Origin of the sequence: Paracoccus xiamenensis, from assembly GCF_011308835.1 — a bacterium.
Classification (GTDB): domain Bacteria; phylum Pseudomonadota; class Alphaproteobacteria; order Rhodobacterales; family Rhodobacteraceae; genus Paracoccus; species Paracoccus xiamenensis.
The window spans coordinates 1,124,267-1,238,422 of sequence record NZ_JAAOHY010000001.1 but is presented as its reverse complement, the minus strand read 5'-3'; the positions used below and the strand labels follow the sequence as shown (position 1 = coordinate 1,238,422).

Sequence of the window (114,156 nt, the reverse complement as noted above, 5' to 3'; positions counted from 1 at the left end):
ACCTCGCCGGATTGCTGGGCCAGATGGGCGAGACGGTCGTGCCGCTTGGCCATGTGGTGCCGGGGCAGGGGGTGCGCTACAGCGGCACGCTCGCGTGAAACGGGTCGCAGTTCTGATTTCGGGGGGCGGATCGAACATGGTCCGCCTGCTGGAAAGCATGGCCGGCGACCACCCGGCACGCGCGGTGCTGGTTGGCGCCAATGACCCGAATGCCGGCGGGCTGGCCAAGGCCGCCGCTTTGGGCGTCGACACCTTTGCCGTGGATCACCGCCCCTTCGAGCGCGACCGCGCCGCGTTCGAGGCCGAGTTGATCCGCCAGCTGGATGCCGTGCAGCCCGACATTCTGGCGCTCGCCGGTTTCATGCGCATCCTGACCCCTGATTTCGTGCGCCATTACGAAGGCCGGATGTTGAACATCCACCCCTCGCTGCTGCCGAAATATCCGGGCCTGAATACCCATGCCCGCGCTATTGAAGCTGGCGATGCCGAGGCCGGTGCGACGGTTCACGAAGTCACCGCCGATCTCGATGCCGGGCCGATCCTGGGACAGGCGCGGGTGCCGGTTTTGCCAGGTGACACGCCCGGGGATCTGGCGGCGCGGGTGCTGGTGCAGGAACACCGGCTCTATCCGGCGGTCCTGCGCCGATTTGCCGCAGGCGATCGGGGCCGGCTGGACCTCTAGCGCCCCGTTGAACCCGGTGGCGTTTTCCGGCAGGCTCTGCTGATCCAGCCGAGGACGCCAGATGACCCAGCCCCCGAAAGTCGGCCTTTTCGTGACCTGCCTGGTCGACGCGATGCGGCCGCAAATCGGCTTTGCGACGATCAAGCTGCTGGAACAGGCCGGCTGCAGGGTCGAGGTGCCGCGCGCCCAGACCTGCTGCGGCCAGCCCGCCGGCAACAGCGGCGACAAGCGGGGCGCTGCGGCGCTGGCGAAACAGGTGATCGCGGCGTTCGAAGGTTATGACTATCTGGTTGCGCCGTCCGGGTCCTGCGTTGGTCAGATCCGATCCTATCCGAGCCTGATGGACGACGCGTCATGGCGCCGGCGTGCAGAAGATCTTGCGGGCAAGTCATTCGAAATACTCGGGTTTCTGTATGATGTGATGGGCTGGCAGCCGCAGGGCGTCCGGCTTGACGCCTCGGCCACCTATCACGACAGCTGCTCGGGCCTGCGCGAATTGGGGGTTGAGGGCCAGCCCCGCGCCCTGCTGGACGGCGTCGACGGGCTGGAGATGCGGCCGCTGAAAGGCGCCAATGTCTGCTGCGGATTTGGCGGCACCTTCTGCGTCAAATACCCCGAGATCTCGACCGCCATCGTCTCGGAAAAATCCGCGAATATCGTCGAGACCGGTGCCGAGCTGCTGCTGGCGGGCGATCTGGGTTGCCTGATGAACATGGCCGGCCGCCTGCATCGCGAAGGCGCAAAGACCCGCTGTTTTCACACTGCAGAGGTGCTGGCCGGCATGGCCGACGGCCCCGCAATCGGCGAGGAGGCGTGATGGCCGACGCTGCCTTCAAGACCCGCGCCCATGATGCGCTGGCGGACGCGAACCTGAAAACCGCCATCGATCGCACCACCGGCACGGCGGAAACCAAGCGCGCGGCGGCGGTCGATGCCTTCCCCGAATTTCAGGCCGCGCGGGCACGGGCGGCGGCGATCAAGGACCACGTGATCGCCAATCTCGACCATTATCTGATCGCGTTTGAACAGAATGCCACCGCTGCGGGCGCGCAGGTTCATTGGGCGCGCGACGCCGCCGAGGCCGCCGCTATCGTCAGCAGGATCTGCTCGGATGCAGGGGCGAAGATCGTCACCCGCGCCAAATCCATGCTGGGCGAGGAAATCGGCCTGCCGCACGCCCTTGACGATGCCGGGATCGAGCGGGTGGAAACCGACCTGGCCGAGCATATCATCCAGCTCGCCCATGAGCGCCCCAGCCATATCATCTGGCCCGCCATGCACCGCACGCGAGAGGATGTGGCGGCGCTGTTCTTCAAGGACCATCACCCGCCGCCCGATGCGGATGACGCGGCGTCGATGGTAGCGTCGGCGCGGCGGGTGCTGCGCGAAAAGTTTCTGGCCGCCGATGTCGGGATATCGGGCGCGAATTTTCTGGTCGCAGATACCGGCGCCACCTGCACGGTCACCAACGAAGGCAATGCCGAACTGTCCACCACGCCGCCGCGCGTCCATATCGTGACCGCCGGGATCGAAAAGATCGTCCCCTCGACCGATCACGCGATGGCGCTTTTGCGGGTGCTGGTGCGCTCGGCCACGGGGGGCGAGGTCACGCAATACACGACGTTTCACTGCGGCCCCCGGCGCGCGGGCGATGCCGACGGGCCCGAGGAGATGCACATCGTTCTGGTCGACAACGGCCGCGCGCGCATGGTGGGGGACGAGTTCCGCCAGATGCTGCGCTGCATCCGCTGCGGGGCCTGCATGAACCATTGCGTCGTCTATCGCCAGATCGGCGGCCACGCTTACGGCGGCACCTATCCCGGCCCGATGGGCGCGGTGCTGACCCCGGTTCTGGACGGTCTGGCGCAAAGCCGCGATCTGCCCCATGCCTGCACCATGAATGGCCGCTGCGAGGAGGTCTGTCCGGTCCGCATCCCCCTGAAAACGCTGCTGAAAGCATGGCGCCTGCGGACATGGGACGAGGGGCTGGTGGAAAAGCCGGTGCGTTATGGGCTGGGCCTGTGGGGCTTTGCGGCGTGCAGGCCGAGGCTGTACCGGATGGGCACGCGGATGGCGCTGCCGGTGCTGCGGCTGTTCGGGCGCGGCTGGATCCGCAAGCTGCCGCTGGCGGGCGGTTGGACCGCCACCCGCGATCTGCCCGCCCCCGCAGCCCGCAGCTTCATGGACCAATATGAGCGCCAGCAGAAGGAGGCCCGGAAATGAGCGCGCGCGACGACATCCTTGCCGCCATTCGCGCCGGCCTGACCCATGGCCGCGACGGCGCCTTGCCGCGCCAGACGCCGGCGCAGATCGCAGCCGAGGCCGCCGCTTTGCTGGCCGATCCCGACGAGATCCGTCCCGTGCCGGCAGGCCCGGATCCGGTCGCGAGCTTCATCGCAAAATGCGCCAACCCCGCACTTGGGGTGACGCTGGACCGGGTGCCCGGATGGGCCGCGCTGCCACAGGCGGTGATGGCCTATCTTGCGTCGCACGACCTGGCCCCCCGCATCGCCGTCAGCGCTGATGCGAGGCTGGATGCGCTGGCTGGTGCGGGGCTTGAAACCCACCGCGACATCGCCCCGCTGGAACCCGCCGCGATCAGCGTGGCGCAATGGGGGATTGCCGAAACCGGGTCGGTGGTGATCCATTCCGCACCCGATCAGCCGATCCTGAATGCCATGTTGCCCCGGCACTGGTTGGTCGCGGTCGAGGAAGACCGCATCCTGCCCTTTCTGGATGATTACGCGGCCCTTGCCGCCCCCGCGCCCCGAAACGCGGTGATGATTACCGGATCGTCGGGCACCACCGATATCGAGGGCTATTTCGTGCGCGGCGCCCATGGACCCGGCTTCGTTCATGTTCTTCTGATTAGCCGTTGATTCTCATCAGTACCGGCACCAATCCGCCCCGTTGCGTGACCGTCATATAACTGTCTTGCGGCGGTGATACGCGGCCTTTACTCATTTATTCGAACAGGTCGCCAGCGCCTTCACAGGACGGCGACGACGGCAGTCAGGAAAGGTTACTCATGCGCATTGCGGTTCTTGGTGGCGACGGTTTCGTCGGCTGGCCGACCTCGCTTCATCTGTCCAATCTGGGGCATGAGGTCCATATCATCGACAATCTTTCGCGCCGCTGGATCGACACCGAACTGGGCGTGCAGTCGCTGACCCCGATGGACTCCATTCAGGAACGCTGCCGGATCTGGAAGCAGGAAAGCGGCAATGTGATCCATTTCCATCTGCTTGACCTGTCGAAGGAATTCGAGCGCCTGAAGCAGTGGTTCGCCGAACACAAACCCGACGCGGTGATCCATTTCGCCGAACAGCGCGCCGCGCCCTATTCGATGAAATCCGACCGCCACAAGGTCTATACCGTCAACAACAATACCAACGCGACGCATAACGTGCTGGCGGCATTGGTGGAAACCGGCATCGACGCGCATCTGGTTCATCTGGGCACGATGGGGGTCTACGGCTACTCCTCGGTCGGGGCACCGATCCCCGAAGGCTATTTGGATATCGAGATCGATACGCCCACCGGCAAAAAGGCGCAGCAGGTGCTGTATCCGACGCGGCCCGGATCGGTCTATCACATGACCAAAAGCCTCGATCAGATCATGTTTCAGTTCTATGCCCAGAATGACGGGCTGCGGATCACCGACCTGCATCAGGGCATCGTCTGGGGCACCCATACCGACCAGACCCGCCGGCATGAGCAGCTTATCAACCGTTTCGACTATGATGGCGATTACGGCACCGTGCTGAACCGCTTTCTGATTCAGGCGGCCATCGGCTATCCCCTGACGGTCCACGGCACGGGCGGGCAGACTCGCGCCTTCATCCATATTCAGGACTGCGTGCGCTGTATCGAACTGGCTTTGGCCGACGCGCCCGCGGCGGGCGAGCGGGTCAAGATCTTCAACCAGATGACCGAAACCCACCGCGTCCGCGACCTGGCCGCGCTGGTGGCGCGGCTGTCGGGGGCGAAGGTGATGAACCTGCCAAACCCACGCAAGGAAGCCGACGAGAACGACCTGATCGTGAAGAACGACCAGTTCCTTGCCCTTGGCCTGAACCCGATCACGCTGGAGGACGGTCTGCTGTCAGAGGTCGTCGAGGTGGCAAAGAAATACGCCCACCGCATCGACCGCTCGCGCGTGCCCGCCGTGTCAGCATGGACCAAGGAGATCGCCGAAAAGGTCGATCACGATCCCGAGGCACATCTGGGCGACGCGCGCTAAAGGTTGTGCCGGGCCGCGTCAGCCGAAATTGCGGGGCGGTCGGGGGCGATAGGCGGGCAGGGACCAGCCCCAGATCATCGCGCCCGCCCGCAGCACGAAAGTCGCCAACCCGCAGCCGATCAGTGCCATTGGGCGGGGCAGGCCCAGCCAGACCAGCAGCAGCCCCGCCAACGCACCGCCGAAGGCGGCGGTCAGGTAAAGCTCGGATCCTTTCAGGATCAGCGGCACCTCGTTGCCTACGACATCGCGGATCAGGCCGCCCATGCAGGCGGTAATCACCCCGCAGATCACCACGATGATCGGCCCGTAGCCGGTGGCGAAGGCGACGCCAACACCTGCCGGGACCGCCACGCCAAGCGCGATCGCGTCCAGCCATAGCAGCCAGCGATAGCGGCTTTCCAGAAAGGGTGCGGCCCAGTAGACGATGAAGGCCGCGACGGCGGCCGTCACGATCAGGCCGGGCCGCTCGACCCAGAAAACCGGGTCGCGGCCCAGCACCAGGTCGCGCAATGTCCCACCCCCGACAGCCGTCAGCGCCGCCATGAAGATGAAGCCGGTGATGTCCAACTGCTGCCGGCTGGCCACCAGTGCGCCCGTCAATGCGAAAACCAGAACCGAGCCATAGTCGAGCGCCCAGATATATGCGGCAAGCGTGGTGACGATATCGGGGTTCATCGGCGGGCTCCTGGTCGCGGTCCCGCCGGGCATTGCCAGATTTCGCCGCCTCGGGAAAGGGGTTAGACGGGGGCGGGTTGTGCCGTCGTGGCGTCCAGCAGCGCGCGCAGCTCTGGCTTGCAGGATCCGCAGCTGGTGCCGGCACCCAGCGATGCACCGATTTCCTCAACGCTGTTGCAGCGCCCTTCGCGGATGGCGGCGCAGATGGAATTGCGTCCGACTGCCATGCAGGCGCAGACGGTGGGGCCGGGATCGGGCCGGCCGGCGGCGGGCTGGCCGGTCAGGATCTCGGTCCCGGACTGGCCGATCATCTCGCAGACAGCTTGGCGCGACAGCGCGACGGGCTTTGGCGCACAGAACAGCGCCGCCACTACCTTGCCATCTTCCGACAGCGACAGCCGCCGCAGCCCGCGCGCCACGTCGGTCAGGACGGCAAGCTGCGCGTCTGGCAGGTCGAACAGGCTGCGGGCGAAGGCTTCCCAATCGGCGGGCGCGGCGGTGCCTGCCAGTTCGGCGCGCATGCCGCCCTCGATGCTGGCAGTCGCCCAATAGTCGCAATCGGGGGTGAAGGGCGTTGCGCTGGCGGCAAAGCCGAACCAGGCCGCGGGGAAAGGGTTCACCGTCACCTCGGCCCGTTTCAGCGCTGGCTGGCCCGAAACCGGATCCACGTCCGAGGGCACCAGCACACCGACCCGGCCCGAGGCGGAATTGCGGTCGGTCCAATGGATCGGCGTGAAGATCTGGCCGGGCTGGACACGGTCGGTGACCAGCACCCGCAGGATGGCTCCGCCATGGCGGTTCGTGACCCGGGCCAGGCCTGCCGGTTCCAGTCCCAGCCGTGCCGCGTCGTGGGGATGGATTTCGACGAACGGCTCGGCGATGTGGGTCGACAGGCGGGGCGCGCGACCGGTGCGGGTCATGCTGTGCCACTGGTCACGGATGCGACCGGTGTTCAGATGCAAAGTCCCCGTCTCGGCGCGCGGGGTGACCGGGATCATCCGGCCGCGCCCGTCCGCGGTGTGAAAGACGCCATCGCCGAAGAAACGCCCGTCGGAACGGTTGCCCCAAACGATCGGCGCGTTGTCGTCGAGTTCCGAGATGTCGAAATCTGAACCCAATCGCCCGGCGAGGCCGGACAGTGCCTTGAACTCGGCGAAGACTGCATCTGCGTTGCGCCAGCCGAAGCCGGCGAAACCCATACGCTGCGCGACGCCCGCGATGATCTGCCAGTCGGGGCGCGACTGCCCTAGCGGCGGCAGGAAGGCCTGCTGGCGGCTGATGCGGCGCTCGGAATTGGTGACGTGGCCCGTGCGTTCGCCCCATGGGGCTGCGGGCAGGACGACATCAGCGCGCTGCGTGGTGCCTGTTTCCACCATGTCGCTGGCGACCAGAAATTCGCAGCCCTCCAGTGCGCGGGCGACGCGGTCGGCCTCGGGCATGGAAACGGTCGGATTGGTGCCGATCACCCACAGCGCCTTGATACGCCCGGCACCGACCGCGTCGAACAGATCCACCGCCTTCAGGCCCGGCATGGCGGCCATTCGGGGGCTGTTCCAGAAGCCCTGAACGGCGTCTCGATGGGCAGGATTGTCCAGCGACAGATGGCAGGCGAGCATGTTGGACAGGCCCCCGACCTCGCGCCCGCCCATCGCGTTCGGCTGGCCGGTCACGCTGAACGGGCCCATGCCGGGACGCCCGATGCGCCCGGTGGCAAGGTGGCAATTCGTGATCGCATTCACCTTGTCGGTGCCGCTGTCGGATTGGTTGATGCCTTGGGAGTAGATGGTGACGACCCGTTCGGTGCTGCACCAAAGCTCGATGAACGCCGAAAGGTCGGTACCGCAATCGGTGCTGCCGGCGCGGGCCGCGGCGACGGCGTCCTCATACCGGGCGACCCGGTCCTTCCAGACCGACAATCCACGCGCGTCGAGTTCCAGCAGCACCGCGTTCCACAGCGCCGCATCGGTCCCCGGCCGGATCGGCAGATGCAGGTCGGCCAGATCGCAGGTCGCGGTCCGGCGCGGGTCGATGACGACGACCCGCATCGAAGGCCGTGCCTGTTTCGCTGCCACAAGCCGCTGATACAGCACCGGATGGCACCACGCGAGGTTGGAGCCGACCAGCACCACCAGATCGGCAAGTTCCAGATCCTCGTACAGCCCCGGCACGGTGTCCGACCCGAAGGCCCGGAGATGCCCGGCAACCGACGAGGCCATGCAGAGCCGTGAATTGGTGTCGATATTGGCGCTGCCGATATAGCCTTTCATCAGCTTGTTGGCGGCATAGTAATCCTCGGTCAGCATCTGGCCCGAGCCGTAGATGGCGACGGAATCCGGGCCGTAATCGGCGATGGTCTCGGTAAATCGGCTGGCGATCAGGTCAAGTGCGCCGTCCCAATCCGCGGCCTTGCCGCCGATAACCGGTGTCAGCAAGCGGCCTTCCGCCCCCAGCGTTTCGGCAAGCGCGCTGCCCTTGGAACAGAGCCTGCCGAAATTCGCCGGATGATCCGGGTCGCCCGAGACGGTGATGCCGTCCGGCCCGGGTGAGACCATAACCCCGCAGCCGACCCCGCAATAGGGGCAGGTGGTCCGGATCGGCGGGATGCTGGTATCTTTCATCGATGCTTACTCGGCAGGGACGGCGATGGCAGGGGTTTCCTGCGGCGCCGCGTCGCGGCGGTCGGGGGCGGTCTTGTAATGGGTGGCGTAGATCATCGCGCCGACGAAGGTCAGCCCGCCCACCAGATTGCCCAGCACGGTCGGGATCTCGTTCCAGATCAGGTAGTCCATAATGGTGAACTCGCCCCCCAGCATCAGGCCCGAGGGGAACAGGAACATGTTCACGATGGAATGTTCGAACCCCATGTAGAAGAACACCGTGATCGGCATCCACATGGCGATGACCTTGCCGGATACGCTGGTCGACATCATCGCGCCGATGACCCCGGTCGAGACCATCCAGTTGCACATCACCGCGCGCACGAACAGCGTCAGCATCCCCGCCGCGCCATGCGCCGCATAGCCGAGCGTTCGGCCCTCGCCGATATGGCCGATCTTCTGGCCGACCTCGTTCGGGGCTTCCGAAAAGCCGAAGGTGACGATGATCGCCATGAACAGCGCAACCGTCATCGCGCCAAGGAAATTGCCGGTAAAGACCAGTCCCCAGTTGCGCAGCACGCCGTTCACCGTGACACCACGGCGCTTGTCCAGCAGCGCAAGGGGGACGAGGGTAAAGACCCCGGTCAGCAAATCGAAACCCATCAGATACAACATACAAAAGCCGACCGGGAACAGCAGCGCCCCGATCAACGGGTCGCCGGTGTTGACGGTGACGGTGACCGCGAAGGCCGCCGCAAGTGCAAGGATCGCGCCGGCCATATAGGCGCGGATGATCGTGTCGCGGGTGGACATGAAGACCTTGGCTTCGCCCGCGTCGATCATCTTGGTGGCGAAGTCTTTCGGGGTGACGTAGGACATGGTTCGCTCCTTTCAGGCGGCGTGACGACGGGCGATGATTTCGGATCCGACCAGCACGCGGCCGTTTTCAATCTTGGCAGGATAGGTGGCGACGCTGCCGTCATCCGCGCCCTGTGCGATGCCGGTGTTCAGGTCGAACACCCAGTTGTGCAGCGGGCAGGTGATGGTGTGACCGGCGACGATGCCTTCGGACAGCGGCCCGCCCTTGTGGGGGCAGCGGTCATCCAGCGCGAAAACGCGGTCGTCATGAGTGCGAAACAGCGCCACGCAGCCGGTGCGGGTGCGGATCAGCCGCGCGCCCTGCTGGGGAATGTCGTCCAGTGCCGCGATGTCGATCCAGTTGGTCATTCTGCTGCCTCCAGTCGGCAATCGGCCAGCGGCGAGAATTCGTCGCGGGCACCGGGTTTCGCATGTTCGGCCCAGGGATCTTTCCGATAGACCGACTGGCTGAGTTCAAAGCGTTCATTCAGCGCCTGGCGGTTTTCGGGGTCTGACAGGTGGTCCTTGACCCAGTCGAGCCCCACCCGCGCCGTCCATTTCCAAGCCCGGTCCAGATAGCGCGCATTCTCGCGATAAAGCTGGATGAAGGCGGCGGTCCATTCGACGGCCTCGTCTTCGGTGGGGACGGTGACGAGGGCTTCGGTTTCCTTGACCTCCATCCCCGCCGCACCCGACACGCTGATCTGATAGCCGCTATCGACGCAGACGATGCCCACATCCTTGCAGGTGGCCTCGGCGCAGTTGCGTGGGCAGCCGGAGACACCCAGCTTGACCTTGTGCGGTGTCCATGACCCCCAGAGCAGTTTTTCCAGCCGGATGCCCAGACCCGTCGAGTCCTGCGTGCCGAAACGGCAGAACTCCGTCCCGACGCAGGTTTTGACCGTGCGCAGCCCTTTCGAATAGGCGTGGCCGCTGACCATGCCGGCGTCGTTCAGATCCGCCCACATGGCGGGCAGGTCCTCCTTGCGGACGCCCAGCAGGTCGATGCGCTGACCGCCGGTGACCTTGACCATGGGGACGTTGTATTTTTCCGCCGCGTCGGCGATGGCGCGCAGCTCGGCCGGGGTGGTGACGCCGCCCCACATGCGCGGCACGACCGAATAGGTGCCGTCCTTCTGGATATTGGCGTGGTTCCTTTCGTTCACGAACCGCGCCTGCCGGTCGTCGCGGTAGTCCAGCGGCCAATCGGCCAGCAGATAGAAGTTCAGCGCGGGGCGGCACTTCGCGCAGCCATCGGGCGTCGTCCAGCCGCATTCCTGCATGACGGCGGGCATGGATTTCAGCCCCTTGGCCTTGATCAGCCGGCGCACGTCCTCATGCGTCAGATCGGTGCAGCCGCACATGCAATCCTTGGTCTGGACCGCTCCGCCAAGGGTCAGGGCCATGACTTGGCTGACCAATCCGGTGCAGGTCCCGCAGGAGGCGCTTGCCTTGGTGGTCGCGCGCACCTTGTCGAGGCTGTCTGCCCCGCCTGCGACGGCTTCCATGATCTTGCCCTTGCAGACGCCGTTGCAGCCGCAGATTTCTGCGTCAGGCGGCAATGCTGCAACGGCCGCCATAGGGTCCACGGAGCCCCCGCCCTGAAAGGCCGGGCCGAAGATCAGCGTCTCGCGCATTGCGGAGACGTCGGTCTGGTCCTTGATAAGGCCGAAGAACCAGTTGCCGTCCGCCGTGTCGCCATACATCACCGCGCCGACCAGCCGGTCGCCCTCAAGGACGAGGCGTTTATAGATGCCCCGGCCCGGATCACGGAAAACGATATCCTCGCGCCCCTCGCCATCGGCGAAATCGCCGGCGCTGAACAGATCGCATCCGGTGACTTTCAGCTTGGTCGCGGTCTGGACCGGCTGGAAGGCTGAGGCCTGCCCCAGCAGTTCCGCCGCCAGCACCTTGGCCTGATCGTAAAGCGGCGCGACAAGGCCGAAAAGCTGCTTGTCATGTTCAACGCATTCGCCAAGCGCGTAGATCGAGGGATCGCTAGTTCGAAGCTGGTCATTCACGGTGATGCCGCGCTCGACCTCGATCCCGGCATCATTGGCAAGGCGAGTTTCGGGGCGGATGCCCACGGCCATGACCACCAGATCCGCGCCGTAAACGGTGCCATCTTCCAGCAGCACGGCCTCGGCCCGATCCTCACCCATGATCGCCTTGGTCGCGCCCTTGCAATGGACCTTGATGCCCCGCGCCTCCAGCGCCTTTTGCAGCAGATAACCGGCCGAGGGGTCCAGCTGGCGTTCCATCAGATGGCCCATGATATGGATCACGGTCACCTTCATGCCGCGCATCTGAAGACCGGCGGCGGCCTCAAGGCCCAGAAGCCCGCCGCCGATCACCACGGCCTCGGCGCCCGGTCTGGCCGCCGCGATCATGGTATTGGTGTCGTCAAGGTCGCGGTAAGCGATGACGCCCGGCAGATCGCGCCCGACGACCGGGATCATGAAGGGCGCGGACCCGGTGGCGATGACCAGCTTGTCATAGGGCAGATCGCCATGCTGGCCGGTCACCACCTTGGCCTTGCGGTCGATCTTGACGATATGCTCGCCGAAACGGGTGGTGATGCCACGTTCCGCATACCAGGCGTCATCGTGGGTGACGATTTCCTCATATGTCTTTTCGCCCGACAGCACCGGCGACAGCATGATGCGGTTATAGTTCCCGCGCGGTTCGGCGTTGAACAGGGTGATGTCATAGGGGGCCCCGGCGTCGGTCAGGACTTCGAGCATCCGGCCCGAGGCCATACCGGCGCCAATGACGACAAGGCGTTCCTTGGGTGCGGTCATCATGCAGCTTCCTTCTTGTGGCCGTGTTCGTATTCCTCAAGGAAACCGATGATTTCCTCGCGGTAGGCGTAGTAATCCGGGTGGCTCAGCAGCGCCTTGCGGGTGCGGGGGCGGGGCAGGTTCACTTCGGTGATCTTGCCGATGGTCGCCTGCGGGCCATTGGTCATCATCACGACGCGGTCGGCCAGCAGGATCGCCTCGTCCACGTCATGGGTGACGCAAACGGCGGTAACCTTGGTGCGGTCCCAGACCTCCATCAGCACCTCCTGCAATTCCCAGCGGGTCAGGCTGTCGAGCATCCCGAAAGGCTCATCCAGCAGCAGCAGTTTCGGCGACAGCGCGAAAGCCCGCGCGATGCCGACGCGCTGGCGCATGCCGTTCGACATCTCCGACGCGGATTTGTTCATCGCGTTCACAAGGCCCACGCGTTCCAGATAGTACTCGACCACATCCTGACGCTCGGCCCGGCTGGCGGTCGGATAGACGCGGTCGACGCCGATGGCGACATTTTCTCGCGCGGACAGCCAGGGGAACAGGTTGGGTGACTGGAAGACGACGGCGCGTTCCGGGTCCGCGCCTTCGACATAGGTGCCGTCCAGCACGATCGCGCCCTTGCTGATCGGATTGAGACCCGCAGCCATGGTCAGCACGGTCGATTTCCCGCAGCCGGAATGGCCGATCAGGCTGACGAATTCGCCTTTCCTCAGCTTCAGGTTCACATCCTCGACCACGGTCAGCGGGCCTTTCGGCGTCGGGTAGATCTTGTGCAGCTGCGAGAACTCCAGATAGCGCTCGTCATTGCGGGCGATCCCTGCCGAGGCCTTGGCATAGGCGCGGGGCAGCGCGTACAAAGGCGTGACATTCGGCAGGCTGCGGCGCTGTTACTCGGTGGCGTGCGCGCCTGCGGCGATCAGGTGGCCGGTCACTTCGGCCCGCAAGGCCTTGAAGGCCGGGTCGTGGTTCATCGCCGTGCGGCCGCGCGGGCGGGGCAGGGTGACGCGGAACTCTGCCCCCATGGTGCCATTGGGGTCGAGGCACAGGATGCGGTCGGCCAGCACGATGGCCTCATCCACGTCATTGGTAATCAGTACGACAGTCTTGCGGTCGGCTTCCCAGATCGCCTCGATCTCATCGGCCAGATTGCCGCGCGTCAGCGCATCCAGCGCCGAAAGCGGTTCGTCCAGCAGCAGGATTTCGGGGTCCATCGCAAGCGCGCGGGCGATGCCGACGCGCTGGCGCATCCCGCCGGACAGTTCCGCCGGGCGGCGGGTCGCGGCATGGGTCAGGCCGACCATTTTGATGTATTTCTGGACGCGCGCGGCGAGATCCTTCGCGGGCAGCTTCGGCATGGCGGACCGCACCGCCAGCGCGATATTGCTGGTCACCGTCAGCCAGGGCATCAGCGCATAGGACTGAAAGACCACGCCGCGCTCGGGCCCCGGCCCGGTGACGGGTTTGTCCCGGAAGGTCACGCTGCCCGCAGTGGGCTTTTCCAGCCCGGCCATCAGGTTGATCAGCGTGGTCTTGCCGGTGCCGGAAAAGCCCAGGATCGCCACGAACTCGCCGTCTTCCACCGCCAGGTCGATGCCGTTCAGGATGGTCTGGCTGCCGAAATCCTTGCGGATATTGCTCAGTTCAAGGACCGCCATGGCTTACCTCTTGTCCGAGAAGGTGATCAGGTTCTGGATCGCGAACATCATCCGATCCAGCAGGAAGCCGATGATGCCGATGGTCAGCACCGCGACCATGATCCGGGCGAGGCTGTCGGACGATCCGTTCTGGAATTCGTCCCAGACGAATTTGCCAAGGCCGGGGTTCTGGGCCAGCATTTCGGCGGCAATCAGCACCATCCAGCCCACACCCAGCGACAGGCGCAGCCCGGTGAAGATCAGGGGCAGGGCGGATGGCAGCACCAGACGGGTGACGCGCGCCCAAGGGCTCAGTTTCAGCACCTTGCCGACATTCACCAGATCCTTGTCGATCGAGGCCACGCCAAGCGAGGTATTGATCAGCGTCGGCCACAGCGAACACAGCGTGACGGTAATGGCCGAGATGATGAAGCTGCGCGACATGCCGCCGTCACCCGATGCCAGCGCCGACACCACCATGGTCACGATGGGCAGCCATGCCAGCGGGCTGACCGGCTTGAAGATCTGTACGAGCGGGTTGATCGCCGCATTGACGGTGGGCGACAAACCCGCCGCGATCCCAAGCGGCACGGCGACCAGAGTGGCCAGAACGAAGCCCATGAACACGGTTTTGATCGAGGTCCAGATCTGGTCGTAATAGGTCGGTCGGCCGGTATATTCACGGTTCTGGACCTTGTCGCGTTGCCCGTCCGCGATCAGCTTGGCGTTGCGTTCTTCCTGCCGTTCATAGAAGGCCACGCGCCTTTCGGCCTCGCGATCTGCGGCGGCGTCAAGCGCCACGGCCTGGCTCCAGACCTGTGCGGGGCCGGGGATGGTGCCGAGCGAGGTGTGGACCTTCGGCGCCAGCACCGCCCAGAGGCCAAGGAAGCACAGGATCGACAGGATCGGCACGAACAGCGTCTGCCACAGCAGCTTCATCTGCCCGCGCGGATCGTCGCCCGCGATGGCGCGCAGCAGCGGCGCCATGAAGGGCAGGCCGATCACCTTGAACCAGCCCTCGGCCTTGTTGATGCGGGTCAGGCGGCGGGTGCGCTTGGCCTCGCGGGCTTCGGCAAGCTGGCTGGGGTCGATGGCGGTCATGTCGCTCTCCTCAGCCCTGCACACCGGCGATGGTGACGGTGTCGTCACCCTTCAGGCCAATGGGCAGGCTTTGCAGGTAGTCGTTGGGTTTCCTGCCGTCATAGGAAATGCCGTCGATGAATTCGGCCGTGGCGGGCTTGAAGCCGTCGGTGTCCCAAGGGAAATCGGCCTCCTGCGCGTTGCCTTCGTCCACCAGCATCCGCGCGGCTTCCAGATAGACTTCCGGCTTGTAGACGGATTTCGCGGTTTCCAGATACCAGTCGTCGCTTTGCGCGGCGTCGATCTGGCCCCAGCGGCGCATTTGCGTCAGGGTCCAGATGGCGTCGGAATAGAAGGGATAGGTGGCGTTTTCGCGGAAGAAGATGTTGAAATCGGGCGCGTCGCGGACATCGCCCTTTTCATATTCGAAATGCCCGGTCATCGAATTGGCGATCACCGCCGCATCGGCGCCGACATATTCGGGGCGCGACAGGATCTCGACCGCTTCGGCGCGGTTGGCGCCATTGTCTGCGTCCAGCCATTCGGCGGCGCGGATCAGCGCCTTGGTCAGGGCAAGCACGGTCTGGGGGTTTTCTTCGGCGAACTGGGCGGTCAGGCCGAACACCTTTTCGGGGTTGTTCTTCCATATCTCACTATCGGTGATGACCGGGACGCCGATCCCCTTGAAAACGGCCTGCTGGTTCCACGGCTCGCCCACGGAATAGCCGTCGATGGTCCCCGCCTCCATGGTCGAGGGCATCTGAGGCGGCGGCGTGACCGAAATCAGCACGTCGGCGCCGGTCTGCCCGGTCGCGTCGCCCGGCGTATAGAAGCCGGGATTGATCCCGCCCGCCGCCAGCCAATAGCGCAGTTCGTAATTATGGGTCGAGACCGGGAAGACCATGCCCATGTTGAAGGGCTTGCCCTCGGCGCGGTAGCTGTCGATCACCGGGGTCAGCGCGGCGGCGCTGATCGGATGGGCGGGCTTGCCGTCCGCACCTGCCGGGATGTCCGCCCTCATCGCGTCCCACACCGCATTCGACACGGTGATCGCATTGCCGTTCAGATCCATCGAGAAGGGGGTGACGATATGGGCCTGCGTGCCGTAACCGATGGTCGCGGCCAGCGGTTGACCGGCCAGCATATGCGCGCCGTCCAATTCGCCCGAGATCACCCGGTCGAGCAGCACCTTCCAGTTCGCCTGCGGCTCCAGCACGACATAAAGCCCCTCATCCTCGAAGAAGTGCTTCTCATAGGCGATGGCCAGTGGCGCCATGTCCGTCAGCTTGATGAAGCCAAGCGTCAGGTCGGGTTTCTCGACATCCAGCATGTCGGCAAATGCCGGGCTGGTCAGGGCCGTGCTGGTCAGCAGGATCAGGGCGAAACGGGTCATGATCGGTCCTTCAAACGTGAAAAAGCCGCCGAAACACCTGACGCGCCTGGGGGGAGGAGCGCGACGGGGTTCGGCGGCTTTGCCGTGATGCCCGGACGTTCGGGCGGGTGGAGTAGAGCGGAACGACGTTGTTCCTGAGGTTCAGCCTGCGCTCGACCTGCCGGGTTGTCACCGCTTTTACAGGCCGATCATGCTGCGATGCAGCGCTATGCCCGAAATTTCATCATGCAGGCGCAGAAAGATCAAAAATGCGGCCATCGAAGAACGTGTTACGGCCAAGCGTCAGGGTGCCGCGATTCGCCCCGGCGGTGACCGGCGCGGGATTGGCGCCCTCGACCTTGGCCGAGGCGGCGGGCAAAACTGCATCGGTGCCGAGGTGCTGGCGAAACAGATCCGGCCGCCAGCAATCGGCGGCGGTCCCTGCCGCACTGGCGCCGTCAAGTCCGTGACGGCGCCCCAGGTGCCAGCCCAGCCAGGCCGCCTGTGACCGCCAGGGAAAATTCGCCGCGCCAGCATGAAAATTGACGAAATCGGGACTGTTGACGGTCGCGCCGCTGCGCGACAGTAGCAGATGGCCAGACAGGGCGCGCTCGATCATCTCGGGGTCGACATTCAGGGCATGGGCCAGCAGATCGGATGCGGCGGCGCGGGAATCGGGCTGTGCCAGCCAGCGGCAGGCGCGCCAGATCGCCCGAAGCAGCCGCCCTGCAAGATCGGGATGCGCCTCGGCCCAGCCTTGACGCAGGGCCAGGACCTTCTCGGGGGCCGCGCTCCAGATCGCGGTGCCGGGAAGGATCAGTTCTGCTGCCGCGCAATCGACTGCGACCGCACCCCAGGGTTCGCCCACGCAGAAGGCCTCGATCTCGCCCGAGATCAGGGCGTCTGCCATGCGCGCCGGGGGCACGGTGATCGCGGTCATGCCGGAACGATCGCCAAGCCAGAGGTGCAGCAACTCGGCCTGCATCGAGAAGGGAAACGGCACGCCCACGCGAAGGCCCGCGGGCCGGGCCCTGCGCAGGGCCGTGCGGGCCGCGATGGCGTCGCGGAAGTCGCTGTAAAACCCTTCATCGCGCATCGCCTGTGCCAGATCGGCCGAAACGCCGATAACCTGCCCGCCCAGCGACAGCACCATCGGCACATCGAAACTGACCGCTGCGCCACCAAGGCCAAGCCGCCCCGCGATGGGGACCGCCGACAGCATCTGAGCCGCCGCGATATGACCGCTGGCCAGCATGTCGCGCAGCAATGACCAGCTGCGGGTGGGGTGCAGGCGCAGATGCAGGCGCTCCTCGGCGGCAAAGCCCATCCGCTCGGCCAGGATCAGCGGCGCCGCATCCAGCAGCGGCACAAAGCCCAGGTGGATCTCGGCGGTCATTTCAGCACCTCGGCGGCGGTGACGATGGCGCGGGCGATCTCGGCGATCTTGCGACCCTTTTCCATCGCGCTGCGGCGCATCAGGGCATAGGCATCTTCCTCGGGGACATTGCGCGCGCGCATGACGATGCCCTTGGCGCGGTCGATCACCTTCCGGTCTTCCAACGCGGCGCGGGTGGCGTCCAACTCGGCCCGCACCTTCTGCAGCATGTTGAAACGCGCGATGGCGGCATCGACCACCGGAACCACCCGCGCCTGGGTCAGGCCGTCGACGACATAGGCGGCAACGCCCGCCTGGACCATGGCGCGGGTCAGGGCGCTGTCGGACTGGTTCACGAAGACTGCCACCGGGCGTTCCATCGGGCCCGAGGCCAGCGTCAGCTCTTCCATTTCATCGCGCGAGGCATTGTCGGCGTCGATCAGCACAAGGTCGGGATGCAGCGCGGCGATCCGACGGGCGAGGGACGGGCCGGGCGGCACGATGGCATAGTTCGCACCGGGCAAGTCCGCCAGCCCGTCGCAAATCGTGCGCGCGCGTTCGGCGTCGCTGTCGACGATGATGATGGAAAGGGTTGGGGCCATGCTGCGTCGCCTGCTGCCGTTTCCGGCAGGCTCGCTGCGCCGCGGCATGAGGTCAAGGTGACGCGGCGCGGGGTCATGTGGCGTCACCGAACTGACCGCCGGGCAGTCATTTTCAGGCCAGAAAGCCCAAAAGATTGGCAGCGCGCGAGGGCTTCTCGCGCGCTTTTTGCCGTCAGGTGGTGACGTCGGGCTTGTCGCGGCCGGTATGGTCGCGGATCTGGGCGATTTCCTCGGCCGCTTGCACGACCGGAGCAAGGGCTTCTTCCACCGGCAGGCTCAGCGCCCCGTCAACGGATTGATAGCGTTCCAGATAGACCCGCAGCGTCGCCCCTTCGGTGCCGGTGCCCGACAGACGCATCACGATGCGCGAGCCATCGGTGAAGGCGATACGGATCCCCTGATTTGCCGAGGTCGAGCCGTCGACCGGGTCCAGATAGGCGAAGTCGTCCGCGCTTTCGACGGTCAGCCCGGCGAAGCTTTGTCCCGGAAGTGTGGGCAGCAGCCCGCGCAGCCGGTCCACCAGCGCATTGGCGCGGTCGGTCGGCACGGCCTCGTAATCGTGGCGGGAATAGTAGTTGCGGCCATATTCGGACCAATGGGCCTGCATGATCTCGGCCACGGATTGCTTGCGCGCGGCCAGGATATTCAGCCACAGCAGCACGGCCCAAAGCCCATCCTTTTCACGCACGTGATCTGACCCGGTGCCGGCGGATTCCTCGCCGCACAGCGTTGCCCGGCCGTCATCCAGCAGGTTGCCGAAGAATTTCCAACCGGTCGGGGTCTCATAGCTGCCGATACCGGCCTTTTCTGCCACCAGATCAGCGGCGCGAGAGGTCGGCATGGACCGCGCCACGCCCGCCAGCCCGCGTGCATAGCCGGGCGCAAGCTGCGCATTCGCCGCCAGCACCGCAAGGCTGTCCGAGGGGGTGATATAGGCGCCGCGTCCGACGATCATGTTGCGGTCGCCATCGCCGTCGGATGCCGCGCCGAAATCCGGGGCGTCCGGGCCCATCATCAGTGCCATCAGATCTGCTGCCCATACCGGGTTGGGATCGGGGTGGCCACCGCCGAAATCCGGCAGCGGCACGGCGTTGACCACGCTGCCGGGCGCCGCACCCAAGCGCCGTTCCAGTATATCGGTCGCGTAGGGGCCGGTGACGGCGTGCATGGCGTCAAAACGCAGGGTGAAGCCCTGCGCCAGCATCGCGCGGATGGCGTCGAAATCGAACAGCGTTTCCATCAGGGCCGCGTAATCGGTAACGGGATCGACGACCTCGACCTCCATCTCGCCCAATGTGGCCGTGCCGGGTGTGGACAGGTCAACATCCTGCGATTCCAGAATGCGGTACTCGGTCAGTTCCTTGGTGCGAGCGAAGATGCGGTCAGTGACGGATTCGGGCGCCGGGCCGCCATTCGCGCCGTTGAATTTCAGGCCGAAATCCTCGTCCTCGCCGCCGGGGTTGTGGCTGGCCGACATGATGAAACCGCCATCCGCCCCGCGCACCCGGATCAGGTTGGATGCCGCCGGCGTTGACAGGATCGCACCCGTGCCGATGATGACCTTCGCTGCCCCCTGTGCCGCACACATGCGCAGGATCACCTGGGCTGCGCGGTCGTTGAAGAAGCGGCCATCGCCACCCAGCACCAGCGTCTTGCCGCTGACCCCGCCGATGGCGTCGATGATGGCTTGCACGAAATTTTCAAGATAGTGGCGCTGCATGAAGACGCGGGTCTTCTTGCGCAGGCCCGAGGTGCCGGGCTTCTGCCCCTCGATGGGGGTGGTGGGGACGGTGATGATCTTCATGCGCGGTCTCCCTCTGGCATGAACACGGCGATGGAATCGGCGGCGACCTGAGCCGCCGCGCCGGCTTCCGGTTGATCCTGCGTCAACGGCACGGCAGTGTCGAGAACCCGGATCCAGCGCCCCTTGGGCAATGGGGGCAGGACCATCTCGGCCGGCTGGCTGGCGCCATTGACGGCGATAAAGGCGGCATCGGTCGCGTCGATGGCGCGTTCGGGCGAATTGGCGCACATGCGGATTTCCAGCGCCAGCGTACGCAGGCCGGGGTTCTGCCAGTCCTGCGCAGTCGGTTCCGCCCCGCCCGGCAGGTGCCAGACCAGATCGCGACCGCCTTCGGGAATGGGCAACGAATGCAGGAAGCGGCGCTGATGCAGGACCGGATGGGCATGGCGCAGCGCGATCAGCCGAGCGGTGAAATCCGCCAATGGCTGGTCGGGGGCGTCCCAGCCGATCCAGCCGGTCGGGTTGTCCTGACAATAGGCGTTGTTGTTGCCGTCCTGGCTGTTGGCGATCTCGTCCCCGGCCAGCAGCATGGGCGTGCCTTGTGAAAGCATCATCGTGGCCAGCAGGTTGCGGCGACGCCGGGCGCGGGCGGCATTGATGGCGGGATCATCCGTCGGGCCTTCCACGCCCAGATTGTCCGAATAATTCTCGTTATGACCGTCCTGATTGCCCTCGTGATTGGGCAGGTTGTGCTTCTGGTTATAGCTGGTCAGGTCGGCCAGGGTGAAACCGTCATGCGCGGTGATAAAGTTCAGCGTGGCCTGCGGTGCGCGGCCAGAATGGTCGAAGATCGGGGCTGATCCGGTCATCCGCTCTGCCAACTCGGCGATATTGCCCTCGCCCCGCCAGAAGCGGCGGGTGCCGTCGCGGAAGCGGTCGTTCCATTCCAGAAACGGCGGTGGGAAGCTGCCCAGCTGATAGCCGCCCGGGCCGATATCCCAGGGCTCTGCGATCAGGCGAACATTGGCGAGAACCGGATCCTGACGCAGCGCCGACAGAAACCGGCCATCGCGGGCGAAGCCCGTGGGCTCGCGTCCCAGCACGGGGGCGAGGTCAAAGCGGAACCCGTCCACGCCCATCTGTTCGACCCAGTAGCGAAGCGAATCCAGGATCATGCGCAGCACCATCGGATGCGCGCAATCGACCGTATTCCCGGTGCCGGTATCGTTGACGTAATAGCGCGGATTATCCGCCGTCAGCCGGTAATAGCTGGCATTGTCCAGCCCCCGGAAGGACAGCGTCGGCCCCAGCTCGTTGCCCTCGGCGGTATGGTTATAGACCACGTCGAGGATCACCTCGATGCCGGCCTCATGCAGGCGGCTGACCATGTCGCGGAACTCCGAGGGCTCGCCAGTCATCATGTAACCGGGCTCAGGCGCGAAGAAGGCCAGCGTGTTATAGCCCCAGTAATTCGTCAGCCCCTTGCGCAGCAGAAAGGCCTCGTCCGCATGGGCCTGCACCGGCAGAAGTTCCAGCGTGGTGATGCCCAGCCGGGTCAGATGCGCGATCACCGCGTCGCTGGCCAGCCCCGCAAAGCGGCCCCGCAATTCAGGCGGAACGGCAGGATGGGCGGCGGTCAGGCCCTTGGGGTGGGCCTCATAGATGACCACCTGATCGCGGGCGACGCGGCGGCTGCGGGGCAGGGTGGGCAGGTCGGCGGTGACCACGCATTTCGGCATGAAGGGCGCAGAATCGCGGCTGTCGATCGACATGTCAACCTGCGGCTTGTGGCCTTCATATCCCAGTAAGACGTCGTTCTGGATCAGCTTGCCGGACAGGCGGCGGGCATAGGGGTCGATCAGCAGCTTGGCCGGGTTGAAGCGGTGGCCCAGTTGCGGCTCGTAAGGGCCGTGGGCGCGCAGACCGTAAAGCTGGCCGGGCTTCAGCCCCGGCACGAAGCCGTTCCAGATGTCGCCCAGCCGGTCGGGCAGGGTCAGGCGCTGGATCTCGTGGGTGCCATCATCGGAAAACAGACAGATCTCGATTTTTTCGGCATGGGCCGAGAAGACAGCGAAGTTCACGCCCTCCGCCATGGTGGTCGCGCCCAGCCGGTCGGCGGTGCCGGCGGTGATCGTATAAGTCTGGTCTTTCATAAGGTCTCGTCAGCGTCCGCTTAGCCTGTCGTAAAGCGCCGCGTATTCGCGGGCCGAGGCGTCCCACCCGACCGGGTGGCTCATCGCGCTCTGGATCATGCGCTGCCAGATATCCTGCCGGGCGTAAAGGGCGCACATCTTGCGGATGGCGCTGACCAGTTCCTCGGTGGTGACGGGGCCGAACTGGAAACCATTGGCCACGCCGACCCGTTCGGCGGCCAGATTGGCGTCGATAACGGAGTCGGCCAGCCCCCCGGTGCGCGCCACCAGCGGCAGCGTGCCGTAGGCCAGCCCATACATCTGCGTCAGCCCGCTGGGTTCAAAGCGTGAGGGCACCAGCACCACATCGGCCCCGGCGAACATGCGATGTGACAGCGCCTCGTCATAGCCGATACGTACGCCCACGCGGCCCGGATGGCTGGCGGCGGCGCGCAGAAAGCCATCCTGCAGGTCGTTTTCGCCCGTGCCCAGCACCGCCAGTTGCCCGCCGCCGGCGATCAGCGTCGGCAATGCGGCCAGTAGCAGGTCCAGCCCCTTCTGGCGGGTCAGCCGGCTGACGACGATGCACAGCGGCCCGCCTTCGGGGTCGAGGCCGAATTCCTCGCGCAGGGCGGCGGCACATGCGGCTTTGCCTGACAGGTTGCTCGCGCTGTAATTCGCCGCGATCAGAGGGTCGGTTTCCGGGTTCCAGACGGTGGTGTCGACGCCGTTCAGGATGCCGGACAGCGCGCCCGCGCGGCCCCGGATCACCCCTTCCAGACCAAAGCCGAAGGCGGGCGTGGTCAGTTCCTGCGCATAGGTGGGCGAAACGGTGGTGACCGCATCCGCCGCCACCAGCCCGGCCTTCAAGGCGCTGATCTGGCCCCAGTATTCAAAGCCGCCGGGGTTGAACCAGGAATGGGGGAGCCGCAATTCCTCGATCGCCGATGCCGGGGCGATGCCCTGAAAGGCGATGTTGTGGATGGTGATGGCCGAGGGCACGGCGCCATGCACCCAGATCGGCGCAAAGCCCGCCTGCCAGTCATGGGCATGCAGCACCGAGGGGATCCAGCCATCCGACAGTCCATCAAGCGCGATCTTGGCCGCAACCCAGCTGAGCGCGGCAAACCGGCGCGGATTGTCGGCCCAGTCGGCGCCGGCCTCGTCGTGATAGGGACCACCTGCGCGGTCGAACAGGTGCGGCGCGTCCAGCAGCAGCAGGTCCAGCCCGCCGGCCGTTCCCGCCAGCACCCGGCCCGAGCCGCCGTAAAGATCGGGGCTGGACCAGACCTCGACCGGGTTTTCCAGCTTTTCGACCAGCCCGCGATAGGCGGGGATCAGCGTGCGCAGCCGCCAGCCAAGGGGGGCCATGGCCCCGGGCAGGGCGCCCACCACATCGGCCAGCCCCCCGGTCTTGATCAGCGGCGCGCATTCCGAGGCGACCGACAGCACGTCGCCCAGATGCGGCAGAGGTTCCGGCGATTTGGCCTGCGCGGCGGGCTTGCCGGCAGGGGACTTCGCCGCTGCCTTGGAACCTGCCGAGGTGTTTTTCGCCACGCGCGTCTTGGCCGCCGGTTTGGCGGCGGCTTTGGCGGGTTTTGAAGCTTTTGCAGGTTTCGCCGGTTCCTCGGTCATTTTTGCGCGGCCCTCCGTTTCAGCATGTCCTGGGTGATCAGGGTCACCCCGTTCCCGGTGACGCGGAAGAATTTCGCATCCTCGGCCGGGTCTTCGCCCACGATCAGGCCCTCGGGGATATCAACCCCGCGGTCAATGACCACATTGGTCAGTTGCGCGTGCCGGCCGATATTGACGTAAGGCAGCGCAACCACAGATTTCAGCGAGGAATAGCTGTTCGCCTGCACACCTGTGAACAGCAGCGAATTGCGCACCTCGGAGCCAGAGATGATGCAGCCCCCCGAAACCATCGAACTGATCGCGTGGCCGCGCCGGTCCTCGTCGTCATGGATGAACTTTGCCGGTGGCGTGATCTCGCCATAGGTCCAGATCGGCCAGTCGCGGTCGTACAGGTCCAGCTCGGGAGAGAAATCGGTCAGGTCGATATTGGCCTTCCAGAAGGCGTCGATCGTCCCCACATCGCGCCAATAGGCCGGCGCATCGGGGCTGGAACGCACGCAGCTGTCGGTGAAGCGATGTGCCACAGCTTTGCCGTTCTTCACGATCTCGGGGATGATGTCATTGCCGAAATCATGGCTGGAATTCGCGTCAGCGGCGTCCTTCAACAGCAGCTCGCGCAGAAACTTCCAGTCAAAGACATAGATCCCCATCGAGGCCAGCGTCGAATTCGGATCGTCCGGCATGCCGGGGGGATCGGCGGGCTTTTCCAGGAAGGAAATGATCCGGCCGTCCTTATCGACGTCCATCACCCCGAAGGCCGAGGCCTCATTGCGCGGCACGGTAAGGCAGCCAATGGTCACGTCCGCGCCGCTATCGACATGCTGTTGCAGCATGATCTCGTAATCCATCTTGTAAATGTGATCGCCGGCCAGGATGATAATGTAATCAACGTGATAGCTGTCGATGATGGCAATGTTCTGGGCCACGGCATCGGCGGTGCCGCGATACCAGTTCTCCTCGTCCATCTGCTGGGAAGCGGGCAGGATATCCAGAAATTCGTTGCGTTCCGACCGGAAGAAGGACCAGCCACGGTTCAGGTGGCGGATCAGGCTGTGGGCCTTGTATTGCGTCGCCACCGCCATCTTGCGGATGCCAGAGTTCAACGCGTTCGACAGCGCAAAGTCGATGATCCGCGACTTGCCGCCAAAATAGACGGCAGGCTTGGCGCGGCGGTCGGTCAGTTCTTTCAGGCGTGATCCGCGGCCACCGGCAAGAACATAAGCCATGGCGCGGGATGACAGGCGGTTTGGGCGGTACAATGTCATGGGTCTCCTCCCCCACAAAGAAACTGATCAAACGGCCTCGTAGACGAGGACGGAAAGCGGTGGCAGGTCGATCATGGCGGACTGGTCATAGCCCTGCCACTCGTCGCCATCGGCAGTAATAATGGCGGGGGCCTCCATCCCGGATCCGCCATAGTTGCCCGCGTCGCTGTTCAGGCGCAGCTTCCACTTGCCGTCACGCGGCAGGCCGGCGCGCCAGCCGTGGCGCGGAACTGGTGTGAAATTGCACAGCACCACCACCGGGGCATCGCCTTCCTCGCCATAGCGGGCGAAGGCGATGATGGATTCCGACGCAGCGCCGCCCTCGATCCAACTGAAGCCCTCAGGCGCGTTGTCGCGGCGGTGCAGCGCGGGCAGATCGCGATACAGGTGGTTCAGGTCGCGGATCAGCGATTGCACGCCCTTGTGGCGCGGATCATCCAGAAGGTGCCAATCCAGCGAGGCGTTGTGGTTCCATTCCTTCCACTGCGCGAACTCGCAGCCCATGAACAGCAGCTTCTTGCCCGGATGGGTCCACATGAAGCCGTAATAGGCCCGCAGATTGGCAAATTTCTGCCAGACATCGCCGGGCATCTTCTCGATCATCGAGCCCTTGCCGTGGACGACCTCGTCATGGCTGATCGGCAGGATGAAGTTTTCGGAAAAGGCATAGACCAGCCCGAAGGTCAGCTGATTGTGGTGGTGGCTGCGGTGGACCGGCTCGCGCTGGATATAGTCCAGCGTGTCGTTCATCCAGCCCATGTTCCACTTGAAACCAAAGCCAAGCCCGCCTGTATCGACGGGGCGCGAGACGCCGGGAAAGGCGGTCGATTCCTCGGCCACGGTCATGATGCCCGGCACCTCGCCATATGCCACGGTGTTGACGCCGCGCAGAAAGTCGATGGCTTCCAGGTTCTCGCGTCCGCCATGGACATTTGGCACCCATTCGCCGTCCTTGCGCGAATAGTCGCGATACAGCATCGATGCCACCGCATCCACGCGCAGCCCGTCGATGTGATATTCCTGCAGCCAATACAGCGCGTTGGCGGTCAGGAAATTCGACACCTCGGTGCGGCCGTAATTGTAGATCAGCGTGTTCCAGTCCTGATGGAACCCCTCGCGCGGGTCGGCATGTTCGTAAAGCGCCGTGCCGTCGAAATGCGCCAGACCATGCGGATCCGAGGGGAAATGCCCCGGCACCCAGTCCAGCAATACACCGATGCCGGCGTCATGGGCGGCGTCGATCAGGGCGCGGAATTCGTCGGGGGTGCCGAAGCGGATGGTCGGCGCATACAACCCGACCGGTTGATAGCCCCATGACCCGTCGAACGGATATTCGGATACCGGCATCAGCTCCAGATGGGTAAAGCCCATCTCGACCACATAGGGGATCAACTCGCGCGCATGTTCCAGATAGGACAGCGGGCGGTCGTCATCTTCGGCCACGCGGCGCCAACTGCCCAGATGGACCTCGTAGATCGAGATCGGTGCGCTAACGTTCTGCAACGCTTCGCGGCGATCCATCCATCCGGCGTCATTCCAGTCGTAATCGTCGATCTTGCGCACCACCGAGGCCGTCGCCGGCGGATGTTCCGCGCCGAAGCCGATGGGGTCGGCCTTTTCGGGCAAGGGCTCGCCATGGGCGCCGGTGATGGCGAATTTATAGGGTGCGCCTTCGCCGATATTGGGGACGAAGATTTCCCACACCCCGGTCGATCCGCGCCTGCGCATGCCGTGGCGGCGGGCATCCCAATTGTTGAAATCGCCCAGCACCGCGACCCGGCGGGCATTGGGTGCCCAGACTGCGAAATGGGTGCCGCGCACGCCCTGATGGGTGATGACATGCGCGCCGAGCGCCTTCCACAACTGATGATGCGTGCCCTCGCCGATCAGATATTCGTCGATCTGGCCCAATACCGGCCCGAAGCGGTAAGGGTCTTCGTATTCCCATTCGCGTTCGTCATTGGCGCCGCGCAGCAGATAGGGCATCGGCTCGGGCAGGTAACCCGCGAACAGGCCCGGAGTCCGCTCGACCGGGGACATCTGGAAGACACCCTCGATCGTGGCGATCGACATTTCCGTTGCGCCGAAATCCAGCGCCACGACCCGCCAGCCGCCGGCAACCGGGTGCGGGCCGAGGATGGCGAATGGATCGGGATCGCGCCCCTCAACCAGGGCGCGCGCGCGTTCCGGCGGCAGCCTCAGTTCAAACCGGGGCATTGATTCGAGACTGTCCTGCCCCTTGCTGTGCCCGTCCTTGGTTGCGGCCATCTTGCTCCCCCATCTTCCAAACTCGTTCCATATAGTCACGAATCGAACGGTCGGACGAGAACCAGCCCATGCGCGCGGTGTTCAGCGCAGCCATGCGATTCCATTCCGCCTTATCCCCATAAGAGGCATCAATACGGCGTTGAGTCGATTGGTAATCGGCGAAATCCGAACAGACCAGATAGCTGTCCCAGTTGGTCAGGATGTCGACGATCCGGCCATAGCGCGCCGGGTCGCCGCCGAAGGCGCCGGTGGCGATCAGGCTGATCGCGCGCGACAGCGACGGGCTGGCGGCGATGGCCTGGCGGGCATGGTCGGGGATCTGGCGCCGGGCTTCGACTTCCTCGGTGGTCATGCCGAACAGGAAGAAATTCTCTGGCCCCACCTGTTCGCGGATTTCGACATTGGCGCCGTCCAGCGTGCCGATGGTCAGCGCGCCGTTCATCGATAGCTTCATGTTGCCGGTGCCCGAAGCTTCCTTGCCCGCCGTCGAGATCTGTTCGGACAGGTCCGCCGCCGGGATCAGCCGCACCGCCATCGAGACGTTGTAATTCGCCGGATAGGCGACCAGCAGCCGGCCCTTCATCAGGGGATCGTTGTTCACCACCTCGGCCACGTCATTGATCAGGTGGATGATTTCCTTGGCCACCGCATAGCCGGGCGCGGCCTTGCCACCGAAGATCTTCACCCGAGGCTGCCATTCCGCATCGGGGTTCTGGCGGATATCGTCCCAGCGGGCGATGGTTTCCAACACGTTCAGCAACTGGCGCTTGTATTCGTGGATGCGCTTGATCTGCACATCGAACAGCGCGTCGGGATCGGGCGTGATGCCCAGCACCTCGCCCAGCCAGTTCGATAGCGCGACCTTGTTGTCGCGCTTGGCGGTTGCGTAGCGGTCCAGCCAGCCCTTGTCGGTGACATGGCTTTCCAAGCCGGAAAGCTGATCCAGATGATCGACCCATGCCTCGCTGCCAAGCGTATCGGTGATCAGCCCCGACAGCGCCGGATTCGCCGAATACAGCCAGCGGCGCGGGGTCACACCGTTGGTGACATTCACGATCCGGTCGGGATGCAGCTTGTTCAGGTCGTGAAAGACGGTTTCCTTCATCAGCTCGGTATGCAGGGCGGAAACCCCGTTCACATGGCCCGACTGCATGAAGGCAAGCGTCCCCATATGGACCTGACCGTGATGGATCGCCGAAAGCTCCCACGGGCGGCCGGGATTGCGGCGCTTGTGGTGGTCGTCGATGCGTTCGACCAGATCCATGTGGCGGGGCAGGACCTTGCGGAACAGCCCTTCGGACCACGCTTCCAGCGCCTCGGGCAGCAGGGTGTGGTTGGTATAGTTCAAAACGCGCACGGCCATGTCGGCGGCATCGTCGAAGCTCTGGTCAAAGTCGTCGATCAGCACCCGCACCAGTTCGGCGCCTGCGATGGCGGGGTGGGTGTCGTTCATCTGGATCGCCACGCGGTCAGGCAGTTTGGCGATATTTTCGCCTTCATAGACAAAGCGGCGCATGATGTCGCGGACCGAGGCAGCGGTGAAGAAATACTCCTGCTTCAGCCGCAATTCCTTGCCGGCTTCGGTCGAGTCGTCGGGATAAAGCACCCGGCTGATCGTCCGCGCCAGCGATTCCGCCGCGCCTGCCGCGACATATTCGCCCCGGTTAAAGCGCGCGAGGTCGAAGTCATGCGTGGGCTTGCCCGACCACAGCCGCAGCGTATTGGCCCACCGCCCCCTCCAACCCACGACCGGAGTGTCATAGGCGGCGGCAATCACGCTTTCGGCGGGGTGCCAGATCTTCTTGGGACCGTCGCCTTCGATCCAGCCGCCGAAGCCGATTTCATAGGCAACCTCGGGCCGTTCGAATTCCCAAGGATTGCGCGATTTCAGCCAGCTATCGGCGGTTTCGATCTGCCGACCGTGGTCGAAACGCTGCCGGAACAGCCCGTGTTCATAACGCAGCCCGTAACCATATGCCGGGATCCCGACCGTCGCCATGCTTTCCATGTAACAGGCCGCCAGACGCCCAAGCCCGCCATTGCCAAGCGCGGCCTCGGGTTCGTCATGGATTACCTCGTCATAATCGACGCCGAAGCCTTTCAGCGCCTCGCGCGCGGCATCGTCCAGACCAAGATTGACCACCGAATCCTCCAGCAGGCGGCCGATCAGGAACTCCATCGAAAGATAGTGGACTCGCTTCAGATGCCCGCCATAGGTCGCCCGGGTCGAGGCGAACCACGGCTCGACAATATGGTCGCGCACGGCCAGCGACAGTGCCATCCGCCAGTCATGGACCGAGGCATGCGCTTCGTCCTTGCCGATCGAATATGTCAGATGGTCGCGGATCGACTGGGCGAGCTCGCGCGGGCTGGCGCTGGTGGCGGGCTGAGACATCATTGCGTTCCATATGTCTAAAATGTTAGCGGCAACATTACGGTGGTACCGCGCGGTGTTCAATGGCGTCCATGCAGTGACGCGCGGGGTGTAACTTTGGGGGGTGACATGACGGATGAGTGGTGGCGCGGCTCGGTGACCTATCAGGTTTACCCAAGGTCGTTTCAGGACAGCGACGGCGACGGAATCGGCGACCTGAAAGGTATAACCGAACGGCTGCGCCATATCGCCAGCCTCGGCGTCGATGCGGTCTGGCTGTCGCCGATCTTTCGTTCGCCCATGGCGGACATGGGCTATGACGTGTCGGACTACACCGACATCGACCCGCTGTTCGGGACGCTGGAAGATTTCGACCACCTGGTCGAGAAGGCGCATGAATTCGGTCTGAAAGTGATTGTGGATCAGGTGATTAGCCATTCATCCGATCAGCACCCCTTCTTCGTCGAAAGCCGCAAGGGTGGCGACAACCCCAAGGCCGACTGGTATGTCTGGGCCGATGCCAAACCCGACGGGACGCCACCGAACAACTGGCCTTCGGTCTTTGGTGGCTCGGCCTGGGAATGGGACGGGCATCGCAAGCAATACTACCTGCACAATTTTCTGACCTCGCAGCCGGACTTCAACTTCCACAATCCCGAGGTGCAGGACTGGCTGCTGGGAACGATGCGCTTCTGGCTGGAACGCGGTGTCGACGGCTTCCGGCTGGACACAGTGAATTACTATTTCCACGACGCGCGGCTGCGCAACAATCCGCGCAGGCGGATCGCGCCTCAGGTGAACCCTTACGAGATGCAGCTGCACAAGTTCTCGAAATCGCAACCTGAAAACCTGGATTTCTTGGCCCGTTTGCGGGTGCTGATGGATGAATACGGCGCCTCGACCGTGGGCGAGGTCGGTGATTCGACCCGCGCGGTCGAGATCATGGCCGAATACACCTCGGGTCAGCAGCATCTGCATCAGGCATACAGCTTTGACATGCTGGGGCCGGAATTCACGCCGAAGCATTTCCGATCAAAGATCGAGACGTTTTTTCGCAAAGCGCCTGATGGATGGCCAACTTGGGCATTTTCTAATCACGATGTGATCCGCCATCTGACCCGCTGGCAGGACCACGGGGCCGATCAGGATTCGCTGGCAAAGCTGGCGGCGGCGATGTTGCTGTCCTTTCCGGGCTCTGTCTGCCTGTATCAGGGCGAGGAACTGGGCCAGACCGAAACCGATCTGGAGTTCCATGAACTCACCGACCCGCCCGGCATTCGTTTCTGGCCGGACTACAAGGGCCGCGATGGTTGCCGGACGCCGATGGTCTGGGACAATGCCACGAATACGCAGGCGGGCTTTACCACCGGCACGCCATGGCTGCCGATCAAGGCGCCGCAGCAGTCCCGCAATGTCGCCGGGCAAGAGGCGAACGAGCATTCGGTGCTGCATTTCTATCGCCATATGCTGGAATTCCGCAGCGCCCGCCCGGAACTGCATGGCCGCGAGACGGCGACATTCCTGCGCGCGCCCGACCCGGTGCTGCTGCTCCAGCGCGGCAGCCTGTTGTGCGCCTTCAACCTTGGCACCGAGACCCGGCGCGTCAGCCTGCCGAAAGGGGCGGCGGAAGATCTGAGCGGTCCGTCGCAGGCGGCGGCGCTGACCGGCGCGCTTCTGGGCCGCAAGCTGGAACTTGGCCCGAACGGTTTCGCCTTTATCGAGCTGCAATGAAAAAGGGGCCGCGCGAAGCGGCCCCTTCTCCGAGAGGGCAGGCGCGGGAACACGCGCCTGCCGGGAACGTCGTCAGAACGACTTGGTGAAGCTGATCGACACCGTCCGGCCCGGTGCATATGCCGGCTGGATGTCGCGGCCGGGAACGGCGCGGATCACGTAGCTGGTCCGCTCGTAATAGGTTTCGTCGAACAGGTTGTCGACGCCCAGGCGCAGCGCGCCACCCTGCAGCTGTTCAGGCGACCATTCGGCGTAAGCATTGACCACCGAATAGCTGTCATGGGCGCTGAAGAAGGCCGCTTCCATGGCCTCATCCGACAGTTCGTCAGCCCATTCCAGCGTCGCGCCCAGCTTCAGGTCGTATTGCGGCATCACGTGGTCGATATAGACCGAAGCCATGTCGCCGATCGGCATGAAGGTGCCGCCGCCCGGCACGGCGAAATCGCCATCCGTGGTCACGTCGGCCTTGGTATAGGAGAAACCGACGCGGGTGTTTTCCCATTCACGGCTGGCGTTCAGGGTAAAGCCCTTGCTGCGGCCTTCCTCGGCATTGGTCAGGGTATTGGTCCTTCCGGGGCCAACGTCATATTCGCCCAGCCCGTCCAGACGGGTGTCGAAGAAGGTCAAGCCGGCCTTCCAGCTGTCGCCGCTGGCGTTGATGCCGACCTTGTAGTTCTTGGCCGTCGCGGCCTCGAAGTCGGGATCGGTCGCAAAAGCGGCATTGCGGGCATGCAGCAGCCCGTATTCGCCGATGTCATAGCCCATCCAGGTATGCGATGCGCCGGCAAAGACCTCGATCATGTCGTTGAAGCGATAGGACAGGGTCGCATTTGCGCTGGCACCCGAGGAGGTGAAGCGCTCGTTGTTCCAGTCCTCGAAACGCTGGTGGTCGTAACGCATGCCGGTCGACAGGTCGAACCCATTGGCGAATTCGAAACGCCCCTGCGCGAAGACGCCAACCTGACGGGTGGACAGGTTGCGGATGCGCGTCGGGGCTATCGAATGATCGCCGTAATTGTCGATGCTATAGTCATTATCCGAGAAGTCGATCCCGGTGGTGACGCTGCCTTGCGCGATGGTGAAGGTGTTCTGCAACACACCGCCGAAGGTGTCGCGATCCAGCACCATGTCGCCGTTGGGCCAACTTTTCATCCCCGCCGGGTCGATCAGGTCGCCGACGATATAGTTCGGGCGCCAGTAATTGGTCGAACCGATATACAGTTTGGCCATCGGATCCCAGCTGTCGGTCGGCGCCGTCGAGGTATAGGTCAGGCTAAGCGTTTCGTTTTCGACTTTCAGCGGGAAGACGGTGCCGTCCCGGTTCAGGTCCATGTTCATCTTGATGACGCGGTCGGCGTCGTCTTCGGACTTGTCATAGGCAAGCTCGATCCGGCCGCCGTCCATTTCATAGCCCAGCTTCACCAGCGCGCCCTTGGCGGCGGGTTCGCTGCCGGGCATCTCGCGGCCATTACCGGCGTCGTAATTGTCGCCGTTCTGACCATGCAGCATCACGAACCAGTCGAAATTGCCGTAAACGCCATAGCCTGCCAGGCTGCCCGAGACGCCCTGACCATTGTCGCCATAGCTGAGCGAGGCGCGACCGCCGTAAGCCTTGCCGTCTTCCAGCAAGTCCTTGGCACCAACGGTTTCATAGCGCACAGCGCCCGCACCGGCGGCAAAACCCGCATCGGCGGCAGCGGCGCCGGCCTCGACCTCAACCGATTTGATGAAAGCCGGATCGATCACGTTCGAGCCGGTGTGGTGCCAGCTGGTCGGTCCCTGCGGCACGCCGTCGACGGTCACGGCCAGCTTCGACTGTTCGATCCCGAAGACGTGGATCCGCTTGGAAGGACCTGCGCCGCCCGATACCGAAACCGCGGATTCGCGTGCGAACAGTTCCGAGACGTTTTGAGGTTGCAGGATCTCGATATCCTCGGGCGTGACGACAGCGCCGCCGGTGGATTCGATATTTTCCTCGCCATCGGCGACCAGGGTGATCGTATCCAGGACGATCGGGCTCGCTGCATCCTGTGCGAATGCGGCGGTCATCAGTGCCAGGGTTGATACCCCGGCCAGCGGTAGCAGGCGTTTCATCAGCATTCTTGTCCCCTCGTGACATGCAGGGAAGGACGTGGCTGATGACTGGCTGCGATTCCCGATTGATTTGGTTGGTTATGGATGGTGGCGTGGGAGTGCAACCCGATCCGGCGCGCCGCCGGGCTTTGCGTTTGTGTGATGTAATCCTGCAACAGAGAACGCGCTCGGGCGCTGAGTTGTCGGGCCGCCCAAGCTGGACGCGGGCGGCCCGGCCGGTGGTTTATCGTCGATCAATTGGCGGCGGTACGCCGCGTTTCGTCATCCAGATAGTCCCGCAACTGTGCGGTGTCGCCTTCATCCAGCGCCTCGGCGGGCACGTTTTCCGGCTGCAACCAGCCTGGGTCCTGGCCTGTCATGTCGGGCAATTCATGTGCGATGCCCTTGTGGCAGTCGATGCAGGTGGCCTGTCCGGTCAGCAGATAGGTCGAATGCATTTCTGCCGCGCGTGGTGCCTGACGCGAGAAATCCATCGCCGCCGCGGTGTGGCAGTTGCGGCATTCAAGGCTGTCGTTGGACTTCAGGCGCACCCATTCGTGCTGCGCCAGTTCAAGCCGCTTTTCCAGGAACTTCTGCCGGGTGTCGATGGTGCCGAAGATCTTGCCCCAGACCTCTTTGCTGGCCTGCATCTTGCGAGCGATCTTGTCGGACCATTCATGCGGCACATGGCAATCGGGGCAGGAGGCGCGCACCCCGGAACGGTTCGAGAAGTGGATCGTATGCGACAGTTCCTCATACACGTTGTTGCGCATTTCGTGGCAGGACGTGCAGAACTTTTCCGTATTGGTGACCTCCAACGCGGTGTTGAACGCGCCCCAGAAGATCACCCCGCCGATAAAGCCGCCCAGCGTCAGAAAACCGATGCTTAACGTCACGGCTGGCGTGGTGACGATCTGCCAGATCCGTCGGATCAGGTTGATGACCCAGCGCATCTAATGCTCCTCTCCCTGCTGCTTCACGCCCATGTCGGCCATGTCGGTAAAGGTGTTTTCGACAAGCGGCGCGGTATCGGCCTGTGGCACGTGGCAGGCGGTGCAGAAATACCGGCGCGGCGAGACATCGGCCAGCATCTGCCCCCCGCGGTTCATGTAATGCGTGACCGAGATCATTGGCGCGCCCGAGCCTTCGGTCGCCTCCCGGCGGTGGCAGGACATGCAGCGATTGGCATTGACCGACAGCTGATAGCCCTCGATCGAATGGGGGATGATCGGGGGCTGTTCGGGATATTGCCGCATCAGCCTTACGTCATCCACGATCCAGCGCGGGATGGGCTCGGCCTCGACCACCTCGGTCGCGGGTTTGGGACCGTTCAGCTCGACCGCACTGCGCAGCTGGGCCTCGGCCCCCGGATCCTGCGCCAGGCCCGCACCCGCGAACAGCAGCGCTGTCAGCAGGCCGGCGACGAAGCGAAGCGGGCTCATACGGAGACGATCTTGACTGCGCATTTCTTGAAATCCGTCTGTTTGGAAATCGGATCGGTGGCGTCCAGCGTGACCTTGTTGATCAGCGCCGAGGCGTCGAACCAGGGCACGAAGACAACACCCTTGGGCATCCGGTTGCGGCCGCGCGTTTCCACCCTCAGCTTCACTTCGCCCCGGCGCGAGATCACGCTGACCTCGGAGCCCTGGTTGAAGCCGCGTTCGCGGGCATCGGTGGCGTTCATGAACAACACGGCGCCGGGGAAAGCCTTGTAAAGCTCGGGCACGCGCATGGTCATCGACCCGGAATGCCAATGTTCCAGCACCCGGCCGGTAACCAGCCAGAAATCGAACTCGTCATCCGGGCTTTCGGCCGGCGGTTCGTAAGGCACGGAGAGGATCACCGCGCGCTTGTCCTCGTTGCCGTAGAACTGGACCTCGGATCCTGCCTCGACATAGGGGTCATAGCCTTCGCGGAAACGCCACAGCGTTTCCTTGCCCTCGACGACCGGCCAGCGAAGGCCGCGCACCTCGTCCGACTGATAGGTGTCGTAAGGGGCCAGGTCATGGCCATGGCCGCGCCCGAAGCTGGCATATTCCTCGAACAGGCCCTTCTGGATGTAGAAGCCGAAATCATTGGCTTCCTGATTGGCGTAATCCTCGCGGATCTCGCTCAACGGGAAGGCATCGACCTGACCATTGGCGAACAGCACCTCGAACAGGGTCTTGCCCTTGTAGTCGGGATTGGCGTCCAGCAGTTCTGCCGGCCAGACCTCGTCTGTGGTGAAGCGTTTCGAGAACTCGGCCAATTGCCACATGTCGGAACGTGCCTCGCCCGGCGCGTCGACCAGCTGGTGCCAGGTATGGGTGCGCCGTTCGGCATTGCCATAGCCGCCCTCTTTTTCCACCCACATTGCCGCCGGCAGGATAATATCGGCCGCCAGCGCGGTGACCGTCGGATAGGCGTCCGACACGACGATCATATTGTCGGGGTTGCGATAGCCGGGATAGGTCTCGTTCTGGCTGTTCGGTGCGGCTTGCAGGTTGTTGTTCACCTGCACCCAGTAGAAATTCAGCACCCCGTCCTTGAGCATCCGGTCCTGCAGGACGGCATGGAATCCGGGCTTGGTGTTCAAAAGCCCACGCGGCAACTTCCACAGTTCCTCGGCATGGGCGACGTGTTCGGGATTGGTCACCACCATGTCGGCGGGCAGGCGGTGGGCGAAGGTGCCGACCTCGCGCGCGGTCCCGCAGGCCGAGGGCTGGCCGGTCAGCGAGAAGGGCGAGTTTCCGGGCTCCGAAATCTTCCCGGTCAGCAGGTGAATGTTATAGACCAGCTGGTTCGCCCAGACGCCGCGCACATGCTGGTTGAAGCCCATCGTCCACAGGGACATGACCTTCGTGTCGGGATCGGCATAAAGTTCTGCCAACTCCTCAAGGAAGCCTGCCTCAACCCCCGACAACTCGCTGACATATTCCAGCGTATAGTCGGCGACGAAGGCCTTGTAGGCTTCGAAATCCGAAGGGTCCATCTTGCCGGCTTCCGCCGCGCCGGTGGCGGCCTGTTCCAGCGGATGTTCGGGGCGCAGACCGTAACCGATATCCGTCTGGCCGGTCTTGAAGACCGTGTGCCTGGCGACGAAATCCTCGTTAACGCGGCCGGTCTGGATGATGTGATTGGCGATATAGTTCAGGATCGCCAGATCAGTGCCCGGCTTGAACACGATTGGAATGTCGGCGAGATCCATCGAGCGGTGGGTGAAGGTCGACAGCACCGCGCATTTCACGCCCGGCGTGCCGAGCCGACGGTCGGCCAGCCGCGTCCACAGGATCGGGTGCATCTCTGCCATGTTCGAGCCCCACAGCACGAAGGCGTCGGCATGTTCGAAATCGTCATAGCAGCCCATCGGCTCGTCGATGCCGAAGGTGCGCATGAAGGCCACCGCAGCCGAGGCCATGCAGTGCCGCGCATTGGGGTCAAGGTTGTTCGACCGGAAGCCCCCGCGCATCAGCTTTGACGCCGCATAGCCCTCCATGATCGTCCATTGGCCGGATCCGAACATGCCGATGCTTTCGGGGCCCTTGGTCTTCAGCACCTCCTTGACCTTGGCGGCCATGGTATCGAAAGCCTCGTCCCAGCTGACCGGCTCAAACTCGCCATTTTTGTCATAGGTGCCGCCGGTCTTGCGCATCAGCGGCGTGGTCAGGCGGTCGCGGCCATACATGATCTTGGACAGGAAATAGCCCTTGACGCAGTTGAGACCGCGATTGACCTCGGCCTGCATGTCGCCATGGGTGGCCACGACCTTGCCGTCCTTGACGCCCACCATGACCCCGCAGCCGGTGCCGCAGAACCGGCAGGGGGCCTTGGACCATTTGATTTCAAGGGCTTCGACGCCACCCGCCACAGGCTGGGCGGCGGCGGGCAGCGAAAGGCCGGCGGCGCCGGCGGCCACGGCCACGGCCTGAGCCTTCAGCAGATCGCGCCGTGTCACATCTGTTGTCATCCTTGGGGCTCCTCTGCTTCGGAATGTTCGAACACCATGTTCGCGGCGACCACGCCGGGCATGGCAGAAATGGTGGTCAGCCGGTCGCCAAGCTCGCCGGTGCTGAAACCTTCGATGGTGACCACGATCCGCGCACCTTCGGCGGCATGGACTTCGACGCCGGCCAAGCCGGGCAGGGCGGCCAGGATCTCGGCCTCGCGGCCCGGCAGGACCGCGATTACGGCGCTGGAGATATGATAGCGCCGCTTCTTGGGCATCTGTTCGGGCTGGGGCATGTCACGCATGGGCTGGGTCTTTCTGGCGCATCGTAATGGCATCCGCGGGACAGGGTGCGACGCAGGCGCCGCAACCGGTGCAGGCGGTCGCCGACAGGGCGGGAAGGAAGGGGCCGCCCATGCGCGGAGCAAAACGGATAGCGTCTTCGGGGCAGGCGTCGCGGCAGCTCATGCAGGTGGTGCCGCGACGGGCCAGACAGGCATCGCTGATCGCCGCGTGGTGGGCCATGGTCGGAGCAAGGATGAAAACCGGCTCGGGGCATGGCTCGGCACAGGCGTTGCAGAAGGTGCATTCACCGCTGTCGAAGTCGATGGCAACGCGACCGCCCACGACCAGCAGGATCTGTTGCGGACAGGCGGCCACGCAATCACCGCAACCGGTGCAGGCGGCAAGCGCTGCGGCGTCTGTACCGGGCGGGGAGGGGCGAAAGGCGGGCGCGGGCCGGGCCGTCAGAAAACCCCGACGGCTGACCCCTTCGGCCATGCTCTGGGTGGCCATGTCAGTGCCCCAACGGTCCAGGCGGTCCGGCAAAAATCTGATACATCCAGACCAGGAAGCCATAGCTGCCAACGACCGCGACGGCGACGATGGGCCAGATACCGAAGGCGAGAATAAGGAACGTCAGCAGTTCTCGGCGTCGGGATGGCGGCGGCGGTGATTGAGTGTCTGGCCGGTCGGTCATGGCGACAACTTCCGTAGCTGGATCAAATTCGGGCATGCGAGAAATCGTAACAATATCAATACAAGGGCCCCGGCGGGTTGCATCGGTCGGGTTTGTGCCCACTGCTAGTTGAGCGGCGCGATTCTCTCCTTGATATGGATCAAGGAAATTTTCGTATTTCCGGGCGTGACCGAATGTCGCGGCAATGGCATTTCCGCCCGGGCCTGATGTCTGTACATTTTCATGCCCGGCAATCCGGGCAAATCCCCGAGGAAGTCGCCGCCGAGGGCCACGCGCACCGCTGGCGATTGGTCGCCTGCGAAAAGCGCCATCTGCAACCCGCTGACCTTCACCTGCTGGGCGTTCAGCGGCCCCGCGTGACCGAGGAGGTGCTGGACCTGCAAGCTGTGCTTTTCTCGGATCAGCGGCCCTTCTGCCTGGAGACGCGGGACGTCAGATAACGCGCTTCGGGCAGTGGGGCAGCACTTGCCGCGCCCATCAGTTCTGCCTCGCAAGCCGTGTCGCCGGGAAAGGCTACCGGGCCAGTGTCGGCACTTTCCAGCACCTGCAGGCCATCAAGGCGCAGCAGCATCCGGCCGCCTTCCAGCATGGTCAGTGACCGCGTCACGCCTGGTAAAATCGAAAACGGCCCTGACGCGGCAACCCGTGCTGTGCTGATGCCCAGTCAAAATCATCAAATCCCGCGCCTGTGGGCTGGCATATGATCTTGGCGGTTTCGCCGCCGCCGTTCTTCCAGGTGGTGAAACGGCGGTTGCGGGCCGGGTAATGCGCGATCATTAAAGGATACGCGGAAGGCGCAGCCCGCGCTGGCGGGCGCATTCGATCGCCTCGGTGTAACCGGCATCGGCATGACGCCAGACGCCCGAGGCCGGGTCGTTCCACAGCACGCGTTCCAGCCGGCGGGCGGCCTCTGGCGTGCCATCGGCGCAGATCACCACGCCGGAATGCTGGCTGAACCCCATGCCGACGCCGCCGCCGTGATGCAGGCTGACCCAGGTCGCACCCGAGGCCGTGTTCACCAGCGCGTTCAGCAGCGGCCAGTCTGAAACTGCGTCAGAGCCATCGCGCATCGCCTCGGTCTCGCGATTGGGCGAGGCGACAGAGCCAGAGTCGAGGTGATCGCGCCCGATCACTACCGGCGCCTTCAATTCGCCCGAGGCCACCATCTCGTTGAACTTCAGCCCGACGCGGTGACGGTCGCCCAACCCGATCCAGAACATCCGCGCCGGCAGGCCCTGAAAGGCAATGCGTTCGCGCGCCATATCCAGCCAGCGGTGGAGGTGTTCGTTTTCGGGGAACAGTTCCTTCATCGCCTGGTCGGTCTTGTAAATGTCTTCGGGATCGCCCGACAGCGCCGCCCAGCGGAAGGGACCGATGCCGCGGCAGAATAACGGCCGGATATAGGCGGGCACGAAGCCCGGGAAGGCAAAGGCGTTTTCCAGCCCCTCGTCCTGCGCAACCTGACGGATATTGTTGCCGTAATCCAGCGTCGGCACGCCCGCGTTCCAGAAACCGACCATTGCCGCGACATGATCGCGCATCGAAGCGCGGGCGGCGGCCTCGACGGCCTTGGGATCGCTTTCCTGCCTGGCGCGCCATTCGGCGACGGTCCAGCCCTTCGGCAGATAGCCATGGACCGGATCATGGGTCGAGGTCTGGTCAGTGACGATATCGGGGCGACCATTGGGCAGCGCCTCGCCCGCCTGCATCCGGCGCAGGATTTCGGGGAAGACCTCGGCGGCATTGCCGATCAGCGCCACCGATTTCGCCTCGTCCGCCTTCGTCCAGCGGTCGATCATTGCCAGCGCCTCGTCCAGCGAATGGGTCTTTTCGTCGCAATAGCGGGTGCGGATGCGGAAGTCGGCGCGGGTCTCGTCGCATTCGACGGCCAAACAGCAGGCCCCGGCCATCACCGCCGCCAAGGGCAGCGCGCCGCCCATTCCGCCCAGGCCGCCGGTCAGGATCCATTTGCCGGTCAGATCGCCGTCGTAATGCTGGCGCCCGGCCTCGACAAAGGTTTCATAGGTACGCTGAACGATGCCCTGGGTGCCAATGTAGATCCAGGACCCGGAGGTCATCTGGCCGTACATCATCAGGCCCTTGCGGCCCAATTCGTTGAAATGGTCCCAATTCGCCCAATGCGGCACAAGGTTCGAATTGGCGATCAGCACACGCGGCGCATCCGTATGGGTGCGGATGATGGCAATAGGCTTGCCTCCATGCACGATCAGCGTCTCGTCGGCTTCCAGATCTTCGAGGCCCGTCACGATGGCATCAAAATCCTCCCGAGGTGCGCGCCGCCCGGCCGATGCCGCCATAGATAACCACCTCATGCGGGTTTTCGGCCACATCGGGATGCAGGTTGTTCATCGGCATCCGCAAGGGCGCCTCGGTCAGCCAGCTCCATCTGGATCGCGTGGACGCCGTCTGCCGGGCGGCCATAGTGTCGGGTCGTCCAGCCGCCGCGGAAGCGGCCGTTCAGCACCGTGCTGCGACCCGTGGACATGCAGGCCTCATGCACCGCGCTTTCGATCGCGGGGGCGCAGGTGCGGCCCTGATCGGTGCCGATGTTGAAATCGGGCAATGTGCCGTCGAACAGCCACGGGACGACCGAGCGGATCGAGTGGCAGTCATACAGCACTGCATAGCCGCGCGGCGCCTTTACCCGGTCGCTCTGCGCGGATAGCGCGACGTGGTAGGGGGTATGAAAGGCGGCGCGGCGGCGTTGGATTTCGGCGGCGTCGGGGGTGTGGCCGTCGCGCCAGTTCGGGGCGTTGTCGAAATTGGACAGCGGCACCAGCCTGGTAGTCGTCTGACCGGGATAAAGCGACGCGCCCGAAGGATCGCGATTAGCGTCGATGATATAGTGGTGGAAGCTCGCCCGCTCGGTGGTCCTGCCGTCGAACAGCCCGTCATACAGCGCCTCGATATGCCAGTCGGTGTCGCGCAGCAGGCGGCCGTCGTCGTTCAGCTGCGCGGCGATGTCATCGGGCACCCAAGTGCCGGTATGAGGTAGGCCCAGCACCAGCGCGCTGCTGCCTTCGGTGATCTCGACCGGCTGCATCAGCGCCACCACCTCGGGCCGGATACCCGACGCACCGCGCCCCAGCGACATGAGTTTCAGCACCATGATCAGCCGCACGATTTCCGGCGCCAGCGGCGCGCCGACCCCTCAGCAATGGCTGATGATGAGGTTGCGTTGCAGCTGTGCGACATCAGCCGGCGCGATGCGGATCGAGGCCAGCTTTCCAAAGCCAGTATTCACGCCGTAAATCGGCTCCTCGCCCGCGGCGGCCTCGGCGATGCGCCGGGCGGCGCGTTCGATGCCGGGCATGGCGGCGTTGTCCAGCCGGACCGAGGCCGCGTCCCAATAGACCCATCCCAGCGTGTCCAGCGACATCTGACCGGGGATCAGAGTTTCAACCATGCGTCACTTCTCCGTTGAAAACACGTTGATAAAGCGGATTCAGTCCGGCGCGCCCGACCAGTTGGGCCGGCGCCTCAGCATCCCAGATCGCGAAATCGGCGGCCATGCCGTGTGCAAGGCTGCCGGTTTCGCGGTGCAGGTTCAGTGCGCGGGCGGCGTTGCCGGTGACCCCGGCCAGACATTCCGGCACCGTCATCCCGAACAGCACCGCACCCATGTTCATCGTCAGCAGCAACGAGGATATAGGCGAGGTGCCGGGATTGCAGTCGGTCGCCAGCGCGATCGGTACACCTGCCGCCCGCAGCGCCGCAATCGGCGGCTTCTGCGTTTCATGCAGCATGTAATATGCGCCCGGCAGCATCACCGCGACCGTCCCCGAGGCGCGGATCGCGGCCACGTCCTCCTCGGTCGCGTACTCGAAATGATCGACCGACAGCGCCTGATGCCGCGCCGCCAGCGCCGCCTCGCCGGAACGGGTGATCTGTTCAGTATGCAGCTTGACCGGCAGGCCAAGTGCTCGGACGCGGGCAAATAGTGGTTCGATTTCTTCCGCCGAAAAGGCGATGCCTTCACAAAAGGCATCCACGGCATCGACCAGCCCCTCGGCATGGGCCTGCTCCAGCCCGGCAATGGCGATCTCGGCGATGTAATCGGCCTTACGTCCGGCATATTCGGGCGGCAGGGCATGGGCGGCCAGCCAGGTCGTGGTGATGCGCACGGGCCGGATCTGCGCCAGTTGGCGCGCGGCGCGCAGCATCTCGATTTCCGCAGCGATGGACAGGCCATAGCCCGACTTGATTTCTACGGTCGAAGTGCCTTCGGCCAGCAGCGCATCCAGCCGTGGCAACGCCGCCTACACAAGACCATCGGCATCCAGCGCGCGCGTGGCGCGCATCGACGACAGGATGCCACCGCCGGCCCGGGCGATGTCTTCATAGCTTGCGCCGTCCAGCCGCATCTCGAATTCGGCCTGCGATCACCGCCATGGACCAGATGGGTGTGGCAGTCGATGAAAGCCGGCGTCAGCAGGCGGCCGCCGCAGTCGATGATGTCAGCGCCTGTCCGGTCGAGCGCCCGTCCTATGGCGGCGATTTGACCGTCCTCGACGGCGATGTCGCCGGGTTCGGTCCTGCCTCCGGCATTCACCAGCCGAGCGTTGATCCAGATCTTCCTGTCGGGCATCGGGCCGGCCTCTGCCATTGCTTGTTGGCTTAATATGTATATACATAATGGGATGGACTTGGGAAGCCGGTTTTTTGCACCGGCACATGCAGGGGGGGCGAGATGATCCATGCTAGGCAGGCATTGTTGCCAGAAGGATGGCGGCGGGATGTGCGGGTTCCGCCTGACGCGGGCCGCATCGCCAGGGTCGAGGTCGGCGTGACGCCTTGCCCGGGCGACATGCGGGCGGATTGTCTGGTGCCAAGAATGCCGAACGTTCACAGCCACGCCTTTCAACGCGGATTTTCCGGCCTGACCGAAACCCGCGGTGCAGGGCGCGAAAGCTTCTGGACATGGCGCGAGATGACGTATCAGCTTTGCGCTGACCGTCTCACCCGAAGATATGCAGGTGCTGGCCGAAATGGCCTATATCGAGATGCTGGAGGCCGGGTTTACCCGCGCGGGTGAGTTCCATTACCTGCATCACGACCGCGACGGGGCGCGCTATGCCGACCCGGCAGAGCTGTCGCACCGCATCCCTGCCGCCGCTGAAGTCACCGGTATCGCGCTGACCCATCTGCCCCTCTTCTATGCCCATGGCGGTTTTGGCCCGCAGCCTTCGGGCGCGGGCCAGCGGCGCATTCTTCACGATATCGACTTCTTCCTGAACCTGATCTGGGCCTGCGATGCCCGCCTGACGCGCCTTCAGGACCGAGTCGGCTATGCGCCCCATTCGTTGCGCGCGGTCAGTGCCGATGAACTGCGCCTTCTGACCCATTCGCTGCCGGGCCGCGCCGTGCATATCCATATCGCCGAGCAGGTGAAGGAGGTTGAGGATTGCCTGGCCTTCACCGGTCAGCGTCCCGTCGCATGGTTGCTGGATAACTTGCCCGTCGACGCAGGCTGGTGCCTGATCCGCGCCACCCACTTGACCGAAGCAGAGCGGCGGGCCGTCGCCGCCTCGGGTGCGGTGGCCGGCCTGTGTCCGGTGACCGAGGCGAATTTGGGTGACGGGCTGTTTCCGGCAGAGGCTTTTTTGGAAGAGGACGGCAAAATGGCGATCGGCACCGATTCGAACGTGCGCATCGACGCTGCGGAAGAGCTGCGGGTGCTGGAATATGGCCAGCGGCTGACGCTTCGTGCGCGAAATGTGCTGGCAGAGGAGGGCGGCTCTACCGGGATGCGGATCTTCGGCGCGGCGTTGGCAGGTGGCACGCAGGCCCTTGATGCCGAGCCGGGCCGGATCGCCGCCGGGGCGATGGCGGATCTGGTCACCCTGCGCGACGGGGCAGAGCTGGACGGCGCGGGCGCGACGCTTCTGGACCGCTGGATCTTCGGGCGCGATGTCAAGGTTGCCGATGTCTGGGCTGCCGGTGCGCATGTGGTGAAGGCCGGACGCCACAGCCTGCGTGACCAGATCGCGCCGCGATTTTCTGCCGTCCTGAAACGCACATTGGCCTAGGTTCGCTGGTCGCCCAGTTGTGGCCTTGGCGCAACGTCCAACGGTGGCACAGCCGAAGCTGATCTGCCGTAATCTGCGGTTACGGGCCGCACGTTATGACGGGATGCGTCAGTTCAACTCGATGTAATGCGATAGCGGGACATTCGGCACCCCTGCATCGTCAATTCCGCGCCGCGCAATGCCGACTGCGCGAACACATCGCGACGGAATTCTAGCACAGACGGCCACAATTCCGAATGGGGACAAAACCCTCTATATGCTGCGGCAGGGCCATTTTCGGGCCTGCCGCGCCGGATGGTTGGATGGGCCATCCAGGTTTTCAGCCTGCCGGGGCTCCTGCCTGTTCTGATTTGGTGCGCTGACGGCGTGGACCGGAACAGTTTGACCGAAACGCACAGCGTCGGATAGGCGGCAAGCGATCTGCTTCTCGGCCAACATTGTCGCTATACCGAAAACCCCCGGCGAGGAAAACTCGCCGGGGGTTTTCGGTATAGCGCATACGACGCCCGCTAGATGGTTGGTTTGCGGCGGTTCCGCATCCGGCGTCAGGCCGTGCTTCCCCGCCGGACCGGATCAATCCGCAGTCAGCAGCGGTGGCTTTGCCTTGCCCAGACGCGGTGCTTCGGGGCCGGTGATGTCGAAGACGGGCTTGTCGTCTTCGATCCGCACCTTCACCACGCCGCCCTTGGTCAGACGTCCGAACAGCAACTCCTCTGCCAGCGGCTTCTTGATGCTTTCCTGGATCACCCGACCAAGCGGGCGGGCGCCCATCTTGTCGTCGTAACCCTTTTCCGCCAGCCAGTTTGCCGCGTCGGAGGTCAGTTCGATATGGACGTTGCGGTCCATCAACTGAGCCTCAAGCTGCAGGATGAATTTCTCCACCACCTGCACGATCACATCGCGTGACAGCGGCGCAAAGCTGATGACCGCGTCCAGCCGGTTGCGGAACTCGGGCGTGAAGGTCCGCTCAATCGCGGCGGTATCCTCGCCCTCGCGCCGGTCGCGGCCAAAGCCGATCGCCGCCTTGGCCTGATCCGAGGCACCCGCGTTTGAGGTCATGATCAGCACGACATTGCGGAAATCCACTGTCCGGCCGTTATGGTCGGTCAGCTTGCCGTGATCCATCACCTGCAGCAGGATGTTGTAGACATCCGGGTGCGCCTTTTCGATTTCATCCAGCAACAGCACGCAATGAGGGTGTTGGTCGACGCCGTCGGTCAGCAGACCGCCCTGATCGAAGCCGACATAGCCCGGAGGAGCGCCGATCAGCCGGCTTACGGCGTGCTTTTCCATGTATTCGGACATGTCAAAGCGCAGCAGTTCCACGCCCAAGGTGTCGGCCAGTTGCTTTGCCACCTCGGTCTTGCCGACGCCGGTCGGACCCGCGAACAGATAGTTGCCGATAGGCTTTTCGGGTTCGCGCAGACCCGCACGGGCCAGCTTGATTGCCGAGGACAGCGCGTCGATGGCCGCGTCCTGCCCGAAGACCACGCGCTTCAGCGAGCGGTCCAGATCGCGCAGAACCTCGGCATCGTCCTTGCTGACATTCTTCGGCGGGATGCGGGCGATCTTGGCAACCACGGCCTCGATCTCCTTGGGCGAGATGGTCTTGCGACGCTTCGATTCTGCGACCAGATGCTGCGCCGCCCCGGCTTCGTCGATCACGTCGATGGCCGAATCGGGCAGCTTGCGGTCGTTGATGTAACGCGCCGCCAGTTCCACCGCCGCCTTGATCGCGTCATTGGTATAGCGCAGGTCGTGATGGGCTTCGAAATGCGGCTTCAGTCCCATCAGGATCTTGATCGAATCCGGGACCGTAGGCTCGTTCACGTCGATCTTCTGGAACCGGCGCGACAGCGCGCGGTCTTTTTCGAAATGCTGGCGGAACTCCTTGTAGGTGGTCGAGCCCATGCAGCGCAGCTTGCCGCCCGACAGCGCGGGCTTCAGCAGATTCGAGGCATCCATCGCCCCGCCCGAGGTTGCGCCGGCGCCGATCACGGTGTGAATTTCGTCAATGAACAGGATGGCGTCGGGGTGGGCCTCCAGCTCCTTAACGACGGCTTTCAGGCGTTCTTCGAAATCGCCGCGATAGCGGGTTCCGGCCAGCAGCGCGCCCATGTCGAGCGAGAAGATGGTGGCACCTGCCAGCACGTCTGGGGTTTGCCCCTCGACGATCTTCTTGGCCAGGCCTTCGGCGATGGCGGTCTTGCCGACGCCGGGATCGCCCACCAGCAGCGGGTTGTTCTTGCGGCGGCGGCAAAGGACCTGGATGCAACGCTCGACCTCGGACTCGCGGCCGATCAGCGGGTCGACATCGCCATCCAGCGCCTTGGCGTTCAGGTCGACGCAGTATTTATCCAGCGCGGTTTCGTCCTTCTGGGCGGGGGCCGCGCCCTCGTCATCATGCGAGGGCTCGGCGCCGGTCACCGGGCGCTGTTCGTTGAATTCGGGGTTCTTGGCGACGCCATGGGCGATGAAATTCACCGCGTCATAGCGGGTCATGTCCATTTCCTGCAGGAAATAGGCGGCATGCGATTCGCGTTCGGCGAAGATGGCGACCAACACATTCGCGCCGGTGACCTCTGCCCGGCCCGAGGACTGAACATGGATCGCCGCGCGCTGGATCACCCGCTGGAAGGCGGCCGTGGGTACGGCTTCGGATCCGTCAACATCGGTGATCAGCGTCGACAGGTCGTCGTCGATGAAGTCGACAAGGCTCTGGCGCAGTTCGGCCAGATCGACATTGCAGGCGCGCATCACGCGGACGGCGTCGGGTTCTTCGGTCAGCGCCAGCAGCAGATGTTCCAGCGTCGCCAGTTCGTGGCGGCGTTCATTTGCAAGCGCGAGCGCGGCATGGATGGCTTGTTCCAGCGAGGTCGTGAATGAGGGCACTTGCGTCTCCTGTCAGTCTGTCCGGCGGTTTGGGCCGAGATGCCCACCTGCACAGACTGTCATCATCAGTTTAAGGATTGGTGGATTTCGCCGCGATTCAAGTCACTTTTTCGCGGATGGGTCGAAATCTTCCGGGCATGGTCACAATTTGGGCGCATCGGATACAGGTTTCAAGGAGGCTGGGCAGGGTCAGAACCGGTCCTTCATCGCGCGCAGGGTGGCGAAGGCGTGGGCCGGGTCATCGGTGCCCAGCGAAGGGCCAAGCACGTCTGCGCGCAGGAAGGGGTTGGTCAGGCGTTCCTCGGCCAAGGTGGCGGGCGCGCAGGGGCGGGGGCCGGCGGCGGTGGTCCGCATCCTTTCCAGCAGGTCCTCGTTTTCAGGGTCGACCGACAAAGCGAAGGCGCTGTTTCCTGCGCAGTAATCATGGCCCGAGCAGATCAGCGTCTCGGCCGGCAGGGCATCGAGGCGTTGCAGGCTGTTCCACATCATCGCGGCGTCGCCTTCAAAGATGCGGCCGCAGCCGATTGCCATCAGGCTGTCGCCCGTGAAGGCGGCGCGAGCATCTGGCAGGTGAAAGGCGATATGGCCGACGGTATGACCTGACACGTCGATGACCGATGCCGAAAGCCCGGCGGCGTCGGTGGTTTCGCCGGGCGCGACGGCCACGTCCAGCGGCGGCAGGCGGTGGGCATCGGCGCGGGCGCCGGTCACCTTGGCGCCGGTGGCTGCGACCAGCTCGGGGACGGCCTGGATATGGTCGTCATGGTGATGGGTCAGCAGGATCTGGTCCAGCGTCCAACCCCGCTCCGCCAGCGCGGCAAGGATCGGTGCGGCCTCGGGTGCATCGAACAGCGCCGTGCGGCCGTTTGCATGCAGCAGATAGGCGTAATTGTCCTGCAGGCAGCGGATGGTGACGATCTCGGCTTCGGACATTGCAACCTCCTGTCGTTTGCGGGCAGTCTGGACCGCAAGGCTCGCCGCCGCAACCCGCGGGCCGGAAGGACGACGAAGCACCAATGCACCATGACGTGATCGACCTGCGCCGTTTCTATTATACCCGCGCGTTGGGGCGGGTGGCGCAGCGCATCCTGCGCGACAGGCTGGTCGGCAATTGGCCGTCCGTGTCGGTGACCGGGATGAGCGTGGTGGGTTACGGTTTTGCGGTGCCGATGCTGCGGCCCTATCTGGGCCATGCGCGGCGGGTGACCGGGTTGATGCCGGGGCCGCAGGGGGTGATGGCCTGGCCGGCCGGGATGGCCAATCACAGCGTACTTTGTGACGAAACCGCTTGGCCGCTGGAAACCGGCAGTGCCGACCGTCTGGTGCTGCTGCACGGGCTGGAAACCTCGGACCACCCCGCAGCCCTGCTGGCCGAGGCGTGGCGCGTGTTGGGACCGGGTGGGCGGATGGTGGCGATGGTCCCGAACCGCGCCGGGCTGTGGGCGCGGACCGACACCACGCCCTTCGGCTTTGGCCGCAGCTATACCGCAGGACAGCTGGAACGTCAGGCCGAAGCCGCGGGTTTCGTAACCGAGCGCAGCGGGGCCGCCATCTATATCCCGCCGTCAGACCGGCGCTTTTGGCTGCGCAGTGCGATGTGGTGGGAAAAGATGGGGGGCAAGATCGCCTCGATGCTGGTGGCGGGGGTGATCTGGGCCGAATTTTCCAAGCAGACGACCGCGCCGGCTGGTCCCGGACGGCGCGTTACGGTGCCCAGCCCGTTGGATGTGCTGGAAGGAATCGCCCGCCCGCGCCCGGCGCGTGGCGCTGCCACCGAAGGCGCGGGGCAGGGGATGAAACAGGGCAGGCGGAGTACAGAGCAGGGCTGAAGCATCGCCCACCCTGCGACCTTGCGTCGCAGGGGCTGTGACGATTTTCGCGGTTGATCCTGGTGGCCAGGACCTTGCCCTGCAAGAATCACCGGGCTGGACAGGTGGCTTTGCCCCAGCTTTGCAGGCGAACGCGCGCGATGCGGCGCCGATCATGCAAAAACCCTGCGAAAGCGCCGCTCAAGGCGGTTGCGAGGGGTCGAAACAATTGCTAGAGACCGACCCGAGATAACGGGCCGGTGAGGTCCAGCCCCAAAGACCCGCGCGCCCCGCGACCGACCGCCCCCCGAAAGGACGGCCTGCCGGCGGGGCTGCGCGCAAACCGGAAGGATGACCGTGGCCAATTCCGCTTCGATTTCCGCCTCGATCGCCGGGCGCTATGCGCAGGCGTTGTTCGATATCGTCAAGGAATCAGGAGAGGTCGACCAGCTTGCGACCCAGATCGACGATCTGATCGCCGCGCTGAATTCCAGCGATGCGTTGCGCGACCTGATCGCTTCGCCGATCTATTCCCGCACGCAACAGCAAGATGCGATCAAGGCGATTGCCGCCAAGATGGGGCTTTCGGCCCCGCTGGCCAATACGCTGGCACTGATGGCGCAGAACCGCCGCCTGTTCGCGTTGCCGCAACTGGCTGCGCGCCTGCAGGAACTGATCGCCGAAGACCGCGGCGAAGTTACCGCCGATGTCGTGTCGGCCGTCGCGCTGAGCGATGAACAGAAACAGCGTCTGACCGCCACGCTGGCCGAGAAATCGGGCAAGACGGTCAAATTGAACACGCGCGTCGATGAAAGCCTCATCGGCGGCATGATTGTCAGGCTGGGCTCGCAGATGATCGACAGCTCGATCAAATCCAAGCTCGCTTCCCTTCAGAATGCTATGAAAGAGGTCGGATAATGGGAATCCAGGCTGCCGAAATTTCGGCGATCCTCAAGGATCAGATCAAGAACTTCGGTCAGGATGCCGAAGTGGCCGAAGTTGGCCAGGTGCTGTCGGTCGGTGACGGGATTGCCCGCATCTATGGTCTGGACAAGGTCCAGGCCGGCGAGATGGTCGAATTCCCCGGCGGTATCCGCGGCATGGTTCTGAACCTTGAAACCGACAACGTCGGCGTCGTGATTTTCGGCGACGACCGCTCGATCAAGGAAGGCGACACCGTCAAGCGGACCGGCGCCATCGTGGAAGTTCCGGTCGGCAAGGGCCTGCTGGGCCGCGTCGTCGACGCGCTTGGCAACCCGATTGACGGCAAGGGCCCGCTTCAGGACGTGACCCAGGCCATCGCCGACGTGAAGGCGCCGGGCATCATGCCGCGCAAATCGGTGCACGAGCCGATGGCGACCGGCCTGAAATCGGTTGACGCCATGATCCCGGTTGGCCGCGGTCAGCGCGAGCTGATCATCGGTGACCGTCAGACCGGCAAGACCGCCATCGCTCTGGACACCATTCTGAACCAGAAGAACTATAACGGTCGCGAAGACGAGGGCATGAAGTCCCTCTACTGCATCTATGTCGCCATCGGGCAGAAGCGCTCGACCGTGGCGCAGCTGGTGCAGAAGCTGGAAGAAACCGGCGCGATGGAATACTCGATCGTTGTCGCCGCGACCGCTTCGGACCCGGCGCCGATGCAGTACCTGGCGCCCTATTCGGCGACCGCGATGGGCGAATACTTCCGCGACAACGGCATGGACGCACTGATGATCTATGACGACCTGTCGAAGCAGGCCGTTGCCTACCGTCAGATGTCGCTGCTGCTGCGCCGTCCGCCGGGGCGTGAAGCCTATCCGGGCGACGTCTTCTATCTGCACTCGCGCCTGCTGGAGCGTTCGGCGAAGCTGAACGAGAACTACGGTGGCGGTTCGCTGACCGCGCTGCCGATCATCGAAACCCAGGCGGGTGACGTGTCGGCCTATATCCCGACCAACGTGATCTCGATCACCGACGGCCAGATCTTCCTGGAGACCGACCTGTTCTTCCAGGGCATCCGCCCGGCCGTGAACACCGGTCTGTCGGTGTCGCGCGTGGGTTCGGCTGCACAGACCAAGGCGATGAAATCGGTCGCCGGTCCGGTGAAGCTGGAACTGGCGCAGTACCGCGAAATGGCGGCCTTCGCGCAGTTCGGTTCGGACCTCGACGCGGCCACGCAAAAGCTGCTGAACCGCGGCGCCCGCCTGACCGAACTGATGAAGCAGCCGCAATACCAGCCGCTGACCAACGCCGAGATCGTGATCGTCATCTATGCCGGCACCAAGGGCTATGTCGATGACGTTCCGGTCCGTGAAGTCGTGGCATGGGAACAGGGTCTGCTCCAGTTCCTGCGCAACCAGAAAGCCGACCTTCTGGACGACATGACCAAGAACGACCGCAAGGTCTCTGGTGATCTGGAAGACGCGATCAAAGCTGCTCTGGACGCTTACAACAAAACCCGCGCCTGAGGGGGAGGGATAGATGCCCAGCCTCAAGGATCTTAAAAACCGGATCAACAGCGTCAAATCGACGCGGAAGATCACCAAGGCGATGCAGATGGTGGCAGCCGCCAAGCTGCGCCGCGCCGAGGAAGCCGCCAAGGCTGCCCGGCCCTATGCCGACCGCATGAATGCGGTCATGGCGGGGCTGGCGACCAAGGCCGCCGGTTCTGACAGCGCCCCCCGCCTTTTGGCGGGGACTGGCGACGACAAGCGGCAGTTGCTGGTCGTGCTGACCTCGGAGCGGGGTCTCGCCGGCGGCTTCAACTCGACCATCGTGCGGCTTGCGCGTCAGGAAGCGGACCGTCTGCGCGGACAGGGCAAGGATGTCACCATCCTGACCGTCGGCAAGAAGGGCCGCGAACAGCTGAAGCGCGAATATGGCAACCTGTTCGTGCATCACGTCGATATGGCAGACGTGAAGCAGGTCGCGTATGAGAACGCGCGCGAGATCGCCGACGAAGTGCTGGAGCGCTTCGAGACCGGCAATTTCGACGTGGCGACGCTGTTCTATAACCGCTTTGAATCGGTGATCAGCCAGGTGCCGACCGCGCGCCAGATCATCCCCGCCGTGATCGAAGAAGGCGAGGCCGCCGAAGGCGTCTCGGCCGAATACGATTACGAACCGGGCGAGGAAGTGATCTTGCAAGATCTGCTGCCGCGTGCAGTGGCGACGCAGATCTTCACTGCGCTTCTGGAAAACGCCGCGTCGGAACAGGGCGCGCGCATGACCGCCATGGACAACGCCACGCGCAACGCGGGCGACATGATCGACCGGCTGACGACGGAATATAACCGTTCGCGTCAGGCTGCGATCACCAAGGAACTCATCGAAATCATTTCGGGCGCCGAGGCGCTCTGACCGTAAAGGGGTAGAAACATGGCAGAAGAAGCCAAAGCAAAAGGTAAGGTTACCCAGGTCATCGGCGCCGTGGTCGACGTGCAGTTCGACGGTCACCTGCCGGCGATTCTGAACGCGCTGGAAACCACCAACAACGGCAAGCGCCTTGTGCTGGAAGTTGCCCAGCACCTGGGTGAAAACACCGTCCGTACCATTGCCATGGACGCGACCGAAGGTCTGGTCCGCGGCGCTGACGTGACCGATCTGGGCGCGCCGATTCAGGTGCCGGTGGGCGATGTGACCCTGGGCCGCATCCTGAACGTCGTGGGTGAGCCGGTGGACGAGGGCGAGGCCCTGAACGTCACTGAAACCCGCGCCATCCACCAGCCGGCCCCCGACTTTGCGTCGCAGGCGACCAGCTCGGAAATCCTCGTGACCGGCATCAAGGTCATCGACCTGCTGGCCCCCTACGCCAAGGGCGGTAAGATCGGCCTGTTCGGCGGCGCCGGCGTGGGCAAGACGGTTCTGATCATGGAACTGATCAACAACATCGCGAAAGTGCACTCGGGTTACTCGGTGTTCGCGGGCGTTGGTGAACGGACCCGTGAAGGCAACGACCTCTATCACGAGATGGTGGAATCGGGCGTTATCAAGCCGGACAACCTGTCGGAATCGCAGGTGGCGCTGGTTTACGGTCAGATGAACGAGCCTCCGGGGGCGCGGATGCGCGTCGCGCTGACCGGTCTGACGCTGGCCGAACAGTTCCGCGATGCCACCGGCACCGACGTTCTGTTCTTCGTCGACAACATCTTCCGCTTCACGCAGGCGGGGTCCGAGGTGTCGGCACTGCTGGGTCGCATTCCTTCGGCCGTGGGCTATCAGCCGACGCTGGCCACCGACATGGGCGCGATGCAGGAACGCATCACCTCGACCAAGAACGGCTCGATCACCTCGATCCAGGCCGTTTACGTTCCGGCCGACGACCTTACCGACCCGGCCCCGGCCACGACCTTCGCCCACCTCGACGCAACGACGGTTCTGTCGCGTGCGATCTCGGAACTGGGCATCTACCCGGCCGTTGACCCGCTGGACAGCTCCAGCCGGATCCTCGACCCGGCCGTCGTCGGCGAAGAACATTACGCGGTTGCCCGTGAAGTCCAGGGTATCCTGCAGAAATACAAGTCGCTGCAGGACATCATCGCCATTCTGGGCATGGACGAACTGTCGGAAGAGGACAAGCTGACCGTGGCCCGTGCCCGGAAAATCCAGCGCTTCCTGTCGCAGCCCTTCGACGTGGCGAAAGTCTTCACCGGTTCGGACGGGGTTCAGGTGCCGCTGGAAGACACCATCAAGTCCTTCAAGGCCGTGGTGGATGGCGAATACGATCACCTGCCGGAAGCCGCCTTCTACATGGTCGGCGGGATCGAGGACGTGAAAGCCAAAGCCGCGAAACTGGCCGCGGAAGCGGCGTAAGGGGGCGAGATGGCCGACACGATGCAGTTCGACCTTGTTGCACCGGAGCGGAACCTGATGTCCGTTCCCGTGCGCGAGGTGCGCCTGCCGGGCGAAGATGGCGATCTGTCGGCGATGCCGGGCCATGCGCCCGCCATCGTCAACCTGCGCCCCGGCCTGGTGACGGTGATCGACGCGCAAGGGGCCGAGGCTCAGTTCGCGATTTCGGGCGGTTTCGCCGAGATTAACAACGACTCGGTGTCGCTGCTGGCCGAAATCGGCCGCAAGCGCGAGGACATGACGCAGGCTGTCTTTGACGAGATGATGCGCGCCGCACAACGCAAGAAGAAGTCCGCCGAGGCAAAGGAAGAAGCCCATGGCGCGGCTGGCGTCGTCGCTGCCGCCGTCAAGCTGCTGGCGGATATGGAGGCCCTGGGCACCCATATCGGCTTGGACCCGAATTCCTCGACCGTCCCGGACTAAGCGTCTGTAAGGTATAATTCTTTGAAAAGCCCCGGTTTCCGGGGCTTTTCTTTTTCCTGAACTTGATTAGTGTGCCGGGGTTGGGAGGGCAGATGAAGCGGTTCAGCCATCACGCGGTCGGGGTTCAGCGCGGATCCGAAACGTTGTTCTCGGCCTTCGAAGATGGCGGTCCGATGTGGACCAGCGAAGGCACGCGCGAACATCGCCATCCGGTCAGTTTTCGCGTGGCTTTCGAAACCGCGCCAGTCGTTCATCTGGGCCTGTCGATGTGGGATATCGATGTCGGCAGCAATCAGCGTGTCGATATTGCCGCCGACGAGATCACGCCTGCCGGGTTCACCATCGTCTTCCGCACCTGGGGCGACACACGCGTTGCGCGCGTTCGGGCGGATTGGCTGGCCATCGGCCCGACCGCATTCGAGGAAGATTGGGAGGTCTAGGGCGCGCCGCTTTCGGGGCCGCCGCGTCCTGCCGTTCAGACGTTTACAGCGTTACAGCCCGGCCTCGGACAGGATACGCTCGGCCTGACTTGCGCAGGAAGCGAGTTTGTCCCGATCCTCGCCGGGGAAGAAGCGGCCCCGGATTGCGGTTGGCATGGGTTCGGGTTCGGGCGTCAATACCCGCGGTCCAAGCCGTTCCGATTCCGCGCGCCAGCTGTCGACAAGCGCCATCTGCGCGGCCTTGCTGGCCCCGTAAGCGCCAAAGAATTTTTGCCCGGCGCGTCGGTCGGCAGGAATGATGGCGACGCCGTCACGGGCGCGCAGCAGAGGTTCCAGCAGGCCCAGCAGGTTCTGGGTCGCGGTGGCGTTGACGGCCAGCGATTTCGTCCAGTCCTTTCCGTCGACATGGCCCGCGGGGGTCAACGGGGCGGCATGGATCGCGGTATGCACCCAGACGTCAATTCCACCCCAGCGTTGGGCAATGGCGCCGGCAAGCTGCATCATCGCCGCTGCCTCGATCACGTCCATCGGGGCCAGTGTGGCGGGGGTGCCGCCGGCTGTGCGGATGCGGTCGTCAAGTTCTTCCAGCGCGCCGGTGGTACGGGCGACAGCAACGACATGATAACCGCGCGCGCCAAGCGCTTCGGCCATGGCAGCGCCAAGCCCGCGCGAGGCTCCGGTGACAAGGGCGACTTTCTCGCCCGAATTTGCGTGTTCCTGATCCATGGGGTTGCTGTCGCACAGGGCCGGAAGGACTGCAAGATACGGCACGCAGATTGACTTTTCGGGCCAATGCGGCAAGATCGCGCAGACAGAAAAATTCCTAGAAGGGCAGCAAGATGACTCTTACCCAAGCGGCGTTTCCGAACCGCTCGATCCTGATGAACACGATGCTGGTGCTGGCCGGTTCGGCGCTGCTGGCAGCCTCGGCGCAGGTCTCGGTGCCGATGTTCCCGGTGCCGATGACGCTGCAGACGCTGGTCGTGTCGATGATTGGCCTGGCTTATGGTTCGCGCCTTGGGGCGGCCACGGTCCTGGCCTATCTGGCCGAGGGGGCGATGGGCCTTCCGGTCTTTGCGAATTTCTCGGCCGGCATGGGCCCCCTGACGGGGCCGACGGCCGGATTCCTGTGGGGCTTCGTTGGCATGGCATGGCTGACCGGCTTTATGGTCGAGCGTGGTCTGGACCGTGGCTTCGGCAAGCTGTTCGTGGCCGCGCTGATCCCGGCGCTGCTGCTGTTCGTGCCGGGCGTCCTGGCGCTGAAAGCCGTCACCGGCATGGCCTGGCAAGCTGCCGCGATGGTCGGCATGGTGCCCTTCCTGCTGGGCGCCCTGGTCAAGGCGGTTCTGGCCGCAATGGCCATCAAGGGCGGCTGGACGGCGTTGGAGCAGCGCTAAGCGCAGCCGAAGCCCGAGTATACAGAACGCCGCCCCTTGGGGCGGCGTTTTTCATTCCTGTCGCAGGCGACGCAGCGCGTCCTTGCACATGCCATATTCAAGCCACTGACAGCGCGCACAGATCCGGTCCAGATCGTCCGGACGCAGCCGCTTGGCGCGAGCCTGGGCCTCTGCCCAGCTCATCTTGTCGCCGGGCTGGATATCAAGCGCCTGCGCGTGATTGCGGTCCAGATCGGCGATCTTCTCGCCCGAGGCACAGCCAAGCCCGCGCCGGTGGGGGCAGGGCGCACAGACGCTGTCGGCGGTGCCTGTAAATTCGACCGGCGTTTCGGGATCGGCGCGCAGCCGGCCGACCACCACCGCATCCATATTGGCGCTGAATGCCGGCGAATAGCCGCGCCCGGTCCATCCGATCGCACAAAGGACATGATGCGGGCGCAGCAAAACGGCCCCGGAATTCGGGGCCGCCTTGACTTGTTTCTGCGGATCAGCGGTTGGCAACCGGGACATAATCGCGCTTGCCTTCGCCGACATACAGCTGACGCGGGCGACCGATCTTGTTCTGCGGATCGGCGATCATTTCCTTCCACTGCGAGATCCAGCCCACGGTCCGCGACAGCGCGAAGATCGGCGTGAACATCGAGGTCGGGAAACCCATCGCCGACAGGATGATGCCGGAATAGAAATCGACGTTCGGATAAAGCTTCTTCTCGATGAAGTATTCGTCCTCCAACGCGATCCGCTCCAGTTCCTTGGCGACCTGCAGCGTCGGGTTGTTCTGGATGCCGAGCAGGTCGAGCACCTCGTCGGCAGACTGCTTCATCACCTTCGCGCGCGGGTCGAAGTTCTTGTAGACCCGGTGGCCGAAGCCCATCAGCTTGAACGGATCGCTCTTGTCTTTGGCGCGGGCGATATATTCCGGAATGCGGTCGACGCTGCCGATTTCCTGCAGCATTTCCAGCGCCGCCTGGTTCGCGCCACCATGCGCCGGCCCCCACAGGCAGGCAATGCCCGCCGCGATGCAGGCAAAGGGATTCGCGCCCGAGGAACCTGCCAGACGCACGGTCGAGGTCGAGGCGTTCTGTTCGTGGTCGGCATGCAGCGTGAAGATGCGGTCCATCGCCTTCGCCAGCGCCGGGTCGACAGAGTATTTCGCCGCCGGAACCGAGAAGCACATGTTCAGGAAGTTCGACGCGTAATCCAGCTCGTTACTCGGATACACGAACGGCTGCCCGATCGAGTATTTATAGGCCATTGCGGCGATGGTCGGCAGTTTCGCGATCAGGCGGATCGAGGCGACTTCGCGCTGCCACGGATCGCTGATATCGGTCGAATCGTGATAGAAGGCCGACATCGCACCGACGACACCAACCATCGTCGCCATCGGGTGCGCGTCGCGGCGGAAACCGCGGAAGAAGTTGTGCATCTGCTCGTGGACCATGGTGTGATTGGTCACGCGGCTTTCGAAATCCACCAACTGGGTTTCACTGGGCAGCTCGCCGTAAAGCAGCAGATAGCAGACCTCAAGATAGTGCGAATCCTGGGCCAGCTGCTCGATCGGATAGCCGCGATACCACAGCTCTCCTTTGTCGCCGTCGATGAAGGTGATCGCCGAATCGCAGGACGCGGTCGAGGTGAAGCCAGGGTCATAGGTGAAGACGTCGCCCTGGCCGTAAAGCTTGCGAATGTCGATACAGTCCGGCCCGGCGGTCGGGGTCAGCACCGGAAGTTCGATATCCCTGCCGTCGAGGTTGAGGATAGCGGGTTTCTTGTCAGCCATTCCTGGATCCTTCCTTGGGCCGGCGCGCATGGCGCCCCGGCATTGTTACGGGTTTCAGCCCGCCTGATCTTCCAGCCGCGCCAGTGCCTCGTCGCGGCCAAGCGCAAGCATCATGTCGAACACGCTGGGGGTGGATGTTTTCCCGGCCAAGGCAGCCCGCAACGGAGCCGCAATCTTGCCGAGGCCAAGTCCATGCGCCTCTGCGACGGTCTTCGCAGATTGCTCCAGCTCGTCACGCGACCAGCTAGCATGCTGCAGCGCGGCAGTCAATTCTTTCAGCATACCACGGGATACCGTGTTCAACATGCCGGCAGCTTTTTCGTCCATCGAAACGGGGCGCTGGATCAACGCGAAATGGCCTTGTTCCAGCAGTCCGGGCAGCGTTTTTGCCTTTTCTTTCAAGGCAGGAAGAATGGGGCGCAGGCGGGCGGTCTGTTCATCCGACAGTGCTGGTTGTCCGCTGGCTGCCAGGAAGGTATCAATTTCTGTCAGAAGATGCTCATCTTCCATCTGGCCGATATGCCAGCCGGATACATGTTCCAGCTTCTTGAAGTCCAGCCGGGCAGGCGCGCGTCCAATTCCTGAAAGGTCAAACCATTCAATGGCTTGGGCGTCAGTGAATAGCTCGTCATCGCCATGCGCCCAACCCAGTCGCGCCAGATAATTCCGCATCGCCTCAGGCGGGTATCCAAGTGCTGCATATTCGTGCAGGCCGACTGCGCCGTGACGCTTTGACAGCTTTTTGCCGTCGGTGCCGTGGATCAGCGGAATATGGGCGAAAACCGGGCGCTTCCATCCCATCGCGTCATAGATCTGCGCCTGCCGCGCGGCATTGGTCAGGTGGTCATCGCCACGGATGATATGGGTGACGCCCATATCGTGATCATCGACGACGACCGCGTGCATATAGGTGGGCGTCCCATCGCTGCGCAGCAGCACCATGTCGTCCAGTTGCGCGTTCTGAAACGTCACGTCACCCTGAACAGCATCGGCGATGACGGTCTGGCCTTCACGCGGCGCGCGCAGACGGACGGCGTAAGGGGAATTCCTCTGCTCGTCACTGTCGCGCCAGGGCGACTGGAAGGGTTGGTTCGGGTTGGCCCCGCGCCAGGCGGCGATTTCGTCCTGCGTGGCATAGCAGCGATAGGCATGCCCATTTTCCAGCATTTCGCGTGCGACTTCGGCGTGGCGTTCGGCACGTTCGAACTGGCTGATCGGCTCGCCGTCCCAGTCCAGACCCAGCCAGCGCAGGCCTTGCAGAATTGCCTCGGTCGCTTCGGGGGTGGACCGGGCGCGGTCGGTATCCTCGATCCGCAGCAGGAATTTTCCACCTCGGCCACGCGCGTAAAGCCAGTTGAACAGCGCCGTACGGGCGCCGCCGATATGCAGATATCCGGTGGGCGAGGGGGCAAAACGGGTGACGACGGCGTCGGTCATGGCGGGCCTTTCGGTTGGGCAAAGGGGCGGCAGGACGCCATTAACCCTTTCTCAACGGGTTTGGTTCTAGGGTTGCGCGCAGAGATAGCGAAGGGGCCGGGAAGAAACAAGAATGGCGTCGGATGCGGCCACCGTCGGGCATGAAAAGGGGCATGCGTCGCGCAAGCGCGCCGCGCGGCCGCTGACCGAGGGCGCGGCCGAACGTGCCGGACTGATGCCTTGGGTGCCGTTCTGGCTTGCCACCGGGATCGGGCTTTGGTTTGCGCTGCCAGCGCAGCCTGGAACGATTGCGAACGCGCTGGCAGTGCTTGCCGCGCTTTGCGGGGTGGGGCTGTGGTACCAGCGCCCGGCCTCGTCCATGGCAGAGGCGCTGCGCATGTCGGGCTTTGCCCTGATGCTGATCGCGACGGGTTTCGGGCTGACCAGTCTGCGCGCATGGCGGGTTGAGGCGCCGGTGCTGGCTTTCCGCTATTACGGCCCGATCGAAGGGCGGGTGATCGAGATAGACCGCTCGGCCCGTGACCGGATCCGGCTGACACTGGACCGGGTGCGGCTGGACCGAATGGCGCCCGAACGTCTGCCGCAGAAGGTGCGGCTTTCCCTGCCCGCGGGCGTGGTTGATACACCGCCGCCCGGCACGCGGGTGATGCTGACCGGCCATCTCGGACCGCCACCAGGACCGGCAGAGCCGGGCGGCTTTGATTTCCGCCGCGCCGCCTGGTTCCAAAGCCTCGGCGCCATCGGGTATACCCGCGATCCGGTCATGGTTGCCGCCCCCGCTGAACCGGGCGGCGTGCTGCGTCTGCATCGTTTGCGGATGCGGCTTTCCGCAGCGATGCAGGACCGGATCGGCGGGCAGGCGGGGGCGGTGGCCTCGGCGTTGATGACCGGTGATCGCAGCGGCATTTCCGAGGCGACCAACCAGATGATGCGGGATTCGAACCTGTTTCACATCATTTCAATCTCTGGGCTGCACATGGGCATGCTGGCGGGCTTCGTCTATGCCGCCTTGCGTTTGATGGTGGTGGCAGGGCAGGCGGCCAGCAGGCGCGGCACGGAATGGCCCGCACACAAGCTGGCGGCGATGGGCGGGATCGTGGCGGCGGCCGCCTATCTGTGGCTGTCGGGTGGCGGGGTGGCGACGGAACGCGCTTTCCTGATGGTCGCAGTGATGCTGGGGGCGATTCTTGCTGATCGTCGGGCGCTGTCGCTGCGCACGGTGGCGCTTGCGGCGGTAATCATCCTCGCGCTCGCCCCCGAGGCGCTGCTGACGCCGGGTTTCCAGATGAGTTTCGCGGCTACCGTGGCGCTGATCGTGATCTATCCCCCCTGGCTGCGGCTGGGCGCGCATCTTCCCTGGTATCTTCGGCCCGTTGTCATGCTGGTCCTGTCCTCGGTGGTGGCAGGGATGGCAACCTCGCCCATCGCGGCGGCCCATTTCAGCCGGATGGCGCATTACGGCGTGCTCGCCAACGTTTTGGTGGTGCCGGTGACAGGGGTGCTGATCATGCCGATGGGGCCGATCGCGGCGGTTCTGGCACCTGTCGGACTGGATGGCCCCGCGTTATGGCTGATGGGGCTAGGGGTGCATTGGATGCTGGCGGTGGGCGCCTGGATCGCCGGGCTGGACGGGGCGGTGAGCAATGTCGTCCAGCCTGGCCCTTTGGTTCTGCCCCTGCTGGGGGCGGGGGCCGTGATCGCGACACTTTGCTGGCGCAGCGGGCAACCGGCCTGGCGCAACTTGCGCAGTTCCGCCGGGGTGGGGCTGCTGGCGGTGGCGCTGGCGTTGTGGTTGGGGACCGGAAGACCTGAGGTGCTGATATCGGCACAGGGCGACGCTGTTGGGATCATGACCGGCGCAGGCCGGGTGCTGTCCAAACCAAAGGGAGGCAGCTTCACCGTCGGAGAATGGCTGGAAAAGGATGGCGACGCTGCCAGCCAGGCCGAGGCGGCCGCCCGGCTCGGCTGGAAGGGCGGGGCGAAGCAGCGCTTGGCACCCATTCCGGGGGGGGGATTGCTGCACCTGACGGGTAAAGGCTCTGCCGAGATTGCGCCCGCGGCTTGTAGGGCTGGCCGCATCATTGTGACCGACCAAGCGGTCGAGATGCAGCAAGGGGAATGCCTTTTGCTGGATATGCAGGCGCTACGACGCAGCGGCGCCATTGCCATGGAATGGGACGAACGTGGGATGCATATTCGTAGCGCGAACGATCTCACTGGCGCGCGCCCATGGGCATATTAGGTAGACGGCGGCTGCGTCTGGACTAGGGATGCCTAGGGCCGCGCCATGCCAGTTGCCGGTTGCGGCGTTCGGCCAGCCGGGTCAGCGCATGATGGCATATTCGGGATTCGCGACTGGCAAGTGGCCAGGTAAGCCGGGCGGTTCCGGCTCGGATCGCTCAGACGAACTGTTCGCGGGTCAGTCGCTCTTCCAGGCCATGACCGGCGTCGAAAAGGATACGGTGCTCGATCGCGGGTTCCGAGCGGATTTCGACCCAGTGCACGGAATCGACTCCGCGCGAATCGGCATCGGCCATGACAGGACGTTTTTGGGGTTCCAGAACGTCAAAGCGCACCGTGGCGGATTTCGGCAAGATCGCCCCCCGCCAGCGACGGGGCCGGAACGCGGCGATGGCGGTCAGCGCCAGCACGTCCGAACCCATTGGCAGGATCGGGCCGTGGGCCGAGTAGTTATAGGCAGTCGATCCCGCTGGCGTGCAAAGAAGCGCGCCGTCGCATACCAGTTCTTCCATCCGTACCCGGCCATTCACCGAGATACGCAACTTTGCTGCCTGCGGGCCTGCGCGCAGCAGGCTGACCTCGTTGATCGCCAGTGCCCGGTGTTCCGATCCGTCCGGGCCGCCCGCAACCATCGCCAGCGGGTTGGTCATCGTCAGTTCGGCCCCCGCAACCCGCTCTGGCAGATCATCCTCCAGATAATCGTTCATCAGGAACCCGATCGTGCCGCGGTTCATCCCGTAAACGGGCAGCCCGGTATTGCGGTGCAGCGTGGTCAGCATCAGCCCGTCACCGCCAAGTGCGACGATCACATCTGCCTCGGCCAGGCCGGTCTGGCCGTAGCGCGCCGTCAGTCGTGCAAGCGATGCCTGCGCGACGGGCGTCTCGCTGGAGACGAACATAAATCTGGGGGACATCTGGCCCTTCCTGTCTCAACCGGGCCAGATTTCCGTCTGGTCGCGCCGATGGCAACCCCCTATGCCGTCAATATAACATATCGGCGGATTAGCGGTTTATGCCGCCGTTCGGCTCGGCTAAAGAAACGTCAATCCCGTACCGACCCCGGAGACAGCCCATGACCGACCAGACCCGCGAGTTCTTTACCGCCGACCTGACCGCGCGCGATCCCGACATCGCCCGCGCCATTGGCCAGGAACTTGGCCGCCAGCGCGACGAGATCGAGCTGATCGCATCCGAAAACATCGTCAGCCGCGCGGTGCTGGAAGCACAAGGCAGCGTGCTGACCAACAAATATGCCGAAGGCTATCCGGGCAAGCGTTATTACGGCGGGTGCCAATACGTCGATATCGTAGAAAACCTAGCCATTGAGCGCGCGAAGGAACTGTTCGGCGCCGGCTTTGCCAATGTCCAGCCGAACTCGGGCAGCCAGATGAACCAGGCGGTGTTCCTGGCGCTGCTGCAACCGGGCGACACCTTCATGGGGCTCGACCTGAACTCGGGCGGGCACCTGACCCACGGATCGCCGGTCAACATGTCGGGCAAGTGGTTCAATGTCGTCAGCTATGGTGTACGGGCGCAGGACCAGCTGCTCGACATGGAAGATATTCGCGCCAAGGCGCTGGAACATAAGCCGAAACTGATTCTTGCAGGCGGCACCGCCTATAGCCGCGTCTGGGATTGGGAAGCCTTCCGCAAGATCGCTGATGAAGTGGGCGCCTATCTGATGGTCGACATGGCCCATATCGCCGGGCTGGTCGCGGGCGGGCAGCATCCCTCGCCGGTGCCGCATGCACATGTGGTGACCACGACGACGCATAAATCGCTGCGTGGCCCGCGCGGCGGCATCGTGCTGACCAATGACGCCGATATCGCGAAAAAGATCAACTCGGCCGTGTTCCCGGGCCTTCAGGGCGGCCCGCTGATGCACGTGATCGCGGCCAAGGCGGTTGCCTTCAAGGAAGCGCTCGATCCCAGCTTCAACGACTATGCCGCGCAGGTCGTGGCCAACGCCCGCGCCATGGCGGACGAGCTGATGAAGGGCGGCATCGACATCGTGTCGGGCGGCACCGACAACCACCTGTGTCTGGCTGACCTGCGCCCGAAAGGCGTGACCGGCAAGGCGGCCGAAGCAGCGTTGGGCCGTGCGCATGTCACCTGCAACAAGAACGGCGTGCCGTTTGATCCTGAAAAGCCGTTTGTGACCTCGGGCATCCGTCTTGGCGCGCCTGCGGGCACTACGCGCGGCTTCAAGGAAGAAGAATTTCGCCAGATCGCCCGCTGGATCGTCGAAGTCGTCGACGGCCTTGCCGCCAATGGCGAGGAAGGCAATGCCGAGGTCGAGGAAAAGGTGAAGGCCGAAGTCGCCGCACTTTGCGCGCGTTTCCCGCTTTACGAGGGGATGTGAGCGACCTGATCCCCGACCCTTCGGGGCAGGGAGGTCCACAACAACAGCCGGCGGCGGGTTCAACCCGCCGTCTGGAACATCGGCTGGGGGATTGGGCGCGCGCGCGTCTGCCCGAGCCCGCCCGCGATCTGGTCATGTTCACGCTGAAAATGGGGTGGTCGGCCTTGTTCGGTGGCCTGCTGCTGATCGCGATCATCCTCAGCAAGGCGATCTGGCAGCCCGACTGGGCGCTGAACCGCTATGACGCGCTGTTTCTGTTCGCGGTCTCGGTGCAGGCACTTTTCCTGATCTTTCGGTTGGAAAGCTGGGCCGAGGCTCGCGTCATCCTCCTGTTTCACCTGACCGGCACCGCGATGGAGCTGTTCAAGACCTACGCCGGATCCTGGACCTATCCCGAAGCCGCCGTATTCCGGCTGGAGGGTGTGCCGCTGTTTTCGGGCTTCATGTATGCCTCGGTCGGGTCGTTCATGGCGCGTGCAATCCGCAACTTCGACATGCGTTTCGTGCCCTATCCGCCGTTCTGGCTGACGGTGCTGCTTGCGGTGGCGATCTATGTCAATTTCTTCGCCCATCATTTCCTGCCCGACATTCGCTGGTTCCTGTTCGCGGCGACCGTGCTGGTTTACGGGCGCTGCTGGATCTGGTTCCGCCCGCGCGGCTGGTACAGGATGCCGCTGGTCGTCGCGGCCTTCCTGTCCAGTCTGTTTCTGTGGATCGCCGAGAATATCGGCACCAGCACCGGCACCTGGCTTTATGCAGGCCAGACCGAGGCGCAAATGGTCAGCCTGTCAAAGATCGGGTCCTGGTATCTGCTGCTGTTCGTCAGCTTCGTGACCGTCAGCATCGCCGCGCCTCGGGCCATCATCGGGGCGCGGCGCCCCGGCGAAGACAGCCCCATTGCCGAGCCGAAGCGGCGCAGGTAGCCTGCTGCCAGATCGCAATAGGAGACGACCATGGTCCAACCGCAAAGCTGGGAACAGCGCGCCGAAGAATACTCCATGTATGGGTTCACCGACCTGCCCAGCGTGCATGAACGCGGCACTGTGGTCCTGACACATGGTGAGGGGCCTTACGTCGTCGACACCAACGGCAAGCGATATCTGGATGCGAATTCGGGCCTGTGGAACATGGTCGCGGGCTTCGATCACCCCGGCCTGATCGCGGCGGCCAAGGCACAGTATGACCGCTTCCCCGGTTATCACGCGTTTTTCGGGCGCATGTCCGACCAGACCGTCATGCTGTCGGAAAAACTGGTCGAGGTCTCGCCCTTCGAACGCGGCAAGGTTTTTTACACGAACTCCGGTTCGGAAGCCAATGATACCATGGTGAAAATGCTGTGGTTCCTTGGCGGTTCGGAAGGCAAACCGCAAAAGCGCAAGATCCTGACCCGCTGGAACGCCTATCACGGTGTGACCGCCGTGTCGGCATCCATGACCGGCAAGCCCTATAACGAGGTCTTCGGCCTGCCGATGGACGGCTTCATCCACCTGACTTGCCCGCATTACTGGCGTTTCGGGGCCGAGGGCGAGACGGAAGAACAGTTCACCGCCCGGCTTGCGAAAGAACTGGACGATACCATCCAGCGCGAGGGTGCCGATACCATCGCGGGCTTCTTTGCAGAGCCGGTGATGGGCGCGGGTGGGGTCATTCCGCCGTCGAAGGGCTATTTCCAAGCCATCCAGCCGGTGCTGAAAAAACACGGTATTCCGCTGATCGCGGATGAAGTGATCTGCGGTTTCGGGCGCACCGGCAATACCTGGGGCAGCCAGACTTATGACTTCGTGCCGGACGCCATCATCTCGTCGAAGAACCTGACGGCGGGGTTGTTCCCGATGGGTGCGGTGATCCTTGGCCCTGACCTGTCAGATCGCATGGATGCCGCCGTCGAGGCGATCGAGGAGTTTCCCCATGGTTTCACTGCCTCAGGCCATCCGGTCGGCTGCGCGATTGCGCTGAAGGCCATCGACGTGGTGATGAACGAAGGTCTGGCCGATAACGTCAAGCGCCTGTCGCCCCGGATGGAGGCGGGTCTGCGCGACATCATGGACCGCTCGAACAATATCGGCGAGTTGCGCGGCGTTGGCTATATGTGGGCGCTGGAGGCCTGTCTGGATCCGGCGACCAAGACCCCCTTCGACGGCAAGCTGTCAGTGTCCGAACGCATCGCCAATACCTGCACCGACATGGGGCTGATCTGTCGGCCGCTGGGGCAGTCCATCGTGCTGTGCCCGCCCTTCATCCTGACAGAGCCGCAGATGGACGAGATGTTCGAAAAGCTGGAAACGGCGCTGAAAAAGGTCTTTGCCGAGGTCGCCTGACGGCCCTTCAGCCAACGAATGGAAAACGCCCCCGGCCGCGCGGTCGGGGGCGTTCTGCTTTGCCGCGACCTTAACGGGCCATCAGGATCGGCAGGCCGGTCTTGCCCAGCATGCTGCGCGTGGTGCCGCCCAGGATCGCCTCGCGGAATCGGGAATGGCTGTAGGCGCCCATGACGACCAGATCGGCGCCGATCTCGATGGCGCGATGGCCGAGGATCTCGCTGGTGGTCGGCATGGTCCGGGCCAGCACGGCGATGTTGGCATTGACGCCGTGGCGGGTCAGCATCTGGCACAGCGCGCCGCCGGGATCCGACCGCTCTGGTCCATGGGGTGAAGGATCGACCACGGTGATTTCGACGCTTTCGGCGGCGACAAGGAAGGGCATGGCGCGGCGGACAGCGGTCATGGCTTCCTCGGTCTGGTTCCAGGCCAGCATGACCTTCTTGCCGAAACCTTCCGGCAGTCCGCGATTGGGCGAGATCAGCACCGGGGCGCCCCCCTCGAACAGGGCGGCTTCGGTCACTGCCTCGCCATCTGGTGGCGCGTCCTCGCCGTAGGGTCGGGTCAGCACCACCAGGTCGGAAAACCGCGCCCGCATCCCGATCAGCGTCGTCAGCCCGCCAACCTGCGCCACCGCGCTTTCGACCGACCAGCGAATATCTTCGTGGTCCAGCCGGGCACGGGCCGCGGCCTCCAGTGCCTCGGCCGAGGCCATGGCTTTGTCGATGCTTTCCTGAAACACATAGGCCGAGGCGCCGGCATAGTAATAGCCGGTCTGGGAATGGTCGACGCCCAGGCAGAACACCTCCAGATGTGCGTCCTCGCGCCGGGCCATGTCGATGGCGGCGTCCAGCTGCCCCTGCTGCCCCTCCGTCGAAATGACCGTCAGTATCGTCTTGTAGCCCATGATGCGGTCCTTTGTGCCTTTCTGTGTTCCGCCTGTGCGGTGCCGGTTGCCGCGCAAAGAGGCGCTGACAACCAGTTTTTACGCGACAAACTTATTCCTGTGTCCGGTTTCATGATTTGACGCAGATCAAGGATAGCACATCCTGAGACGGCTAGAAGTCAAGCAGTGGAGATCTCCTTGCCCGCGCCGCTCCTGTGCGATTCGGGCGGTTTCGGGGTGTCGAACAAGGGACAGGGTATAATGTCGGATTATATCAAGCTGATCGTGCTAGGTATGACTGCGGTAATCGCGGCGATTGCCGCGAATTACGGGCGCGATCTGGCCTATACGGTCAACATGGCGGTCGTGATGCTGTTTGCGGCCAGCTTCTTCATCTTTTATCTGCGCCGCGCGGATGAGCCGCAGGCCGCCGTCAATCAGGGCGAATACGCGGATGGCGTGGTGCGTGCGGGCGTCATTGCGACCGTGGTCTGGGGCGTCGTCGGCTTTCTGGTCGGTGTGTCGATCGCGGCGCAATTGGCCTGGCCGGCGCTGAATTTTTCGGATGCGCTGCAAGGCTATGCGAATTTCGGGAAGCTGCGTCCCCTGCACACCTCGGCCGTCATCTTTGCCTTTGGCGGTAACGCACTGATCGCGACCTCGTTCTATGTCGTACAGCGGACCTCTGCCGCGCGACTGTGGGGCGGGAACCTGGCGTGGTTCGTCTTCTGGGGTTACCAGCTGTTTATCGTGCTGGCGGCAACGGGTTATATCTTCGGGGCCACCCAGTCCAAGGAATATGCCGAGCCGGAATGGTATGTTGACTGGTGGCTGACCGCCGTTTGGGTCGCCTATCTGCTGGTGTTCCTGGGCACGATCATGAAGCGACGCGAGCCGCATATCTATGTCGCGAACTGGTTCTACCTGTCCTTCATCGTCACCATCGCGATGCTGCATATCGTCAACAATCTGGCGATCCCGGTCAGCATCTTCGGCTCGAAGTCCGTGCAGCTTTTCGCCGGTGTTCAGGATGCGATGACGCAATGGTGGTACGGCCACAACGCCGTGGGCTTCTTTCTGACAGCCGGCTTCCTGGGGATGATGTATTACTTCATCCCCAAGCAGGCAGAGCGTCCCGTCTACAGCTATAAGCTGTCCATCATCCACTTCTGGGCGCTGATCTTTCTCTATATCTGGGCCGGTCCCCACCACCTGCATTACACCGCGCTGCCCGACTGGGCGACGACGCTGGGCATGGTGTTTTCGATCATCCTGTGGATGCCAAGCTGGGGCGGCATGATCAACGGTCTGATGACGTTGTCGGGCGCCTGGGACAAGCTGCGCACCGATCCGATCATCCGCATGATGGTGGTCGCGGTGGGCTTCTACGGCATGGCAACTTTCGAAGGCCCGATGATGTCGATCAAGGCCGTCAACTCGCTGAGCCACTATACCGACTGGACCATCGGTCACGTGCATTCCGGCGCGCTCGGCTGGAACGGCATGATCACCTTTGGCGCGCTCTACTATCTGGTGCCGCGTCTGTGGGGGCGTCAGCAGCTTTACAGTCTGTCACTGGTCAGCTGGCACTTCTGGCTGGCGACCATCGGGCTGGTTCTTTACGCGGCCTCGATGTGGGTGTCGGGCATCATGGAAGGTCTGATGTGGCGCGAGGTCGACAGTCAGGGCTTCCTGGTCAACGCCTTCGCCGACACCGTGGCCGCCAAATACGCCATGAACGTCGTCCGCTTCCTGGGTGGGGCCGCCTATCTGACCGGTGCGCTGATCATGGCCTATAATCTGTGGGCAACGGTGGCCAAGCAGCCGAAGGCGCAGCCCTCGACTGTCGCCATTCCGGCCGAATAAGGGGATCTGTCGATGCGTATTCTTGAAAAGCACAAGATCCTCGAAAAGAACGCCACGCTGTTGCTGGTCTTCTCGTTCCTGGTGGTGACGGTGGGCGGCATCGTCGAAATCGCGCCGCTGTTCTACATCGACAACACAATCGAGAAGGTGGAAGGGATGCGCCCCTATACGCCGCTCGAACTGACCGGCCGCGACGTCTATGTCCGCGAAGGCTGCTATGTCTGCCACAGTCAGATGATCCGCCCGATGCGCGACGAGGTCGAACGTTACGGCCATTACAGCCTGGCGGCGGAATCGATGTATGACCATCCGTTCCAATGGGGCTCCAAACGGACCGGGCCGGATCTGGCCCGGGTGGGCGCGCGCTATTCGGACGAATGGCACCTAGATCACTTGCGCGACCCGCGTTCGGTGGTGCCGGAATCGATCATGCCCGCTTACGGCTTTCTGGAAAGGCGGATGCTGACTGGCGAATATATCAGCGACCGGATCGAAACCGATCGCATGGTCGGGGTGCCCTATAGCGACGACATGATAGCCGCCGCGCGCGAGGATTTCCTGGCGCAGGCCAATCCCGATGCCGACGCCTCCGGGATGGAAGAGCGTTACCCCGGTTCGCAGCAGCGCAATTTCGACCGCCAGCCCGGCATTTCGGAAATGGATGCGCTGATCGCCTATCTTCAGGTTCTCGGTACGATGGTCGACTTCTCGACCTTCGAACCGGATCCGAACCGCTAAGGGGGGCATCATGGATCTGTACAGCCTGATGCGCCAATTCGCCGACAGCTGGGCATTGCTGGCCCTGGTGCTGGTGTTTCTGGGCGTGCTCCTGTGGGTGTTCCGGCCGGGTTCGGCAAAGCTGCACGAGGACGCCGCCGCAAGCATCTTCCGCCACGATCGGCGCCCGGCGCCGCCCCAGCCCGAGAAGGAAACGCTGTGATGGCCGACAAAGACGATCACGACAGCCCGCAGAATCCCGACAACAAGATTTCGCTGGAACGCATTGCTGCGGATGATGCCCACAAGGCCGACATTCTGGCCAACCCCCCCGGCGAGACCGAGGGAAAGGCCGCCCATGCGCCCAAGCGCGTCGGGCAGCGTGCCGGTCCGCGCACCGGCAAGACCCGTGCAGGCGGCATGGTCAAAGAGGTCGCCTCGACCGGGCACAGCTGGGACGGGATCACCGAATATGACAACCCGATGCCGCGCTGGTGGCTGCTGACCTTCTATGCGACCATCATCTGGGGGGTGATCTATACGATCTTCTATCCTGCCTGGCCGCTGGTCAACGGCGCCACCCAGGGGCTGCTGGATACCAACTACCGCAAGGAACTCGCGGCAGAGATGCAGCGCTATGACGAGGCGAACGCCCCGATCCAGCAAAAGCTGGTTGCCGCCGATCTGAACGCCATTGCCGATGATGCCGAGCTGTCGAACTATGCGATGAATGCCGGCCGCGCGGTCTTCGCGACCTGGTGCGCGCAGTGCCACGGATCGGGCGCGGGCGGGGCCAGGGGCTACCCCAACCTGCTGGACAATGACTGGCTTTGGGGTGGTACGCTGGATGAGATCCACACCACCGTCACCCACGGCATCCGCAATGTCGACGACGCCGATGCGCGCTATTCCGAAATGCCGCGTTTTGGCATCGACGAAATGTTGGAGGCCGAGCAGATCGACCAGGTCACCCAGCATGTTCTTGCGATTTCCGGGCAGGACCATGATGCGACCCTGGCGGCAGAAGGTGCCACCGTCTACGCCGACAACTGCGTCGCCTGCCATATGGAGGACGGCACCGGCGACCGGTCTCAGGGCGCGCCGAACCTGACGGACGCGGTCTGGCTGTATGGTGGGGACGCGGCGTCGATCCGGCAATCGGTACATGATGCCCGTTTTGGGGTCATGCCCAACTGGTCCCCGCGCCTGTCGGAGGACGATATCCGCGCGGTGTCCTACTATGTCCACAGCCTCGGCGGTGGTGAATGAACATGCGAATTCCGGCGGCCTCGGTCGCCGGGATGGCGCCGGCCCCTCGTCCTGTTCGCGCGTTTCCAGAGGGGCCGGCTTCCAGTATCAGGGGCGGGCTATGCCCGCCCCATTGCAACCGGGGCCATGCGGGCTGCGACGATCGCGCCCCTTCGCCGATACCGGAATGGCAGATATATAATTTCTGCGTTGGTTGATGCAGGTCAAGGCCTGATCGGTGCAAACGGCATCTAACCTGCCTGAACGAGCAAACAGGAGCCAGTTCATGTCCAGCCCGGATGTCGATCCGCCCAGCCTTTATTCCGCGCGCGAGCCGATCTTCCCCAAGGCGGTTAGCGGCCCGTTCCGGCGGCTGAAATGGATCATCATGGGGCTGACGCTTGCGATCTATTACATCACCCCCTGGATCCGCTGGGACCGGGGCCCCGGCATGCCCGATCAGGCGGTGCTGGTCGATCTGGCAAACCGGCGCTTCTTCTTCTTCTGGATCGAGATCTGGCCGCATGAATTCTATTTTGTCGCCGGCCTGCTGGTGATGGCGGGGCTGGGGCTGTTCCTGTTCACGTCGGCCTTGGGGCGGGTCTGGTGCGGCTATACCTGTCCGCAGACGGTCTGGACCGATCTATATGTTCACGTAGAACGCTGGATTGAGGGCGACCGCAACGCCCAGATCCGGCTGTGGCGGTCGAAATGGGATGGCCGCAAGACGAGGCTGCGCCTGACAAAATGGGCGATCTGGCTGTTGATCGCGCTGACGACGGGCGGGGCCTGGGTGTTCTATTTCACCGATGCGCCGACGCTTGCGCGGAACCTGCTGGCCGGGCAGGCACATCCCGTCGCCTATATGACGATCGCGGTGATGACGGCCACGACCTTTGTCTTCGGCGGCTTCGCGCGCGAACAGATCTGTATCTATGCCTGCCCCTGGCCGCGCATTCAGGGCGCGATGATGGACGAAGACACCCTGACCGTCGCCTATCGCGAGTGGCGGGGCGAGCCGCGCGGCAAGATCCTGAAGGGCGAGGCCACCAAATCCGACACCCCACCGGGGGACAAGGGCGACTGCATCGACTGCTTCGCCTGCGTGAATGTCTGCCCCATGGGCATCGACATCCGCAACGGCCAGCAGCTGGAATGCATCACCTGCGCGCTGTGTATTGACGCCTGTGACGAGATCATGGACCGCATCGGCAAGCCGCGCGGGCTGATCGACTATATGGCGCTGAAGGACGAAACCGCCGAACGCGTCGGCAATGAGGGGCAGTCGTTGCTCAAGCATGTGTTGCGGCCGCGCACGCTTTTGTATTTCGGCATGTGGTCGCTGATCGGCGTGGGACTGGTGGTTGCGCTGTTCATGCGTTCGCCCTTTGACCTGAACGTCACGCCGGTGCGCAATCCGCTGTTCGTGACACTGTCCGACGGCGCGATCCGCAACACCTATGAACTGCGCCTGCGCAACAAGCAGCACGAGGCGATGCCCTTTATCCTGTCAGTCGAGGATACCCCGACCGATCTGGTGCTGCGGATCGAGGGCGAGGACGCCAACCGCACCACAGTTCCCGCCGACAGCACCGCCACGCTGCGCGTCTATCTGACCGCCGCGCCCGGCTCGGCGATGACGCAGATCGAAACCAGCAATATCGAACTGGTGGTCAGCGACGAGGCCGGGATCTCGTCCACCATCGACACCGTTTTTCACGGAAAGAACTGACCATGTGGGATCAACTTTACCAATCGCTCGGCCCGGGGGGGATCAGTCTGATGCTGGTCTCGCTGGTGGGGCTGGTCCTGCTGGCCCCGTTCCTGCTGTTTCTGGGACGCAAGCCGCTGAACGGGCGCAGGTTTCTGGTGATTTTCGTCGGCCTGTTCGCGGTCATCATTGGCGCCAATCTGGTCATGGCCGTGCAGGCGGTCCGCAGCTTTCCGGGGCTGGAGGTCGCCAATTCCTACGTTGCCTCGCAACAGTTCGACGATGCGCGCTCAGCCCAGCAGGCCCTGGGTTGGCTGGTCGAGCCGCGCTATGACAATGGGCTGCTGACGCTGAAGATCTCGGACGGGCAGGGCCTGCCAGCGCCGGTTCAGGCGCTGCGGGTCACGGTCAGCCGCCCGACGCAGAAACGCGACGACGTGACGCCGGAAATGCGCTATTCCGGTGGTCTGTGGATGGCGGATGTGCCGCTGGCGCCCGGTGCCTGGGTCGTCCATCTGGAGGCCGAGGCGCCAGACGGCACTGCCTTCCGGCAGCGGCTGGCCCATTATCCGGGCAGCATCGTGAGGAACTGAGATGGCCGAACTCAGTGCAGATCGGGAATATGCGGCGCGGCTGAGCGCCTGTCCGGCTTGCGACGCGGCCCCGCTGGCCGAACGCGTCGCCGGTGCAGCGGCGCAGCGGGGCGATCTGGTCCTGTCACTTCCGACCGCGCATTGCGCCACCTGCATCAGCGATGTCGAACGTGCGCTGCTGGCTCAGCCCGGCGTGCGGGTCGCGCGCGTCAACCTGACGCTGCGTCGGGTGATGATCGACGCACCCAGCCTCAGCGCCGAAGACCTGATTCCGGTCCTCGAACGGATCGGCTACGAGGCGCATGAGCTGGACGCCTCGGTCCTCAGCTCAACTGCGGCAGAAAGGCAGGGCCGCGACATCCTGATGCGCATCGGCGTTGCTGGCTTCGCGATGATGAACATCATGATCCTGTCGGTCGCGGTCTGGTCCGGTGCGACAGGCGCGACGCGCGACATGTTCCACTGGATCTCGGCGGTGATCGCGCTGCCGACTGTGATCTTTGCCGGCAAACCCTTCTTTGTCAGCGCCTGGAACAGCCTCAAGGCCGGGCGGCTGGGGATGGATGTTCCGATCTCACTGGCGCTGATCCTCGCCTCGGGCATCTCGCTGTTCGAGACGATCAATTCCGGCCATCACGCCTATTTCGACGCCGCCGTGATGCTGTGCTTTTTCCTGCTGGTTGGGCGCTATCTGGATTTCCGCACCCGTGCCGTGGCCCGGTCCGCCGCCGAAGAACTGACCGCGCTGGAGGTGCCGCGCGCCGTCCTGCTGAAGGATGGTGCCGAGCAGGTCGTGGGCGTGGCCGATCTGCGGCCCGGCGACGTGATCCGCATCCGCCCCGGCGCCCGCGTCGCGGCGGATGGCGAGGTGATCGCCGGCATGTCGGAAATCGACCGCTCGCTGCTGACGGGCGAAAGCCTGCCTGTGCAGGCCGGTCCCGGCGCTGTGCTGGCGGCGGGCGAGGTGAACCTGACCGGCCCACTGGACCTGCGCGTCAGTGCGGCGGGACGTGACAGTTCGCTGACCCGGCTCGCGCATCTGGTCGCCATGGCCGAGGCAACGCGCGGGCGCTATGCCTCGCTGGCGGAACGGGCCTCGCGGCTTTATTCGCCGGTGGTGCACCTGTTGGCGCTGTTCAGCTATGGCCTGTGGATGTACTGGACCGGCGACTGGCGGGTGGCGCTGAATGTTGCGGCGGCGGTGCTGATCATCACCTGCCCCTGTGCGCTTGGGCTGGCGGTGCCGGCGGTGGTGACGGCGGCATCGGGAAAACTGTTCAAACGTGGGCTGCTGATCAAGGACGGCACCGCGCTGGAACGTCTGGCCGAAGTCGATACCGTCGTCTTCGACAAGACCGGCACCCTGACGATGGGCCGGCCGGAACTGGTCAGCCTCGACCCGCTGCCCGACGATCTGCGCCCGGTGGCGCTGGCAATCGCGGGGGCGTCCAGCCATCCGCTGTCGCGGGCGCTTGCCGCCGCGCTGGCGGCCGAGGGCGTTGCCCCGGCGGTTCTGGACAGCGTGGCCGAGGTGCCGGGCTTTGGGATCGAGGGCGCGTGGCGGGGCCTCCGCATCCGTCTTGGTCGTGCCGACTGGGTGGGCAAAGAAACGCCCGAGGCCGAGGACGGTCCGGTCAGCGTGCTGGCGGTTGACGGTCACGCCCCGGTCACGCTGCGCTTTACCGACGCGTTACGGCCGGGTGCCGCCGATTGTGTCGCGGCGCTGCGTGCCGGTGGCCGGCGGGTCATCATGTTGTCGGGCGATACGCCTGCCGCCGTGGCCCGTGCCGCCGCCGATCTGGGGATGACCGAGTTCCGCGCCAGCGTCACCCCGCAGGACAAGGAGGCCGCGGTTGCCGCGTTGTCGGAGGCGGGGGCAAAGGTGCTGATGGTGGGCGATGGGCTGAACGACACCGCAGCACTGGCGCGGGCGCATGTCTCGATCTCGCCGGCGACGGCGCTGGATGCGGCGCGGGTGGCCTCGGACATGGTGCTGATGGGGCAGGATCTTGCGCCGGTCGCGGGAGCCATTGAAATGGCCCGGCAGGCGCGGCGGCGCATCAAGGAAAACTTCGCCATCTCCATCGCTTACAATATCGTTGCGGTGCCCTTTGCGATCATGGGTCTTGCCACGCCACTGATGGCGGCGCTGGCAATGTCGGTCAGCTCGGTCTCGGTCACGCTGAATGCGCTGAGGCTGCGCTGATGGAGATCCTTTTCATCCTGATCCCGGTTTCCATCCTGCTGGGCGCGGGCGGGCTGGCGGCCTTCCTGTGGTCGCTGAAAACGCGGCAATATGACGATCCGAAGGGCGATGCCGAACGGATCCTGTCATCCGAATGGGACGATCACCCCCGGCCGCCGCCTCAGAAAAGTGAACCCTGAGGGTCGGTTTCTGGCCGTGCGGGCACTGTACCATCGGCGAATTCGATCATCAGTTTCCGTGCCTTGGCAGTCGTTTCTGCCGAGGTCAGCACACGGCCCGCATCATCGCGCACGACGGCAAAACCGCGCGCCAGCGTCTGCGTGTAGCCAAGCGAGAGCCGCATCCGGTCCAGACGCTGCACCGCTTCCTCGCGGCGCGCGATGTCGCGGGTAAAGGCGGTGTCCAGACGGCTCGCCAGCGGGGCCAGCCGGTCGCGGCCTTCGGCGGCCTTGCGGCGGGTATCGGCAAGCACGCGGGCGCGGCCATTGTCCAATCGATCCGACAGCGTGGTCAGCCGGTCGCGGCGGCGCGCATTTGGGGCGGTGGCTGTCATGGTCAGATGGCGGGTCAGGTTGCCGAGGCTGGTCTTTGCCCGATCCGTCAGGCGCATCAGCATCGCGGGCGTCAGGCGCAACCCCTCCAGCCGGTCGCGGCGGCGATGGACGCTGTTTTTCAGGGCCGGTTCCAGCGCGGCGGCGCGGAAATCCAGCCGCTGCCGAGCGCCTTCCGTCAGCGCCTGCGGACGTCCAAGTGCGCGGCCCAGATCGACCAGCCGCTGCGCCAGCCGGTCATGCCGCTGGCCCATGGCTTGGGTCATCCGCAGCCGCGCCTGTTGCAATTGCAGGCCCAGTTCGCGCCTCACCGGCACTGCAATCTCGGCTGCTGCCGTGGGCGTGGGCGCGCGCCGGTCGGCGGCAAAGTCGATCAATGTGGTGTCGGTTTCATGGCCAACCGCCGAGATCAGCGGGATGGCGCTGTCAGCGGCGGCGCGGACGACGACTTCCTCGTTGAAGCCCCACAGGTCTTCCAGACTGCCTCCGCCGCGCGCGACGATCAACAGGTCTGGGCGCGGGATCGGCCCGTCTGCGGGCAGGGCGTTGAAGCCGCGAATGGCGGCGGCGACCTCGGCGGCGGAGGCCGCGCCCTGAACCGCCACCGGCCAGATCAGTACATGGGTTGGAAAGCGGTCGCGCAGCCGGTGCAGGATGTCGCGGATGACCGCACCCGAGGGCGAGGTGACGACGCCGATGATGCGCGGCAGGAAGGGCAGGGGCCGCTTGCGGTCGGCATCGAACAGTCCTTCGGCTGCCAACGCTTTGCGCCGTTTCTCCAGCATCGCCATTAGCGCGCCCATGCCGGCGGGCTCAAGCTCCTCGACGATCAGCTGGTATTTCGACTGGCCGGGAAAGGTGGTCAGCTTGCCGGTGGCGATGACCTCCATCCCTTCCTCGGGCTTTTGGGTCAGGCGCGCGGCCTGGCCCTTCCAGCTGATCGCCGCGATCACCGCGCGGTCGTCCTTTAGGTCGAAATACAGATGCCCCGATGCAGGGCGCGAGACGCGCCCGATCTCACCCCGCACACGAACGCGACCGAATTCGCCCTCGATCACACGCTTCACCGCGCCAGAGATTTCGGACACCGTCAGGGCAGGGGCATTGCCGCCGCCGGGGGTGTCGGGGATGTCGTCTTCGAACATGTCCATGACCGGTTTCTAGATCAGGCGGCCGCCTGCTGCCACCAGCAAATGGGTGGGACGTCGATATCCAATCGGCCCGGATCGCAGGCTTTGCAAGAGTTCAGGATTGCGCATCCGGCCCCCCCCCGCTACGTCCTTGCGCAAGATGTTTGACCGGATCGGCGGGCAAGGGAAAGGCAGCGCATGAATATCCTCATCCTCGGCAGTGGCGGGCGCGAACATGCGCTGGCATGGGCGATCCGGCAGAATCCGAAATGTGACAGGCTGATCGTTGCACCCGGTAATCCGGGCATCGCGGCGGTCGCCGAATGTGCGGATCTGGACATCCTGTCACGCGCCGCGGTTTGCGAATTCGCACAGGAAAACGCCATCGACCTGGTGGTCGTCGGCCCCGAGGCGCCGCTTGCCGCTGGCGTGGCCGACGCGTTGCGCGGGGCAGGGCTTTTGGTCTTCGGTCCGTCGCAAGCGGCAGCGCAGTTGGAAGCCTCGAAGTCGTTCACCAAGGAGGTCTGCGATGCCTGCGGGGCGCCGACGGCGGCCTGGGCGCGTTTTGCCGATGCGCAGGCGGCACATGACTATGTCGCCGAAAAGGGCGCGCCCATCGTCGTCAAGGCCGATGGGCTGGCGGCGGGCAAGGGCGTCGTCGTGGCCGAGACACTGGATCAGGCGCATGAGGCGATCGACATGATCTTCGGCGGCGCTTTCGGGGATTCGGGCGCCGAGGTCGTGATCGAAGAATTCATGGAAGGCGAGGAGGCCAGCTTCTTCATCCTGTCGGACGGGGTGAACTGCCTGCCCATCGGCACCGCGCAGGACCACAAGCGCGTGGGCGAGGGCGATACTGGCCCGAATACCGGCGGCATGGGCGCCTATTCCCCGGCTCCGGTGCTGAGCCAGGAGATTCAGGACCAGGTAATGGACCAGATGATCCGCCCCACCGTGGCCGAGATGGCCCGCCGCGGCACGCCGTTCCAAGGGGTGCTGTTCGCCGGGCTGATGATCAAGGACGGCCGCGCTCGGCTGGTCGAATACAATGTCCGCTTCGGCGATCCGGAATGTCAGGTGCTGATGATCCGGCTGGGTGCGCAGGCGCTGGATCTGATCCATGCCTGTGCCGAGGGGCGGCTGGACCAGGTTTCGGCAAACTGGGCCGATGACCACGCCCTGACCGTGGTTCTGGCGACCCAAGGTTATCCCGGTGACTATCAGAAAGGAAGCGTCATCAAGGGGTTGGCTGACCTTCCAGAGGATAGCTTTCAGATGGTCTTCCATGCGGGGACGGCTGAAAAGGACGGCGTAATCGTCGCAACCGGTGGCCGTGTGCTGGCCGCGACGGGACGGGGCGAGACGCTGCAACTCGCTCATGCACGGGCCTATGCGCTTGTCGACGCCATTGATTGGCCGGAAGGATTTTGTCGGCGCGATATCGGCTGGCGGGCGCTTTAGGATTTGTGGGAGGCGGTGCGTGCGACCACGCACCCTACAGGAACCGATGGGCGACGCTGACCGTAGGGTGCGTGCTTGCACGCACCTTTTCAACATCACCGCCTAGAAATCGACCTTCACACCGGGAAGGTTGAGGGTCGTGACCAGCTCGCGCAGCTCTTGCCGGGCGGCGATATTGGACATGCTCAACTGCTCGGTCCCGACGTCCTTCAGGTCCAGCAGGGTCAGGCCGCGGGGAAACAGCTCGCGAAAGATCACCCGCTCGGCAAAGCCGGGCGCGACGCGAAAGCCGATGCGCTTGGACAACTGCCCGAGTGCCGTGCCGACCCTGCGCTTGTTGTGCATGGCCTGCGTGCCAAGCCGGTTGCGCAGCACGATCCAATCGATCGGCCCCGCGCCCGCCGCCTGCCGGCCCTGCCGCGCGCCCCAGACCATTTCCGCATAGATCGATGGCCCCAGCACCTTGCCGTCCGGCGACATCCGCGCCAGCAGGTCAAAGTCGATAAAGCTGTCATTCAGCGGCGTGATCAGCGTGTCGGCCATCATATGCGCCATCTGGGCCAGCCGGGTATGCGAGCCGGGGCAGTCGATCAGGATAAAGTCGTGATCGGCCTCGAGCACGGTCATCGCATCTGACAGCGGGTCGGTATCACTGGGAGACTTCGCCGCAATCTCGCCCAAGGTCGGGCTGGGCAGATCCAGCCCCTCCCTGCCGACATAATGGGCGCGGTTTTCCAGATATCGGCCAAAGCTGCGTTGGCGGATGTCCAGATCCAGCGCGGCGACGCGATGGCCCATGCGCGCCAACGCCGTGGCCACGTGCATCGAGGTGGTCGATTTGCCCGACCCGCCTTTTTCGTTCCCGACGACGATAATATGGGCCATGAAATACTTCTGCGCTTGTTCTGTGGTCGCGGGACAATATGCGCAGAACGCGGGCTTGGAAAGCCGTTCAATCTTGCGCATTCCGGTGGGGATTCGGTTGATTTTCGCGGGATAACGGCCCTATCTGTGAAGAATGATCACCCAGAAAATGAAATACGCCCTCAAGGCGCTGATTGTGCTTGCCGAAGAATATGGCGAGCAGGCAAAGCCCTTGCAGATCGAGGAGATCGCCAAGCGCTCTGGCGCGCCGAAGCGCTTTTTGGAACATATCCTGCTGGATCTGCGCAAGGAAGGCGTTCTGGGTTCTGTCCGGGGGCGCGCGGGCGGTTATCGGATGACCCGCGATCCTTCGACCGTGGGGCTCGAATCGCTGCTGCGGCGTATCGATGGACCGCTGGCCCCGCTGCCCTGCCTGTCGCGGACGGCCTATCAGAAATGCGATGACTGCACCAATGAGGCAGAGTGCCGCCTGCGCCGTGTCTTCGCCGAGATTTTCTGGTCCTACCTGCTGCTTCTCGAATCGCTGACCCTGGCCGATCTGGTTGGTTCTGCGGGTGCGCCGATGCGTTCCATGCTGTCGGAACAGGCTTCAGACGGCTGAAAGAAAACGATTTTCGAAGTCGTTGAAATTTTTTGTTGAAAAACACGATAAACTCGGTCGAGATAAAGGGGTCAGGTAGACTGACAGGCTCGATGAGGAGTGATGCAATGACCATGCTGAACCGGCTGGCCAGCTTTGCAGATGCGACGGAGCGCGCCGTGGCGCGGCAACCGCTTCGCTACGCAGTGCATCTGGTCGAACGCGAAACGGGGCGCCCGCATTGCGTGGCGGGTATTCCCCTGACGGTATTCACCTGTGACCCTGCAGAGGTCGGCACTGAACTGATGCGCAACCGCGACCCGATGAAGTGGGACATCCTGGTTGAACGACGTATCCCCAAGGAGATCTGACATGAGCGCGCTGTTTTTCCCAATCTTTGGCCATTATGCACCGATCCCCGAAGGGTTTGCCTTGCCTGAACCGGCGTCTGAAACCCGCAATTTGGGTTGGGCATCGGTCCGTATGGGGGCCAATGGTACCGCGCAAGGACCGGTGCTGCGGCGCTATCGCGACGGACGGGTAACGGTCGACGCCGCTGGCCGCCAGGTCACAGGTCTGCCGGTCGGGGGCACAGCTCCCAAAGGCTGGTGGTCGGGATTGCTGAACTAGTTCCCATTCCTGCGATGTTGCCACGTCAAGGGAAGGAACGCCGCCCCCGCGCCGGGGCGGCGTTTCCAAGTTCGGAAATGCAAAACGCCGCCCCGAAGGGCGGCGTTCGCTTGTGCCGTGCGGCGATGGGATCAGAAGCCCAGGCCGGCGTATTTGTTCTTGAACTTCGACACGCGCCCGCCGGTGTCCATGAGCTTGGCGTTGCCGCCGGTCCATGCCGGGTGCGAGGTCGGGTCGATATCCAGCGACATGGTGTCGCCTTCCTTGCCCCAAGTCGAACGCACCTGATAGGTGGTGCCGTCGGTCATCTTGACCTCGATCATGTGGTAATCGGGATGGATGTCTTTTTTCATGACGGCGATCCTCAGGCTTTGGCGTCGGCCTTGTCGGCCTTCGGCTTGTAGTTGGTGAATTCGGCGATACGGGCCGACTTACCGCGACGGTCGCGCAGGTAGTACAGCTTGGCGCGACGGACGCGGCCGCGGCGGACGACTTCGATCGAATCGATGTTGGTCGAGTACAGCGGGAACACACGTTCCACGCCTTCACCGAAGGAGATCTTGCGAACGGTGAAGCTTGCGCCGATGCCGTTGCCGCCCTTGCGGCTGATGCAGACGCCTTCATAGTTCTGCACGCGGGTACGCGTACCTTCGGTCACTTTGTAGCCGACGCGAACGGTGTCGCCGGCCTTGAAATCCGGGATATTCTTGCCGAGTTCGGCAATCTGCTCGGCTTCGAGCTGTGCGATCAGGTTCATCGCTGTTCATCCTTGTCTTGCGCAGGGTAGGCCCCCGCTTGGTGTGATGCGCCCGAGAGCTGTCGGTCCTTTGCCGGGTCCATATGCTGGTCCTTGCGGTCCAGATATGCCCGCCACAGGTCGGGGCGGCGTTCCTTAGTCAGCCTTTCGGCTTCTTCCCGTCGCCAAGCAGCAATGGCCGCATGATTGCCCGACATTACCGTGTCAGGTATCTTGCGGCCTTCCCACTCGGCGGGGCGAGTATATTGCGGGTGCTCAAGCAGGCCATCCGAGAAGGACTCTTCGGCCAGGGACGCCTGATTCCCGACGACGCGCGGTATAAGCCGAACCGTCGCATCAATCAAGACCTGAGCGGCAAGTTCGCCGCCGGTCAAAACATAATCCCCAAGGCTGATTTCTTCGATCCCATGGGCGTCCAGCACGCGCTGATCGACCCCCTCGAAACGCCCGCAGATCAGCGTCACGCCGGGGCCTTCCGCCAGCGCGCGGGCGCGCGCCTGAGTCAGCGGTTTGCCACGTGGCGACAGGTAGATGATCGGCAGCCCCGTACCCGCCGCGCGAATGGCCGCGTCCATCACATCTGCGCGGATCACCATGCCGGCGCCGCCGCCCGCCGGCGTGTCATCGACATTGCGATGCTTGCCGATGCCGAAATCGCGCAAGGGGATGGTGTGCAGGTTCCAAAGGCCCTCGGTCAGGGCGCGGCCGGTCAGCGACAGGCCCAGCACGCCTGGGAATGCCTCGGGGAAGAGGGTGATGATATTCGCGGTCCATGCGCCGGCATGCTGCGGCTCTGCCATCAGGTCGCGGGGGCGCGGTGCCCCTTGGGCCGAGGCCGCAATGGACATGCGACCGTGGGATTTCATCGCGCCGGATTTCTCGGTCATGGGCGGGGTTCCTTGCGGGGCTTGTCCTGACGGTGGGTCTGCGCCCTGATTTGAAGCTGGGCGCCTTCATCGGGATTGCCGGGCGGAAGCACAAGCATTTCTTTGCCGCGCCGAAGCCCGGCAGCGGTTCGGTGATACATGGGGCCGGGGCGGATCATCGTGGCTTTCCCGACAGATCGGTGCCCGCCAGTTCGTTGCCGTGGATCAGCCTCTGCCGGGCGGCGGCCAGTGCTTCGCGGTTCAAGCCGCTGCGGTTCAGCGCGATCAGCTGCCCGACAAGCGCCGGATCGGCCGAGCGGTAGACATGGCCCGGCGGCGTCAGCTGCGCCAGCGCATCCGGCGGCAGGTCGAGGAAATCGACGAAAGGCTGGGCGATTCCGAAAGGCGCGCCGGCCAGCGTCTGAATATCACGGGTGATGACCTGTGTTTCGGGCAGCGCGGCGGCGATACGCTGCGCTTCTTCGGTGATGGAGGACGCGCCGAAGCGTTCACAAAACCGGTCGAGATCGTCCCGCAATCCGGGATCCTTCAGCGCCTTATGGCTGTGAATACTGCGCAGCCATTGCTGATGCGGGCGCAGTGACAGGTAAAGCGTGACCTCGCCCGGCTGGGGCAGCACTTGAAGGGCGCGAAGCAGCCGTTGCAGCAGATCCACGGCCACCGGATAGGGTTGGGGATCGCTGCCATCCGGCATCCGGCCGATCATGTTCTCGGCGCTGATGATCAGCGCGCGCCCCGGCTTGCCAGCCTTGCCGGGCGCAAGGTCGAGGCCGCGCAGAAAAGTCTCCATCGCGGCCTGCCAGCGGTCCAGCATCTCCGGCTCGGGCAGGTCCTGATACCAGAAGCCCAGCCGGGTGGTCACCTCGCGCAGGCGTGCCGGCAGCACAAGCGCCGTGCGCGGCCACAGGATCGGGCCGTTCTGTTGCAGGAATTGCTGAACCGTCTTCGTCCCGGTCTTGTGGAAGCCCGCATGGACGAAAATCCGCGTCATTCGTCCGAGCCGGGCGGATCGGCGACGATGCGGCCCGCCGCCAGATCGACGGTCGGCACCACCGCGCGGGTGAAGGGCAAAAGCAGCGCCTGAGCGCCGGTGATCTCAAGGATGTCGCCGGCGCCATGGTCATGGATTGCCTTGACCCGACCCAGCACCCGGCCACCGGTATCGACAACCTCCAGCCCGATCAGGTCGGCGTGATAGAATTCGTCATCGGGCAGCGAGGGCAGCGCCGAACGCGGCGCCCAGAGCGTCAGCCCGCGCAGGGCCTCGGCCTGTTCGCGGGTGGCGATGCCCGAAAGATTGGCGCTGAGACCGCCCGCAACCGGGCGGTTCAGGGTCACCGAGAAGCTGCGGCTGCCATCCTCGGTAAAAAGCGGCCCGTAATTTGCGATGTCGGTGGACTCGGCTGTAAAACTTTTCAGCCGGACCTCGCCCTGAACGCCGAAAGCGCCGGCAATCGCGCCTACACAGATCTTGTCGGACATGAGCTATTTTTCCCCGCAAATGCCGGCGCGCAGCCAGGTGCCACCCGATTTATCGCACAGGTTCATCTGGTGGCCACGTTCAACGAAAATCCCGGCAACAAAGGCGAACATCATCAGGATCGCCAGCCGGAACAATCTGAAAATGAACATCCTGCCCCCCAGAGGTCAACGGCCCGCCACGAGGGCGGGCCGGATCAGGATTATTCCGAAGCGGCTTCTTCGGCCGGGGCTTCCGCGGCGGCGGCCTTGTCAGCGCGTTCCTTGGCGCGTTCCTGGGCTTTCTTGCCCGGCTCGGCTTTTTTCATGTTCTTGCGCTCGGTTTTCGGCTTCACGCCAGCGGCTTCCAAGAAGCGGGCGACGCGGTCGGTCGGCTCGGCGCCCTGGCCCAGCCAGTACTGCACGCGCTCCATGTTCATCTGGATGCGGTCCTCGCTGTCTTTGGCCAGCAGCGGGTTGTAGGTGCCCAGCTTCTCGATGAAACGGCCGTCGCGCGGCATGCGCGAATCGGATGCGACGATCGCATAGAACGGACGTTTCTTGGAACCACCACGGGCCAGACGGATCTTCATTGCCATTGCGTTTTCTCCTTTGAAATGGCGAGGTTGGCAGAAATTTCTTCCGCCCTACGATTGATATTGTTCGTGGTGCCGGATCACTTCGGCGATCACGAAATTCAGGAATTTGCGCGCGAATTCCGGGTCGAGATCGGCCTCGCGCGCGAGGCGTTCCAGCCGCTCGATCTGTTGCGCTTCGCGCGCGGGATCGGACGGCGGAAGGTCGTGTTCGGCCTTGAGACGGCCGACGCTTTGGGTGTGCTTGAACCTTTCGGCCAGCGTATAGACGAGGATCGCGTCCAGCCGGTCGATGCTGGCGCGGTGTTCCTTCAGCAGGGCGGCGGCGCGGGCGACGGGATCGGTCATTGCGGCCCCCGATTGCGCGTCACAATGCGTACACAGGCTGTACACAGGGCGTACACTGGCAGTGCTGACATCATGCGGCTCCTTTCGGGTGGCGATAGATCAGGCAGGGGGTGCCGCGGATCTGGAGGTCATCGGCCTGGACACTTGCGCCGGAACGTCCATCCAGCCGGTCAGCCGGGGTTGTCGCCGATGCCCGGAGCGCCCGCGGCGCAGCGGTGGCGCTGCACCCGGTTTCCAGCACCGGAATGTCGACGGACAGGCTGGGCATCACTTCTTCCCGAACAGCCCCGAAAGCCCGCCCGGCAGGCCTGCGCCGCCCAACTGACCGCCAAGGCCCTTGGGGTCCTGCAGCATCTTGGTCGCCTCGGCCATTTTTGCGGGATCGGCATTGGCCATGTCGGGCAGACCGCCGCCCTTGCCCATCATCGCGCGCATGGCCTGTTTCAGCATGCCGCCCTTCATCTTGCCCAGCTTCTTCATGGTGTCGCCCATCTGCCGCTGCATCTTCAGCAGGCGGTTCAGTTCCGACACTTCCAGGCCCGCGCCTTCGGCGATGCGCTTCTTGCGGCTGGCTTGCAGCAGGTCGGGATTGGCGCGTTCCTTGCGGGTCATCGAGTTGATGAGCGCGATCTGGCGGCGGATCATCTGGTCGTTCATGCCGGCGTCTTCGGCCTGCTTGGCCATTTTCGACATGCCCGGCATCATCTGCATGATGGAGCCCATGCCGCCCATCTTCTGCATCTGTTCAAGCTGCGACCGCAGGTCGTTCATGTTGAACAGGCCCTTCTGGAAGCGCTTCATCATGCGCTCTGCCTGTTCGACCTCCAGCACCTGCTGGGCCTTTTCGACAAGCGCCACGATGTCGCCCATGCCGAGGATGCGGCCGGCGACGCGTTCGGCGTCGAAGGTTTCCAGCGCGTCCATCTTTTCGCCCAAACCGACAAAGCGGATGGGCTTGCCGGTGACGGCGCGCATCGACAATGCGGCACCGCCGCGCCCGTCGCCATCCATCCGGGTCAGCACGACGCCGGAAATGCCGACCTTGGCGTCAAATTCGGTGGCCACGTTGACCGCGTCCTGACCGGTCAGGCCATCGACGACCAGCAGCGTTTCGCGCGGCTGGGCGATGTCGCGGACGGCCTGCACCTCGTCCATCAGGACTTCGTCGATATGCAGGCGGCCGGCGGTGTCCAGCATATAGACGTCATAGCCGCCCAAAGATGCCTGCTGCTTGGCGCGCTTGGCGATCTGAACGGCGCTTTCGCCCTTGACGATGGGCAGGGTGTCGACGCCGATCTGGGTGCCGAGGATCGCCAGCTGTTCCATGGCCGCCGGGCGGTTGGTGTCCAGCGAGGCCATCAGGACGCGTTTCTTTTCGCGGTCCTTCAGGCGCAGGGCCAGCTTTGCGGTGGTGGTGGTCTTGCCCGAGCCCTGAAGCCCGACCATCAGCACCGGCGCGGGCGGATTGTCGATGCGCAGCGCGTCCGGCGCACCTTCGCCCTGAAGAACCTTGATAAGTTCGTCATGAACGATCTTCACCACCTGCTGGCCGGGCGTGACCGATTTCGTGACGGCCGCGCCGGTTGCCTTGTGGGTCACCGATTTGACGAAGCTGCGCGCGACCGGCAGCGAAACATCGGCCTCCAGCAGGGCGGTGCGCACCTCGCGCAGGGCGGCGGTGACGTCATCCTCGGACAGGGCGCCCTGCTTGGTCAGCCGGTCGAAGACGCCGCCAAGACGGTCGGACAGGTTCTCGAACATGCGGGCCTCCTTGGGGTCCGTTAGGTGCTGCGCGGGCGCGTAATGCGCAAACGCCCCCGTGGGCGCAACGCGCTGACGGGGGGCGATCCCCGCGCAATTGTCGGGGACCGGAAGGGCAGACCTTCCGGGAAATCGCCCCGCAGATACGAGGCGGGGCGGCGAAAGTCAAGCGAAACGGAAAACCGAGGGGCATTAACCCGGTGTTCACCGCGCGAAGCTAGTCTGACAGCGAATCGGGATGGGATGCAAACTGGCCATGAACAGATGAGCGATCATGTAACTAATGCGCTGCCCCAGATGGGGGGCGTGTGATAACCGGCAGAAGACGGGTTACAGCCGGCGCCGCGCGCGCAAGGCAGCGGTGATGGTGCCGTCATCGAGATAGTCGAGCTCTCCGCCGATCGGGACGCCTTGGGCCAGGCCGGTAATGGTCAGCTGCGCGGGCAGGGCATCGGCGATGTAATGGGCGGTGGTCTGGCCCTCGACCGTGGCATTCAGCGCCAGGATCACCTCGGTCACGGCTTCTGCCTTTATCCGGGCCAGAAGCCGGGGAATGCCCAGATCGTCGGGGCCGATATCATCCAGCGCTGACAGCGTGCCACCCAGGACGTGATAGCGCCCGCGAAAGGCGCGGCCGCGTTCCAGCGCCCACAGGTCGGCCACATCCTCGACCACGCAGAGCTCGCCGGTCTGACGGCTGGGATCGACGCAGATCTCGCAGATCTCGCTGTCCGAGACATTGCCGCAGCGCGCACAGGGGCGGGCGTTTTCCGCCACCCGCGCCATCAGCGTGGAAAGCTGCGCCATCTGGCCCGGTTTGCGCCCGATCAGCGACAGCACGATACGCCGGGCCGAACGCGGGCCAAGGCCCGGCAACCGCGCCAGCGCGCCGATCAGCGCCTGGATGTCGTCGCCGCCTTCCTGCATCGTTTAGAAGGGCAGCTTCATGTCGGGTGGCAGGCCCAGGCCTTCGGTGATACGGGCCATTTCGGACTGCGCGCGATCCTGCGCGCGCCGCTGCGCATCCTTGATCGCGGCAAGGATCAGATCCTCGACCACTTCCTTTTCCGACGCAACGAAGATCGACGGGTTGATATCCAGCGCGGTCAGATCGCCCTTGGCGGTTGCGGTCGCCTTGACCAGCCCCGCCCCAGCCTCGCCGGTGACGGTGATACTGGCCAGATTTTCCTGCATTTCGGCCATCTTGGCCTGCATGTCCTTGGCGGCGGACATCATCTTGGCCATGTCGCCAAGGCCACCCAATCCTTTGAACATCTCTTACTCCTCGTCCTCGAAGGGATCCCATTCCTCGGCAGCCGCGACCGGGCCGGCGCCGTCATCATGCAGCGCGCTTCCTGTTCCCAGGGCGGCCGGTTCGTCTTCGGCGGGGGCAGGCGCGACGCGCCGCGCCGACAGCAGGCGCGCGGCCGGGAAAGCGGCCAGCACTGCCTGTACGGTGGGGTGGTTTCGCGCGCGCTCCATCGCCTCGGCCTCGATGGCGGCGCGGGTTTCGGCGACGGTCGGGGCACCGCCGGAATTGACCACGCTGACCGCCCAACGCTGCCCGCCCGTCCAGCCGCGCAGACGTTCGGCCAGCCGCGCGGCCAGATCGCGGGGGGCGTCCGATGTCGGTTCGAATTCGATCCGGCCGGGGCTGTAGCGGGCCAGCCGCAGGTGATTTTCCACCGCGATCAGCAGCGGCATGTCGCGCATGCGCCGGATCAGTTCCAGCACGCTGTCGAAGTCGGGGTAAGAGGCGATCAGCGCCTGAGGCGCCTGCGCCAGGGCCGTCGCCTGACCATGCGCGTTGCCCTGGGCGATTGCCGCCGGGCGGTCCTGCACGGCATCCACCGACGCGCGGGCCTGTGGTGCCTGGCCGCCGGGCCTGCTGCCATTGCCGCCGCCGGGGCGGGTCAGTTCACCCGCCTGCTGCGCGGACTGGATCTTGCGGATCAGGCTTTCGGGGTCGGGCAGGTCGGCGGCATGGGTCAGCCGGATCACCGCCATTTCCGCGGCCATCATCGCATTGGGCGCGGCCGAGACCTCCTCCAGCGATTTCAGCAGCATCTGCCACAGCCGGGTCAGAACCCGCATCGGAATGCGTTCCGCCAGACCCGCGCCACGCGTGCGTTCGTCCGGCGAAATCGTCGGATCTTCCATGGCTTCCGGCGTGATCTTCACGATCGAGATCCAATGCGTGATCTCGGCCAGATCGCGCAGCACGGCGACCGGATCGGCGCCATCGGCATATTGCGCCTGAAGCTCTGCCAGTGCCTGGGCGGCATCGCCGCGCAGGATCATCTCGAACAGGTCGATGACGCGGCCGCGGTCGGCAAGACCCAGCATGGCGCGCACCTGCGGGGCCGTCGTCTCGCCCGCGCCGTGGCTGATCGCCTGATCCAGAAGCGAGGTCGCGTCACGGGCCGAGCCTTCGGCCGCGCGGGTGATCAGCGCCAGCGCATCCTCGGTGATCTGGGCGTCTTCGGCACCGGCAATTTTCTGCAGCAGCGCGATCATCACCTCGGGCTCGATCCGGCGCAGGTCGAAACGCTGGCAGCGCGACAGAACGGTGACGGGCACCTTGCGGATCTCGGTGGTGGCGAAGATGAATTTCACATGCGGCGGCGGTTCTTCCAGCGTCTTCAGCAGCGCGTTGAACGCGCTGGTGGACAGCATGTGAACTTCGTCGATGATATAGATCTTGTAGCGCGCGGAAGCGGCGCGATAGTGAACGGATTCAATGATTTCGCGGATGTCGTTCACGCCGGTCCGGCTGGCGGCGTCCATCTCCATCACATCGACATGGCGGCCTTCGGAGATCGCCACGCAATGCTCGCACTGGCCGCAGGGTTCGGTGGTGGGGCCGCCCTGTCCATCGGGGCCAGTGCAGTTCAGGCCCTTGGCGATGATCCGCGCGGTGGTCGTCTTCCCGGTGCCGCGAATCCCGGTCATGATGAAGGCTTGCGCGATGCGGGACGCCGCGAAGGCATTCTTCAGCGTGCGCACCATCGCATCCTGGCCAACCAGGTCGGAGAAGGTTTCCGGCCGGTATTTCCGGGCCAGCACCTGATAGTTTTGTTCGGTCTCGGTCATCTCGCCTCGTCAGGATCGCGCCACATTAGCCGGGGGGATGCGGGGCGACAACCGGGCAGATGGGGGTGGCGAGGGGCGCATGCAAGTGAGGTTCGAGATGCGTGTGGATTGGGGGCGAAACGCGGTGAAGGCTGTTTGCCCGCCGCGCCGGGCAAATTCGGTATTCGCCCCGAGGTGCTGGGGTGCCGCTTTCAGTCAGACTGCCTGTCAGGATGACCGGTTAATCAGGGCAAAGCCGCCATTTGTGGCTGGTTCGACGCGAGGCTGGTCAGAGGTCGGTGTGACTAATGCTGCGCTGCGTACAGATGCCTGCTTTTGGCAAGTTGGTTTAGTCCAAGGGTTATTTAAAGACCTGAGAGCCTCAATTCCGCTTGGCAAGGAACAAGCGTCTAGGTACGAGTTTGGCCATGACCTTTGACTTGAAAAAAGCCCTTAGTTTTCCTAGCATTCATTACTCTGTCGCCAGACGCGACAAGGTAATGAACCGTTTCGGACCGCTCTTCCGCGACCCGTCTAGCCTCACGGCGCAAGACTATCACGATTTCCTTAGCATTAGGCACAATCACCATTGGTCGGGATTGGAACGCCTTGGCCGCCCCGCGGTAAATGACATGGACAATCTGCGGGCAGCTGTAGCCATCCTTGTCGATGAAGCTGCGCCGCTTTCGGATAGGTTCGACACGGCTTTGTCGATGGTTCATGGTGTCGGGGCGGCTACGCTCTCGCCGATGTTGCTGCTCGCATATCCTGATCGCTACGGCGTTTGGAATGGCACCAGTGAGCCGGAAATGCGTGACCGCGGTATTTGGCCAACCTTCCCGCATGGATCATCACCTGGAAAAAAATATGAAATTATCAATTCGGTACTGATCGACCTGGCTAAAGAACTCGGGGTTGATCTGTGGACGTTGGATGCTCTCTGGTGGGTCAGCAAGTTAGAGCGCCAGAACAATGGTGAAATCAAGGACGCCAGATTTAAGGCAGTCTGGAGCATGGCGCACCACGCCGAGCAAACCGCTAGGCAGTCCTACGGCCAGACCGTTGAGCGTACCGTCAAGAACAAGGACCTCAGGCTTTCAAAAGAAGCGCTCATTTCGCATCTAAACGAATTGCTGGATGAAACTGGTAATCGTTGCGCAATCACAGGCCTCACTTTGCAGTTCGAAGGTTTAGACGATCAACTGACGCCTTCTCTGGATCGTATTGACAGCAACGGTCATTACGAAGCGGGAAACCTACAGGTAGTGGCGCGCTTCATCAATTTTTGGAAGAGCGCCACCGAGGATGCCGAGTTCCGAAGGCTAATCGCCATTGTACGGGGCGAATAGCTTTCACCTCGCTCCAAAACCTATACGTTTCTGTCACGAACGAGAACGACCGCTTCTGACCCGCTCTGCCTCCCGAAGCAGCCATTATCGTAACCGCAGCATAAGCCCGCTAAATCCCGCGATCTGCTCCTTCGAAGAATGCGCCGCGACGTTCGGCTATAGAGGAAGGCTTTAGCGGCAAATGAGGGCGTTTTGGGGGCGCGGCTGCTAGCCTGAGGCGCTGTTTTCCATCGCCGCCGGGAAAGACAGGTGTGGCAAGCGACAAGCGGCTATGCTCAGGCCAACCCGCATGCGGACAGAAACTATCGCGACGATGGGAGGGGTGAGAGACTGGACAGCGACCCGAACGAATTTCGTTACGGCTGCTTCCTTCCGGACCTGACCGGGTTGGCGATGCGTTCGCCCGCGCCAGCCTCTCGCGGGTTAAATAGGCAAGGTGGCGGGCCGATGCAAGCCCGTTCAGAAATTCAGGACCAGCCGTTGAAAACCGGTTTCGGTCAGGCCGAGGCTTTCGGCGGGCAGGGGGCAGTCGGCGGCGATGGCGGCGGCGGCGGTATCAAAGCTGGCGCGGCTGCCTGCGCGCGCGGAAAGGCCGAAGAAAGCGGCATCGCCCGGTGGCGGCGCGTCGGCATTGCCCAGATGGCGGGCGATCAGGTCGCGGACGCGGATGCGCGCTTTTTCCGGCAGAAGGCAGGTCTTGCCCGCCGTCAAAGGCGCATACAAGGGGCCGCCAGACATGCGGTAGCTGTTGGTCACCAGCAGGAACCTGTCGTCAGCGCGGAGGCTTCGGCCCTGATGGCGCAGCGCCTCGACGCGGCCCCGATCGGCCTGGGGTCGGCCGGCGCTGTCATAGGCGGCGGGGCGCGACAGGTTGATCCGATAGTCGAGGCCGGCGACGATATCGAACTGGAAGCCCGGGATGGAGGGGGCGATCAGGGGGTGGATCTCGCCATCATCGGGCAGTTGCGCGAAAATCGTTGCGGCGCGTTCCAGCCAGTCGGCGATCTCGGCGCCGGTGATCTGAATTGCCGCGACGTGGTTGGTGAAGGGATACAGATTCGAAAGATCGCCGCGCCGCAATGGGCCCGCAGCTATCGAAACGAAATTGCCGGGGCCGCCGCGCCCGCCGGTGCGGAATGGCGCGAAGGCGGTCAGGACCGGCAGGTCGTTCGAGGGCAGTGCCGAGTCGATATGCGCGCGCAGGGCGGATTCGACCAGGCGCAGCCCGGCATCGCGGCCGAGCAGCGAGAAATGGCTGCGCAGCGGAAGCGCGCTGTGACCGACCGGCCGGGACAGGCGGGCCGCAACCTCGGCCGGGACCGCCGTCATGGTATCGGCAAGGCTGGGGCAGGGCGCTTTGGCGGCGGGCAATGCCTCGGCGCGGCTGCAGGTGATCCGCCAGGCCCCCGGTGCGCCCTGCAGGCGCAGCGATATCGCGGCCAGATGCGAACCGGCGAAACCGGCCTTTACGATCGGTGCGGTGGCGGCCGAAGCGGGATGAACCAGTATTTCATGCGTGTGGCCGGCGATAACCGCATTTACGCCTTCGATTTCGGCGATTGCCCCGGCGGCATTTTCGGCACGCGGGACCGGCCCGCTGCCATATCCGCCATGGCTGAGCGCGATGATCACATCCGCGCCACGTGCGCGCAGCGACGAAACGGCCCGGCAGGCCGCGACAACCACGTCCTCGGTCTGCAGATCCCGGGCCAGTTCGGCCTCCCAATCGACGGTCTGAGGGGGCAGCACCCCGAAAACGCCGACGTTGAGGTCATGGTCCTGGCCGGTTTCATCCTGCATCCGGCGGGTCAACAACAGCGATTCGGACCACAGTCTTGCGCCTCGGGTCAGGCCGGCATTGGCCAGCGTCAGCGGATAGGCCGCATCGCGCAGCACCCGGCGCAGAAATTCGACGCCATTGGCGAAATCGTGATTGCCGAGATTGGCGGCGTCATAGCCCAACCCGTTCAGCGCCGCGATGGCGGGGTGAATGTCGTGCGGGCCAAGCCCTGCGCGGGCGAGCTCGTCCGCCAGGGGCGTGCCCTCGATCAGGTCGCCATTGTCAAACAGCAGGACATTGGCGCAGCTTGCGCGTTCGGCCGCAATCAGCGGTGCAAGACGGGCCAGGCCGCCCGTGGCGGTTTCGGCCCCAAGATGCATATGCAGGTCGGTCGTGGCCAGAATGCGCAGGTGCAACGTGGTCAACTGGGTTGAGCCGGGCAGTCGGGTGGGCGGTTTGGTGCCGTCGGGCATCTGGTCTTTTCCGTCTTGTCACGCCAATGTGACGTGGCCCCTTTTCAGGTAAGATTAGGCGGCAGAGGCTCAGCTATGCAACCTAAGATTGTGAAAATAACAAGATTTCGCGGTTGCAACCTTGCAAGGCAGACTTCACACCACTATCGACGTTCAACCGTAGCAAGTATCAGCCACCATCATGAAATTCTCCACCAGAATTGATAAGGAAGTCACGGCAGAACGCATGTTCGATGCCATGGCCGATTTCGACCGGATCGAGCGGATGCTGATGCGTCGCGGCGTTTCGGTAAATCGTGTCAGCAATATCTCGGCAGGCGCGCGCGCCTGGGATCTGGCATTCGACTGGCGCGGCAAGCGGCGCGAATTGCGGCTGATGCTGGTCCAGTTCGACTGGCCCGAGCGGCTGGCGCTGACCGGTCAATCCACCGCGTTTGACCTGCGGATCGACCTGTCCGTGGTGGCGCTGGCGTTGCAGCGGTCGCGCCTGATCTTTGAATTCGAGATCAAGCCGCGCAACATGCGGGCGCGCCTGGCATTGCAGACGGCGAAGCTGGGGAAAGCTCAGCTGGACCGCAAGGTTGCCAAGAAAGTCATGGAATTCGTTGAGGACGCCATCGGTTGAGCCGGGCCTTGTGCCGGCCGCAGGCGACAAGCCCATGCGAGGGCGCGGCGCGGCTCAGCCCTGGTGGGCGCGCAGCTGTTCGGCCCGCAGCGGGTCGGCCGGATAGACGCCCAGGACATTCAACATCGAGGTGAAATAGCCCAGCTCGTCCAATGCGCGCTGCACGGCGGGATCTTCGGGGTGGCCTTCGATATCGGCATAGAACTGCGTCGCGCTGAAAACGCCGTCGACCATGTAGCTTTCAAGCTTGGTCATGTTCACGCCATTGGTCGCGAACCCGCCCATCGCCTTGTACAGCGCCGCGGGAATGTTGCGCACGCGGAAGACAAAGCTGGTCAGCATGCCGTCTTCGCCCGCGCGGTTCGGGCGGCGGGCATAGTTGGGTTCACGCGACATGATAAGGAATCGGGTGGTGTTGTTCTGGCGGTCCTCGATCTCGTCGGCGAGGCTGTCGAGGCCATAGATTTCGCCCGCCAGCGGCGCGGCAAGTGCGGCAATGTGACGCTGGCCCTGTTCGGAAACGATTTTTGCTGAACCGGCCGTATCAGCACCGGTAATGCCACGGATGGCGTGTTCGCGCAGGAAGTTGCGGCACTGGCCCAGCAGGACCGTATGGCTCATTGCGTCGGTGATGTCCGCAAGCGGGGTGCCGGGCACTGCCAGCAGACTGATATGGACGCGCACGAAGGCTTCATCGATAATATGCAGACCGGATTCGGGCAGCAGGTGATGGATGTCGGCCACCCGGCCATAGGTCGAGTTCTCGACCGGCAGCATGGCCAGATCGGCCTGACCGGAACGCACCGCCTCGATCACGTCCTCGAAAGTGCGGCAGGGCAGGGCCTTCATATCGGGGCGGGCGTCGCGGCAGGCCTGGTGGCTATAGGCGCCGGGTTCGCCCTGAAAGGCGATCAGGTTGGTTTTCTTGGTCATCTTCAGGGCCTCCCGCGTCAGATCGACATTCGGGGCGTGAACTATACCTTGAACCACCCGAAAGAAAGCGGATAGATACGGCCAGAATTTGAACACTACCTAGCGGGGACGGCAAATGTTCAACACCATGACCATCACCAAGGCGTCGGGCGCGCTGATCGGCTCGCTGTTGGCGCTGCTGCTGCTGTTCTGGGCCGGCAGCTCGCTTTTCTATGTGGGGCCTCCGGGTGGTCACGGCGAGGGCGAGGAAATCGCCCAAGCCTATACGATTCCGGTCGAGGAAACCGGCGGCGGAGAGGCCGAGGTCGAGGAAGAGATCGATTTCGGCGCGCTGATGGCGTCGGCCGATGCTGCCAAGGGCGAAAAAGTCTTTGGCAAGTGCAAGGCCTGCCACAAGCTTGACGGCTCGGACGGTATCGGCCCGCACCTGAACGGTGTGGTCGATCGCGCCGTGGCCGGCGTCGGCGGGTTCGGCTATTCCGATCCGATGGTGGCCCATGCCGCCGAGGCGCCGACCTGGACGGCCGATGCGCTGCAGGCATTCCTGGCCAACCCCAAGGGCGTCGTTGCGGGTACGAAGATGTCCTTCGGCGGCCTGCCCAAGCCCGAGGATCGCGCCAACCTGATCGCCTATCTGCAATCGCAGCCCTGATCTGACCCTTAGCGTCATTTCTGCGCCCGGCCCTTGCGGCCGGGCGTTTTCGTTTGCGGCCTGTTCACGAAATCGCGGATTGATCCCGGCGCGCGCGGTGCCGTAGCCTGCTTTCCAACAGATTTGTGAAGGACCGCCATGCGCCGCACCGAATTTCTTGCCGCCCTGATCCTGCCCATGTCGCTGCTGGCCGGCCCCCTGGCCGCGCAGGAGGCCGCGCCCGCAGCCGACGCGACCGCCGAGGCAACCACCGTGGCCAGCGGGATCGGTGTCTTCGGCGCCCCGAAACTGCCGGCGGATTTCCAGCACCTGCCATATGTGAACCCGGATGCGCCGAAGGGGGGCGAGTTCTCGATGTCGTGGACGGGGGGCTTTGACAGCTTCAACCCCTATACGGTCAAAGGCCGGGCACCGATTCTGTCCACGGTCATGCACGAATCCCTGATGGAGGGCACGGCGGACGAGATCGGCGCGGCTTACTGTCTGGTCTGCGAGACCATCGAATATCCCGAAAGCCGCGACTGGGTGATCTTTACCCTGCGCCCGGAGGCGAAGTTTTCCGACGGCACCCCGGTGACCGCCGAGGACGTGTTTTTCACCTATGAGACCCTGCGCACGAAGGGGCTGAATTCGTTCCGCAACGTGATCGCCCAATCCATTGCCGGGGCCGAGGTGCTGGACGAACGCCGCATCCGGTTCGATTTCGTCCCCGGCTATCCGCGCCGCGATGTGATTCAGGGCGCGGGCGGGTTGCCGGTCTTTTCGAAGAAGGATTTCGAGGATAACGGCCGCGATCTGGAAGCCAGCAGCCCAACGCCCTTTATCGGATCCGGCCCCTATATGTTCGACAGCGCCGATATGGGGCGCAGCGTGGTCTGGAAGCGCAATCCCGATTACTGGGCCAAGGATCTGCCGCTGAAACGCGGGCGGCACAATTACGACCGCATCCGCATCGAATATTTCGGCGATTCCGAAGCCGCTTTCGAGGCCTTCAAGGCCGGGGAATACACCTTCCGCAATGAAAATTCGTCGATTGCCTGGGCCACCGGCTATGACTTTCCGGGCATCCGTAACGGCCATGTCGTCAAGGCGGCGCTGCCCGATGGCAGCAAGGCGTCAGCGCAGGGGTTCTTCTTCAACCTGCGGCGCGAGAAACTGCAGGACCCCCGTGTGCGCGAGGCGATCGGGCTGATGTTCAACTTCGAATGGGCCAACAAGGCACTGTTCTATGACCTTTATACTCGCACCGAATCCTTCTGGGATAACAGTCAGTTGAAGGCGATGGGCAAGCCGGGCCCCGATGAGCTTGCCCTTCTGGAGCCTTTGGCCGCCGACCTGCCAGATGGGATTCTGACCGAAGACGCAGTGGTGCCCGCCAAGGGGGGCGAACGGCAGATGGACCGCCCGGCCCTGCGCCGTGCTGCCGCCCTGCTGGATGAAGCCGGTTGGGTTCCGGGCCAGGACGGGATGCGGCGCAATGCGGCGGGTCAGATGCTGAGCATCGAGTTCATGAATGACAGTCAAGCATTTGATCGCGTTATAAATCCTTACGTCGAGAACCTGCGTGCCATCGGCGTTGATGCGAAGATGACGCGGGTCGACGATGCCGAATATGAAACCCGCCGGTACGAGTTCAACTATGACATCATGATCAGCCATGCGCTGACCGACATGATTGCCGGGGACGGGCTGTATCAGCAATTCGGCTCGCAAGGGGTGAATGACGTGTTCAACCCCTCGGGGCTGTCGAACCCGGCTATCGACAAGTTGATCGGCGCCGCCGTCGCCGCCGATACCGAGGCCGAGATGGTGACCGCCACCCATGCGCTTGACCGGGCGCTGCGGGCGCTGCGGATCTGGGTGCCGAACTGGTACAATGCCGATCATCTGGTCGCCTATTACGACCAGTATGAGCACCCGGCCGAATTGCCCCCCTATGCGCTGGGTGAACTTGATTTCTGGTGGTATAACGCCGAAAAGGCCGAAAAGCTGAAAGCGGCCGGGGCGCTGCGCTAGGGCGCGGCGTCACTGGCACAAAGACCAAGGGCGGACCAAACCGCCACATGCGGGCAAAGGGCGGGCTATGGCGGCTTATCTTCTGCGGCGGCTGCTGCTGATCATTCCGACGCTGATCGGGATCATGGTGGTGAATTTCACCCTGACCCAGTTCGTGCCGGGCGGGCCGATCGAACAGGTGATCGCCAAGGTCCGGGGCGAGGGCGACGCCTTTGCCAATATCGCCGGCGGCGGTGGCGACAGCGGCGGCGTCGAATATGCCGGCGCGCAGGGCCTGCCGCCCGAATTCATCGCCGAGCTTGAACAGGAATTCGGCTTCGACAAGCCGCCCCTCGAACGTTTTCTGACGATGATGGGCGACTATCTGCGCTTTGATTTCGGGGAAAGCTGGTTCCGGTCAACCAGCGTGGTGGACCTGATCATCGAAAAGATGCCGGTCTCGATCACGCTGGGGCTGTGGTCGACGCTGCTGGCCTATGTGATTTCGATCCCGTTAGGCATCAGAAAGGCGGTGCGCGACGGCACGCCCTATGACACCTGGACCTCGACGCTGATCATCATCGCCTATGCGATCCCGGCCTTCCTGTTCGCGGTGATCCTGATGGTGCTGTTCGCGGGCGGGTCATACTGGAAGATCTTCCCGTTGCGCGGGTTGACCAGCAGCGATTTCGACACCCTGTCGACCTTTGGCAAGATCAAGGATTACCTGTGGCACATCACGCTGCCGGTGACGGCCTCGGCGATTTCGGGCTTTGCGACGCTGACGCTGCTGACGAAGAACAGCTTTCTGGACGAGATCAACAAGCAATATGTGATGACCGCCCGCGCCAAGGGCCTGACCGAGCGCCGCGTCCTGTACGGTCATGTCTTCCGCAACGCGATGCTGATCGTGATCGCGGGCTTTCCGGCGATGTTCATCGGCATGCTGTTCGGGTCGTCCATCCTGATCGAGACGATCTTTTCGCTGGATGGTCTCGGCCGGTTGGGGTTTGAGGCGGCGGTGCAGCGCGATTACCCGGTGATCTTCGGCACGCTTTACGTCTTTGGGTTGCTGGGGCTGCTGGTCGGGATCCTGTCGGATCTGATGTATGTGCTGGTCGACCCACGCATTGATTTTGAAAAGCGGGCAGGCTGATGGCACTTTCCGAACTCAACCGCCGCCGCTGGCGCAATTTCCGCCGCAACACCCGCGCCTTCTGGTCGCTGGTCATCTTTGCGGTCCTGTTCACCGTGGCGATGTTCGCCGAGCTTGTCGCCAATGACAAACCCATCGTTGTGAGTTACCGGGGCGAGTTGTATTTTCCGGTCTACAACTTCTATCCCGAAACCACCTTCGGCGGCGATTTCGCCACGCAGGCGATCTATACCGACCCAGCGGTGCAGTGCCTGATCGTCTCGGGCGGGCGAGAGGAGTGCTGGGACGACCCCGAGGGGTTCATGGCCTTCGTCAAAAGCGGCAGTTCCGACGTGCCCCGCACCGAACAGGGCTGGGCGCTGTGGCCCATCATCCCCTACAGCTACAACACCATCAACAATGTCGGGCAGGCGCCAAGCGCGCCCGACGCCGCCCATTGGCTGGGCACCGACAATACCGCGCGCGACGTGACGGCGCGGGTGATTTACGGCTTCCGCACCTCGATCCTGTTCACGCTGATCGTGACGGTCATCGCCTCGACCATCGGGATCGCGATGGGGGCGATTCAAGGCTATTTCGGGGGCCGCACCGACATCATCCTTCAGCGGGTGATGGAGATCTGGCAGAACACGCCATCGCTGTACGTCATCATCATCCTGTTCGCGATTCTGGGGCGAAGTTTCTGGCTGCTGGTCTTCGTCACCATCCTGTTCGGCTGGCCCGCACTGGTGGGCGTGGTCCGGGCCGAGTTCCTGCGGGCGCGCAACTTTGAATATGTCCGCGCCGCCCGCGCCCTTGGGGTCAGCGACCGGGTCATCATGTTCCGCCACATCCTGCCCAATGCCATGGTCGCCACATTGACCATGCTGCCCTTCATCGTCACCGGCACGATCTCGGGCCTCGCGGCGCTGGATTATCTGGGCTACGGCCTGCCCGCATCCGCGCCGAGCCTTGGGGAACTGGCATTGCAGGGCAAGCAACACCTGAAATCGCCCTGGCTGGCCTTTACCGCCTTCTTCACCTTCGCCATCATGCTGTCGCTTCTGGTCTTCATCTTTGAAGGCATCCGTGACGCTTTCGATCCCCGGAAGACCTTCAAATGACCGTATCCGACACCATCCGGCCCGAGGTCGTTCTGGACGTGCAGGACCTGAAGATCAGCTTTCGTCAGGACGGCCAGCTGATCCCGGCGGTCAAGGGCGTCAGCTTCCAGATCCGGCGTGGCGAGACGGTGGCGCTGGTGGGCGAATCCGGCTCTGGAAAATCGGTCACGGCGCTGTCGACGGTGCAATTGCTGGGGGATGCGGCCAAGCTGGACGGCGCGATCAGCTATGAGGGCCGGCAGATGGTCGGCGCGCCCGAATCGGTGCTGCGCGATATTCGGGGCAACGATATCAGCTTTATCTTTCAAGAGCCGATGACCTCGCTGAACCCGCTGCACACGCTGGAACGGCAGCTGTCGGAAAGCCTGGCGCTGCATCAGGGTCTGAAGGGCGCACAGGCACGGGCGCGCATCGTCGAGCTTCTGGACCGCGTCGGCATTCGCAACGCCGAAAGCCGGCTTCAGGATTATCCGCATCAGCTGTCCGGCGGGCAGCGCCAGCGGGTGATGATCGCCATGGCGCTGGCGAACCGGCCCGAGCTGCTGATCGCGGATGAACCGACGACCGCGCTCGACGTGACCATTCAGGCCCAGATCATGGATCTGCTGGCGGAACTGAAACGGGATGAGCAACTGTCGATGCTGTTCATCAGCCACGATCTGGGGCTGGTGCGCCGGATCGCGGACCGGGTTTGCGTGATGAAAGACGGCGAGATCGTCGAGCAGGGCGCGACCGAGGAGATCTTCGCCAATCCGCGGCATCCCTATACCCGCAAGCTGCTGGGGGCCGAACCGCAGGGCCGCGCCCGGCCCGTGCCCGAAGGGGCCGAGGTCATGGCCGAGACCCGCGACCTGAAAGTCTGGTTCCCGATCAAGCGCGGCTTCCTGCGCCGAGTCACCGGCCATGTGAAGGCCGTTGACGGCGCCACCCTGTCGGTGCGGCGGGGCGAGACCTTGGGCATCGTCGGCGAAAGCGGTTCGGGCAAGACCACGCTGGCGCTGGCGATCATGCGGCTGATCGAAAGCGATGGGCCGATCCTGTATCTGGGGCAGGACATCTCGGGCTGGGGCGGGCGGCAGTTGCGCAGGCTGCGCCGCGACATGCAGATCGTGTTTCAGGATCCGTTCGGAAGCCTGTCGCCGCGCATGACCATCGAACAGATCATCGCCGAGGGCTTGGGCGTTCACGGTGTCGAGCCGGGCCGCAACCGGCGCGAAATGGTCGCCGAGATCATGGCCGAGGTCGGGCTGAACCCCGAAACCATGCACCGCTATCCGCATGAATTTTCCGGCGGGCAGCGCCAGCGCATCGCCATTGCACGGGCGATGATCCTGCGGCCCAAGGTGGTGGTGCTGGACGAACCGACCTCGGCCCTGGACATGACGGTGCAGGTGCAGATCGTCGATCTGCTGCGCAATCTGCAGGAAAAGCATGGGCTGACCTTTCTGTTCATCAGCCACGACCTGCGCGTTGTGCGCGCCATGGCGCATCAGATCATGGTCATGCGCGCCGGAGAGGTGGTGGAACAGGGGCCGGTCGATCAGGTTTTCGACGCGCCCGAAACAGACTATACCCGCGCGCTGATGGCCGCCGCCTTCCGCGATCGGGAAATCAAGGAACTTACGTGAAGCTACTGTTTGTACATCAAAATTTCCCCGGTCAGTTCCCGCATCTGGCACCGGCCATGAAGGCGCGCGGCCATGACGTTCTGGCCATGACCGACCAGAAGAACCAGCGTCCCAGCCCGATCGGGGTGGTGAAATACAAGACCCCCGAGGCCATGACCTGCAGCCAGTCGCTGGCGCTGTCCTATGCCGATCATGTTGAACGCGGGCTTTTGGCCGCGCGCGGCGCGCGTGCGTTGCGCGACCGGCACGGCTATACCCCCGATGTGATATTCGGGCATTCCGGCTGGGGCGAGACGCTGTTCCTGCGCGAGATCTGGCCCGACGCGAAGCTGCTGGTCTATGCCGAGCTTTTGTACCGCACCCGCGGGCAGGATGTCGGCTTTGATGCCGAGATGACACGTGATCTCGATTGGGCGCGATTCTCGACCACGGCGCGCAACGCGCATCTGGCCATGGGGATCCTGCAATGCGACGCGGCGCTGTCGCCGACGCGTTACCAAGCCGACAGCTTCCCGGCCGAGTTGCAATCGAAGATCACCGTGATCCATGACGGCATCGACACCGGGGTGATGGCCCCCGATCCTGCCGCCAGCTTCACGCTGCCCAATGGCCGGGTGCTGCGCGCGGGCGACGAGGTGCTGACCTATGTGTCGCGCTCGCTGGAACCTTACCGGGGCTTTCACGTCTTCATGCGCGCGCTGCCCGAGGTCATGGCCGCGCGTCCCGATGCGCAGGTCGTGCTGATCGGCGGCGACGGTGTCAGCTATGGCGGCAAGCCGCAGGATGCCGACAGCTGGAAGGCCAAGCTGCTGGCTGAAACCGAGGGCCGGATCGACCTTGACCGGGTGCATTTTCTGGGACGCGTGTCTTACAGCGATTATCGCCGGGTGATCCAGATCGGGCGCGTTCACTGCTATCTGACCTATCCGTTCGTGCTGTCCTGGTCACTGACCGAGGCGATGTCGGCCGGCGCCTATATCGTCGGTTCTGACACAGAGCCGGTGCGCGAGCTGATCCGCGATGGCGAAAATGGGCGGCTGGTGCCGTTCTTCGACGTGCCGGCACTGTCGGCGGCGTTGATCCGGGGACTGTCAGGGGCCGACCGCCAGGCGGATGCGCTGCGCAGGGCGGCGCGTCAGACGATTCTGGACGGTTACGACCTGCACAGGATCAGCTTGCCGCGTCTGATCGACTGGGTAGAAAGCTTCGCCCCAGCCGGTGATCCGGCGGTCACAGCGGCAGGCTGATCCGCGCCGCCATCCCGCCAAGGGTATCGTCGCGGCCCAGCGTCAACCCGCCGCCATTCAGCGCCGCCAGATCGGCGACAATGGCCAGCCCCAGCCCGGCACCCGGCCCGCGTTCATCCAGCCGGGTGCCGCGCGCCAGTGCCTTTGCGAAATCGCTGTCGGCCATGCCCGGCCCGTCATCGGCGACGGTCACAGTGATCCGCCGCGCCTGCTGCTGCGCGCGGATGGCGATGCGGCTGCGCGCCCATTTGGCGGCGTTTTCCATCAGGTTGCCCAGCATTTCCTGCGCATCCTGCTGTTCCACCGGCAAGGCCGCGCCGGGCGGCAGGTGCAGTTCCAGCGCGATGCCGCCATCTTCCAGCGCCCGGCGCAGCACCAGCGCGATATCATCGACGACCGGCGCCAGTGCCGTGTGCTGCCCCAGAACGCGGCGCCCCCCGGCGCTGCGGGCGCGTTTCAGGTGCCAGGCGATCTGGCGATCCATGCGCGCGATCATGCCCTGACCGGGATCGTCCGCGGCCATCTCGCCCTGCAGGGCCATCAGCGGGGTTTTCAGCGAATGGGCAAGATTGCCGATCTGTTCGCGGCTGCGCGCCAGCTGTTCGCGGTTCTGGGCCAGCAGGGCGTTGATTTCCTGGGCGACGGGCCGCAGCTCGGTCGCGTCGGGTAGGGGCAGGGTGGCCGTTTCGCCCGCCCGCACCGCCCGCAGGTCACGGCCCATCGCCTTCAGCGCGCTGAGGCCCCATGTCACCTGCACCAGCACCGCCGCCCCGAGGCCCAGCCCCAATGCGATCAGCGTCAGGGCCAGCGGGCGACGCACGGCGGAAAGTGCGGCGTCGATTTCTGCCTGTGGGGCGGTGACGGTCAGGCTCAGCGCCTCGGTACTGCCGGGGATGGTGAAGTCGCGCCGGGTCAGGCGCAGGGCGGCGCCGTCCGGCCCCGCATCGCCGGCCAACTGCGCCTGATACAGCGAATCCGAGGTCGCAAAGACCTGCCCATCCGCCGCGATCTGCCAGTACCAGCCCGAAAGCGGCGCGGTGAAGCGTGGATCGGTCAGCGGATCGGGCAACTGCGCAAGGCCCTGCGCGTCGGCCTCGGTCGCGGCCATCAGTGCATCGGCGACGGCGGCGGTTTCGGCGTCAAAGCGGGTGGTGACAAAGCGTTCCAGCACGCCGCCGATGACCAGCCACGCCGCCAGCAGCGCCATCACCAGCCAAGCAGCCGACAGCCACAGCAACCGCCCCCGGATCGAACGCCAGCCGGTCACGGTTGGTCCCGCAGCACATAGCCCTCGCCGCGGCGGGTCTCGATCACGCCTTCGCCGGTCTTCTTGCGCAGCCGGCCGATCACCACCTCGATCGATTTGAAATCGCGGTCGGCATTGGCGTCGTACAGATGTTCAGCCAGTTCCGTGCGCGACACGACGCGGTTCTTGTGGTGGATCAGATAGGAAAGGATGCGCTGCTCGAACGCGGTCAGTTTCAGCGCCAGCCCGTCGCGGGTGATGACGCCCAACTGGCTGTCCAGCCGCAGCGCGCCCGCCGCAATCACCGGCTGGGCATGGCCGGCGGCGCGGCGGACCAGCGTCTGGGCGCGGATCGCCACCTCGTCCAGGCGGAAGGGTTTGACGGCATAGTCATCGGCCCCGGCGCGAAAGCCTGCGACCTTGTCGGCCCATTCGCCGCGCGCCGTCAGGATCAGCACCGGCATGGCGATGCCCGCCGCGCGCCAGCTTTCCAGTACCGCGATGCCGGGCATGCCGGGCAGGCCCAGATCCAGCACCGCCACGTCATAGCTTTCCGTCGCGCCCAGATATTCGCCCTGTTCGCCATCGCTGGCGCAATCGGTCACGAACCCCGCATCCTGCATGGTCTGGGCAAGCTGGGCGGACAGGGTCGGGTCGTCTTCGACAATCAGGCAGCGCATCAGTCGCGTTCCTTTTCCATGCTGCCGTTTCCCTTTCGCGCTTTGGTCAGGCCGCGTCCGCGTACCTCCAGCACCTTGCCGGTCACTGCGTCCAGCCGGAACAGCAGGATATTGCCCTGCGGAGACAGCAGCGTCATTTCCTGCACGACCTCGGCCCCCAGCGCGAATTCATAAGGCCGGGGCTGATCGAGCCGCGCCGCCAGCAGCCTGCCGTCGAAACGCCCGGCCACGATCTTCACGGCCTCGTGAAGCGGCATCAGCGGCTGGGGCCGCGCCGGCTGCGCCAAGGCGGGCGGGGCAAGCGCCAGCAATAGAAGGGCGATACGGATCATATCGGCAATTTAGCCCGGATAAGGTAAACGGAATCCCAATGGCTCATTGGTGATTGGTTCGCAAATGATTCGCTAGACCGGCGATATCGGGGGCGACGCCCTCTGACCATTTCGAAAGGAAGAAACATGAGCAGCAAGTTGAAAGCTTCCGTCGCCGGTATGGCGCTTCTGGCCGTATTCGGGGCTGGGCTGGCCAATGCGCAGACCGCACCCGCAGAAGCCCCGGCTGAGGCGCCTGCCGCCTCTGCCCCGGCAGAGGTTGCCCTGCCCGAAATCCTGCAAGGCAGCGCCTTCACGGAGGTAACCAGCACGCCCGGCCCGCGCGGTGGGATGCGGGTGGAAGGCACCATTGCCGAGACCGGCAAGTCCTTTGATGCGCTGGTGAACGGCGAAGGCCAGCTGGTCGCGATGGGCACCGCCGAAGGCTCGGCGCTGCCTGCCGCAGTGGTCGATGCGCTGCTGCCCGAGGCCGCACGCGCCAACCCCGTCCTGCCCGAAATTACCGAGCTGAACGCCATCGGTACGCGCGATGGGGCGGTCATGGCTGCGGGGCAGGATGCCTCGGGCGATGAGGTGCGGATCGGATTCAGCGCCGAAGGTGAGTTGATGCATTTCGACCGTGGCGGGCGCGAAGGCCGTGGCGGCTGGATGGGTCGCGGTGACATGCACGGCAAGCGCGGCGAGAAGCATGGCGACCGGGGTGCTCGCGGAGACCGGGGTGATCGTGGCGACCGCGGCGACAGGGGTGATCGGGGAGATCGCGGGGACCGTGGGGATCGCGGCGACCGGGGTCCCGGTCGTGAGATGGCACCTCCGCAAGGGGGGATGCCGCCCGAAGGAATGCCGCCGGCCATCGACGAATCCGCCCTGCGCGGTACGCTGGAAGGCAGCGGTTACACTGAACTGGCAGGGATGCGCCCGACCCGTGGCGGCGTGCTGGTCGAGGCCACCAATCCGCAAGGTGAGGCGGTCATGGTGACCGTAACGCCCCAAGGTGAAGTGGTGCGCGAAACCGCCCGCTGATCGGGTTCAGCCGATGGGAACATGGGCGCGGCCTTGGGGCCGCGCCTTTTTCATGCCAGCGCCGCCAGCAGCAGCGCCAGCGCGTGTTCGGTGGCGGCTGCGCGGACCTGTTCGCGGCCAAGCGCGCCGAACTCGACCGTTTCCGTGGCCACGCCGGTCTGGGTGGCAATGCCGAAGCAGACGCGCCCCTCGGGCTTGTGATCCGACCCGCCGGGGCCGGCGATACCGGTGACTGACACGGTCAGCGCCGCCTTGGAATTGTGCCGCGCACCCAGCGCCATCTCGGCGGCGATTTCCTCGCTGACCGCGCCATGCGCTGCCAGCGTTGTTTCGCGGATGCCCAGCATGTTCTCCTTGGCGGCGTTGGAATAGGTGACGAAGCCGCGCTCGAACACATCTGATGATCCCGGCACCGCCGTCAGCGCCGCCGCGATCATGCCGCCGGTACAGCTTTCCGCCGTGGCGATCATCAGCCCCTGCGCGCGGGCGGCGGCGAGGATCTCGGCTGCCGCGCTCACATCACCAGCCCGTGCCAGATGCCGGCGCAGACCATGGTGGCGAGACCCGCGAACAGGCCCGCCCACAGGTCGTCAAGCATGACGCCCATGGTGCCGCCTTCGCGGTCGGCGCGGCCGACCAGCCAAGGCTTCCAGATGTCGAACAGGCGGAAGAACAGGAAGGCCGCGACATAGCCGGGCCAGGGAAAATTGGTCGATTCCAGACCGGCATGCCAGAAGCCATAGGACGGGAAGCACAGGGCCAGCCACTGACCCGCGACCTCATCGATGACGATTTCGGACCGGTCGGGATCTTCCATCCCGCGAGTATAGCGGGCGACCGACCAGAAACCCAACGCTGTGACAGCGAGGGTTGCCAGTGCCAGCAGCGGGAAGCTGCCGATCCAGTGGATCAGCACCCCGCAGGCGACGGCCACCGCCGATCCCCAGGTGCCGGGGGCGGGTTTCATCAGGCCGGCGCCGAACCAGGTCACAATCATGCGGTCCATGGCTTATCCTTTCATCAGCGTGGCGGTGGCGATGGCGGCGATGCCTTCGCCACGGCCGGTAAAGCCCAGCCGTTCCGAGGTGGTGGCCTTGACCGACACCCGGCCCGGCTCGATCCCCATGATCTCGGCCAGGCGGTCCTGCATGGCGCGCGCATGGGGGCCGATCTTGGGCGCTTCGCAGATTAGGGTCACATCGGCATTGCCGAAGCTGAAGCCCTGCGTGCGGGCCAGATCGGCGGCGTGGCGCAGGAAAATGGCGCTGTCGGCGCCTTTCCATTGCGGGTCCGACGGCGGGAAATGCCGGCCGATATCGCCCATTGCCAGCGCGCCATAGATCGCGTCGGTCAGGGCATGCATGCCGACATCGGCGTCCGAATGCCCTTTCAACCCGCGATCATGCGGCACCCGCACCCCGCAGAGCGTGACGTGATCGCCTTCCTCGAAAGCATGCACGTCAAAACCATTGCCAAGGCGAATATCCATCGCGGTCCCCAGGATTCGGCGGGCGCGGTCGAAATCCGGCCCGTAGGTGAGTTTCAGATTGTCTTCCGCGCCTTCGGTAATCGCCACCTCATGCCCGGCTTTCTGCGCCTGTTCGACATCATCCGCCGCGCCTTCGGGAAAGGCGCGATGCGCGGCCAGAATGGTGTCCAGACGGAAGCCCTGCGGGGTCTGGGCGCGAAACAGCCCCTCGCGCGGGGCGGTGCCGGTGACGCGGCCATCGGTGCCACGCCACAGCGCATCGGTGACGGGCAGGGCGGGGGCGGCGGCCACGGCACCGGCTGCCAATGCGTCGACCACGCCCGCGATCACCGCAGAGGAGACCAGCGGGCGGGCACCGTCATGGATCAGCACATGGGTGATGCCGCTGCCGTCCAGCACCTCCAGCCCGGCGCGGACGCTGTCGGACCGGGTCGCGCCGCCAGCGACCAATGTGACATTGCCGCCAAGCGTCTGGACGGCATGGGCCATGTCCTCGGGGCTGACGGTCACGACGATGCGGCCGAAACCCGCAAAGGCGTCGATGCTGCGCGCCAGCACGCTGCGCCCCGACAGGTCGCGCCATTGCTTTGGCGCGCCGCCCATGCGGCTGCCGCGTCCGGCGGCGGTGATGATGACGGCGATCTGGTCGAGGCTTTGCATGGCGCCGGTCTAGTGCAGGCGCGGCGCCCGCGCAATCGGGGCGCATGGGCGGCTTGCCGGTCTTTTCGTAACTCGCCCCCTGTCTATCGCGGCGCGGGCAGGCTAGATAAGGCGGGCGATACATGCTGCCAAAGGGACCAGAGCCATGACCGACCTTTCCCCCGCCGATACCGCCAAGAACGCCGCTGCCACTGCGGCCGTCGCATTGGTGCAAGACGGGATGCGGCTGGGCCTCGGCACCGGCTCGACCGCGGTGTTTCTGGTTCACCGGCTGGCCGAGCGGGTGAAGGCCGAGGGGCTGAAGCTGCGCTGCGCCTCGACCAGCAAGGCGACGGCGGAACTGGCCGAAAGCCTTGGTATCAGGATCGAGACGCTGGACGATATCGGCTGGCTGGACCTGACCATCGACGGCGCGGACGAATTGGACCCCGACCTGAACCTGATCAAGGGCGGCGGCGCGGCGCTGCTGCGCGAAAAGATCGTGGCGCGCGCATCCGACCGGATGGTGGTGATCGCCGATGGCGGCAAGGTGGTCGAGGTGCTGGGCGCCTTCAAGCTGCCGGTCGAGGTGATCCCGTTCGGCTGGCAGACCACGCAGGCGCTGATCGAGCGGGTCTTGGCCGATCTGGAACTGGAAGGTCGCCCGGTGGTGCGGCGCATGCAGGGCGAGGCCCCGGTGCTGACGGATGAGGGGAACTATATCCTCGATCTGGCGCTGGAGGCGATCCCGGACGCGGCGCGGCTGTCGGTGGCGCTGAACGCGCTGCCCGGCGTGGTGGAAAACGGGCTGTTTCTGGGCATCTGCGATCTGGCGATTGTCGGTCAACCGGATGGCGGCGTGGTCGAACTGGTTGTCGAGGAGGCCGTGGAATGAGCTTCGATTATGACCTGTTCGTGATCGGCGGCGGCTCTGGCGGGGTGCGGGCTGCGCGGATCTCGGCCGGATACGGTGCCAAGGTTGCACTGGCCGAGGAAAGCCGGATGGGCGGCACCTGCGTGATCCGGGGCTGCGTGCCGAAAAAGCTGATGGTCTTCGCCTCGGCCGCGCCGGCAGAGGCGGCGCAGGCGCGCGGCTTCGGCTGGGAAGACGCCACCGCCGGCAACTTCAGCTGGGACGCCTTCAAGGTCAGGCTGGATGCGGAACTGAACCGGCTTGAAGCCGCCTATACCAAGGGGCTGGAAGTTGCTGGCGTCAACATCTTCCACCAGCGCGCCCACATCGTTGGCCCGCACGAGGTCGAACTGGCCGACGGCATGCGCGTGAGCGCCAAGCATATCCTGATCGCCGCAGGCGGGCGTCCTTACCTGCCCGGTATCCCCGGTGACGATCTGGGCATGATCTCGGACGATCTGTTCCTTCTGGACCGGCTGCCGGGGCGGGTTCTGGTCGTGGGCGGAGGCTTTATCGCCTGCGAATTTTCCACCATCCTCAACGGGTTGGGCGTCGATACCACGCTGGTTTATCGCGGTGACAAGGTGCTGCGCGGCTTTGACAATGATCTGCGCGAATTGCTGACCATGCAGCTGGCCGATAGCGGCATCCATGTCCGGCTGAAGCAGAATCCGGCCCGGCTGGACAAGCAGGGCGATCAGACCCGCGTCACGTTCGAAGACGGCAAGGTCGAGGATTTCGACGCCGTCATCTTCGCGACCGGCCGCGCGCCCTATACCAAGGGTCTCGGTCTGGAAAATGCCGGCGTGACGCTGGCCCCCAATGGCGCAGTCGCCGTGGACGAATGGTCGCAGACGAACATCCCCTCGATCTTCGCGGTGGGCGATGTGACCGACCGCGTCAATTTGACGCCGGTGGCGATCCGCGAAGGGCACGCCTTTGCCGATACTATCTTTGGCAACAAGCCTCACAATCTGGATCACGGTCTTGTTGCCAGCGCCGTCTATACCCGCCCGCACGAGGTCGCTAGCATCGGCATGACCGAGGATGAGGCGATCCAGCGCGGCGGGGTCGAGATCTATGACACCCGATTCCGGCCGATGAAATCGCTGTTTGCGGGCTCGGATGCGCGGGTGATGATGAAGCTGATCGTGGACGAGGCGACGCGGAAGGTTCTGGGCTGCCAGATCTTCGGGCCCGAGGCGGGCGAGTTGATCCAGCTTGTGGCGATCCCGATCACCATGGGCGCGACCAAGGAAGATTTCGATCTGACCGTCGCCGTTCACCCGACTTTGGCCGAGGAACTGGTCACGATGCGCCAGCCCTCGCGCCGGCATGAGGCGCCCGCGCCCGCGTAGGGCAGAGTATAGAGAAGATCGGCAAAGCCTTGACTTTCGGGGCTTTGCCCCCAGTTTCAGGCACAAGTACAACAGCAAGAGGCAGACAGATGGCACAGGGCCCCTGGGGCGGCGGCAGCGGCGGAAATAACGGAAATGGCGGCGATAATGACGGCAAGGAGCCGCCTCGCGGCCCGCAGCGGCCATGGGGGCAACAGGGCGAACAGGGCAACCAGCGCCCCGAACCGCCGCGCCGTCCGGGCGAGATGCCGGAAATCGAAGACCTGATGAAGAAGGGCCAGGACCGGCTGCGCGTGCTGATGGGCGGGCGCGGATCGGGCAACGGTGGGGGTGGTGGCCCGCGCCGGCCGCAGGGGCCGGGTTTCAGCCTTGACCGCCGGACGCTTGGCCTTGGTGCCATCGTGCTGGTCGGGCTTTGGGCCTTCGCCAGCTTCTATACCGTCAAGCCGGAAGAACGCTCTGTCGAATTCCTGTTCGGGCGTGCGGTCGGAACCGGCGATCCGGGTCTGAACTTTGCCCCTTGGCCGATCGTGACCAAGGAAATCGTTCAGGTCACCGGCGAACGCGTGACCGAAATCGGCACCGGCCAGACCGATTCGACGCGGCGCGGCAGTGGTTCCGTCACAGCGACCGACAGCGGGCTGATGCTGACCCGTGACCAGAACATCGTGAACATGGAATATCAGGTGGTCTGGAACATCTCGGACCCGGAAAAATACCTGTTCAACCTGGCCGACGCCCCCGGCACCATCCGGGCGGTCGCGGAATCCTCGATGCGCGACATTATCGCGCGTTCTGAACTGGCACCGATCCTGAACCGGGACCGGGGTGCCATCGCCGAGGATCTGAAGATGTCGGTCCAGCAGACGCTGGACAGCTATCAGTCGGGGATCAACGTGGTCCGCGTCAACCTTGACCGGGCCGACCCGCCGGGAGAGGTGATCGACGCCTTCCGCGAGGTGCAGGCCGCCCAGCAGCGCCGCGATGCGCTGGAAAAGGAAGCTGACGCATATGCCAACCGCGTTCTGGCAGCTGCCCGCGGTGAAGCAGCTGCCCTGGTCGAGGAAGCCGAGGCTTACCGGGCCCAGGCCGTGAACGAGGCCCAGGGTGAATCGGCGCGCTTCAATTCGGTCTATGCCGAATATGCCAAGGCGCCCGAGGTGACGCGCAAGCGGATGTATCTGGAAACCATGGAAAAAGTTCTGGGGCAGGTCGACAAGGTCCTGCTGGATGACGGTGCCGGCAGCGGGGTCGTGCCCTATCTGCCGCTGGACCAGCTGCGCCAGGGCGGCGCGCGTCCGGCCGGTGCTGCCAATGAGACGACGACCACGACGCAGACGGGGGGCAACTGATGGCCAGTGCACGCAAGAAACTACTGGGCACGCTGGCGATCCCTGCGCTGATCGTGGTGGGGGTCATCGCCGCTTCGTCGCTGTTCATCGTCGATGAACGTGAAAAGGCGCTGGTGCTGCGTCTGGGCCGTGTTGTCGATGTGCAGGAACAGCCCGGTCTGGGGATGAAGATCCCGTTCATGGATCAGGTTGTCAAATATGACGACCGTATGCTGGGGCTGGCGACCAACCCGGCCGAAATCACCCCGCTGGATGACCGCCGCCTGATCGTCGACGCTTTCGCGCGCTGGCGCATCACCGATGTCGTCCGCTTCCGTCAGGCCGTCGGGGCCGGCGGGACCGATGCCGCGATGGGCCGTCTGGACCCGATCGTGCGCACCGCCATCCGCGAGGTGCTGGGTGGCGTGCCCTCGACCACCGTGCTTTCGGATGACCGCACGGCGCTGATGAACCAGATCCGCGATGAGGCGCGGCGCAACTCGGAAGGGTTGGGGGTCGAGATCATCGACGTGCGCCTGACCCGCACCGACCTGCCAGAGCAGAACCTTTCGGCCACCTATGAACGGATGCGGGCCGAGCGCCAGCGCGAGGCCGCCGACGAGATCGCCCGCGGTAACGAGGCCGCGCGCCGGGTGCGCGCCGCCGCAGACCGGACCGTGGTCGAGCTGACCTCGGAGGCGCGCCGCAATGCCGAGATCATCCGGGGTGAGGCGGACGCATCGCGCAACGCGATCTTCGCCGAAGCCTTCGGGCGCGACCCGGAATTCTTCGCCTTCACGCGGTCGATGACCGCATATGAGCGGGCGTTGCAGGCCGGAAACTCGCAGATCGTCATCCAGCCGGAAGGTGATTTCTTCACCTATCTGGGCCGCGACGGGGCCGCGAATGCCCAGCCGCTGACGCCGGCAGAGGATTTGCCGCAGGAAGAAAGCCTGTCGACCTTGCCCCCGCAGGACGGCGCGGCAGCACCAACGGCGACCGATCCGATCCGGGCTGACAGCGCAGTGACGGCCAAGCCGCTGGAAATGCCCTGGGACGCCGAGCCCGGCGCGGCGATGGCAACGGATCCGGCAAGCACGGATGTGGCGCCGCCCGCTGAAGCAGAGGCCGCTGAAGCAGAGGCTGCCGAAACGGAGGCCGCTGAAACAGAGGCCGCTGAAACGGAGACCGTCGAAACGGAGGCAGTCGAGCCGCCGGTCGAAACGCCGGCAGAAGCCCCGGTAACCAACTGATCGAGAAAGGGCGGCTTCGGCCGCCCTTTTTCATGTTACAGAAAAATCACGATGAGTTCATTGCTGCGGAGCGTGATTTATTTGCAACGGCTCCCCATCTGCCGTTCTCTGCAAATGCAAACCGGCCCTATGGCCGTGCGCTGACTTCCCGAGGCGCTCTGATGAAAGGAACATTCGATGCGCACCCGCTTCTCCAATATCCTGGCCTCTGTTTCGGTGGCCGCGCTGACGCTTGGCGCGATGCCCGTCACAGCGCAAGAGGCCGCCGCTCCGGCCAATACCGATGCACCGCTGGCCGCGCCCGATACCGCGGCGCGCCGTCAGCAGATCATGCCTGACAGCTTTGCCGACCTGGTCGAGAAGGTCTCGCCCGCCGTCGTCAACATCAACACCACCGCCGTGATCGAACAGCCGACCGGCCCGGCCTTCCCTGAAGGTAGCCCTTTTTCGGACCTGTTCCGTGATTTCGGCTTTCCCATGCCGAACCAGGGCGAGGGCGGCGATCCCCGCTTTGGCGGCCAACGCCCGCCGCAGCGTGCCAATGCGCTGGGTTCGGGTTTCGTCATTTCCGATGACGGCTATATCGTCACCAACAATCACGTCATCGAAGGCGCCGATGAAATCGAGATCGAGTTCCGCGACGGCGCCCGCCGCCGGGCCGAGGTTGTCGGCACCGACAAGCAGACCGACATCGCGCTGCTGAAGGTCGAGGCCACCGATCTGCCCTATGTCGGCTTCGGCGACAGCGACGCTGCCCGTGTCGGCGACTGGGTGCTGGCGCTTGGCAACCCGCTGGGGCAGGGCTTCTCGGCCTCGACCGGGATCGTTTCGGCACGCGGCCGGGCGCTGACCGGGACCTATGATGACTTCATCCAGACCGACGCCTCGATCAACCGCGGCAACTCTGGCGGGCCCTTGTTCAACATGGATGGCAAGGTGATCGGCGTGAACACCGCGATCCTGTCGCCGAATGGCGGCTCGATCGGGATCGGCTTTTCTATGGCGTCGAACGTGGTCGGCACGGTTATCGACCAGCTGCGTGAATTCGGCGAGACCCGTCGCGGCTGGCTGGGCGTCAAGATCCAGCGCGTGACCCCGGAAATCGCGGAATCGCTGGGGCTGGACAGCGGTATGGGCGCAATGGTCACCGATGTGCCCGAAGGCCCCGCCGCCGATGCGGGCGTGCGGGCTGGCGATGTCATCACCAATTTCGCCGGCAACGAGATCGAGGATGACCGCGATCTGGTCGCCCGCGTGGCACAGGCCCCGATCGGCGAGGAAGTCGATGTGACCGTCCTGCGCAATGGCGAATCCGAGGAGCTGAAGGTCACGCTGGGCCGGCGCGAGACAGCCGAAGGCACGGCCAGCGATGATCCTGCGACGCCGGACGATGCCAGCGGCGATACGCTGGGGATGCAGCTGCAGACCCTGACCCCGGAAATCGCAGCTGAGCTGGGCATGGGCGAGGGGCAGGACGGTCTGGTCGTGCGCGGGGTCGATCCGACCTCGGACGCGGCCGACAAAGGCCTGTCGCCGGGTGATGTCATCACCGAGGCCGGCCAGCAGCCCGTTGCCTCGATCCGCG

At 64.3% G+C, this 114,156-nt stretch carries 103 protein-coding genes, 1 other RNA gene and 4 pseudogenes (2 of these 108 only partly in view); 47 read left to right on the top strand and 61 right to left on the bottom strand.

The features are described 5' to 3' along the window. The 6 genes from purM to G7044_RS06065 form a co-directional block, all read left to right on the top strand. Positions 1-98 carry the 3' portion of a phosphoribosylformylglycinamidine cyclo-ligase gene (purM, locus tag G7044_RS06090; protein ID WP_166326952.1) on the top strand. Its footprint begins 949 nt before the window's first position, so the window shows 98 of its 1,047 coding nt (coding positions 950-1,047); its start codon lies beyond the left edge, outside the window; the stop codon is at positions 96-98. Next, positions 95-682 carry a phosphoribosylglycinamide formyltransferase gene (gene purN, locus G7044_RS06085; protein WP_166326950.1) on the top strand — a complete coding sequence of 196 codons (588 nt, stop codon included), beginning with the start codon at positions 95-97 and terminating at the stop codon, positions 680-682. Before purM ends, purN begins: the two co-directional genes overlap by 4 nt. A 61-nt stretch (positions 683-743) precedes the next feature. Then, entirely contained in the window at positions 744-1,499 is a 756-nt protein-coding gene (locus G7044_RS06080; RefSeq protein ID WP_166326948.1) for a (Fe-S)-binding protein, read from the top strand. Then, positions 1,499-2,905, top strand: a complete 1,407-nt coding sequence (locus G7044_RS06075) for a LutB/LldF family L-lactate oxidation iron-sulfur protein (protein ID WP_166326946.1) — start codon at positions 1,499-1,501, stop codon at positions 2,903-2,905. The genes G7044_RS06080 and G7044_RS06075 overlap by 1 nt, the downstream gene beginning before the upstream one ends. Next, positions 2,902-3,561 (top strand): LutC/YkgG family protein, encoded by a 660-nt coding sequence (locus G7044_RS06070; protein WP_166326944.1) that lies wholly within the window; start codon positions 2,902-2,904, stop codon positions 3,559-3,561. Before G7044_RS06075 ends, G7044_RS06070 begins: the two co-directional genes overlap by 4 nt. Positions 3,562-3,710: 149 nt before the next feature. Further along, positions 3,711-4,925: an NAD-dependent epimerase/dehydratase family protein gene (locus G7044_RS06065; RefSeq protein ID WP_166326942.1), complete on the top strand. Its 1,215-nt coding sequence runs from the start codon at positions 3,711-3,713 to the stop codon at positions 4,923-4,925. An 18-nt stretch (positions 4,926-4,943) separates the two neighbouring features. Here G7044_RS06065 and G7044_RS06060 read toward each other — a convergent pair whose 3' ends face one another. The 16 genes and pseudogenes from G7044_RS06060 to G7044_RS05985 all read right to left on the bottom strand — a co-directional run bounded on the left by G7044_RS06060 (position 4,944) and on the right by G7044_RS05985 (position 29,355). Next, positions 4,944-5,600: a trimeric intracellular cation channel family protein gene (locus G7044_RS06060; protein ID WP_166326940.1), complete on the bottom strand. Its 657-nt coding sequence runs from the start codon at positions 5,598-5,600 to the stop codon at positions 4,944-4,946. Between the two features lie 62 nt (positions 5,601-5,662). Next, a complete protein-coding gene (locus G7044_RS06055; RefSeq protein WP_166326938.1) occupies positions 5,663-8,218 on the bottom strand; it encodes a nitrate reductase in 2,556 nt (851 codons plus the stop codon). Positions 8,219-8,224: 6 nt separating this feature from the next. Further along, complete coding sequence (locus G7044_RS06050) at positions 8,225-9,076, bottom strand: formate/nitrite transporter family protein (RefSeq protein ID WP_166326936.1); 852 nt, start codon at positions 9,074-9,076, stop codon at positions 8,225-8,227. 12 nt (positions 9,077-9,088) lie between these two features. Further along, positions 9,089-9,424 (bottom strand): nitrite reductase small subunit NirD, encoded by a 336-nt coding sequence (gene nirD, locus G7044_RS06045; protein ID WP_166326934.1) that lies wholly within the window; start codon positions 9,422-9,424, stop codon positions 9,089-9,091. After that, positions 9,421-11,859 (bottom strand): nitrite reductase large subunit NirB, encoded by a 2,439-nt coding sequence (gene nirB / locus G7044_RS06040; RefSeq protein ID WP_328803817.1) that lies wholly within the window; start codon positions 11,857-11,859, stop codon positions 9,421-9,423. The genes nirD and nirB overlap by 4 nt, the downstream gene beginning before the upstream one ends. Further along, positions 11,856-13,505: pseudogene (locus tag G7044_RS06035) on the bottom strand (ABC transporter ATP-binding protein). Before G7044_RS06035 ends, nirB begins: the two are co-directional and overlap by 4 nt. A gap of 3 nt (positions 13,506-13,508) precedes the next feature. Next, on the bottom strand, positions 13,509-14,585 hold the full coding sequence (locus tag G7044_RS06030) for an ABC transporter permease (RefSeq protein ID WP_166326932.1): 1,077 nt from the start codon (positions 14,583-14,585) through the stop codon (positions 13,509-13,511). Positions 14,586-14,595: 10 nt separating this feature from the next. Then, entirely contained in the window at positions 14,596-15,957 is a 1,362-nt protein-coding gene (locus tag G7044_RS06025; protein ID WP_166326930.1) for a CmpA/NrtA family ABC transporter substrate-binding protein, read from the bottom strand. Between the two features lie 223 nt (positions 15,958-16,180). After that, positions 16,181-17,332, bottom strand: coding sequence for a CmpA/NrtA family ABC transporter substrate-binding protein (locus tag G7044_RS06020; protein ID WP_166326928.1), 1,152 nt, complete (start codon positions 17,330-17,332; stop codon positions 16,181-16,183). After that, a complete protein-coding gene (locus G7044_RS06015; RefSeq protein WP_166326926.1) occupies positions 17,329-17,913 on the bottom strand; it encodes an ANTAR domain-containing response regulator in 585 nt (194 codons plus the stop codon). Before G7044_RS06015 ends, G7044_RS06020 begins: the two co-directional genes overlap by 4 nt. A 172-nt stretch (positions 17,914-18,085) precedes the next feature. Beyond that, on the bottom strand, positions 18,086-19,717 hold the full coding sequence (locus G7044_RS06010; protein ID WP_166326924.1) for an alpha-D-glucose phosphate-specific phosphoglucomutase: 1,632 nt from the start codon (positions 19,715-19,717) through the stop codon (positions 18,086-18,088). Then, positions 19,714-21,810, bottom strand: coding sequence for a glycogen debranching protein GlgX (gene glgX, locus G7044_RS06005; RefSeq protein WP_166326922.1), 2,097 nt, complete (start codon positions 21,808-21,810; stop codon positions 19,714-19,716). Before glgX ends, G7044_RS06010 begins: the two co-directional genes overlap by 4 nt. Before the next feature lie 9 nt (positions 21,811-21,819). After that, positions 21,820-23,424, bottom strand: coding sequence for a glycogen synthase GlgA (glgA, locus tag G7044_RS06000; RefSeq protein ID WP_166326920.1), 1,605 nt, complete (start codon positions 23,422-23,424; stop codon positions 21,820-21,822). Continuing rightward, positions 23,421-24,689 (bottom strand): glucose-1-phosphate adenylyltransferase, encoded by a 1,269-nt coding sequence (glgC, locus tag G7044_RS05995; protein WP_166326918.1) that lies wholly within the window; start codon positions 24,687-24,689, stop codon positions 23,421-23,423. Before glgC ends, glgA begins: the two co-directional genes overlap by 4 nt. A 27-nt stretch (positions 24,690-24,716) precedes the next feature. Beyond that, positions 24,717-26,906 (bottom strand): 1,4-alpha-glucan branching protein GlgB, encoded by a 2,190-nt coding sequence (gene glgB / locus G7044_RS05990; RefSeq protein ID WP_166327439.1) that lies wholly within the window; start codon positions 26,904-26,906, stop codon positions 24,717-24,719. Then, positions 26,893-29,355, bottom strand: coding sequence for a glycogen/starch/alpha-glucan phosphorylase (locus G7044_RS05985; protein WP_166326916.1), 2,463 nt, complete (start codon positions 29,353-29,355; stop codon positions 26,893-26,895). Before G7044_RS05985 ends, glgB begins: the two co-directional genes overlap by 14 nt. 105 nt (positions 29,356-29,460) lie before the next feature. Here G7044_RS05985 and G7044_RS05980 point away from each other — a divergent pair, with 105 nt between their 5' ends. After that, positions 29,461-31,062 (top strand): alpha-amylase family glycosyl hydrolase, encoded by a 1,602-nt coding sequence (locus tag G7044_RS05980; RefSeq protein ID WP_166326914.1) that lies wholly within the window; start codon positions 29,461-29,463, stop codon positions 31,060-31,062. A gap of 72 nt (positions 31,063-31,134) precedes the next feature. On the opposite strand, the gene G7044_RS05975 is transcribed toward G7044_RS05980, so the two are convergent. The 13 genes and pseudogenes from G7044_RS05975 to hutI form a co-directional block, all read right to left on the bottom strand. Next, complete coding sequence (locus G7044_RS05975) at positions 31,135-33,162, bottom strand: TonB-dependent receptor (RefSeq protein ID WP_166326912.1); 2,028 nt, start codon at positions 33,160-33,162, stop codon at positions 31,135-31,137. 227 nt (positions 33,163-33,389) lie between these two features. Continuing rightward, entirely contained in the window at positions 33,390-34,088 is a 699-nt protein-coding gene (locus G7044_RS05970; RefSeq protein ID WP_166326910.1) for a cytochrome c3 family protein, read from the bottom strand. Further along, positions 34,089-34,577, bottom strand: coding sequence for a nitrate reductase cytochrome c-type subunit (locus G7044_RS05965; protein WP_235931146.1), 489 nt, complete (start codon positions 34,575-34,577; stop codon positions 34,089-34,091). Continuing rightward, positions 34,574-37,081 carry a periplasmic nitrate reductase subunit alpha gene (napA, locus tag G7044_RS05960; protein WP_166326906.1) on the bottom strand — a complete coding sequence of 836 codons (2,508 nt, stop codon included), beginning with the start codon at positions 37,079-37,081 and terminating at the stop codon, positions 34,574-34,576. Before napA ends, G7044_RS05965 begins: the two co-directional genes overlap by 4 nt. Beyond that, positions 37,078-37,365 carry a chaperone NapD gene (locus tag G7044_RS05955; RefSeq protein ID WP_235931145.1) on the bottom strand — a complete coding sequence of 96 codons (288 nt, stop codon included), beginning with the start codon at positions 37,363-37,365 and terminating at the stop codon, positions 37,078-37,080. The genes napA and G7044_RS05955 overlap by 4 nt, the downstream gene beginning before the upstream one ends. Further along, a complete protein-coding gene (locus G7044_RS05950) occupies positions 37,358-37,855 on the bottom strand; it encodes a ferredoxin-type protein NapF (protein WP_235931144.1) in 498 nt (165 codons plus the stop codon). Before G7044_RS05950 ends, G7044_RS05955 begins: the two co-directional genes overlap by 8 nt. Before the next feature lies 1 nt (position 37,856). Continuing rightward, positions 37,857-38,075 (bottom strand): periplasmic nitrate reductase, NapE protein, encoded by a 219-nt coding sequence (napE, locus tag G7044_RS05945; RefSeq protein WP_235931143.1) that lies wholly within the window; start codon positions 38,073-38,075, stop codon positions 37,857-37,859. A gap of 68 nt (positions 38,076-38,143) precedes the next feature. Then, complete coding sequence (locus G7044_RS05940) at positions 38,144-38,422, bottom strand: hypothetical protein (RefSeq protein ID WP_166326904.1); 279 nt, start codon at positions 38,420-38,422, stop codon at positions 38,144-38,146. Positions 38,423-38,439: 17 nt separating this feature from the next. Next, complete coding sequence (locus tag G7044_RS05935) at positions 38,440-38,646, bottom strand: HutD family protein (protein WP_328803816.1); 207 nt, start codon at positions 38,644-38,646, stop codon at positions 38,440-38,442. After that, positions 38,643-38,816, bottom strand: coding sequence for a HutD family protein (locus G7044_RS18145; protein WP_166326902.1), 174 nt, complete (start codon positions 38,814-38,816; stop codon positions 38,643-38,645). The genes G7044_RS05935 and G7044_RS18145 overlap by 4 nt, the downstream gene beginning before the upstream one ends. After that, positions 38,816-40,481, bottom strand: a pseudogene (hutU, locus tag G7044_RS05925) (urocanate hydratase). Before hutU ends, G7044_RS18145 begins: the two are co-directional and overlap by 1 nt. After that, positions 40,369-41,439: pseudogene (hutG, locus tag G7044_RS05920) on the bottom strand (N-formylglutamate deformylase). The pseudogenes hutU and hutG overlap by 113 nt, the downstream one beginning before the upstream one ends. A gap of 19 nt (positions 41,440-41,458) precedes the next feature. Further along, positions 41,459-42,648, bottom strand: a pseudogene (hutI, locus tag G7044_RS05910) (imidazolonepropionase). A 102-nt stretch (positions 42,649-42,750) separates the two neighbouring features. Here hutI and G7044_RS18225 point away from each other — a divergent pair. Next, positions 42,751-43,095 (top strand): hypothetical protein, encoded by a 345-nt coding sequence (locus tag G7044_RS18225; RefSeq protein WP_407947380.1) that lies wholly within the window; start codon positions 42,751-42,753, stop codon positions 43,093-43,095. Next, complete coding sequence (hutF, locus tag G7044_RS05905) at positions 43,037-44,089, top strand: formimidoylglutamate deiminase (protein ID WP_328803815.1); 1,053 nt, start codon at positions 43,037-43,039, stop codon at positions 44,087-44,089. Before G7044_RS18225 ends, hutF begins: the two co-directional genes overlap by 59 nt. A 573-nt stretch (positions 44,090-44,662) precedes the next feature. On the opposite strand, the gene clpA is transcribed toward hutF, so the two are convergent. Both clpA and gloB read right to left on the bottom strand, forming a co-directional pair. Further along, a complete protein-coding gene (clpA, locus tag G7044_RS05900; RefSeq protein ID WP_166326898.1) occupies positions 44,663-46,981 on the bottom strand; it encodes an ATP-dependent Clp protease ATP-binding subunit ClpA in 2,319 nt (772 codons plus the stop codon). A 189-nt stretch (positions 46,982-47,170) separates the two neighbouring features. Next, positions 47,171-47,914: a hydroxyacylglutathione hydrolase gene (gene gloB, locus G7044_RS05895; RefSeq protein WP_166326896.1), complete on the bottom strand. Its 744-nt coding sequence runs from the start codon at positions 47,912-47,914 to the stop codon at positions 47,171-47,173. An 83-nt stretch (positions 47,915-47,997) separates the two neighbouring features. On the opposite strand from gloB, the gene G7044_RS05890 reads away from it, so the two are divergent. The 7 genes from G7044_RS05890 to G7044_RS05860 all read left to right on the top strand — a co-directional run bounded on the left by G7044_RS05890 (position 47,998) and on the right by G7044_RS05860 (position 54,488). After that, entirely contained in the window at positions 47,998-48,810 is an 813-nt protein-coding gene (locus tag G7044_RS05890) for a methyltransferase domain-containing protein (protein ID WP_166326894.1), read from the top strand. A 330-nt stretch (positions 48,811-49,140) separates the two neighbouring features. After that, positions 49,141-49,707 carry a F0F1 ATP synthase subunit delta gene (locus G7044_RS05885; protein WP_166326892.1) on the top strand — a complete coding sequence of 189 codons (567 nt, stop codon included), beginning with the start codon at positions 49,141-49,143 and terminating at the stop codon, positions 49,705-49,707. Further along, positions 49,707-51,242 carry a F0F1 ATP synthase subunit alpha gene (gene atpA, locus G7044_RS05880; protein WP_166326890.1) on the top strand — a complete coding sequence of 512 codons (1,536 nt, stop codon included), beginning with the start codon at positions 49,707-49,709 and terminating at the stop codon, positions 51,240-51,242. Before G7044_RS05885 ends, atpA begins: the two co-directional genes overlap by 1 nt. 13 nt (positions 51,243-51,255) lie before the next feature. Continuing rightward, positions 51,256-52,134 (top strand): F0F1 ATP synthase subunit gamma, encoded by an 879-nt coding sequence (locus tag G7044_RS05875; protein ID WP_166326888.1) that lies wholly within the window; start codon positions 51,256-51,258, stop codon positions 52,132-52,134. Between the two features lie 18 nt (positions 52,135-52,152). Beyond that, on the top strand, positions 52,153-53,586 hold the full coding sequence (gene atpD, locus G7044_RS05870; RefSeq protein WP_166326886.1) for a F0F1 ATP synthase subunit beta: 1,434 nt from the start codon (positions 52,153-52,155) through the stop codon (positions 53,584-53,586). Positions 53,587-53,595: 9 nt separating this feature from the next. Then, entirely contained in the window at positions 53,596-54,048 is a 453-nt protein-coding gene (atpC, locus tag G7044_RS05865; RefSeq protein WP_166326884.1) for an ATP synthase F1 subunit epsilon, read from the top strand. 92 nt (positions 54,049-54,140) lie between these two features. Next, positions 54,141-54,488: an H-type lectin domain-containing protein gene (locus tag G7044_RS05860; RefSeq protein WP_166326882.1), complete on the top strand. Its 348-nt coding sequence runs from the start codon at positions 54,141-54,143 to the stop codon at positions 54,486-54,488. Positions 54,489-54,539: 51 nt separating this feature from the next. Here the strand turns inward: G7044_RS05860 and G7044_RS05855 are convergent, their stop codons facing one another. Then, entirely contained in the window at positions 54,540-55,214 is a 675-nt protein-coding gene (locus G7044_RS05855; protein ID WP_166326880.1) for an SDR family NAD(P)-dependent oxidoreductase, read from the bottom strand. 113 nt (positions 55,215-55,327) lie between these two features. Here G7044_RS05855 and G7044_RS05850 point away from each other — a divergent pair, with 113 nt between their 5' ends. Further along, positions 55,328-55,885, top strand: coding sequence for a biotin transporter BioY (locus G7044_RS05850; protein ID WP_166326878.1), 558 nt, complete (start codon positions 55,328-55,330; stop codon positions 55,883-55,885). Between the two features lie 51 nt (positions 55,886-55,936). Here the strand turns inward: G7044_RS05850 and G7044_RS05845 are convergent, their stop codons facing one another. From G7044_RS05845 to gltX, 3 genes are read right to left on the bottom strand one after another with little or no spacing between them, the layout of a single operon-like run. Beyond that, the gene (locus G7044_RS05845; protein WP_166326876.1) at positions 55,937-56,395 is read right to left on the bottom strand and encodes a DUF1284 domain-containing protein; all 459 of its coding nucleotides are present in this window, start codon (positions 56,393-56,395) and stop codon (positions 55,937-55,939) included. After that, positions 56,373-57,665 (bottom strand): citrate synthase, encoded by a 1,293-nt coding sequence (gene gltA, locus G7044_RS05840; RefSeq protein ID WP_166326874.1) that lies wholly within the window; start codon positions 57,663-57,665, stop codon positions 56,373-56,375. Before gltA ends, G7044_RS05845 begins: the two co-directional genes overlap by 23 nt. 54 nt (positions 57,666-57,719) lie before the next feature. Beyond that, a complete protein-coding gene (gene gltX / locus G7044_RS05835; RefSeq protein WP_166326872.1) occupies positions 57,720-59,102 on the bottom strand; it encodes a glutamate--tRNA ligase in 1,383 nt (460 codons plus the stop codon). A 112-nt stretch (positions 59,103-59,214) separates the two neighbouring features. On the opposite strand from gltX, the gene G7044_RS05830 reads away from it, so the two are divergent. Continuing rightward, positions 59,215-61,344 (top strand): ComEC/Rec2 family competence protein, encoded by a 2,130-nt coding sequence (locus G7044_RS05830; protein WP_166326870.1) that lies wholly within the window; start codon positions 59,215-59,217, stop codon positions 61,342-61,344. A 157-nt stretch (positions 61,345-61,501) separates the two neighbouring features. Here the strand turns inward: G7044_RS05830 and G7044_RS05825 are convergent, their stop codons facing one another. Beyond that, positions 61,502-62,257, bottom strand: coding sequence for an NAD kinase (locus tag G7044_RS05825; protein ID WP_207630171.1), 756 nt, complete (start codon positions 62,255-62,257; stop codon positions 61,502-61,504). Positions 62,258-62,415: 158 nt separating this feature from the next. On the opposite strand from G7044_RS05825, the gene glyA reads away from it, so the two are divergent. From glyA to G7044_RS05810, 3 genes are read left to right on the top strand one after another with little or no spacing between them, the layout of a single operon-like run. Beyond that, on the top strand, positions 62,416-63,705 hold the full coding sequence (gene glyA / locus G7044_RS05820; protein ID WP_166326868.1) for a serine hydroxymethyltransferase: 1,290 nt from the start codon (positions 62,416-62,418) through the stop codon (positions 63,703-63,705). Further along, the gene (locus tag G7044_RS05815; protein ID WP_328803814.1) at positions 63,702-64,628 is read left to right on the top strand and encodes a DUF817 domain-containing protein; all 927 of its coding nucleotides are present in this window, start codon (positions 63,702-63,704) and stop codon (positions 64,626-64,628) included. The genes glyA and G7044_RS05815 overlap by 4 nt, the downstream gene beginning before the upstream one ends. Before the next feature lie 30 nt (positions 64,629-64,658). Beyond that, positions 64,659-66,023, top strand: a complete 1,365-nt coding sequence (locus G7044_RS05810) for an aminotransferase (RefSeq protein ID WP_166326866.1) — start codon at positions 64,659-64,661, stop codon at positions 66,021-66,023. A gap of 70 nt (positions 66,024-66,093) precedes the next feature. Here the strand turns inward: G7044_RS05810 and G7044_RS05805 are convergent, their stop codons facing one another. Next, on the bottom strand, positions 66,094-66,930 hold the full coding sequence (locus G7044_RS05805; RefSeq protein WP_166326864.1) for a universal stress protein: 837 nt from the start codon (positions 66,928-66,930) through the stop codon (positions 66,094-66,096). A gap of 240 nt (positions 66,931-67,170) precedes the next feature. Here G7044_RS05805 and ccoN point away from each other — a divergent pair, with 240 nt between their 5' ends. The 8 genes from ccoN to ccoS all read left to right on the top strand — a co-directional run bounded on the left by ccoN (position 67,171) and on the right by ccoS (position 75,429). Continuing rightward, entirely contained in the window at positions 67,171-68,775 is a 1,605-nt protein-coding gene (gene ccoN, locus G7044_RS05800; protein WP_166327423.1) for a cytochrome-c oxidase, cbb3-type subunit I, read from the top strand. A 12-nt stretch (positions 68,776-68,787) separates the two neighbouring features. Continuing rightward, positions 68,788-69,513, top strand: a complete 726-nt coding sequence (gene ccoO, locus G7044_RS05795; protein WP_166326862.1) for a cytochrome-c oxidase, cbb3-type subunit II — start codon at positions 68,788-68,790, stop codon at positions 69,511-69,513. A 10-nt stretch (positions 69,514-69,523) separates the two neighbouring features. Further along, positions 69,524-69,715 (top strand): CcoQ/FixQ family Cbb3-type cytochrome c oxidase assembly chaperone, encoded by a 192-nt coding sequence (locus G7044_RS05790; protein WP_166326860.1) that lies wholly within the window; start codon positions 69,524-69,526, stop codon positions 69,713-69,715. Beyond that, entirely contained in the window at positions 69,715-70,761 is a 1,047-nt protein-coding gene (gene ccoP, locus G7044_RS05785) for a cytochrome-c oxidase, cbb3-type subunit III (RefSeq protein ID WP_166326858.1), read from the top strand. Before G7044_RS05790 ends, ccoP begins: the two co-directional genes overlap by 1 nt. Before the next feature lie 265 nt (positions 70,762-71,026). Continuing rightward, positions 71,027-72,472 carry a cytochrome c oxidase accessory protein CcoG gene (gene ccoG, locus G7044_RS05780; RefSeq protein WP_166326856.1) on the top strand — a complete coding sequence of 482 codons (1,446 nt, stop codon included), beginning with the start codon at positions 71,027-71,029 and terminating at the stop codon, positions 72,470-72,472. A 2-nt stretch (positions 72,473-72,474) separates the two neighbouring features. After that, a complete protein-coding gene (locus G7044_RS05775; protein WP_235931142.1) occupies positions 72,475-73,044 on the top strand; it encodes a FixH family protein in 570 nt (189 codons plus the stop codon). Position 73,045: 1 nt separating this feature from the next. Further along, positions 73,046-75,250 (top strand): heavy metal translocating P-type ATPase, encoded by a 2,205-nt coding sequence (locus G7044_RS05770; protein WP_166326854.1) that lies wholly within the window; start codon positions 73,046-73,048, stop codon positions 75,248-75,250. Then, complete coding sequence (ccoS, locus tag G7044_RS05765; protein WP_166326852.1) at positions 75,250-75,429, top strand: cbb3-type cytochrome oxidase assembly protein CcoS; 180 nt, start codon at positions 75,250-75,252, stop codon at positions 75,427-75,429. Before G7044_RS05770 ends, ccoS begins: the two co-directional genes overlap by 1 nt. On the opposite strand, the gene xseA is transcribed toward ccoS, so the two are convergent. Next, entirely contained in the window at positions 75,411-76,952 is a 1,542-nt protein-coding gene (gene xseA, locus G7044_RS05760; RefSeq protein ID WP_166326850.1) for an exodeoxyribonuclease VII large subunit, read from the bottom strand. The genes ccoS and xseA overlap by 19 nt on opposite strands. A 177-nt stretch (positions 76,953-77,129) precedes the next feature. Between xseA and purD the strand changes: the two genes are divergently transcribed. Beyond that, positions 77,130-78,392: a phosphoribosylamine--glycine ligase gene (purD, locus tag G7044_RS05755; RefSeq protein WP_166326849.1), complete on the top strand. Its 1,263-nt coding sequence runs from the start codon at positions 77,130-77,132 to the stop codon at positions 78,390-78,392. A gap of 102 nt (positions 78,393-78,494) precedes the next feature. Here the strand turns inward: purD and G7044_RS05750 are convergent, their stop codons facing one another. Next, complete coding sequence (locus tag G7044_RS05750) at positions 78,495-79,277, bottom strand: division plane positioning ATPase MipZ (RefSeq protein WP_166326847.1); 783 nt, start codon at positions 79,275-79,277, stop codon at positions 78,495-78,497. A gap of 133 nt (positions 79,278-79,410) precedes the next feature. Between G7044_RS05750 and G7044_RS05745 the strand changes: the two genes are divergently transcribed. The 3 genes from G7044_RS05745 (at position 79,411) to G7044_RS05735 (ending at position 80,487) form a co-directional block, all read left to right on the top strand. Beyond that, entirely contained in the window at positions 79,411-79,878 is a 468-nt protein-coding gene (locus tag G7044_RS05745; protein WP_166326845.1) for an RrF2 family transcriptional regulator, read from the top strand. 107 nt (positions 79,879-79,985) lie between these two features. After that, positions 79,986-80,228 carry a hypothetical protein gene (locus G7044_RS05740; RefSeq protein WP_166326843.1) on the top strand — a complete coding sequence of 81 codons (243 nt, stop codon included), beginning with the start codon at positions 79,986-79,988 and terminating at the stop codon, positions 80,226-80,228. A 1-nt stretch (position 80,229) separates the two neighbouring features. Next, positions 80,230-80,487 (top strand): hypothetical protein, encoded by a 258-nt coding sequence (locus G7044_RS05735; protein WP_166326841.1) that lies wholly within the window; start codon positions 80,230-80,232, stop codon positions 80,485-80,487. A gap of 131 nt (positions 80,488-80,618) precedes the next feature. Here the strand turns inward: G7044_RS05735 and rpmE are convergent, their stop codons facing one another. The 13 genes from rpmE to G7044_RS05670 form a co-directional block, all read right to left on the bottom strand. Beyond that, positions 80,619-80,840 (bottom strand): 50S ribosomal protein L31, encoded by a 222-nt coding sequence (gene rpmE / locus G7044_RS05730; RefSeq protein ID WP_166326839.1) that lies wholly within the window; start codon positions 80,838-80,840, stop codon positions 80,619-80,621. An 11-nt stretch (positions 80,841-80,851) separates the two neighbouring features. Further along, positions 80,852-81,244, bottom strand: coding sequence for a 50S ribosomal protein L19 (rplS, locus tag G7044_RS05725; protein ID WP_166326837.1), 393 nt, complete (start codon positions 81,242-81,244; stop codon positions 80,852-80,854). Next, on the bottom strand, positions 81,241-82,131 hold the full coding sequence (gene trmD, locus G7044_RS05720) for a tRNA (guanosine(37)-N1)-methyltransferase TrmD (RefSeq protein WP_166326835.1): 891 nt from the start codon (positions 82,129-82,131) through the stop codon (positions 81,241-81,243). The genes rplS and trmD overlap by 4 nt, the downstream gene beginning before the upstream one ends. A 154-nt stretch (positions 82,132-82,285) precedes the next feature. Continuing rightward, positions 82,286-83,122 (bottom strand): hypothetical protein, encoded by an 837-nt coding sequence (locus G7044_RS05715; protein WP_166326833.1) that lies wholly within the window; start codon positions 83,120-83,122, stop codon positions 82,286-82,288. Beyond that, positions 83,119-83,613, bottom strand: a complete 495-nt coding sequence (rimM, locus tag G7044_RS05710; protein WP_166326831.1) for a ribosome maturation factor RimM — start codon at positions 83,611-83,613, stop codon at positions 83,119-83,121. The genes G7044_RS05715 and rimM overlap by 4 nt, the downstream gene beginning before the upstream one ends. A gap of 3 nt (positions 83,614-83,616) precedes the next feature. Continuing rightward, positions 83,617-83,763, bottom strand: coding sequence for a hypothetical protein (locus tag G7044_RS05705; protein WP_166326829.1), 147 nt, complete (start codon positions 83,761-83,763; stop codon positions 83,617-83,619). Between the two features lie 50 nt (positions 83,764-83,813). Next, on the bottom strand, positions 83,814-84,188 hold the full coding sequence (rpsP, locus tag G7044_RS05700; RefSeq protein ID WP_166326827.1) for a 30S ribosomal protein S16: 375 nt from the start codon (positions 84,186-84,188) through the stop codon (positions 83,814-83,816). Positions 84,189-84,236: 48 nt separating this feature from the next. Further along, positions 84,237-84,533 (bottom strand): chorismate mutase, encoded by a 297-nt coding sequence (locus tag G7044_RS05695; RefSeq protein ID WP_166326825.1) that lies wholly within the window; start codon positions 84,531-84,533, stop codon positions 84,237-84,239. Between the two features lie 70 nt (positions 84,534-84,603). Beyond that, positions 84,604-84,801 (bottom strand): hypothetical protein, encoded by a 198-nt coding sequence (locus tag G7044_RS05690; protein ID WP_166326823.1) that lies wholly within the window; start codon positions 84,799-84,801, stop codon positions 84,604-84,606. Continuing rightward, positions 84,801-86,294 carry a signal recognition particle protein gene (gene ffh / locus G7044_RS05685; RefSeq protein WP_166326821.1) on the bottom strand — a complete coding sequence of 498 codons (1,494 nt, stop codon included), beginning with the start codon at positions 86,292-86,294 and terminating at the stop codon, positions 84,801-84,803. Before ffh ends, G7044_RS05690 begins: the two co-directional genes overlap by 1 nt. A 330-nt stretch (positions 86,295-86,624) precedes the next feature. Further along, positions 86,625-87,221, bottom strand: a complete 597-nt coding sequence (recR, locus tag G7044_RS05680) for a recombination mediator RecR (protein ID WP_166326819.1) — start codon at positions 87,219-87,221, stop codon at positions 86,625-86,627. A gap of 3 nt (positions 87,222-87,224) precedes the next feature. Then, positions 87,225-87,569 (bottom strand): YbaB/EbfC family nucleoid-associated protein, encoded by a 345-nt coding sequence (locus G7044_RS05675; protein ID WP_166326817.1) that lies wholly within the window; start codon positions 87,567-87,569, stop codon positions 87,225-87,227. 3 nt (positions 87,570-87,572) lie between these two features. Further along, positions 87,573-89,387, bottom strand: a complete 1,815-nt coding sequence (locus tag G7044_RS05670; RefSeq protein WP_166326815.1) for a DNA polymerase III subunit gamma/tau — start codon at positions 89,385-89,387, stop codon at positions 87,573-87,575. 407 nt (positions 89,388-89,794) lie between these two features. On the opposite strand from G7044_RS05670, the gene G7044_RS05665 reads away from it, so the two are divergent. Beyond that, positions 89,795-90,715, top strand: a complete 921-nt coding sequence (locus tag G7044_RS05665; protein WP_166326813.1) for a hypothetical protein — start codon at positions 89,795-89,797, stop codon at positions 90,713-90,715. Between the two features lie 321 nt (positions 90,716-91,036). Here G7044_RS05665 and ffs read toward each other — a convergent pair. Both ffs and G7044_RS05655 read right to left on the bottom strand, forming a co-directional pair. Further along, positions 91,037-91,133: signal recognition particle sRNA small type (gene ffs / locus G7044_RS05660), an RNA gene on the bottom strand. A 41-nt stretch (positions 91,134-91,174) separates the two neighbouring features. After that, positions 91,175-92,968 (bottom strand): 5'-nucleotidase C-terminal domain-containing protein, encoded by a 1,794-nt coding sequence (locus tag G7044_RS05655; RefSeq protein ID WP_166326811.1) that lies wholly within the window; start codon positions 92,966-92,968, stop codon positions 91,175-91,177. A 181-nt stretch (positions 92,969-93,149) separates the two neighbouring features. On the opposite strand from G7044_RS05655, the gene G7044_RS05650 reads away from it, so the two are divergent. Then, positions 93,150-93,593 carry a hypothetical protein gene (locus G7044_RS05650; protein WP_166326809.1) on the top strand — a complete coding sequence of 148 codons (444 nt, stop codon included), beginning with the start codon at positions 93,150-93,152 and terminating at the stop codon, positions 93,591-93,593. A gap of 54 nt (positions 93,594-93,647) precedes the next feature. Here G7044_RS05650 and G7044_RS05645 read toward each other — a convergent pair whose 3' ends face one another. Further along, positions 93,648-94,526 (bottom strand): prephenate dehydratase, encoded by an 879-nt coding sequence (locus G7044_RS05645; RefSeq protein WP_166326807.1) that lies wholly within the window; start codon positions 94,524-94,526, stop codon positions 93,648-93,650. A gap of 115 nt (positions 94,527-94,641) precedes the next feature. On the opposite strand from G7044_RS05645, the gene G7044_RS05640 reads away from it, so the two are divergent. The 6 genes from G7044_RS05640 (at position 94,642) to G7044_RS05615 (ending at position 102,307) form a co-directional block, all read left to right on the top strand. Further along, on the top strand, positions 94,642-95,178 hold the full coding sequence (locus G7044_RS05640) for a c-type cytochrome (protein WP_166326805.1): 537 nt from the start codon (positions 94,642-94,644) through the stop codon (positions 95,176-95,178). Between the two features lie 177 nt (positions 95,179-95,355). Continuing rightward, positions 95,356-97,194 carry an extracellular solute-binding protein gene (locus G7044_RS05635; protein WP_407947386.1) on the top strand — a complete coding sequence of 613 codons (1,839 nt, stop codon included), beginning with the start codon at positions 95,356-95,358 and terminating at the stop codon, positions 97,192-97,194. A 67-nt stretch (positions 97,195-97,261) separates the two neighbouring features. Then, positions 97,262-98,329 (top strand): microcin C ABC transporter permease YejB, encoded by a 1,068-nt coding sequence (locus G7044_RS05630; protein ID WP_166326801.1) that lies wholly within the window; start codon positions 97,262-97,264, stop codon positions 98,327-98,329. After that, a complete protein-coding gene (locus G7044_RS05625) occupies positions 98,329-99,432 on the top strand; it encodes an ABC transporter permease (protein WP_166326799.1) in 1,104 nt (367 codons plus the stop codon). The genes G7044_RS05630 and G7044_RS05625 overlap by 1 nt, the downstream gene beginning before the upstream one ends. Next, positions 99,429-101,060 (top strand): ABC transporter ATP-binding protein, encoded by a 1,632-nt coding sequence (locus G7044_RS05620; protein ID WP_166326797.1) that lies wholly within the window; start codon positions 99,429-99,431, stop codon positions 101,058-101,060. The genes G7044_RS05625 and G7044_RS05620 overlap by 4 nt, the downstream gene beginning before the upstream one ends. Further along, a complete protein-coding gene (locus tag G7044_RS05615; protein ID WP_166326795.1) occupies positions 101,057-102,307 on the top strand; it encodes a glycosyltransferase in 1,251 nt (416 codons plus the stop codon). The genes G7044_RS05620 and G7044_RS05615 overlap by 4 nt, the downstream gene beginning before the upstream one ends. Here G7044_RS05615 and G7044_RS05610 read toward each other — a convergent pair. Genes G7044_RS05610 through G7044_RS05600 form a run of 3 tightly spaced genes read right to left on the bottom strand, consistent with a single transcriptional unit; the run spans position 102,291 to position 104,565 of the window. After that, positions 102,291-103,574, bottom strand: coding sequence for a sensor histidine kinase (locus G7044_RS05610; protein ID WP_328803813.1), 1,284 nt, complete (start codon positions 103,572-103,574; stop codon positions 102,291-102,293). The genes G7044_RS05615 and G7044_RS05610 overlap by 17 nt on opposite strands. Then, positions 103,571-104,233, bottom strand: coding sequence for a response regulator transcription factor (locus G7044_RS05605; RefSeq protein WP_166326793.1), 663 nt, complete (start codon positions 104,231-104,233; stop codon positions 103,571-103,573). Before G7044_RS05605 ends, G7044_RS05610 begins: the two co-directional genes overlap by 4 nt. After that, a complete protein-coding gene (locus tag G7044_RS05600) occupies positions 104,233-104,565 on the bottom strand; it encodes a PepSY domain-containing protein (RefSeq protein ID WP_166326791.1) in 333 nt (110 codons plus the stop codon). The genes G7044_RS05605 and G7044_RS05600 overlap by 1 nt, the downstream gene beginning before the upstream one ends. A 126-nt stretch (positions 104,566-104,691) precedes the next feature. On the opposite strand from G7044_RS05600, the gene G7044_RS17865 reads away from it, so the two are divergent. Beyond that, on the top strand, positions 104,692-105,588 hold the full coding sequence (locus tag G7044_RS17865; RefSeq protein ID WP_207630170.1) for a hypothetical protein: 897 nt from the start codon (positions 104,692-104,694) through the stop codon (positions 105,586-105,588). Positions 105,589-105,638: 50 nt separating this feature from the next. On the opposite strand, the gene G7044_RS05590 is transcribed toward G7044_RS17865, so the two are convergent. From G7044_RS05590 to G7044_RS05580, 3 genes are read right to left on the bottom strand one after another with little or no spacing between them, the layout of a single operon-like run. Further along, entirely contained in the window at positions 105,639-106,106 is a 468-nt protein-coding gene (locus tag G7044_RS05590; RefSeq protein ID WP_166326789.1) for a CinA family protein, read from the bottom strand. After that, complete coding sequence (locus G7044_RS05585) at positions 106,103-106,594, bottom strand: phosphatidylglycerophosphatase A family protein (protein ID WP_166326787.1); 492 nt, start codon at positions 106,592-106,594, stop codon at positions 106,103-106,105. The genes G7044_RS05590 and G7044_RS05585 overlap by 4 nt, the downstream gene beginning before the upstream one ends. 3 nt (positions 106,595-106,597) lie before the next feature. Further along, entirely contained in the window at positions 106,598-107,737 is a 1,140-nt protein-coding gene (locus G7044_RS05580) for a bifunctional 2-C-methyl-D-erythritol 4-phosphate cytidylyltransferase/2-C-methyl-D-erythritol 2,4-cyclodiphosphate synthase (protein WP_166326785.1), read from the bottom strand. A gap of 145 nt (positions 107,738-107,882) precedes the next feature. Here G7044_RS05580 and rpiA point away from each other — a divergent pair, with 145 nt between their 5' ends. The 5 genes from rpiA to G7044_RS05555 all read left to right on the top strand — a co-directional run. Beyond that, a complete protein-coding gene (rpiA, locus tag G7044_RS05575) occupies positions 107,883-108,611 on the top strand; it encodes a ribose-5-phosphate isomerase RpiA (RefSeq protein ID WP_166326783.1) in 729 nt (242 codons plus the stop codon). Continuing rightward, entirely contained in the window at positions 108,608-109,987 is a 1,380-nt protein-coding gene (gene gorA / locus G7044_RS05570; RefSeq protein ID WP_166326781.1) for a glutathione-disulfide reductase, read from the top strand. The genes rpiA and gorA overlap by 4 nt, the downstream gene beginning before the upstream one ends. An 89-nt stretch (positions 109,988-110,076) precedes the next feature. Next, positions 110,077-111,339, top strand: coding sequence for an FtsH protease activity modulator HflK (hflK, locus tag G7044_RS05565; RefSeq protein ID WP_166326779.1), 1,263 nt, complete (start codon positions 110,077-110,079; stop codon positions 111,337-111,339). After that, on the top strand, positions 111,339-112,571 hold the full coding sequence (hflC, locus tag G7044_RS05560; RefSeq protein WP_166326777.1) for a protease modulator HflC: 1,233 nt from the start codon (positions 111,339-111,341) through the stop codon (positions 112,569-112,571). The genes hflK and hflC overlap by 1 nt, the downstream gene beginning before the upstream one ends. Positions 112,572-112,811: 240 nt before the next feature. Continuing rightward, a protein-coding gene (locus tag G7044_RS05555) for a Do family serine endopeptidase (protein WP_166327417.1) crosses the window boundary here: on the top strand, positions 112,812-114,156 show its 5' portion. The gene runs 110 nt beyond the window's last position; 1,345 of the gene's 1,455 nt are visible here — the first part of the coding sequence; it begins with the start codon at positions 112,812-112,814; its stop codon lies beyond the right edge, outside the window.

Bases quoted from the DNA above. Each gene is read 5' to 3' on its own strand.
- G7044_RS05980 (WP_166326914.1), top strand. From the start codon at position 29,461: ATGACGGATGAGTGGTGGCGCGGCTCGGTGACCTATCAGGTTTACCCA.
- G7044_RS06070 (WP_166326944.1), top strand. From the start codon at position 2,902: ATGAGCGCGCGCGACGACATCCTTGCCGCCATTCGCGCCGGCCTGACC.
- napA (WP_166326906.1), bottom strand. From the start codon at position 37,081: ATGACAACAGATGTGACACGGCGCGATCTGCTGAAGGCTCAGGCCGTG.
- G7044_RS05625 (WP_166326799.1), top strand. From the start codon at position 98,329: ATGGCACTTTCCGAACTCAACCGCCGCCGCTGGCGCAATTTCCGCCGC.
- purD (WP_166326849.1), top strand. From the start codon at position 77,130: ATGAATATCCTCATCCTCGGCAGTGGCGGGCGCGAACATGCGCTGGCA.
- G7044_RS06065 (WP_166326942.1), top strand. From the start codon at position 3,711: ATGCGCATTGCGGTTCTTGGTGGCGACGGTTTCGTCGGCTGGCCGACC.
- G7044_RS05845 (WP_166326876.1), bottom strand. From the start codon at position 56,395: ATGTCCCGGTTGCCAACCGCTGATCCGCAGAAACAAGTCAAGGCGGCC.
- G7044_RS05860 (WP_166326882.1), top strand. From the start codon at position 54,141: ATGAAGCGGTTCAGCCATCACGCGGTCGGGGTTCAGCGCGGATCCGAA.
- G7044_RS05715 (WP_166326833.1), bottom strand. From the start codon at position 83,122: ATGACGCGGATTTTCGTCCATGCGGGCTTCCACAAGACCGGGACGAAG.
- trmD (WP_166326835.1), bottom strand. From the start codon at position 82,131: ATGACCGAGAAATCCGGCGCGATGAAATCCCACGGTCGCATGTCCATT.
- G7044_RS05770 (WP_166326854.1), top strand. From the start codon at position 73,046: ATGGCCGAACTCAGTGCAGATCGGGAATATGCGGCGCGGCTGAGCGCC.
- G7044_RS05580 (WP_166326785.1), bottom strand. From the start codon at position 107,737: ATGCAAAGCCTCGACCAGATCGCCGTCATCATCACCGCCGCCGGACGC.
- G7044_RS17865 (WP_207630170.1), top strand. From the start codon at position 104,692: ATGAGCAGCAAGTTGAAAGCTTCCGTCGCCGGTATGGCGCTTCTGGCC.
- G7044_RS06060 (WP_166326940.1), bottom strand. From the start codon at position 5,600: ATGAACCCCGATATCGTCACCACGCTTGCCGCATATATCTGGGCGCTC.
- atpD (WP_166326886.1), top strand. From the start codon at position 52,153: ATGGCAGAAGAAGCCAAAGCAAAAGGTAAGGTTACCCAGGTCATCGGC.
- G7044_RS05705 (WP_166326829.1), bottom strand. From the start codon at position 83,763: ATGTTCATTTTCAGATTGTTCCGGCTGGCGATCCTGATGATGTTCGCC.
- G7044_RS05675 (WP_166326817.1), bottom strand. From the start codon at position 87,569: ATGTTCAAAGGATTGGGTGGCCTTGGCGACATGGCCAAGATGATGTCC.
- ffh (WP_166326821.1), bottom strand. From the start codon at position 86,294: ATGTTCGAGAACCTGTCCGACCGTCTTGGCGGCGTCTTCGACCGGCTG.
- nirB (WP_328803817.1), bottom strand. From the start codon at position 11,859: ATGATGACCGCACCCAAGGAACGCCTTGTCGTCATTGGCGCCGGTATG.
- G7044_RS06020 (WP_166326928.1), bottom strand. From the start codon at position 17,332: ATGACCGCCGAGATCCACCTGGGCTTTGTGCCGCTGCTGGATGCGGCG.
- G7044_RS05875 (WP_166326888.1), top strand. From the start codon at position 51,256: ATGCCCAGCCTCAAGGATCTTAAAAACCGGATCAACAGCGTCAAATCG.
- G7044_RS05855 (WP_166326880.1), bottom strand. From the start codon at position 55,214: ATGGATCAGGAACACGCAAATTCGGGCGAGAAAGTCGCCCTTGTCACC.
- gltX (WP_166326872.1), bottom strand. From the start codon at position 59,102: ATGACCGACGCCGTCGTCACCCGTTTTGCCCCCTCGCCCACCGGATAT.
- gloB (WP_166326896.1), bottom strand. From the start codon at position 47,914: ATGTCCGAAGCCGAGATCGTCACCATCCGCTGCCTGCAGGACAATTAC.
- G7044_RS18225 (WP_407947380.1), top strand. From the start codon at position 42,751: ATGATCCATGCTAGGCAGGCATTGTTGCCAGAAGGATGGCGGCGGGAT.
- G7044_RS05885 (WP_166326892.1), top strand. From the start codon at position 49,141: ATGACCGTGGCCAATTCCGCTTCGATTTCCGCCTCGATCGCCGGGCGC.
- G7044_RS05605 (WP_166326793.1), bottom strand. From the start codon at position 104,233: ATGCGCTGCCTGATTGTCGAAGACGACCCGACCCTGTCCGCCCAGCTT.
- G7044_RS05750 (WP_166326847.1), bottom strand. From the start codon at position 79,277: ATGGCCCATATTATCGTCGTCGGGAACGAAAAAGGCGGGTCGGGCAAA.
- G7044_RS06080 (WP_166326948.1), top strand. From the start codon at position 744: ATGACCCAGCCCCCGAAAGTCGGCCTTTTCGTGACCTGCCTGGTCGAC.
- glgC (WP_166326918.1), bottom strand. From the start codon at position 24,689: ATGACATTGTACCGCCCAAACCGCCTGTCATCCCGCGCCATGGCTTAT.
- G7044_RS06010 (WP_166326924.1), bottom strand. From the start codon at position 19,717: ATGAAGATCATCACCGTCCCCACCACCCCCATCGAGGGGCAGAAGCCC.
- gorA (WP_166326781.1), top strand. From the start codon at position 108,608: ATGAGCTTCGATTATGACCTGTTCGTGATCGGCGGCGGCTCTGGCGGG.
- G7044_RS05975 (WP_166326912.1), bottom strand. From the start codon at position 33,162: ATGCTGATGAAACGCCTGCTACCGCTGGCCGGGGTATCAACCCTGGCA.
- G7044_RS05740 (WP_166326843.1), top strand. From the start codon at position 79,986: ATGACCATGCTGAACCGGCTGGCCAGCTTTGCAGATGCGACGGAGCGC.
- ccoP (WP_166326858.1), top strand. From the start codon at position 69,715: ATGGCCGACAAAGACGATCACGACAGCCCGCAGAATCCCGACAACAAG.
- G7044_RS06030 (WP_166326932.1), bottom strand. From the start codon at position 14,585: ATGACCGCCATCGACCCCAGCCAGCTTGCCGAAGCCCGCGAGGCCAAG.
- atpA (WP_166326890.1), top strand. From the start codon at position 49,707: ATGGGAATCCAGGCTGCCGAAATTTCGGCGATCCTCAAGGATCAGATC.
- G7044_RS05745 (WP_166326845.1), top strand. From the start codon at position 79,411: ATGATCACCCAGAAAATGAAATACGCCCTCAAGGCGCTGATTGTGCTT.
- G7044_RS05585 (WP_166326787.1), bottom strand. From the start codon at position 106,594: ATGGACCGCATGATTGTGACCTGGTTCGGCGCCGGCCTGATGAAACCC.
- G7044_RS05655 (WP_166326811.1), bottom strand. From the start codon at position 92,968: ATGCCCGACGGCACCAAACCGCCCACCCGACTGCCCGGCTCAACCCAG.
- rplS (WP_166326837.1), bottom strand. From the start codon at position 81,244: ATGAACCTGATCGCACAGCTCGAAGCCGAGCAGATTGCCGAACTCGGC.
- xseA (WP_166326850.1), bottom strand. From the start codon at position 76,952: ATGGACATGTTCGAAGACGACATCCCCGACACCCCCGGCGGCGGCAAT.
- G7044_RS05825 (WP_207630171.1), bottom strand. From the start codon at position 62,257: ATGTCCCCCAGATTTATGTTCGTCTCCAGCGAGACGCCCGTCGCGCAG.
- G7044_RS05805 (WP_166326864.1), bottom strand. From the start codon at position 66,930: ATGGGCTACAAGACGATACTGACGGTCATTTCGACGGAGGGGCAGCAG.
- G7044_RS18145 (WP_166326902.1), bottom strand. From the start codon at position 38,816: ATGATCGCGCATTACCCGGCCCGCAACCGCCGTTTCACCACCTGGAAG.
- G7044_RS05850 (WP_166326878.1), top strand. From the start codon at position 55,328: ATGACTCTTACCCAAGCGGCGTTTCCGAACCGCTCGATCCTGATGAAC.
- G7044_RS06050 (WP_166326936.1), bottom strand. From the start codon at position 9,076: ATGTCCTACGTCACCCCGAAAGACTTCGCCACCAAGATGATCGACGCG.
- ccoN (WP_166327423.1), top strand. From the start codon at position 67,171: ATGTCGGATTATATCAAGCTGATCGTGCTAGGTATGACTGCGGTAATC.
- glgA (WP_166326920.1), bottom strand. From the start codon at position 23,424: ATGACCGAGGAACCGGCGAAACCTGCAAAAGCTTCAAAACCCGCCAAA.
- G7044_RS05695 (WP_166326825.1), bottom strand. From the start codon at position 84,533: ATGACCGATCCCGTCGCCCGCGCCGCCGCCCTGCTGAAGGAACACCGC.
- G7044_RS05600 (WP_166326791.1), bottom strand. From the start codon at position 104,565: ATGATCCGTATCGCCCTTCTATTGCTGGCGCTTGCCCCGCCCGCCTTG.
- G7044_RS05665 (WP_166326813.1), top strand. From the start codon at position 89,795: ATGACCTTTGACTTGAAAAAAGCCCTTAGTTTTCCTAGCATTCATTAC.
- G7044_RS06055 (WP_166326938.1), bottom strand. From the start codon at position 8,218: ATGAAAGATACCAGCATCCCGCCGATCCGGACCACCTGCCCCTATTGC.
- G7044_RS06025 (WP_166326930.1), bottom strand. From the start codon at position 15,957: ATGACCCGTTTCGCCCTGATCCTGCTGACCAGCACGGCCCTGACCAGC.
- G7044_RS05620 (WP_166326797.1), top strand. From the start codon at position 99,429: ATGACCGTATCCGACACCATCCGGCCCGAGGTCGTTCTGGACGTGCAG.
- hflC (WP_166326777.1), top strand. From the start codon at position 111,339: ATGGCCAGTGCACGCAAGAAACTACTGGGCACGCTGGCGATCCCTGCG.
- G7044_RS06015 (WP_166326926.1), bottom strand. From the start codon at position 17,913: ATGGCCCCAACCCTTTCCATCATCATCGTCGACAGCGACGCCGAACGC.
- G7044_RS05950 (WP_235931144.1), bottom strand. From the start codon at position 37,855: ATGGCCACCCAGAGCATGGCCGAAGGGGTCAGCCGTCGGGGTTTTCTG.
- G7044_RS05640 (WP_166326805.1), top strand. From the start codon at position 94,642: ATGTTCAACACCATGACCATCACCAAGGCGTCGGGCGCGCTGATCGGC.
- G7044_RS05650 (WP_166326809.1), top strand. From the start codon at position 93,150: ATGAAATTCTCCACCAGAATTGATAAGGAAGTCACGGCAGAACGCATG.
- ccoS (WP_166326852.1), top strand. From the start codon at position 75,250: ATGGAGATCCTTTTCATCCTGATCCCGGTTTCCATCCTGCTGGGCGCG.
- G7044_RS06075 (WP_166326946.1), top strand. From the start codon at position 1,499: ATGGCCGACGCTGCCTTCAAGACCCGCGCCCATGATGCGCTGGCGGAC.
- G7044_RS05965 (WP_235931146.1), bottom strand. From the start codon at position 34,577: ATGAGCCCGCTTCGCTTCGTCGCCGGCCTGCTGACAGCGCTGCTGTTC.
- gltA (WP_166326874.1), bottom strand. From the start codon at position 57,665: ATGGCTGACAAGAAACCCGCTATCCTCAACCTCGACGGCAGGGATATC.
- G7044_RS05985 (WP_166326916.1), bottom strand. From the start codon at position 29,355: ATGATGTCTCAGCCCGCCACCAGCGCCAGCCCGCGCGAGCTCGCCCAG.
- glgB (WP_166327439.1), bottom strand. From the start codon at position 26,906: ATGCCCCGGTTTGAACTGAGGCTGCCGCCGGAACGCGCGCGCGCCCTG.
- G7044_RS05635 (WP_407947386.1), top strand. From the start codon at position 95,356: ATGTCGCTGCTGGCCGGCCCCCTGGCCGCGCAGGAGGCCGCGCCCGCA.
- G7044_RS05690 (WP_166326823.1), bottom strand. From the start codon at position 84,801: ATGCCCAGCCTGTCCGTCGACATTCCGGTGCTGGAAACCGGGTGCAGC.
- atpC (WP_166326884.1), top strand. From the start codon at position 53,596: ATGGCCGACACGATGCAGTTCGACCTTGTTGCACCGGAGCGGAACCTG.
- glyA (WP_166326868.1), top strand. From the start codon at position 62,416: ATGACCGACCAGACCCGCGAGTTCTTTACCGCCGACCTGACCGCGCGC.
- G7044_RS05955 (WP_235931145.1), bottom strand. From the start codon at position 37,365: ATGCGTGACATGCCCCAGCCCGAACAGATGCCCAAGAAGCGGCGCTAT.
- recR (WP_166326819.1), bottom strand. From the start codon at position 87,221: ATGCAGGAAGGCGGCGACGACATCCAGGCGCTGATCGGCGCGCTGGCG.
- G7044_RS05630 (WP_166326801.1), top strand. From the start codon at position 97,262: ATGGCGGCTTATCTTCTGCGGCGGCTGCTGCTGATCATTCCGACGCTG.
- rpiA (WP_166326783.1), top strand. From the start codon at position 107,883: ATGACCGACCTTTCCCCCGCCGATACCGCCAAGAACGCCGCTGCCACT.
- G7044_RS05830 (WP_166326870.1), top strand. From the start codon at position 59,215: ATGGCGTCGGATGCGGCCACCGTCGGGCATGAAAAGGGGCATGCGTCG.
- ccoO (WP_166326862.1), top strand. From the start codon at position 68,788: ATGCGTATTCTTGAAAAGCACAAGATCCTCGAAAAGAACGCCACGCTG.
- G7044_RS05775 (WP_235931142.1), top strand. From the start codon at position 72,475: ATGTGGGATCAACTTTACCAATCGCTCGGCCCGGGGGGGATCAGTCTG.
- rpsP (WP_166326827.1), bottom strand. From the start codon at position 84,188: ATGGCAATGAAGATCCGTCTGGCCCGTGGTGGTTCCAAGAAACGTCCG.
- G7044_RS05645 (WP_166326807.1), bottom strand. From the start codon at position 94,526: ATGACCAAGAAAACCAACCTGATCGCCTTTCAGGGCGAACCCGGCGCC.
- rimM (WP_166326831.1), bottom strand. From the start codon at position 83,613: ATGTCCGACAAGATCTGTGTAGGCGCGATTGCCGGCGCTTTCGGCGTT.
- G7044_RS05735 (WP_166326841.1), top strand. From the start codon at position 80,230: ATGAGCGCGCTGTTTTTCCCAATCTTTGGCCATTATGCACCGATCCCC.
- G7044_RS05810 (WP_166326866.1), top strand. From the start codon at position 64,659: ATGGTCCAACCGCAAAGCTGGGAACAGCGCGCCGAAGAATACTCCATG.
- G7044_RS05790 (WP_166326860.1), top strand. From the start codon at position 69,524: ATGGATCTGTACAGCCTGATGCGCCAATTCGCCGACAGCTGGGCATTG.
- rpmE (WP_166326839.1), bottom strand. From the start codon at position 80,840: ATGAAAAAAGACATCCATCCCGATTACCACATGATCGAGGTCAAGATG.
- napE (WP_235931143.1), bottom strand. From the start codon at position 38,075: ATGCCCGAATTTGATCCAGCTACGGAAGTTGTCGCCATGACCGACCGG.
- hflK (WP_166326779.1), top strand. From the start codon at position 110,077: ATGGCACAGGGCCCCTGGGGCGGCGGCAGCGGCGGAAATAACGGAAAT.
- nirD (WP_166326934.1), bottom strand. From the start codon at position 9,424: ATGACCAACTGGATCGACATCGCGGCACTGGACGACATTCCCCAGCAG.
- G7044_RS05970 (WP_166326910.1), bottom strand. From the start codon at position 34,088: ATGCGCTGGGTCATCAACCTGATCCGACGGATCTGGCAGATCGTCACC.
- glgX (WP_166326922.1), bottom strand. From the start codon at position 21,810: ATGAAAGACCAGACTTATACGATCACCGCCGGCACCGCCGACCGGCTG.
- G7044_RS05670 (WP_166326815.1), bottom strand. From the start codon at position 89,387: ATGACCGAGACCGAACAAAACTATCAGGTGCTGGCCCGGAAATACCGG.
- G7044_RS05890 (WP_166326894.1), top strand. From the start codon at position 47,998: ATGCACCATGACGTGATCGACCTGCGCCGTTTCTATTATACCCGCGCG.
- ccoG (WP_166326856.1), top strand. From the start codon at position 71,027: ATGTCCAGCCCGGATGTCGATCCGCCCAGCCTTTATTCCGCGCGCGAG.